Genomic DNA, 89,252 nt, shown 5'->3' with positions numbered 1-89,252 from the left:
ACCCAGAACAAACCAGATGCCCAATCCTCCAAAACAACCCAGATCACTCCAGATCGTCAGAACGCCGCCAACATATCCCTTCCAAACTCTCTTATTCTATTGTCAAAGACCTCTGGATCTACACCAATCCAGCCCAACCGGGCCAAAGACCTTAGCAAACCCAACCCCACCAGGCAAGTGCCTTTCGGCCCCGCCCCTGCGGTGAACAGCGATCTACACCCCACCCACACCACCGTCAACACCGATGAGAAGATCGTTTGGCAAAAAAATGGGATGCCGGTTGGCCCATCCGCCCGATACGGGAGAAAACCGGGAAATTTCAGACCAAAAAAATTCATGCGGCTTCGCAGGCCCGATATCGGATACCCGCCCCGCCGGCGCGATCCTTGATTCGGGGGGCAGCCCCTTTATCCTTCGGGCATGGGGCGAGTGGTCATCGGCGCCGTCGCCCAAAGGGAAACAGCACGGCATGGCTCCAGACACCCCCAAGCCTTCCCCTAACCGCCCGCACGTCCCTCAAGGCAGCCGCATCGGTCTTGTGCTGCAAGGGGGCGGTGCCCTGGGCGCCTATCAGGCGGGCGTCTATCAGGCCCTGCACGAGGCGGGGCTGGAGCCGGACTGGATTTCCGGCGTGTCCATCGGCGGCATCAACGCCGCCCTGATCGCCGGCAACCCGCCGGAACTGCGGGTGCCGCGCCTGCGTCAGTTCTGGGAGCGCGTGACGTCACGCAAGATCTGGATCGGCGACACGCCGGCCGGCGATTCGATCCGCAAGATGCACAATGCCTGGTCGTCCTTCGTCACCAGCACGTTCGGCCAACCGGGGTTCTTTCGCCCGCGCCTGGCCAATCCCTGGCTGGCGGGGCGCGATATCCATGCCGCCACCAGCTATTACGACAGCGCGCCCCTGCGCGAGACCCTGCTGTCCCTGATTGATTTCGATCGGCTCAATACGTCCGGCATCCGGCTGGCCTGCGGGGCCGTCAGCGTCGGCAGCGGTAATTTCATCTATTTCGACACGGCCAGCACGCGCCTGACCATCGACCATGTCATGGCCAGCGCCGCCCTGCCGCCGGCCCTGCCGATGGTACGGATCGGGCAGGATTATTATTGGGACGGCGGCATGGTGTCGAACACGCCGCTGCAGCACCTGCTGGACAACGCGGACCAGGACAGCATGTTGATCTTCCAGGTCGACCTGTTTTCCGCGCGGGGGCCGATCCCGCGGGACATGTTCGATGTGCAGGCCCGGACCAAGGACATCCAATATTCATCCCGCACGCGGCTGATCACCGATCATTACCGCGCCCTGCATCGGCAGAAACTGGAAATCCGTGCCCTGCTGGACCGCATCCCCGAACAGGACCTGACGCCCCGCGACCGCGCCCTGCGCCAGCAACTGTCTTCCCTGCCGGCCATTACCATCCTGCAGCTGATCTATCAGGAAGAAGCCTACGAAGGGCAGACGCGGGATTTCGAATTTTCGGCCGCATCGATGGAGGAGCACTGGGACGCCGGCGCCCGCGACACCCGCATGACCCTGTCCCATAAGGACTGGCTGCGCCCGGCGCCGGACGATGCGGGGCTGATCGTCCACGACGCACATCGCCCCGATCGGTAACCCGCTTCCCAAAGACCGGACCTGTCGCTCAGAGCGGAGCGGCCTTATGAGCCGTGAACATCGGAGCGTAGAAAATGCGCGTCGGGTCACCGCCCGCGCGCATTTTCAAACAGGCGCTCAGGTCGGGCTGGCGGCCAGCGCCTTGCTGTCGACCTTGTCACCGACAACGATGCCCAGCTTTTCGGTCAGGCCGCCTTGCAGTTCCAGCGTGGCACGGACCGCGCCATGGCTGCTGATCCGGGCCAGGCTCTGCGGCACCGCATTCTCGCTGATGGCGGATATCCGGTTGTCGGCACCGATGAACACGATATCCAGCGGCACCAGCGTGTTTTCCATCCACATGTCGCTTTGCTGCGGATAGGGCCAGACGAAGATCATGCCCCGATCGGCCGGCACCGCGGTCCGGAACATCTCGCCGACCTGCTGCTGGCGGGGCGTGAGGGCCAGTTCGACCGAGAAGACGTGCTTCGTTCCGTCATGGCCGGTGATCGTCAGGTTTTCACGCGGCAGTTCCGCCTGCGCCTGGGTCGGCGTGCCGCCCGCGTCCTGCGCCCGGGCCGCTGTCCCGCCCACCATCATCAGCCCCAGGGCGCAGGCCCCGGCGATCTTGCGCATATCCATCATGTCTTCGACTTCTCCTGTCCGCCCTTACCGCAGGAACGGGTTGCTATGACGTTCCGCCCCGATCGTCGAGGCCCCGCCATGACCGGGCAGGATCGTCACGTCGTCACCCAGCGGCAGCAGACGGGTGGTGATGGCCTCGATCAACTGGGGGCCGTTCCCATACGGAAAATCGGTGCGCCCGACCGACCCGCGAAACAGCGTGTCGCCGACGAAGGCGAAGCGCGCCTCCGGGTCGTGGAACACGACGTGGCCGGGCGTATGGCCCGGCACGTGCAGCACATGAAACGTCCGGCCCAGCAACGACAGCGTTTCGCCGTCCGTGACGTAGCGATCCACCGTCACGTTCCGCATTCCCTCCAGCCCGAAGCGCGCGGCCTGGGACGCGATATCGGACAGCAGGAACGCATCGCGCGCATCCGGCCCGACCACCGGCACCGGCGCGCCTTGCCGCCGGGACAGTTCGTCGCGCAATTCATCCGCCCCGCCGGCATGGTCAAGATGCCCATGTGTCAGCAGGATCATATCCACCGTCAGGTCGCGGACCGCCAGTTCGTGCAGCAGCCGGGGGACATCGCCACCCGGATCCACCACCACGGCATGTCCGGTCGCCGGGTCCCGCAGGATCGAACAATTCTGTCCGAAAGCGGTAACCGGAATGATGTCCAGTTCCAGCGCGGGAGAAAACGGCATCGGCCCCTCCTGAACCCGGTCGCATTCGCGAGGGGTCAGAGATTGTTTCGAGCATGACTGCCCGGCAGGTCCCCCAGACAGGGTAACCCGGACAGTCCACGCCACAGTTTCTAGGGGCAGCCCGCGCGCCCGGCAAGACCGGCGGCCGTCACCCCGGGACGGGGCGCAGCCAGCCCGTGGCGGGGATATCGAAATGCGAGGGCAGATCGTGATCGGCAACCCCGGTCAGGTCGTGCGGCTGTTCGCTGACCACGAGGGCGCGCACCGTGGCGGACAGATGGGTGCGCAGCAGATGCAGGGTCCGGGGCGGAGCGGCCAGCGCCAGGCCGTCGATCTCGCCCCGTTCCGCCGCGTCGTTCAGGTAGGTGGCCAGCGTGCGGGCAAATGCGTCCTCGCCCTCGTCACCGGCCGTCAGGCTCGTCAGCGGGTGAAATGTGCCGCCGGCATGTTTCAGCACCCGCGCCCGCGCGCCATCGGCCACCACGTACCAGGCGGAATCGAGATAAGTCATGAACCGTACCTCCTGCATCAGGGCATGCCCGATCCGGGCCGCGCCCAATTTCCAGATGGGATCGCGAAGGGGGCGGCGCAATCTGGCATGTCTATATCCCGCCTGATAGAGTGCCGTCGTCATGACGCAGCACCCCCTTCCCCGCGATCCCCTCGACCTTGCCCTGGCATGGGCCGAGGCAGGACGTCCCGCCGCCCTGGCCACCGTGGTCGCGACATGGGGCAGTTCGCCGCGGCCGCCCGGCAGCATGATGGCGATCGACGCCACCGGCCGGATCGAGGGATCGGTCAGCGGGGGCTGCGTCGAGGCATCGGTCGTCGATGCCGCCGATTCCGTCATGCGGGACGGCGCCCCCGAACTGCTGTCCTATGGCGTGACGTCGGAACAGGCCTGGGCGGTCGGCCTGGCCTGCGGCGGGGAACTGGACATCCTGGTGGAATCGGTCGGCCCGAAGGGAACGCTGGACCCCATGCTGCTGCGCCAGGCCACGGCCCTGCGATGCGAACGGCGGCCGGCCCTGCTGGCCACGCGCCTGGCGGACATGCATCATATCCTGGTGGAACGGACCGCCGGAGGAAACATGGCGGCCCATGGGGATGCCGACCTGCCGGCCCATCTGCTGCCGACGCTGGACGCGGCATTTCGCGGCGGCCGCAGCGCACGGCACGAAGCCCCGGACGGCGAGGCGTGGTTCCTGCACCTGCTGACCCCGCCACACCGGCTGCTGATCGTCGGCGCGGTCCATATCGCGCAGGTTCTGGCCCCCCTGGCGGCGGCAACGGGTTTCGCGGTGACGGTCATCGACCCGCGCACCCAACTGGCGACCCCCGAGCGTTTCCCGGGCATTCCCCTGGTGACCGACTGGCCCGACGAGGCCCTGACGGCACTGAATATCGACGATCATACCGCCATCGTCACACTGACACACGACGCGAAGCTGGACGATCCGACCCTGCGCGCGGCGCTGGACAGCGCGGCCTTCTATATCGGGGCGCTGGGCTCGCGAAAAACACAGGCCTCGCGGCTGAACCGCCTGCGCGAAGCCGGATATGACGACGCACGCGCCGCCCGCATCCACGGCCCTGTCGGCCTGGCGATCGGCGCGATCGGCGCGCCCGAGATCGCGCTGTCGATCCTGGCGGAAATCGTGGCCGTGCGGCGCGACGCCCCGCTGGCACGTCGCCCCGGCTGGGCATGACGGCGGGCACGCCCACACACGCGACGCCCCCCGTCGCCGCGCTGATCCTGGCCGCCGGACGATCGTCGCGCACCGCGCCCCGCCACAAACTGCTGGCCCCGGACGCGGCAGGCGTGCCGATGATCGTCCGCATCGTCCGCGCCGCGTGCGCCAGCACCGCCGCCCCGGTCATCGTCGTGCTGGGCCACCGCGCGCCCGAGATCCGCGCGGCGATCCTCCGCCACGCCGACCATCCCGGCCTGATCTTTACCATCGCCGAGGACCACGCGGACGGGCTGTCGGCCAGCCTGCGGGCCGGGCTGGCGGCGGCCGCGCTGCACGCGCCGTCCGGCGTGCTGGTCTGCCTGGGCGACATGCCGCTGATCGACACGATGCTGATCGACCGCCTGATCGCCCGGCATCGGCAGGATCGCGCGCCGGCGACCGTGCCGGTCCATGACGGGCGAAGCGGCCATCCCGTCCTGTGGGACCGGTCCGTGTTTCCGGCCCTGATGGCACTGGACGGCGATGTCGGCGGCCGCGCGCTGATCCGTGCGCAGGCCGGGCGGCTGGCCACGGTCCCGGCCGATGCCGCCATCCATGCCGATTTCGACACGCCGGACCGGCTGGACCGCTTTGGCACAATCGGCGCGTCCCGGAGCGACCACCCTGTTGACCCGCCCCGCCCCGGTGTCGGAGAAGGGGGCGCGCGGCCCGACCGGCCGCCCTCAGCAAGGACTGGCCCCATGAGCAAGATCATCCGCACCGAACCGAACGCGATCCTGTCGAAGGTCGTGGAGTATCACGGCTTCCTCTTTACCCAGGGCTTCGTCGCGCGCGACCTGACCGGCGACGCCACCGCCCAGACCCGCGACATCCTGGAGCAGATCGACGAGGCGCTGGAACTGCACGGCACTGACAAGACCCGCCTGCTGCAGGCCCAGATCTGGCTGAAGGACATCGCCGACCGCGACGCGCTGAACGGCGTGTGGTCGGCCTGGCTGCCGAAGGATGGAGCCCCGGCGCGCGCCTGCGTCCAGGCAGTGCTGGCCAACCCGGCGATCCTGGTCGAAATCATGATCATCTGCACGAAATAAGACACCTGCCCGGGATCCGGGGCCGGGCGACCATCTGTCGCATTTAGGTCACGGATCCCGATTCCGATTCTGTTGCGTCCAATCCTGCGCCCTTTCAGCGCCCCTTCCATGAAACCCGGTTTTTTCCTTCAAAAACCGCAATCTGCGAAAATGAAATAGGAATATATTCCTATTTATTTTTGGGAAGCGGGCCGATTTGATGAAAATGATCCGGCCTTCGCCAAGAAATGCTCCGGCGTCTTGTCAGGGTTGCAACCCCCTTGCTACCCCTGTTTTCGCAGCGACAACGCGGGTGGGGTCTTTGGGAATGCGGGCAGGCGGTTTGGGACGTTCGGTCCTTCTTTTCATGGCGGCCGCTTCCCTCGGTTTCATGCTCCCCCACACCGCCCAGGCGCGGAACGTGTCGCATCGTGCCGTCCACGGCCCCGTCGTTCACGGCCACCATATCAGCGCGCGGCGCGTCGCCCATTATCGTGATGCCGGACACGTCATCCAGTGCGTGGCTTTCGCCAAGTCGGCGTCCGACGTCATGCTGCACGGCAATGCCGTCAACTGGTGGTACAATGCTGCCGGGGTCTACGCCCGCGGGGCCGCGCCCGAGGCCGGCAGCGTCCTGAATTTCCGCGCCAACCGCCGCATGCCGCTGGGCCATGTCGCCGTCGTGACGGACATCGTCGACAGCCGCACGATCATCATCGACCAGTCCCATTGGGCGCAGCGCGGCATCAGCCGCCATGTGTCGGTCATCGACGTATCACCCAACAACGACTGGTCGGCCGTGCGCGTCGCCCTGGCCCGCCCGGGTGCCTACGGCAGCATCTATCCGACCTACGGCTTCATCTATCCGCGTCCGGATTCGACGGGCCGCATCATGGTCGCCAGCAGCGAACGGCCCGTGCCGCACACGGCCAACGCCGCACCTAGCGCCCTGAGCAGCCCGATGAACTCGACCGAAGTGGCCGAAGCGCCCGAGAGCCTGCCGGTGGTGGCCTACGGCCACGCCTTCCGCGACGACGCGCCGAACCGTTCGATCCGCTGACTGCCCGCGGACGCTTCGGCGTCCGCCCCGTTAAAGCATGGAATTGCCGCCCGTCTCGGGGCGCAGCCCCATAGGCACTAAGCTATATGGGAAAAGGAAGGTCGGGCTCTGCCCGAACCCGGCAAGGGCCGAGGCCCTTGCATCCCACTCGTTTCATAAATTACTGGGTTTCCAAAGGGCTTGGCCCTTTGGTGGGTCAAGGACAACGCCCTTGCCTTCATGCGTATGCGACGCCCACAGGCCGATCAGGCCGGCCGGCCCGCCCGGTGATAAGGGTGGCCGGTAGCGATCGCCCGGGCGCGATAAAGCTGTTCGGCCAGCAACCCCCGAACCAGCATGTGCGGCCATGTCATCGGCCCCAGCGACAAGGTGTCATCGGCACGGGTCAGAACCGGGCCGTCCAGCCCCTCGGCCCCGCCGATCAGGAAACAGAGAGGCCGCGACAGGCCCAGCCAGCGTTCGACGTGCTGGGCGAACGCCAGGCTGCCGTGGCTGCGGCCCCCTTCGTCCATCGCCACGACAAAGGCCCGGTCCGGCAGGGCCGCCAGCAGGGATTGGCCTTCACGCCGCTTGATCTCGGCCGCCGCCCCCCGCCCTTCGGGCACTTCCACCATGTCGAGGCGCGGCGTCAGCCGGTCGGCATAGCGACGGAAGAGGTCGCGCTCGACCCCATCCTTCATCCGTCCGACGGCAATCAGGCGCATGGACGCCTCGGCGCATAAGAAGACCGCGTCGGATTGCCGGCAAAAGGCGTTTGCAAGGAGTCTCTCAGACCGTGCCGTCCGGTTCGCCAACCGGCAGGACGTCGAGATCCGCGCCCCACATCCGCTCCAGCCCGTACAGGGCACGGGCCTCGGCCTTGAACAGATGCACGACGATATCGCCGGCGTCGATCAGCACCCAGTCCGAACCGTTCGCGCCTTCGATCAGCACGCGCTTCAGCCCGACCTCGCCCAGCTTGCGTTCGATATGCGTCGCCATCGCCGTGATCTGGCGGTCGGCCACGCCGGTTGCGACCACCATCCGGTCGGCGAAGGCGGCGCGGCCGGTCAGGTCCAGCACCACGATGTCCTCGCCCTTATCGTCGGCCAGGCTTTCGGTGATAATGGCCAGGTATTTGTCCAGCAGGGCGGTTTCGACGGGTTCGCGACGAACCGCCTTGCCGGGGCCTGCAACGGCCGCCTTCTTGCGCGGGGTGCCCGGCGCCTTCGCCGTGCCGGCGACGGTGCTGACCGCACCGGCGCGACTGCCGGCCGTGCCTGACGTTTTCTTGGGTGCCGTGCGACGAGTGGTCCCCGTATCGGCCGGAGGCTTCCTGGCGATGACTGTAACTCCTGCGGGAGGGTGGTGACGTGCGACCGACGCACGTAATGCCGTTGCTGATATACCGGTCTGAGGGGCCGGAAGAAAGGCCCAAGCGCAGGGCGCACGCAACGCAAGGATCGGGGCCTCGCGCCCCGGGCGGCGCCAGCGCGCCAGCGCCATTGCCGCCAGCCCATGCAGCGCCGCCGGATTGTAGGGCGGGCGCGGCAGAACCGCGAACGGCACCAGCGAGACGATCCGCCGCCAGCGCCGCCAATGCGGCAGTTGGGCCAGCCCGTCCGCCCCCATCAGCCAGACGAATTCCGCCCGGGGAAAGCGCCGGCGCAACTGCGCCAGCGTATCGACGGTATAGCGGGTGCCGATCCGCCGTTCGATGTCGGTGGCGATGATCCGCCGCCCGTCGACGCGGGCCGCAACCGCCTCCAGCCGCAGGTCGAACGGGGCCATGCCCTCTACCGGCTTCAGCGGATTGCCGGGCGACACCATCAGCCAGACCTGGTCCAGCCGCAACTGCCGCAAGGCCCGCTGCGCGAGTTGCAGGTGGCCGGCATGGACGGGGTTGAAAGAACCGCCCAACAGGCCGATCCGCACCCGCCGCCCGTCGCCCCACGCGGGAATCGACGCCATGGTCAGGGACGCTGCTGTCCTGTGCCGATGACTTCGTACCGGAAGGTGGTCAGTTGCTCCAGCCCCACCGGGCCACGAGCATGGAAACGGCCGGTGGCGATGCCGATTTCGGCGCCGAAGCCGAATTCGCCCCCATCGCAGAACTGCGTCGAGGCGTTCCACATCACCACGGCGCTGTCCGTGCCGTTCAGAAACTGTGCCGCGGCATCCGCGTCCTCGGTCACGATCGCCTCGGTATGTTCGCTGCCGTAGCGGGCGATATGCGCCAGCGCGTCCTCGACCCCGTCCACCACGGCGATCGACAGGATCGCATCCAGCCATTCGGTGGCGAAATCGGCCTCGGTCGCCGCGGGCAGGTCGGGCAGGATGGCGCGGGCGCGCCCATCGGCCCGGAAGGCGCAGCCGCGCGCGGCCAGGTCCGCCACGATGTCGGGCAGCAGGGCCGGCGCGACGGCCGCGTCGATCAGCAGCGTTTCGGTCGCGCCGCAGATGCCGGTGCGCCGCATCTTGGCGTTGACCACCAGCCCCCGGGCCATCGCCGGATCGGCGGCCGCGTGGACATAGGTGTGACACAGCCCCTCGGCATGCGCCAGCACGGGCACCCGGGCCTCGCGCTGCACCCGTTCGACCAGCGACTTGCCGCCGCGCGGAATGATCAGGTCGATCAGGCCGGACGCCGTCAGCATGTCTGCCACATGGCGGCGGTCGGTATCGGGCGCGATCTGCACCGCCGTCTCGGGCAGGCCGGCGGCGCGCAGGCCCGCCGCCATCGCCGCATGGATCGCGCGCGCGCTGTGCAGGCTTTCCGACCCGCCGCGCAGGATTACCGCATTGCCCGACTTGATGCACAGGCCGGCCGCGTCGGCGCCGACATTGGGGCGGCTTTCATAGATCATGCCGATAACGCCCACCGGCGTCGCGACGCGACGGAACAGCAAGCCGTTGGGCCGCGTCCATTCCGCCATGATCCGCCCGACCGGATCGGGCAGGCCCGCCACATCCTCCAGCCCCCGGGCCATCGCCTCGGCCCGCGCTGGGGTCAGGGTCAGCCGGTCGCGAAAGGACGCCGTGGCGGTCGAGGCGGCAAGATCGCGCGCGTTCGCCGCCAGGATGTCATCCTGCCGATCGCGCAGGGCCTGCGCCGCATGCCGCAGGGCCGCGTCGCGCATCGCCGACGAACTGCGCGCCAGGGCATGCGCGGCCTCACGGGCAGCAGCGGCCAGGCGCGGCATGGCCGGGACCCAATCGGTCCGGTCCGTGTCGTCCATAACGGGCGCGACTGTGTTCATGATCGGCTCCCTGCCCCTGTGCGGATACGCCGCCGGATTATTGTCGGTTTTGTCGAAGTCGGGAAGGACAGGATTGGGGCGCTGCCCCAAGCCCCGGCAAAGGGCGGTCGCCCTTTGCAAACCCCTGACATCAAAGTTGCCGAAAAGGGGGCTGGACCGGTGGCCTGTTGAGCGAGAGTGCCACGAAGCGGCACGCCCGGCGTGTGTTTCCGCGCGCCGGATCGCCAACAGGGCGCCTGTCCAGCCCCCTTTTCAGACGTTGAAGCGGAAGAGAAGAACGTCGCCATCCTGCACGACATAGTCGCGACCTTCGATCCGCAGCTTTCCGGCCTCCTTGGCGCCGGCCTCGCCCTGGTAGCGGACATAATCGTCATAGGCGACGGTTTCGCAGGCGATGAATCCGCGCTCGAAATCGTTATGGATCACCGCCGCCGCCTGGGGCGCACGAGTGCCGGCCGTGATGGTCCAGGCACGGGTTTCCTTCGGCCCGACGGTAAAATAGGTCCGCAGGCCCAGCAGGCGATAGCCCGCGGCGATCACACGATCCAGGCCGCTGTCGGCAAGGCCCAGCCCGTCGAGGAATTCCTTGCGGTCGTCCGGGCCCAGCTGGCTGACCTCGGCCTCGATCGCCGCCGACACGACAACGGCGATAGCGCCCTCGGCCTCGGCGCGGGCGCGCACGCGCTCGGACCATGCATTGCCGGTGGCGGCCGACGCTTCCTCGACATTGCAGACATACAGGACCGGCTTGCTGGTCATCAGCTGCAGGCGGCGCACGGCCTCCTCCTGCCCTGCCGGAATCGCCTGGCGGGCGGGCCGGCCCTCGCGCAGGACCTCGATCAGCGGCTCCATCAGCGCGACCTGGGCGGCGGCGTCGCGGTCGTTGCCCTTGGCCTTCTTCTGCAAGGCCACGATCCGCTTTTCCAGCGATTCCAGGTCGGCCAGCATCAGTTCGGTCTCAATGATCTCCGCGTCGCGGATCGGGTCGATCCCACCCTCGACATGGGTGATGTCGTCATCCTCGAAGCAACGCAGCACGTGGATGATCGCATCAACCTCGCGGATGTTCGCCAGGAACTGGTTGCCCAAGCCCTCGCCGCGCGAGGCGCCGCGCACCAGGCCCGCGATATCGACGAATTCCAGGCTGGTCGGCAGGATCTTCTGCGACTTGCCGATCGCCGCCAGCGCGTCCAGCCGCGGGTCGGGCACCGCCACCCGGCCCACGTTCGGCTCGATGGTGCAGAACGGATAGTTCGCGGCCTGGGCCGACGCGGTTTCGGTCAGGGCGTTGAACAGGGTCGACTTGCCGACATTCGGCAGGCCCACGATGCCGCAATTGAACCCCATCAGCCCTTCTCCCCGGCCAGCAAGGCCATTTTCGTCATGAACAGTTCGGGCTGCCCGTCCGCCAGGACCGGCGCCGTGTCGGACATGGCGTCGAGCATGCGCTCAAGCCAGTCCTGGTCGCTTTTCGCGAAATCGCCCAGCACATATCCCGTCACGCGGTCGCGCGCGCCAGGGTGCCCGATCCCGATGCGGACGCGCCAGTACTCCTGGCCGCCCAGCATCCGGTCCATAGAACGCAGGCCGTTGTGGCCGGCGGCGCCCCCGCCCTGCTTCACCCGCACCCGACCGGGTGCCAGATCGAGTTCGTCATGGAAGGCGGTGATCGAGGCGATGGGAATCTTGTAGAAGGCGGCAGCCTGCTGAACGCTCTCGCCCGAAAGGTTCATGTAGGTCAGGGGCTTGAGCAGCAGCACCTTGTGCCGCCCCACCCGCCCTTCGGCCACCTCGCCCCGGAAGCGCTTCCGCCATGGCGCGAAGCCATGGCGGACGGCGATCCGGTCGACGGCCATGAAACCGACATTGTGCCGGTGCCGGCTCATCCCCGGCTCAGGATTTCCGAGCCCGGTCCAGAGCAGCATGCCGTATTCCCTGTCGTATGGCCGTGTCCGCTCCTGGGATTACTTCTTCGCCGGGGCTGCCGCGGCCGCGGGGGCCTCGGGCGTTTCGTCGACGCTGGGCGCGGCGACGGTGGCGATCACGAAGTTCGGGATCTGCAGGATCGGCGTCACGTTTTCCGTGCCCTGCAGGTCGTTCCAGCGGACGTTGTCGTGAATGTCCAGCTGCGACAGATCGACCGTGAACGAGGACGGCATGCTGGCCGGATCGGCGCTGACTTCCACCGTATGGCGGACGATGTTCAGCACGCCGCCGCGCTTGATGCCGGGGGACTTGTCCTCACCCGTGAAGAGGATCTGCACTTCGACATGCATGCGCTCGCCGGCGGCAAGGCGCTGGAAATCGACATGGATCGGCTGGTCGGTGACCGGATGCAGCTGGATCTCGCGCATCAGGGCGTGGGACGACGCACCGTCGACGGTGATGTCGTACACGCGCGAACGCCAGCCGGCCTTGTGCATTTCGCGCACCACCAGACGGGGGTCGAGCGCGATCAGGGTCGGTTCCTGCTTCGCACCATAGATGACGGCCGGCACCTGGCCGTCACGCCTCGTCGCACGCGCTGCCCCCTTACCAGCCTTCGCGCGCGAAGAAGCCTCAAGTTTCGTGAATTGGGTCACTGTCTGCTCCTGAAAACCAAGCACGCGGGCCTCCAGGGGTGCCCGCGCGTGCGGGGGCCTTTAATGGAAAACCGGTTCCGACGCAAATTTTTCGGCCGCCCGGCCTGGTCCGAGGCCCTTGCCGGGTTGGGGCAGAGAGCCCGACCGATGGGAATCAGCCCAGCGGGGACAGGCCCCAGTCCGTCCGGTTGCCGTTCGCCTCCTCGGCACGCGGCGCGACCCACAGCGGCACCGCGTTGGGCAGGCGCACGTTCGGCGGCAGGCCCATGGCGGCGCGCAGGGCGCGGAACATCGCGCCATGGCAGACGATCAGCACCACGCCGTGTCCGTCCAGGGCCCGGTTGACGGCGGCGACGGCACGCGCGCGCAGTTCCGCGAACGGTTCCGCCCCCTGCGGCGTGTACTCCCCGGCGATCCAGCTGTCGTACCAATGGCCCATCGGCTGGCCTTCCTGCTCGCCGAAGCAGACCTCCTGCAGGCCGTCGTCCACGGCCACGGGCAACGGCGCCGAGCCCGGAGCGGCCATCGCCTGCGCGACGATCTGCGCGGTGCGCAGCGCCCGGACCAGCGGCGAGGACACGATACGGGCCACCGGCATGTGGTCGTCCTCGTGCCGCGACAGCAGGGCGCCCGCGGCCTCGGCCTGCGCGATGCCGCGCGCGTTCAGGGGAATGTCCGACCGGCCCTGGGATCGCCCCTCGGCATTCCAGTCCGTCTCGCCATGGCGCAGGTACCAGTACGGGCGGGCGATCAGGTCGGTCATGGGGCGGCTCCTTTTCCGGTTCGCCTGAAGGAAACTGCTTTTGAGCCGGTTTGAAAAGCCGCTCCCTCGCAGGCGCAGCCCGTCAGTCGAACAGCGAGGAGACCGAGCTTTCGTCCGACACGGCGCGCATCGCGCGCGACAGCAGGTTGGCGGTGCTGATCTGGCGGATATTGGTGGCCTTAGTCACGGCGTCGGTCGCCGCGATGCTGTCGGTCAGGGTCAGCATGCCGATCGGCGAATCCGCGATCCGCTTCACCGCGCCGCCGGTCAGCACGCCATGGGTGACGTAGGCCTCGACCGCCGTGGCCCCTTCCTTCATCAGCGCCGCCGCCGCGTTGCACAGCGACCCGCCGCTGTCGACGATATCATCGACCATGATGCAGTAGCGGCCGCGCACGTCGCCGATGACGTTCATGACCTCGGACACGCCCGCGCGCTCGCGCCGCTTGTCGATGATCGCCAGATCGACGTTCAGCCGCTGCGCCAGCTGGCGGGCGCGCACCACGCCCCCCACGTCGGGCGAGACGATCATCAGGTTCTGGTCCCCGCCGGGAATCGCCATCGGCGGCGCGTCATAGGACAGCGTGCCGTGATCGATCCGCCCCTTGATATCGCGGGTGAACAGCGGCGCGGCATAGAGGTTGTCGACCGGAATGTCGAAGAAGCCCTGGATCTGCATCGCATGCAAATCCATCGTCAGGATACGGTTCGCCCCGGCCTCGACCAGCAGGTTGGCGACCAGCTTGGCGCTGATGGGCGTGCGGGGGCCGGATTTGCGATCCTGCCGCGCATAGCCGAAATAGGGCATCACCGCCGTGATGCGCCGTGCCGAACCGCGCCGCAGCGCGTCCAGCATGATCAGCAGTTCCATCAGATTGTCGTTGGTGGGCGAGCAGGTGCTCTGGATCACGAACACGTCCTCGCCGCGGACGTTTTCGTGAATTTCGACGAAGACCTCCATATCGGCGAAACGGCGGACCGAAACATTGCAGAGCGGCATGCGCAGCTCGGACGCAACCTTCTCGGCCAGAGGCAGATTGCTGTTGCAGGCGACGATCTTCATCTGGCGACGCTCCCGGGCGGCGATCTCGTGGGATAGCGCGCGGGTTCTAGCAATCGCGCCCGCTCCTGTCATCCGTCTCGCGCAACGGTCAGGGATGCGGGCTGCATTTGGATCGGCCTAACGTGGCGGAATCGCCACAGGCGCGCCCGGCGGCAGCGGCACGTTGTCGCGCCCGGAATAGCGCGAGACCACCTGCCGCACGCCGCCCGCGGCCTCCTGCGCCGCGGCAACGGCGACGTCGCCCCAATGCCCGTCCAGCGAATGGGCGTCGATGTCATGCAGCTGCGTCGCCGCCCCGGCCTCCTTGCCCGCCGCGTCCACCACCCGCCAGACAAGCTGGAGATGCTGCTGCGGATGACCGGTCGTGCCCGGCGGGCCGTCCGTCACCGTCACCTTGCAGGACACCGAAAAATCGGCGTCGCGCGGCGTGTTCTGCACGGCGTCCTCGGCATCGCGCAGCGAGGTTGCGAAGGCCCTCGCCAGCGCCACGTCGCCGTCGCCCGGCGCGCCGGCCACCCCGGCGAAATAGATCCGCGCCGCCCGGTGCTTCAGGCTGTGCGGGTCATGAGCCATCTGGTCGGCCTGGATTCCGGTCAGCGCGCCGGCAATGCCCGGCGCGGCCTGCTGCGCCGCGCTCTTCAGCACCGCCAAATCGCCGGCCGCCCAGGCCGCGGCGGGAATGCCCACGCCCTCGTCCGTGCTGCGGACGATCCCGGCGGGGGTGATGACGCTGTAGGTCGGCACCACCTGGCCGCCCCGGGCCACGGCCCCCAGCCGCAGCCACCAGTCGCCCTTGCGCGCCGGCTGGGCCACGGCAGGGACGGACTGGTCCAACAGGGCGGCCACGATATCGCGGCTCCATTCCCCGGCGGCGGCGTCGCCCAGCAGGGCGGCCGGCGGTGCCGGAACCGCCAGGCGCGAGGGCGGCGGATTCAGGGCCAGCGACCGCCCTTCCCGCCCCGGATCGCGGAACGGATGCGGCACGTCGAGACATCCGGACAGAAGGGAAAGGCCGGCCGCGCCGATCAGGCCGGCCGCACGATGGACAGAAAGCGCGCGTTTCATGCGCCGCTTGTAGCATCGGGCCGGGCGATGACCGAAATCTGGTGCCCGATCGGGCCGCCACCCGCCAGGGTGCGCCGCCGATGGCTGAAGAACCGGTCGGAATCGGCCAGCGTATCGACGCCCAGTGCCACGGCATGGCCCACCCCGGCCCGCCGCAACCGCGCGACGCAATAGCCTGCCAGGTCGAACTGGTAATGCGCCGCCCGGCGTCCCGGCGCAAAGAAGGGCGCGGCCCCCGCGTCGGCGGCCAGCGCCTGGTCGCGCATGTCCGGCCCGACCTCGTAACTGGCCTGCCCGATGCAGGGGCCGACCACGGCGCGGATGCCGGCGGCATCGGCGCCCAGTGCCGCCATCGCCGCCACCGTGGCCTCCAGCACGCCGCCGGCCGCGCCACGCCAGCCGGCATGGGCCGCGCCCACCACCCGGCCGTCGGGCCCGGCGAACAGCACAGGCCCGCAATCCGCCGTAATGACGCCCAGCGCCACGTCCGCGCGATCGGTCACCAGCGCATCGGCCGTGGGGCCGCCCCCCGGCGTCCAGATCGCCTCCCCGGCCCTTACGACGGCGACGCCATCGCCATGGACCTGCGTCACACCTAGCAACCGGTCCGGGGCGACCCCCATCGCGGCGGCGACCCGCCGCCGGTTCTCGGCCAGCGCCCCGGCTTCGTCGCCCGAACGGGTCGAGCAGTTCAGGCTGGCGTACGGCCCCTGCGATACGCCGCCCCGGCGCGTGAAAAACCCGTGGCGCACGTCGCCCAGCAGGGCGTGGCACAGGATCGAATCGTCCGGAATCCCGTTATCGGTCATGGGATGTCTCCTGATGCGGGGCCGCCGCGAAACCCGGCGGCGGCGGCAGGCCGGGCGAGGCGGCGACCAGCGCCTTGAACAGCCGCCCCATGCGATCGGGCGCGGCCAGGCGCTGCGCCGCATCGCGAATGGCATGGGCCTCGGCCGGCGGGCGGGCACGGGCCAGCTGCTCGGCCCGGGCGAACAGGCCCAGGCCCGCCAACAGCGCGCCCTGCGTCACGCTGCCGTGGACATCGGCCCCGGCGGCGCGGGCGGCGGCGGCGAAGGAGGCGAAATCGACATGGGCGGTCAGGTCGGCCTGCCCGGGGTCGGCCAGCGGCCAGGCGGGCTCGCGGTCGCGCAGGGCCTGCAGCGTGTCGCCCCACAGCGCACCGTCGTAACCGTAATCGACGAACAGCGCGACGCCGGGCGCCCGGCGGAGGCGGGCCGCCATCGCGCGGGCCACCGCCAGGGCGTCGGCGCAGACCTCCAGCACCTCGCCCGGCGGCACGGGGCGATCGAACGGACCGCCGGCCGGCAGGTCGGACGCCGGCCGGGTCGCGAAGCCCACCCCCTGCACGAAGCGTTCGTCCCACCCCTCCACACGCCGCACGAACTGGCGGATCGGCAGGGCGTCGAGAAATTCGTTGGCCAGCAGGATCATCGGGCCGTCGGGCACATCCTCGACCCGGTCATGCCAGGCGACGGGCCGCGCGGCCCGCCCTTCCAGCGCCCCGGCCTGGACGGCGCGCAGGCGCGGCGACGTTTCCACCAGGTGGATGGCGGCGGCGGCATGACAGTCCGGCGCCACGCGGGACAGCAGGCGCAGCATGTCGGCCATCAGGGTGCCGCGCCCCGGCCCGGCCTCGACCAGCAGGAACGGGTCGGGCCGGCCCATCCCCTGCCAGGTGACGGCGACCCAGGCGCCCAGGATTTCGCCGAACATCTGCGAGATCTCGGGCGCGGTGGCGAAATCGGCGAACGGGTCGCGCCCGGCGTAATAGGCCGCGTTGGCCCGCGCCATGAAGTGGTCCAGGCGTTCGCCCCCGCCCGCCGTCACGCCGCATCGGCCCCGGCGTCGGCCGCCATCAGCACCGGGCGGGGCGGGCGCATCATCGCCTGCGCCATCAGTCCCGCGCCCGCGATCGCCATGGGAACGCACAGCACCTGCCCCATCGTGGTGCCGAAGGGCAGGAAACCGATGAAGGCATCCGGCTCGCGGAAGAATTCGCAGATGCTGCGCGCCACGGCGTAGCCGAACAGGAACAGGCCCGACAGGAAGCCCGGCCGTTCGCGGATGGCTGCCCGGCGCGACACCAGCCACATCACCGCGAACAGCACCGCGCCCTCCAGCAGCGCCTCGTACAGTTCGGAAGGGTGCCGTGGCTCGGGCCCCGCCTGGGGAAAGATCATGGCCCAGGGCAGGCTGGCCGGGGCCGGGCGCCCCCACAATTCGCCATTGATGAAATTGGCCAGACGCCCCAGCCCCAGCCCCATCGGCACCACCACGGTCACCCGGTCGGAAAAGCCGAGGAAACTGAGCCTGTTGCGCCAGCTGAACAATGCCAGGGCAATAACGACGCCCAGCGCCCCGCCGTGGAACGACATGCCGCCATGCCAGACCTGCAAGGCCGCCAGCGGGTGCGCCAGATAGACGCCCGGCTGATAGAACAGGATATAGCCCAGCCGTCCGCCCAGCACGACGCCCAGCGTCGCCCAGGTCAGGAAGTCGTCGACCTGCAGGGCCGTCGCCGCCCGGGGCGCCAGCGCCACCAGACGACGCACCAGCCGCCAGCCGATCAGCAGGGCGGCGATATACGCCATGGCGTACCAGCGGATGGCCAGCGGGCCCACATGCACCATGACCGGATCGAATTGCGGGAATATCAGCACGGGCAGCATGCGGCATCTTTCTGCTGGATCGGGTCGGGGGAAGATCGGTCGGAGGCGCCCGGCCTGTCAGAGGTACGGGTCGGCGGCGGCGAGATAATCCTGCACATAGCGGCGCACCCCGTCTTCCAGCGACGTGAACGGCCGGGTGTACCCCGCCGTGCGCAGGCGCGTCATGTCGGCGCAGGTATAGGATTGGTACTGGCCGCGCAGGGCGTCGGGCATGTCCACGAAATCCACCTGGCACGGCCGGCCGGCCGCGTTGCACACCGCGCGCGCCAGGTCCAGGTAGGTCCGCGCGACGCCGGTGCCGCAATTGAACAGGCCGCTGACCCCGGGCGTGTCCAGCAGCCACAGCATCACGTTCACCACGTCGCCGACCCAGATGAAATCCCGCGCCTGGGCCCCGTCGGCCAGCCCCGCGACGTCCGAACGGAACAGCCGCGCCGGCAGGCCCTGGCGGACCTCGTCGTACTTCACCTTCACGACCGAGATCATCTTGCCCTTGTGATACTCGTTCGGCCCGTAGACGTTGAAGAATTTCAGCCCCGCCCACTGCGGGGGCGCCACGCTGCCGCGCTCCAGGCGCGCCGCCACCTGCCGGTCGAATACATGCTTGGACCAGCCATACAGATTCAGCGGGCGCAGCGCCTCCAGCCCCGCCGGGTCGTCGGAAAACTGTTCCGGCCGGTCGGCCCCGCCGTAGGTCGCGGCGGACGAGGCGTAGATGAACCGCGCGCCGTTCCGCGCGCACCAGTCCCACAGTCGGGTCGACAGGTCGATATTGGTCCGCCAGACTAGGTCGCCGTCGCGGGCGGTCGTTTCGCTGATGGCCCCCAGGTGGAAGATGGCCGTGACATAGGGCCGGGTGGCCAGGAAATCGTCCAGCGCCTCGGGCGCCAGCAGCCGGTCGGGCGCGTGGCGGGCGACGTTGCGCCATTTGTCGCCCGTCCCAAGCCAGTCGACGACGATCGTTTCCTCGCCCCGCGCCCGAAGCGCCGCCTGCAGACATGAGCCGATGAACCCGGCCCCACCGGTGATGATGATCATGACCCCGGTTTATAGGGATGCGCCGCCCGTCCTCCAAGCCGGCACGAATGGCGGATGGCCTTGGCGACATGGAATGTCTATATCGTCGACACCATATGTATTCGGCCGGCCGCCTTCCACGCGGCCGGCCGGCAGAACCCGCCCTGGAACAGGAGGCCCTGCGATGACCGACAGGCCACGCTTTTTCGATGATCTCGCCGGTGTCGCCGGTGGCGCGTTTTCCGCCCTGGCCGGCGTGCGCGAGGAAATCGGCGCCATCGTCCGCGCCCGCGTGGACGAGGCGCTGTCGTCGCTGAACCTGGTTCGCCGCGAGGAATTCGAGGTCGTGCGCGAACTGGCCAGCCGTGCCCGCAGCGGGCAGGAAGATGCCGAGGCGCGCCTCTCCGCCCTCGAATCGCGAATCGCGGCGCTGGAGGCCGACAGCGGACGGTTCCAGCCCTACGCCCCGCCGCAGGATCCGGCGCCCTTCAACTCGTTCTGAAAACGAACGAGGCGGCCTAAAAAATCCGCGCCGGACGAGTGCCGCCCACGCGCGGCGCTTGCCAGCCTGCCCGCACCGCCCATAGGGTTGACGGGTGGCCGTGTCCCGCCCCCGGGTCGGGACAGCGACACGGCCCGGTTCGCAGACGTTCGGGGTCCGGCGCGCGACGCCGGCCTCCCTCCACGGCTTTCGGGGAGTCCCACATGCCTGCCCTTACGCTCTCCTCACCCTCCCAGGACTCCAACCCCCTCGATCTCATGGAACAGATCGTCGGCGGATATGAATGGGCGTTCGAACGCCGCAACGATTCCGAGATGGCCGCCGAGGCCCCCGGGAAATGGTGCGACTACGGCCTGTACTTCTCGTGGTCGCGCGAAGTCAGCGCGATGCATTTCACCTGCACGTTCGACCTGAAGGTTCCGCCTCAGCAACGCCGCGCTCTGTTCGAACTGGTCGCCCTGGCGAACGAACGCCTGTGGATCGGTCATTTCGGCATGGATCTGGAAAGCGGCATGCCCCTGTTCCGCCACGCGGTCCTGCTGCGCGGCGCGCCGGGGGCGTCGATGGAAAGCCTGGAAGACATGATCGACATCGCAATCACCGAATGCGAACGTTTCTATCCCGCGTTCCAGTTCGTGCTGTGGGGCGGCAAGACCCCGGCCGAGGCCCTCGAGGCCGCGATGCTCGACTGCGCCGGCGAAGCATGACGGACGGCACCGGAACCGCGCGCGATCCCATTCCGCCGCTGCTGCTGGTCGGCTGCGGACAGATGGGCGGCGCCATGCTGGCCGGCTGGCTGGCCGAAGGGCTGGCCCCTTCGGTCATTCTCGACCGGCATCGCGACACGGTTCCGGCGCCGCACCGCGTCGTGCCCCTGGCGGCCGACCTGCCGGCGGATTTCGTCCCCGCGCTGATCGTGCTGGCCACCAAGCCGCAGAAGGCCGACGCCGTCATTCCCGAGCTGGCGCGCTTCGCACGGCACGCGCCGGTCCTGTCGGTCATGGCCGGCAAGACGGTCGGCGGTCTGACCGACGCCTTCGCGGCAGCGGGGGCGCCAGGCGCGGTCGTCATCCGGGCGATGCCCAACACGCCCTCGGCCATCGGGCAGGGCATGACGGTGTGCTACGCCCCGCCGCCGGCCACCCCGGCCCAGCGCGCCCTGTGCGAACGGGTGCTGTCGGCGATCGGCGACACCGCGTGGGTCGAAGCCGAGGACCAGATGGATGCCGTGACGGCGGTGTCCGGCAGCGGCCCGGCCTATGTCTTCCTGCTGGCCGAACTGATGGAACGCGCGGGCATCGCCCAGGGCCTGCCGCCCGCGCTGGCGCGGCGGATCGCCCGGCGCACGGTGTCGGGCGCCGGCGCGCTGATGGAACAAACCGACGTGGACGCCGCCGAACTGCGCCGCCGCGTGACCAGCCCGGGCGGCACCACGCAAAAGGCCCTGTCGGTGCTGATGGAGGCGGACGCATGGCCCGCCACGCTGGACGCCGCCATCCGCGCCGCCGCCCTCCGCGCGCGCGAACTTGCGTCCTGACGCGCGCGGGCTCGCCCGCCGCGCACATTTCCAGGACGGGACGCATCTCACCCCGGCGTCGGGCGAACTTGCACCCCGCCCCGCCGTAATTTAACCGCAATACGGACCGAGCCTGCCCGGATCGGCCGGACCACAGGTATAGACCCGAAGATACGTCAGAAGACCTCATGGACAACGACCAGTTCGACGATGCCCTGCTCCGCTCCGCGATGGAACGTGCCGCGATCTACGGATGGCGGCGGCTGACCGTCGTCGACGCCGCGCGCGACGCGGGCATCCCGCTGGACGACGCGCGCCGGCGCTTCCCGCTGAAGCCCTGCATCCTGCTGAAGCTGGGGCGCCTGGCCGACGAATCCGCCCTGGTCGACGACGGCAGCACCGGCACCCCGCGCGAGAAGCTGTTCGACCTGCTGATGCGGCGGTTCGACGTGCTGCAGCAATATCGCGCCGGCGTGCGCGCGGTGCTGCGCGCCCTGCCCTTCGACCCGGCCCTGGCGCTGCTGCTGGGCGGCGCGACGCTGGAGAGCATGCGCTGGATGGCCAGCGCCGCCGGCCTGGACATCTCGGGGGTTGCGGGCGCGCTGCGGGTCAAGGGGCTGGTGGGCGTGTGGGCCTACACCCTGCGGGCCTGGGACCGCGATGACAGCGAGGATCTGTCGCGCACCATGGCCACACTGGACCAGGCACTGGACCGTGCCGCCCGCCTGGGCAATCTGCTGGAACGCCGCTCGGCCTCGCCCATCGCCGAAGGGGCAATGACGGGCGCAACCGACACCGACCCGTCCGTGGACCTGCCGCTGGACCCGTCGCCCGACCCGTTCTGACCCCCATCCGGCCAAAGGGGGCATCTGCCCCCTTTACGCCACCGGGAAGAACACATTAGAAGGGCGGGGCCGAGCGGAATCGGCATGTTGGGGCGTAGCCAAGCGGTAAGGCAGCGGATTTTGATTCCGCCATTCGGAGGTTCGATCCCTCCCGCCCCAGCCACAGCCCTGCGATGGCCCCATCCGGGCCCGGCGTTCCGATCGAAATCACGAAAACGCGCGATCAATACATGGATTGATCCTGACCGTCATCCGGTCACGCCGGCCGATATACGGGCCGGTCATAGTCAATACTGCCCCACGGCCGGCAAGCCGGCCGTGGGGGCGTCATGCGACGCGAAAAAACGGTTCAGACCGCCTTCTTCAGGTTCGGGCTGGCCTTGAAGCGCACTGTCTTGCCGGCCTTGACCTTCACCGGGTCGCCGGTACGGGGGTTGAGCGCCTTGCGCGCCTTGGTCTTCTTGACCGTGAACGTCCCGAACGACGGCAGCGTGAAGCCGCCTTCCTTCTTCAGTTCCTTGACGATGGCGGAAATCAGGTCGGATGCTGCCTGGTTGGCGGCGACGCCGGTGCAGTCGATCGAATCCTGGATTACCGCGGCGATGAAGGCCTTGCTCATTGAGACTGTCTGCTCCTTAGTCAAGTTACCACGGGACAACGTCGTGACCGGGCCTGCCGTTCACGACGTCTTGCGTCGGAGGTCGCGGCTTGTAGCGCGCACTTTCATCTTATGCCAGAAAAAATTTCGACGCATGGACAATCTTGCTGACATGGACTGCAAAAGCCGCCTCCCTTTCCGAAAGGGTCGATTCCCAGAGGCATCTGGCCAAGGTCCTTTTTGTCATAACGATCCCGGACTATTTCAGGTCGCGCGTCCGTGACCCGCATCGTCTGCCTGTTCGCGCAGTACGACCCCGCGGGGCGTCTGGCGCCGCATGTGCGCCATTACCTGACCGAACTGGCCGCCTGCGGGATGACGATCCATCTGGCGCTGTCGGGCACGGCCACGACAGATGCCGAAACCGCGCGATTCTGCGCCCGCCACGGCATCGCCGCCCATCCCCGCCCCAATGACGGTCTGGATTTCGGCGCATGGCAGGACCTGCTGGCGGCCGGATGCGCCGAGGGTGCCGACCGCATCGTGCTGGCCAACGACAGCGTGTTCGGCCCGCTGCGCCCCCTGGCGCCGATCCTGCGCGCCATGATGGACCGGCCGGCCGACGTCTGGGGGCTGGTCGAATCCCACAGCGTCGCCTGGCACCTGCAATCGTGGTTTCTGTGCTTCACCGCTCAGGCGCTGGACCATCCGGCGATCCGCCGGGTCCTGGCCCAGCCCTTTGCCCTGATGAGCAAGCCCGAAATCGTCCTGCATGGCGAGGTCGGGCTGGGGCTGGCGATCCGTAGCGTCGGCCTGCGCGCCGTCGCCGCCTGGCCGGACCGCAGGACGGGCCTGCGCCGGCTGGTGCCCACCAACCCGATGCATGCCGACTGGCTGTCGGTCGCGCGGTCGGACAAGGTGCCGTTCATCAAAGTGGAACTGCTGCGCGACAATCCCAGCGGGATTTTCTGGACCGGCCGCTGGCGCGCGCTGGTGGCACGCAACCCGCATTTCCAGGCGGAATGGATCGAGGCCTGCCTGCGCGACCAGCCCCGCCGGAGTGCGACCCGGCGCGCGGGGTGGAAGATGCGCCTGCTCTACCCCTTCCTCAGCCGCGACCGAGGCGCGGTTCTGGCCGCCCTGCTGACGGGATGCGGCGGCAGGGGGTGAAAGGCCGGGCTCCGCCCGAACCCGGCAAGGGCCTCGGCCCTTGCATCCCATTCGTTTCAGAGAGTCCGGGACTCCGGCGCGACTACGCCGCGCAGCAGGTCCAGCAGGTCCCGGGCCTGGGCGTCCCACGTCGCCAACCGGTCCTTGAACGGGTTGACGTAACCGTCGAAGCGCCCCCGATCCAGCAATGCGCTGACCGCCGTTGCAAGATCGGCGGGCGTCGCGTCGAGCCCGATCAGCGTGCCGTTCACGCCGTCGACGATATCCTCGGCCTGCCCGCCGGGGCTGGACGCCACCACCCAGACGTCGCGGGCCAGGGCTTCGCGCACCGTCAGCCCATAGCTTTCCGGCCAGCGCGAGGGAAACAGCAGCACGTCGATGGAATCGAAGAACGCATCCATCGTTTCGCCGTCGTAAGCCGCGACGATGTCCAGTTGCCCCCGCACCCGCCATTCCGCAACGTCGATCGAGCGGAGGCCCAGATTCAGCTTGTTGTCCACCAGGCGCAGTATCCAGTCCGGCCGGTCCAGCCCCTCGAACGCCGCGCGGATCAGCGGAAAGCCCTTCACCGCCTCGGTTCCGCCGACATAGCCGAAACGCGGCACCAGCTCGGCCGGGCGGCCGGGGCGGGGCCGCGCCGGCCAGCGGAAGCCATTGCGGTTCACCACGATCCGCGCCGGATCGACCCCGTTCGCGATATGCAGTGTGCGATGCGCGGCGCTGGGGCTCAGCAGCAGCGCCGCGTCCCGCAATCCCTGACCCAGCAACACTGCCCGGTCGTCCAGATAACGGGCCTGCGGGCGACAGCGCTGGCACACGCGCGGGTCGATCCGCGCCTGTCCGCAGAACCGGTCGTCGGCGCGCACCATGAACTGCCGGTCGCATAGCCACCAGGCATCATGCAGGGTCACGACATAGGGAATGCCGCGTTCGCGACAGACCCGCAGCATGCCGGCCCCCAGCCCCTGCGGCGCATGGACATGCACGACGTCGGGCCGGAAGGCGGCGATGAAATCGGCAAAGACCGGGGTTGCCGCGGGGTTGTCGAATGCTGCGATCGCGTCGCCGTCCGGTGGCATATCGATCGACAGGACGGGCACGTTCCCCTCCTGGTAGCGCAGGGCGGAATGCGGCCGGCCGGCGATCGCGGGGCGCGAGGTCAGGACCGCGACCTCCACCGCGCCGGTCGCGCGCAGGCGCCGGACCATCTCCTCCGCCACCAGGGTCGCGCCGCCGAAACTGCGCGGCGCGTAATAGACATTCACACACAGCACCCGCAGCCGCCCGTCCGTCGGCGGGATGGCGGGCGTGCCGAAAACCGGCGCGACCTGTTGCCGCGCCACCCGGTCGGGCGCGTAACGCGTCATGACGTCGGTCCGCCCGCAGGCGCCGATCCGGCGGCGCAGGCCGGCATCGTCCGCCAGGCGCCGCAGAGCGTGCGCCCAATCGTCGTCGGTGGCAGCCAGGCAGCCGTTCCGGCCGTCGATGATCGCATCGGCGAACGCGCGGCGGGGGGAACAGACCGACGGCAGGCCCAGGATCGCGGCTTCGATATATTTGATGTTGCTCTTGGCGTCGTTGAAAATGCAATCTTCCAGAGGAGCAATGGCGATATCCGCCTGGGCCAGCAGCGCCAGATAGTCCCGATAGGGGCGGCCGGGCAGGATCTCCACCCGGTCGCCGAACGCGGCCAGTTCCCCGGGTACCGCCAGGTCGCCGACGATTTGCAGCCACAGGCGCGCATCCGCCGCCATCGCGGCGACCAGCCCCGGCACGGCCACGCGAAAATCGGCGTCGTGGGTCCGTGTCCCCGACCCGTAGATGACCACCACCGGTCCGTCGCCGTCATCCCGTGCCTGCCCCGCCCCCAGCCCGGCGACAACGGCCAGGGTCTCGGCATCCAGCGCGTTTTCGATCACCGCGACATCGCGCAGGCCGGCGGCGCGCATCGCCTCGGCCAGAGCGGGAGTGGAGGCGATGCCCCGGTCGCAGGCCAGCATGCAATTTCGGAACAGCCCAACCCCCAGCAGCAACTGTGCACGTTCGGCGTCGGGCAGGGTAGCGAGGTTGCCGTTGCGCAGATACAGGTCGCGGTCGAAGATCAGGTCATCGACCTCCCACCAGCACGGCAGCGACAGGCGCCTGGCCTCGGCCAGCAGGGTTTGCACCGAATCGAAGGCCGGCACGCGATAGAAGACGACCTGCGTGCAGAATTGCAGGGCCGTCAGCACCGGGCCGGTGTCGCGCCAATCCACGACCCTGCACGCCCAACCCAGATATCGAAGCTGCTCCACCCTTTGCCAGACACGATATTTCGCGCATTGGCCCAGGCTGAGTTCCGCAATGATCAGGATCCGGGGCGCCAGCCCGTCCGCCCCGACGGCCCGCACATAGGCGTCGTGCGTAGCGGCAGGCGTCAGGCCGGCGTGCGGCGGCGTGGAACGAAGGGCATGCCGGATCCGGCGGGCCACGCGCCGGGTCGTCCGGATGGCGCCGTCCTGCCGCAGACGTACAACCGCCTGCCGCAGCGGCTGGCCCGTGGGCGTGCGTCCCAGCGCCAGCGCGCGCACGGCGCGCAGCAGACGCACCAGACGGCCCGAAAGGGACCGCTCCTGCAGCCGGATCAGATGCGCCAGCCGGTCCAGATCGTCGCGCGCGGCGACAGCCCGCATATCCTGCAACCGCGCGCTGGCCCGGTAGAGGTCCAGACGGTCGTCGGACCGCGCGTCGCCCAGCCGATCCGCCGGATGGGAGTCCACGCGCCGTGTCAGCTGAGGGTGAAGTCGCTGGCTTTCAGGTCGTTGACGCCCAGGAACGTGATCCTCGTGCTGTCGGACAGCTGGATGGTCGTATTGCCCCCCGACACGGTGGCCGCGTCCAGGACGGACTGCAGCCCGTTATTGTTCTCGTAGCCATATTGGTACAGTGCGGCGACATTGCCGGCCGACCGGCCGAAATCGGTGATGACGTTATCACCGCCGCTGCTGGGCCCCTTGGTGAAGGCGAACAGATTGTCGCCCAGCCCGCCCGTCATCGTGGCGCTGCCCATTCCGCCGACCAGCGTGTCGGCGCCGGTGCCGCCGATGAAGGTCGCCGTCCCGCTGTCGGCAAACGCATGCAGCGGACTGCCGGACAGCGACCCGTCCAGTGTCTGGTTGCCTTCATTGGCCACGAACAGCGTATTGCCCGAACCGTTCACCGACATGTCCAGGCCGCCGGCGCCGAAGATCGTGGACTGGCCGGCCGTCACGGTGGTCATGCCCGTGCCGTTCAGGAAAGTCAGGCTGCCGGTCACGCTGATGCTGTTGCCCACGCCCTGGTTGACGACCAGGTCGCCCGCGGCCGAAATCGTGTCGGACATGCCGCCGGCGATGGTGCCGGTGGTACCGGTGAAGGACACCGTGTCCCGCGTTGCGCCCGACACCGTGCTGCCGCCCCCCACGGCGATGGTGCTGCCGGCGGCGGTGTCCTTGACCCAGGCGTTGGATCCCAGCGAGACCGAGGAATTGCCGCCATAGATCGTGACCGACTGGACGCCCGCCACACCGAGGATCGTATCCTGGCCCCACGACGCCACTGCGTTCGACCCGTCGCCCAGATAAATCTGGTTGTCGCCCGCGCCGGCATTCACCGTGTCATTGCCGCCGCCCGTGTCGACGATATCGTTGCCCGACCCGGTTTCGATCGTGAAATTTCCAGCCTCGCCAACGAAGGTATTGTTCCCCGCCGTTCCCAGGAACGACCCTCCGCCGTCCCCCGCCAGGAACGTGGTCCCGCCCAGCGTTCCGGCAACGACATCGACGGGCGTGGTCACGCCGCGCGCGTTGATATCCACCGGCGTCGTCAGCACGGGCGACGAGGCGGCATCGGTCGACAGCGCGCCGGCAACGATATTCACGTACGCGCCGTCCAGCGCGTAGGCTCCGCCGACGGTGATGACGCCCACCGCGTTGTTGGCGGTGGACATATTGCCACCGCTGCGCAGGGTGGAAAACGTCTTGCCGGCAGCCGTATCCTGCAGGGTCTTGGCATAGGCCCTGGCCAACGACAGCGTGTCGCCGCCATCGACGGTCACATTCACCGTGGCGCCCGAGGCGCCCATTACGGTTACAATCGCCACCTGTCGTGCTCCCTACCCATGTTTCCCGGCCATCCCCGGACATGCGGACGGCCGGCGCACACCGCGCCAGACGCTTCCATCCCCGGAACAACATGGACAGGAAACACGGCAGATATTCCCAAAATATTAACGTCTGCCCTGAAGGGATAAAGAAATCGCCCCTCTGGCTCCGGACGACGACATTCGATGGATACCGACGAACGCCCCCCCTCGTTCCCGCCCCTGCGCGGCTACCCGATCGGGACCGACCATCTGGCGCTGCTGGGCCGCGACGGCCTCGACCCGTTCTTCTGCGCGCCGCCGGTCCTCGATTTCGACCCGGCGACCTGCGCCATCCTGCCGTTCCTGGCCTGGGTGACGACGCTGGCCCGGCCACGCCGCATCGGCGTCAGCGGGGGCGAGCCGGACCACGCCGCCATCGCCGTGCTGCTGCGCGACGTCGCGCGGCGCCAGCGGCTGACCACCAGCATCCACATCCTGCCACCGGACAGCACCCCGCCACATGACCGGTTCGATCTATTGTATCTGGATGTCCGCCTGGGCGGCGCACCGGACCGTCTGGCGCCGCTGCTGGCGGAGCGGGGGGCGATCCTGCTCCATGGAGGCGACCCGGCCTGGCCGGACGGCCCGTCCGTGTCCCTGCCGCTGGGCGACGGGCTGGTGCTGGCGACGCGGGGTCCCGGCCCCCTCGCCGCGCTGTGCGCGCTGCTGGCGGGGGACGACCCTATGGACGATCACACCCCAGCCAATATCGTGGACCGCTTCGCCGCCATCGGCGCGCACTGGGCAGCGCGGCGCCATCTGGTCGAGGCACGGGCCGATCTGGCCCGGGCCCGGCAACAGATCAGCCGCCTGCGCCTGGACGCCATGGAACTGCGGCTGGCCCTGAACCGGCAGGATGCCCCGCCGCCCGTCCCCACCGCCCCCCTACCCCCGCCACCGGCGGCCCCGCCGGGTCCGCTGCACCGGATCGCCCACGTCCTTGCCCACGTCCTCGCCCGCCGCCTGCGCGCCCCCGTGCCGGACGCCCCCCCACCCGCGCCGGGGCGGCGCTCCCTCCGTCGCGTCCTGTTCGTGTCGGGCGAACCCGCAACGCCCGGCACGCTGTACCGGGTGGCGCGCAACGCCGCCGCCTGCCGCGCCGCCGGGTTCGACGCGCGCTGCCGGGACTGCGCGGCGGTCGGGCCGGAGGACGTGCACTGGGCCGACCTGATCGTGCTGTGGCGGGTCGAATTCAGCGGCCATGTCGACACGCTGCTGGCGCTGGCGCGGGCACGCGGCACGGTGCTGGCCTTCGACGCCGACGACATCGTGTTCGAACCCTCCCTGGCCCGCGCCGACCTGATCGACGGCATCCGCACCGGCGGCGCCCCGGTGGCCCGGATCGAACGCATGTTCTCGGACATGCAGCGTACCCTGCAGGCCTGCGACTTGGGCGTGGCGCCCACCCGGGCCCTGGCCGAGCGGATGCGCCCCTTGGCGCCGCTGACATTCGTCTGGCCGAACATCTACGACGCCGAAACCCTGCGCCGGTCGCGCCAGGCCGTGCGGCGGCGCGCGGCCTGTTCGCCGGACGGGCTGGTGCGGATCGGCTACGCCACCGGGTCGCGCACGCACCAGCGCGACTTCCGCCAGGCGCTGGCGGGCCTGCTGCGCGTCATGGAACAGCGCCCCGCCGTGCGGCTGGTCCTGTTCCGCGAGGCCGGGGGCGGGCGTCCCCTGCTGCTGACCGACGAATTCCCCGAATTGCGTCCCCACGCCGCGCGGATCGAATGGCGCGACATGGTGCCGCTGGCGGCCCTGCCGGACGAAATGGCGCGCCTGGACATCTCCATCGCCCCGCTGGAGGTCGGCAACCCGTTCTGCGAAGCCAAAAGCGAACTGAAATTCTTCGAGGCCGCGCTGGCCGGCGTGTGTTCCGTCGTCTCGCCCACCGCGCCATTCCGCGACGCGGTGCGCCACGGCGTCACCGGCATGCTGGCCGACGGCGCCAGGGAATGGGCCGAAGCCCTGCTGACACTGGTGGACGACCCGGCCCTGCGCCGCCGCATGGCCCGCGATGCGTTCCACACCGTGCTGTGGGATTACGGGCCGCAGCGCCAGGCCGGCCTGCTGGCCCCGGCGATCGCGGGGCTGGCCGGCGACGCCGAAGCCGCGCGCGCGGGTGAGATCGCGCTGGCGCGCGGCGCCTGGCGCTGCCGCGGCGTGCCCGACATCCCCGACAGCGACATCCTGTTCGCCCGCGACCAGTTGCGCGACGCCGCCGTAACGGTGGTCGTCACCGCCTATAATTATGCCGAGCACGTCATCGAGGCGCTGGAGTCGGTGCGCGGCCAGACGCTCGCCTCACTCGATCTTATCGTGGTGGACGACGCCTCGTCCGACGACACGGCGGCGCTGCTGCTGCCCTGGGCCGAACGGCATGCGGCGCGGTTCAACCGGTTGCTGATCCTGCGCGCGGTCCGCAATGCCGGGCTGGGCGGCGCGCGCAACATCGGCATGGCGGCGGCGGAAACCCCCCATGTCCTGCAACTGGACGCCGACAACCGGCTGCTGCCCGAGGCATGCGCCACGCTGCTGGCGACCATCGGCGACGCCGGATACGCTTACCCCGTCATCCGCCGCTTCGGTCGCGCCCAGGGCCTGCTGGGCGACGTCCCGTTCCACCCCGGCCGCCTGGTGGGCGGCAACAATGTCGACGCCATGGCGCTGGTGGCGAAATGGGCATGGGCCGCGGCCGGCGGCTACTACGTCCGGCGCGACGCCATGGGGTGGGAGGATTACGACCTGTGGTGCACGCTGGCCGAATACGGCATCGCCGGCACCCATGTGCCCCGGATCCTGGCCGAATACCGCGTCCACGACGCCGCCATGACCGACACGCTGACGGAACAGCCAGGCCACAAGCCGGCCGTCGTCGCCCTGCTGCGCGCCCGCCACCCCTGGGTCTGCCTGACGGCGCCGGAAGTCCGGAACCGAGGCTGATTTCGGGCGTCGCCCGAACCCACCAGGGCCTGAGGCCCTGGTCCCCGATTTTCATGACCGGTTTCCCCAAGGTTGCGGCTTACCGGCATTACGGTGCCATTATCCACTGTGGCATGCTGACGACCAATGTGGATCCGTTGTCCGAAGCGCTTTCTGCAAGGCGCACGGTGAAATTGCCTTTCGGAATACGCCAGCAATCGTGCGCGGCATCGAAACGTGCGAGAATACGCGGATCAAGTGTCACGGTCGCAGTTTTGCTTTCCCCCGCAGCCAGAACGATGCGTTGCCACCCGGCCAGTCTGCGCCCCCCTCCATCGGGGAGGGTCACATAGATCTGGGGCACCGCCACGCCTTGACGTTGGCTGATATTCTTGACGGTGAAGCTGGCTGACAGGCTTTTCGAGCCGGGATGAAGCTGAAGACCGTCCAATTGGAAATTCGAGTAAGAGAGCCCAAAGCCGAACGGAAAAAGCGGCGTCTGATGCTGGCGATCGAACCAGCGATAACCGACCTCGCTTCCTTCGTCATAGAAAAGCTCCTGATCGGTATGGAACTGCACATCGAAGACGGTTCTCGCATTGACGCCCGCAATATCCGGATGGGCCAGTTGCGTTGTTGCGTATGGGAACGTCATGGGGAGATGGCCTGACGGATTTGCCAGGCCATAGAGAAGGCGGGCGATGGCCTGTCCGCCTGCAGCACCCGGATACCAGGCTTCCAGGACGCCTTCGACGTCGTTCACCCATGGCATTTCAACCGGATTACCCGTTTCCAGAACCACGATGACATGCCGGTTGGCTCTCGCCAGCGCGGCGATCAGGTCATTCTGTTTGTCCGGTAGTGCCAAATCGGAAGAGTCGATGGATTCCACCGACCATTTAGTTGCAAAAACCACGACGGCATCGGCGTGGCGCGCTGCATTGCCTGCTCGCGCGATATCTGTACCGGACTCATATGTCACGGGGCCCAACCCGAGCGCCTGCATGGCTTTGAGCGGAGGCGAGCGGAAATAGACAGGCGCTCCGGGCCACGGGAGACTGGTCTCATCTACCGGAACAGCGTTTCCGCCGATTGCCGAAACCTGTGCCGAACCGCCGCCGGAGAGAACGCCTGCATCCGCGTGACCACCAACGACCAGAACATGCATACCCCGGCGAAGCGGAAGGATGTTGTGCGCGTTCCTCAGCAGGACTGCTCCTTCTTCTTCATCCTTTTGTGCGACGGCCATGTCTGCTGCAACATCGATCGGGCCGATCATTGGAGGATGATCGGGGAGCCCGACGTCGTACACGGCATACAGGATGCGCTGGGCCATATCGGCTACGCGCTCTTGCGGAACTTGTCCCTTGTGGACGGCATCCGCCAGCGCGTTCCCGAAAAAGAGTCGCGAATCAATGGTATTTCCTGACGATTCCTGATCGAGGCCGGCAAGCGCGGCGCGCACGGTCGTGTGGTCCGCCCCCCAGTCGGACATGACAAAGCCGGGATAGTTCCAGTCCTGCTTGAGGGTTTGCGTCAGGAGATATGAATTCTCGCAGGCGTAGAGATCATTCACCCGATTGTAGGAACACATCACCGAGCCCGGATGTCCAACCTCAATGGCGATTTCGAAGCCGAGCAGGTCGCTTTCCCTCATAGCACTGGGGCTGATATTGGCGCTCATCGTCATCCGCGATGTTTCGAGGTCGTTCATCGCGAAATGTTTGAGGGTGGAAATGACATGGCGGGACTGAATGCCTGCGATCGTCGCGCCGACGATGCGGCCGGTGAGCAGGGGGTCTTCGCCTGCGTATTCAAAATTGCGGCCGTTGCGCGGGTCGCGGGTCAAATCCGCGCCTCCGGCAAGAAGGACGTTGAACCCGGTGCGCCACGCTTCCGAACCGATCATGCGCCCCCCTTCGCGCGCCATATCGGGGTCCCACGTGCTGGCGGTTGCCAGACCTGCGGGGAGCGAAACGACAACGCCATGAGCGCGCACGTGACGCGGATCTCCGACGCCTAATCCTGCATCCGAATATTCCAGATTGGGCAATCCGAGGCGCGTGGGAAATTTGAGGAAGGCGGCTGATCCGAGGGCCCCCTCAGGAATGGCAGCCGCGCCGAATCCACCGCCGTCACGGCTGTAGACAATAGCTAATTGCTCATCCAGCGACATCGACTTGACGAGTTGGCTGCTCCGTTCGGTCGGGCTTTGAGCAAATGCAGATTGCAGTGACAGGAAGGTCGTGGCGATGGCAAGAGCAAAACGAGCTTTCACTGGAAATAAATTCATCGCCTGACCTGCTTGAATCGTAATAAAAAAGTTGATCTGTTTGCATTGGGAACAAACGAGCTGTCAATTCAGACCTTCACGCCATTCGAGGCAGGAGCGAGAAGCGAAAAGAGCTGAAGCGACTGACATGAGGCGGTACCTGCCAGCAGGCATCTGACCCCAACGTCCGCTGTCGAGAATTTCGTGCCCGGAAGCGAACCGGCAGCCCACTTCAATCAGCCGTATTTGCAAACGGTATAATCGTCAACGAAACAACATTCCCTTCGCGCACAGGGGACGTCGTCCTTGACCCACCAAAGGGCATATCCCTTTGGAAACTCAGGACTTCACAAAACGAACGGGATGCAAGGGCCAAGGCCCTTGCCGGGCTCGGGCAGAGCCCTACCTTCCTTTGCCCCGCCCTGCCACGACAGTTGCATATTTTTCTTGAGGTGTGAGCGTCGAACTGCGGCTTGATGAGCGCGCCGGAAGACGGACCATGCGAGGACGTGAGCGGACAGGATCTGGCGTGGAGCGAGCTTTATGGCGAGGCGTCGGATTTCATGAATTGACCACCGCATACGGAATGTCGAATACGCTACGAGCGGCGGACGTTTCGACGTTCAGGATGCCGGTTGCGCCGAGGCATCGATGGCGACGGTCGCTTCGCTGGTCAGGACGCGGAAGACGAAGCTTTCCTGAAGATACAACTCGACCGCATCGGCCGTGTGGCTCAGATATCCGATCGAAAAATCCTGCCCGATGTCGAGGGCCAGGTCACCACCGCGCATGGAGACGACGAACGCGCCTTCGATCGCTGGCGCCCAGACGAGCTTACCGTCGATCATGCTTTCGATGTGCTTGCGTACGGGATATCCGTCATCGTCACCGCTGCTGATGGCGAGGAATGCCTGCGCGCCCAGAACGATCGAATAAGGACCGTTCACACCCGCGAGGCGCAGAGAGTTGAGCGCCTCGGCAATGACCTGAGGGTAGTCCTGGACGGACGCGGGAAGCTTCAGATGGGCGTTGGAGGTGCCTGCACGAATACCCTGGATGCCCGCAGCGGCGTAACCATCGAATATGGCGCGGTCTTCCGCGAAAGCAATTTTCTTTGCGGCGTCCTTCACCGGTTGCCAGTCCGAGTCCTGCGAGCCACGCTCCACGGCGTCAATTTCTTCACGCGACAAGGTGAATGGAACCCGCAATTCGACCAACGGCAGAATCTCGCGTTTTACGGCACGAACACCGTCGTTCGGTGCCTCGATCGCGGTGCCGCGGCCCGTCCCGACGCCGGCGAGCGACAGGCCGTGAGGTTTGGATGTATCGACAACACGCCTCCCGGCGAGGTGCCGTCGCAGGGTGCGCGACGCTTCCTCCTCGATCTGATCCCAGGCGGTGCTGGAAACGGGCGCGAGATGGCGGTGAAGATTGTTCATATCACGGTTCCTCTTTCAGTGAGCCTATGCCTAGGGACGTGTCGGACTGACGTGGCTTTGCCGGGGGCGCTCCGGGTGCCGGCGCACTGCCGGCGTCCTCGGCGGAAGATGCAAGTGGCGCGAGGTCAGGCGCACTGTCGAGGAAATCGGATGTGGGGATGAAGAACAGTGCGCCGGTGACCGCAGTGCTGACGTCCAGAATCCGGTCGTAATTGCCCGGCGGCTTTCCGACAAACATGTTCTGCAGCATCTGTTCGGTGCGGGCAGGTGAACGGGCATAGCCGATGAAATACGTCCCGAACTCCCCCTTGCCGACCTCGCCGAACGGCATGTTGTCGCGGACGATCTGGAGTTGTTCGCCGTTTTCCTCGATCGTGGTCAACACATTATGGGCATAGCTGGGCTTGGCCGCGTCGGCGAGTTCGATGTCCGACAGTTTCTTCCGGCCGATGATGTTCTCCTGCACCTCGGTCGGCGTGGCATTCCATTTTTTCAGGTCATGGAGATATTTCTGGATGATGACGTAGCTGCCTCCAGCGAAGTCGGGATCCTCATTGCCTACGATCGTTGAGTCGATCGCCGCTTGGCCGGTCGGGTTTTCGGTCCCGTCGACGAAGCCGAGCAGGTCCCGTTCGTCGAAATATTTGAAGCCGTGAACCTCATCGACGATCGTTGCCGCGCCCTCGAGCCTCGAGACGATCAAGGCCGCGAGTTCGAAGCAGAGATCCATGCGCGCGGCGCGGATGTGAAAGAGCAGATCGCCCGGAGTTGACGGCGCGAAGTGCACCCCATGAATCTCTTGAAATGGGTGAAGATCCTTCGGCCGCGGCGTGCCGAAGAGAAGATCCCACGCGACTGACCCGATTCCGGTAACGCACGTCAAGCGCCCATCGGGAATGCGGAAACCGACGCCGCGCAGCAGGGACGAGAGATCCCCGAGCAGATCGCGTACCTGAGCGCCAACCGCAGTAGAAGCCCCGTCGGTGAAGGTTGCAACCAGAAAAACCGCCGCCTGGGTCAGTTTGGTATCGACGGCTTGAGGTGTGGCCAACGGACAGATGCTCCCCCTTGTACGATTCCCGCATTCCGATAATGGATTGTGAGCATAAATCGTGGATTGACGGTGACAAGACGCTACGAGAATTAAAATAATTCAATTAAGTGAAATCTCGATTCCATTATAACTAAACTGCATAACGGCACAAATAGAAGGTCTTGGACGAAGACTGCCCGGCCTCTCTTCGGGTTTTGGCTGCTTTCCTATTTTTCCCGATAGCGGACCGGCAGCCCCATCCCAATCAGCCGTGTTTGCAAACGGCATAAACAGCATTGCCTTCACGCACAGGGGACGTCGCCCTTGACCCACCAAAGAGCATATCCCGACCTTCCTTTGCCCCGCCCTACGCCCGCGGCACGTTGCGTTCCAGTTCGGTCAGCCAGATCCGGGCGTTACCATCCGACGGCGCACGCCAGTCGCCGCGGGGCGACAGCGCGCCGCCGGCCACAACCTTCGGCCCGTTCGGCACCGCCGAGCGCTTGAACTGACTGAAGCCGAAGAAGCGCGCCAGGAACACCCCCAGCCAGTGACGGATGGTCGGCAGGTCGTAGGCCATGCGCCGGTCTGCGGGGAAGCCCGGCGGCCAGGCGCCGACGGCCGCGTCCTTCCAGGCGATTTCGGCCATGAAGGCGATGCGCGAGGGGCGGAAGCCGTAGCGCAGGACATAGAACAGCGTGAAATCCTGCAAGGCGTAGGGGCCGATCCGGGCCTCGGTGCTCTGCAACGCCTGGTCTTCGCCCGCCGGGACCAGTTCGGGCGAAATCTCGGTCGCCAGGATGGCGGTCAGGATGTCGCAGGCCGCGTCGTCCACCCGGCGCGCGGAAATGACCCAGCGGATCAGATGCTGGATCAGCGTCTTGGGCAGGCCGGCATTGACGTTGTAATGCGACATCTGGTCGCCGACGCCATAGGTGCACCAGCCCAGCGCCAGTTCCGACAGGTCGCCGGTACCGATCACGAGGCCGCCGTGCTGGTTGGCCAGCCGGAACAGGAAATCGGTCCGCAGGCCGGCCTGCACGTTCTCGAACGTCACGTCGTACTGCGCGGCGCCGCTGGCGAAGGGGTGACCCATTTCCTGCAACATCAGGCGCGCGGTGGGGCGGATATCCAGTTCCGTCGCCGATACGCCCAGCGCGCGCATCAGGGCCATGGCGTTGGACTGCGTGCCGGCGCTGGTGCCGAATCCCGGCATGGTGTAGCCCAGCACCGCGTCCCGCCCCAGGCCCAACTCGTCGGCCGCGCGGACGGCCACCAGCAGCGCCTGCGTCGAATCCAGCCCGCCGGACACGCCGATCACCATCCGGCGCGCGCCCGTTTCGGCCAGCCGCTGCTTGAGCGCCGAAACCTGGATCGTCCATGCCTCGTAGCAATCCTGTTCCAGCCGCGCGGGGTCGGCGGGCACGAAGGGAAAGCGTTCGATGCGCCGCCGCAGGCCCAGGTCGCCCGGCGGCGGCGACAGCGCGAAGCCGATCCGCCGCCAGCCCCCGTCCGGCCCTACGTCCTTCGACCGGGCGACCCGGTTGTCGGCGAAGGTACCCATCCGCGCGCGGTCCTGCCGCAGCAGGTCGAGGTCGATATCCGCCACCGCCCGGTGGGGGCCCTGGGGAAAGCGCACGGTCTCGGCCAGCAGTTCGCCGTTCTCGAAGATCGACACCTGGCCGTCCCACGCCACGTCGGTCGTCGATTCGCCCTCGCCGGCGGCGGCATAGACATAGGCGCACAGGCAGCGCGCCGATTGCGACCGGCAGAGCAGGTGCCGCGTATCGGCCTTGCCCACCGTGATATCGCTGGCGGAGAGGTTGGCGATGACCATCGCCCCCGCCAGGGTCGCATCGGTACTGGGGGGGGCGGGCACCCACAAATCCTCGCAGATCTCCACCCCGATCACCAGGCCGGGCACGTCCTCGGCCTCGAACAGCAGGTCGGTGCCGAACGGGGCGGTCTGGCCGGCGACGTGGATCATCCCGCCCCGCTGCCCGACGCCCGAGGTAAAATGACGCGCCTCGTAGAATTCGCGGTAATTGGGCAGGTAGCTCTTGGGCACCACGCCCAGCACGGTGCCGCGATGCAGCACGACGGCGCAATTGTACAGCGAATCGCCATGGCGCAGCGGCGCGCCCGCCACCACCACCGGCGTCAGATCCGCCGTGATCTCGGCCAGGCGGGCCAGTGCGCGCCCGACCTCGTCCAGCAGAACGTCCTGCTGGCGCAGGTCCTCGATGGCGTATCCGGATACACCCAGTTCGGGAAACACCGCCAGCGCCACGCCGTCGGTATGGCAGGCATGCACCATGTCCCCCATCCGCGCGACGTTGGTCTGCGGATCGGCCAGCGCCACCGGCAGGGTGCAGCCCGCGACCCGCGCGAAGCCATGACGGTAGAGGGACCGGAAATCGGACACGATACGCCACTCGCCTGTTGTTTCTGGGGACGGGACCCTTCGATGACATGACCCGCCCGGACAGCGGAAGCAACCCTGCGGGCCGCCGCGCATTGAAACTGTGATCGCCGGGCACCCCTTGTCGCGGCGGGGCGACCGCGCGCGCGGTACGCAATTCGGAAGGATTATCCCATGGACCTGTTACGCTGGACGCTGATCTTCCTCGTCCTTGCGCTGGTCGCGGCCGTATTCGGCTTCGGCGGCGTCGCCGCGGACTTTGCCTATATCGGCAAGATCCTGTTCTTCATTTTCTTGGTGCTGTTCATCGTGAGCCTGTTCTTCGGTCGCGGCCGAGGACGAACATTGTGACCGCCAGCAGCATCAACGCGTAAATCCCGCCCAGCGCGGTCATGGACAGCGGCAGCGCATCTAACAGATAGGCCGGCGCGTCGCAGGGCTTGGCCGGGCGGGCGGGCATGGCGGCCAGCCGCTCGGCGAAGGTGCCGCCATGGAAGACCGGGGCCTGGCATTCCGCCAGCGGGCTGGGCCACCAGCCCTGTTCCACCCCCACATGCACGCCCGACAGCACGCACGCCGCCAGCAGCACGGGCACGCACAGGCGCAGCGGCCACCGCCGCGCCGGCGGAAACGCCGCCGCCAGCAGGCCCAGCACCAGCAGCAGGCGGTAGGGCCAGCGCTCCCACAGGCACAGGCCGCAGGGCACCATCCCCAGCACATGTTCGGCCCATTCGGCCACGCCCAGCGCCAGTGCGCCGCCGCCGGCGAGAACCAGCCCCGGGCCGGCCCCCATTGCCGCCCGGCCGCGCATTCTGGACCTGCGACGCCTCATGCCGCGGGCGTCGGGGGGGCCCGGGGGGCCTCGTCCAGGGCCAGGAGGAAATCGCGGGCCCAGCTTCCGGCCGTGGTCCGGCGGACCTCGGCATCCAGCTTGCTCCACCGGGCCTTGCGTTCGTCCAGCCCCATCGTCAGCGCCTGGTGCAGGGCGTCCGCGATCTCGTCCGCGTCATAGGGGTTGACCAGGACGGCCTCGTCCAGTTCGGGGGCGGCGCCCGCGAAATGCGACAGGACCAGCACGCCGGGCGATTCGGCGTCCTGGGCCGCGATATATTCCTTCGCCACCAGGTTCATGCCGTCGCGCAGGGGCGTGATCAGCGCGACATCGGCCATACGGTAGAACCCCGCCAGGATATCGCGGGCGATCGGCCGGGTGATGTAGCGGATGGGCGTCCAGTCGAATTCGGCATAGGCCCCGTTGATCCGCCCCGTCAGCTCGTCAAGCTGCCGGCGCAGCACGCGATATTCCTCGACATCGCCGCGCGACACCGGGGCCACCTGCAAAAAGGTGACCTTGCCGCGATGTTCGGGATAGCGCGCGATCAGCGCCTCGTACCCCCGGAACCGTTCCGGCAGCCCCTTCGAATAATCCAGCCGGTCCACCCCCAGCACCAGGGCCGCGCCCCGCAGGCTGGCGTGCAGACGCTCGGCCTCGCCACTGTCGGCGCCGGTTTCGGCCTGGGCGCGGAATTCGTGCGGGTCGATGCCGATCGGGAAGGCCCGCGCCCGTTCCGTCAGCCCGTTCACGCGAAAGGACTGGTTCAGATTGTCCGCGTCCTCGTCGGTCTGCACGCCGATCAGGTCGTAGGCCTGCAGATCCTCCAGCAGCAGTTCCGCGCCCGGCAGCGACCGCACCAGGCTCCAGGGCGGGACGGGGATGTGCAGGAAGAAGCCGATGCGCGTCGTCACCCCCAGGTCGCGCAGCGCCTGCCCTAGCGGGAACAGGTGATAGTCATGGACCCAGATCACGTCGTCCGGCTTCAGCAGCGGCACCAGCGTGCGCGCGAACAGGGCGTTGACCTCCAGATAGGTCTGCCAGTCGCGGCGGGAATAGTTCATCAGCCCCACGCGGTAGTGGAACAGCGGCCAGAGAATGCCGTTGGAAAAATTCTGGTAGAATCCCTCGTGCTGGCTCTCGGTCAGGTCGATGGTGGCGTAGGTCACGCCCTCGACGGTATCGATGCTGGGTTCCGGGTCGCCGTCGCCCTCGGCCTGATTGCCGGACCAGCCGAACCACATCGACGACCCGCCCCGCACGGCGTCCCGCAGCCCAACGGCCAGGCCACCGGCCGGTTGCGTGCGCTCGCGCGGCGAGGGCACGCGGTTGGATACGATGATCAGACGCCCCATACGTCGTCTCCTCCTGCCGCGAGGGTTGCCAGCCAGGCCCGGAAGGCGGCCGGGTCGGGAAAATCCATCGGAATGCGGAAACCGGCACCCCCCAGCGCCACGGCGGCGCGGATCCCGTCCTCGTCCGTGATGTCGTCGCCGACGAAGATGGGGTGCCGCCCGGCGAAGGGCGGCGACTGCATCAGGGCCGCCACCGCATGGCCCTTGTCCACGCCCTCGGGGCGGATTTCCCACGCCATCTTCGCCGCCTGGATGTGAAAGACGCCCCCGCTGGCCTCGACCCAGCCCTGCGCCGCGTCCAGCAGCGCGTCTGCGGCCTCGGGCGCCGCGCGGTAATGCAGCACGAAGCCCGCCACCTTGCGTTCGATCCGCACGCCAGGATAGCCGGCCGCCAGGGTCTCGGCCCGATGCAGCCATTCAGGGGGGACCGCGGGCAGGTCGGCGCGCACGACCGGCCCGTCCGGCCGGTGTCGCACGGCAATCCCGTGCTCGCCCGCCACGGCGAAGGGCACGTCGCCCAGGAAATGGTCGATCTGGTCGACCCCCCGGCCCGAGATCACGGCCAGCGCGTCGCCGCACTTGGTGCGCAGCCGCCGCAGGACGTCCAGCAGGCCGGCCGTCACCACCACCGATTCCGGGGTGGGCGCGATATCCACCAGCGTCCCGTCGAAATCCAGCAGCAGCGCCGCTTCGCCGGGCGGCGGCATGAACCGGCCGGCCGGACCGGCATATTCTGTCGGGGTCGTGGCCATTCTCACCTCCTTGAAGTCGATCGGCGCAGGCTGCCCGCGCCGCGCGCGGGCTCGCCCCTTAAGGGGGCAAAAGCGACTGGGGCTGTCCCGGTTGCGCCTGATCCGGACGGGAATATCCGGGCGGCACCGGCGGAGAGGCCGCCGTGGGCGCCTGTCCGGCCGGCGGAAGAGGCTCCGGCAACAGCGACAGCGGCGCCGACCCACCCCCGTCCGTCATGGTCGGCACGGGCGGCGGCAAGGGAACATGCTGGCCCGCAACGCTCCCGGATGCAACCGGCGACGTCAACGGCATGGGCGACGAGGCGGGCGCCTGCGACGAAGGGGCCCGCGCTTGCTGTGCTGGCGGCATGGGCGCAGAGGGTACCGGCGGGGGCGATACCGGCGTCCCGGGCGCGGAGCCCGTGGCCGGCCCCACCGATGCGGTCCCCGGGGGCGTTGCCCCGGGTGCCGGGGTGCCGCCCGGCACTCCCCCGTCGGGCGGCGCGCCGGATTCAGCCTCGGGCGCGGTCAGCGGCGGCGGCACCGGGGCGACCATGTCGCCCGCACAGCCCAGCATCCGCACGTCATACAGCGGGTTTTCAAACACGCCCACGAACGGTTCGCCCGACAGCATCCAGCCGTCGAATCCGGCCCCGCCCAGATGGGTGTCACGCACCGACAGCCATCCGGCCGCATCCGGGACCAGGCCGGCCGGCCGGTCACGGCAGGCGCCGACATGGATCGACAGCGCCTTGAACGTCGCGTCCTGCCCGACCGGAACCGTCAGGATCTGGACGCGGGAGTCCAGCCGGTCCAGCACGCGCAGCGTCGCGACCGATCGTCCCTGCCAGGTGTCGGCGGGATAGACCGGCGGCGGCGTCACGATCTCGGCGGCCCGGGCCGGGGACAGCGGAAGGGCGGCGACGGACAGAAGAGCGGGCAGGGTCAGGGCCGCGTGCCGCATCGCGCGGCGCGTCACGATTTCGGGCTTCGCAATGCGGCCGCGACCTCCATGATGACGCGCTTCATTTCCGCCTCGTCGACGCCGATCAGCACCGCGTCCTCGAACGTGTCGCGCATGACGTCGCACAATTCGGCGTAATTCTCGGTCAGGACCCGGATCTTGTCCTGGCAGGAGACCGGGCTGCCGTCCGCCTGCCGCCAGATTGCGGGCGCGGCCGGAAGGGAGTCGCTCATGGCTGGCCGCCCGTGGGTGCGGCCGGCGGCTGGCCCTGCTGACCCTGGCCCTGGTTGGCGCGCTGCTGGTTCGCCCGGGTCATCGAATCGGTGACCGAGAAGATGAAGCGGCTGAGCAATTGCTCCAGGCTGATCGACCCCTGGGTTTCGGTGATCGTCGCCCCTGGATGCAGCATCGCATCGTTCCCGCCCGGCGACAGGGCGATATATTTGCCGCCCAACAGGCTGTCGCTGGTGATGATTGCGGCACTGTCGGTCGGCAGACGGATATCCGGCCGTACGGTGAAGGTCACGTTGGCCTTGAAGCTGGCGGGATCGACCTGTTCGTCCACCACCTGCCCGACCGTGACGCCCGCCAGACGCACGTCCGAACCCACCGACAACCCGTCGACATGCGCGAAGGAGGCGGCCAGCCGGTACCCGCTTTCGTGGCGGTGGCCCTTGTCGATCACGGCATAGGTCAGCAATCCGCCCAGCACCGCCAGAACCGCGCACCCCGCGGCGAGTTCGGCCGGGTTCCGGCCCCTTCTGACTGGAACCGCAGTTACCATGATGTATCGCTTCCCTTGTGACGGCTGGCTAACCCTAACAGGTTACGCCCACCGTTTCACCCTTCGGGAAACCAGGCGTCGTAATCGCTGGTCGAGGGCGCGCGCCGGCCGCCCCGATAATCGCTGCCGGGGGGGCGATAGGCCTCGGCCGTGCCGGTCCGATTCGGCTGGTACGGCGTCTGCCACGGCTGGCGGGCGCTTTCGGGCAGCGGGGCGGCATCGACGTGATGCAGCCAGCCCCACCATTCGGGCGGCACCGCCGATGCGTCCTCGCCCTTGTGGTAGATCACCCAGCGTTCGTGCCGGGTCAGACCGCCGCCGGTACGGTTGGCGGTCCGCGATTCATAATAGCAACGACCGTCGGCATCCTTGCCGACCAGACGGCCCTTGAATTTGGTGTAGATCCGGGTGCCGAGATTTGCCATGGCCCGAGACTAGCCCCGTTCTCCGCCGCCGGTCCATCCCGCGCGGACGGGCCGCCACCTCACATATCCGGGATCGGGCCGCCCCTTCTCCCGCCTATGTCCCGATGGGCCACTTATCCCCCATATCCACAATATACAGTGGTCTGTATACACGCGGACCTACCATATCCGGCTTTCGCGCCGCGACGAAGCGCGCCTAGACTGGCAGCCATGACAGCCCGAAGCCATTGGAACGGCATACGCATGCGTACCACGCAGGCCGCCGCGGATCCGGACGACGCCACGCGCGCCGTCACCCTGCCCGTCGATTGGGACGACGAGGCCGCGGCCGCCCTGGCGCGCATGACGCCGGGCCACGGCGCGGTGCGCCTGGCGACCGAGGCCGCGCGCTGGGTCGACGATCTGGCGGCCGGCCCCCATGCGGCGCAGGCGCGGTCGCTGTCGTGCCTGCTGATGCTGCGCCAGGCCGCGCCGGGCGAGTCGCTGTGGAGCGGCCAGTATGACCGCCGTCCGGGCTTCATCGTGAACCTGGCCGGCTTCGTGCAGCCGGGGGCGGGCTTCGTCGCCGATGATTTCGTGGCCGCCCTGCGGCTTGTGTGCATGATGCTGCGCGACGCGGCCGACCGGAAGGCCGCGTGGCGCAACGGCGAACTGCCCTTCCCCGAGCCCGCCCCCCGCAAGGGACGCAAGGTCCGGCCGATCGAGGACGACGCCCCGCTGCTGCGGCAGGTGACAGTGTCGGGCGACCTGCTGCTGACCAATCTGGACGCCTGCCTGGCGGCGATGGGGCTGGATTACGACAGCGACACCGGCAGGGACGCCGCGTGCGACCTGGCGTCGCTGGCGACGCTGGTGGCGCATGCCGGCGGCGGGCCGGACGCGCTGCTGCTGCCGCCCGCGCGCAGCGTCGTGCCCGGCCTGGCCGAGACCGCCCGCGCCGTCTGGCGCGAGGCGGCAGTGGAAACCGACGCGCCGCTGCCGCGAATCGAAACCGGATTTTCCACCCCCGGCCCCATCGACGCGCTGCTGGGGGTCGAGGCCTGCGGCCTGGCCCCCATCTTCTCGCCCCTGCGGCCCGACGGGCGGCTGGCCGCCAGCACCCTGGCCCGTCTGGCGCATCGGGGCCTGTCGCCCGAGGCCGCCTTCGCCGCCGCCCTGGCGGGCGAGACCGTGCTGTCGCTGCCGGATGCGCGGGCGCATCAGGCCATGCACCGGGCGCTGGCCGGCTTCGTCGACCGGATGCCCGCCCGCCCCGACCCGGCGGGCGTGCCGCTGCGCTCGCGCCTGGCGTGGGAACGCGGGGTGCGGCGGCAACTGCCGGCCCGCCATGGCGGCTTCACCCAGAAGGCCAGCGTCGGCGGCCACCGGCTGTTCCTGCGCACCGGCGAATACGAGGACGGGACGCTGGGCGAGGTCGCGCTGACCCCGGCGCGCGAAAGCCCGATGACCCGCGGCCTGATGGACATGCTGGGCCAGGCCGTCAGCATCGGCCTGCAGTACGGCGCGCCGCTCGAAGCCTATGTCGACGCCTTCGCCTATACCCGTTTCGGCCCCGCCGGCACGGTGGAGGGCGATCCGGTGGCCGCCTATGCCACATCCCTGCTGGACTATGCGTTCCGGGCGTTGTCCGATGCGTATCTGGGCCGCAGGCTGCCGGACGCGCCGCACCAGGATGACATGGAAGACGCCCCGTCCCCCATGTTGCCGCTCGATTTCCCCGACGGTTCCGCCGGGGCACCACCACGACGGGCGGGCCGGCTGCGGCTGGTCGGCTGATACCGCCCCATTGACACAGGAGTACCTCGGATGACCGACAGCACCCCCGAAGCCCGCCTGGCCCAGCACGGCATCATCCTGCCGACCCCGGCGGTGCCCGTCGCCAATTACGTCGCCACCGTCCTGACCGGGTCCACGCTGGTCGTCTCGGGCCAGTTGCCGCTGGTCGACGGCAAGCTGTTCGCCAGCGGCAAGCTGGGCGAGGACGTCGCCGTCGAAATCGGCGTCGAGGCCGCGCGCTACTGCATGATCAACGTCATCGCCCAGGTGCGCGCCGCGATCGGCGACCTGTCACGGGTGAAGCGCGTGGTGCGGCTGGGCGGGTTCATTTCCTGCGTGCCTGCCTTCACCCAGCATGCGGCGGTCATGAACGGCGCGTCGGACCTCGCGGTCATGGTGTTCGGCGACGCCGGGCGGCATGCGCGCTCGACCGTCGGCGTTCCGTCGCTGCCGCTGGACGCGGCGGTCGAGGTCGAAGGCCTGTTCGAGATCGGCTGACCCGGGGGCGCCGCGCATGTACGCCCATTCCCTCTGGCATGGGGCCGCCCGCGCCCCCATGTCCGGATCATGAGCGCCCTGACACTGAGCCTGCATCGCGCCATCGCCGAGATCCCGGCGGCGGCGTGGGACGCCTGCGCGGGAACGGACAATCCGTTCGTCGGGCACGCCTTCCTGTCGGCGCTGGAAGACAGCGGCTCGGCGGGGCCGCGCACCGGCTGGCTGCCGCAGCACGCCACCATCCGCGATGGCGAAGGGCGCATCGTCGCGGTGGCGCCCACCTATGCCAAGGCGCATTCCTACGGCGAATATGTCTTCGACCACAGTTGGGCGCGCGCGCTGGAACAGGCCGGCGGCGAGTACTATCCGAAATTGCAGGTCGCGGTGCCGTTTTCCCCGGTGCCGGGGCCGCGCCTGCTGCTCCACCCCGACGCCGAAGACCCAGCCGCCCTGCGCAGCACGCTGATCGGCGCGCTGCGCCAGGCCTGCGGCGAACTGGGTCTGTCGTCGGTCCACGCCACCTTCTGCATCGAGGAAGAATATGAGGCGTTCGGCGCGGCGGGATGGCAGCAGCGCCTGGGCGTGCAGTTCCATTGGGACAATCGCGGCTACGCCGGCTTCGACGATTTCCTGGGCGCCCTGTCGTCACGCAAGCGCAAGATCATCAAGCGCGAACGCCGGGACGCCAACCAGTGCGGCCTGACCTTCCGCACCCTGCGCGGCGCCGAAATCACGCCCGATCTGTGGGGCCATTTCTACCGGTTCTATACCTCGACCGTGGACCGCAAATGGGGCAGTGCCTATCTGACGCCCGATTTCTTCCCGCTGCTGTCCGACCGGCTGGGCGACCGGGTGGTGCTGATGCTGGCCGAACAGGACGGCGCGCCGGTGGCGGGCGCCCTGAACCTGATGGGCGCCGACACGCTGTACGGCCGCAACTGGGGCTGCGACGGCGAATGGCCGTTCCTGCATTTCGAGCTGTGCTATTACCGCGCCATCGATTTCGCCATCGCCCACGGGCTGAAGCGGGTCGAGGCCGGAGCGCAGGGCCACCACAAGATCCAGCGCGGCTATCGCCCCTGCCCCACCTATTCGGCCCACTGGATCCAGCATCCCGGCCTGCGCCGCGCGGTCGCCGATTTCGTGGCCGAGGAACGTACTCACATGCTGTCGGAAATCGCCGAGCTGGACGCGCAATCGCCCTATCGCGAGGACGACGCGGTGTGAGAAGGCAAGGGCGTTGCCCTTGACCCACCAAAGGGCTTAGCCCTTTGGAAACCCCAGACTTTTAAAACGAATGGGATGCAAGGGCCGAGGCCCTTGCCGGGTTCGGGCAGAGCCCGACCTTCCCTTCGGGTCAGGCCTGCGCCGCGATGGCCTTGCGCAGGTTGGTGTCCAGCGCCGCCAGGAAGTCCTGCGTCGTCAGCCATTTGGCATCCGGACCGATCAGCGCCGCAAGGTCCTTGGTCATCTGGCCGGATTCGACCGTCTGGATACACACTTTTTCCAGCGTCTCGGCAAAATGCGTGACATCGGGCGTGTTGTCGAAGCGGCCGCGATAGGCCAGTCCGCGCGTCCAGGCGAAGATCGAGGCGATCGGGTTGGTGCTGGTCGCCCGGCCCTTCTGATGTTCGCGATAATGGCGGGTCACCGTGCCGTGGGCGGCCTCGGATTCCACCACGTCGCCCGTCGGGTTCAGCAGCACCGACGTCATCAGGCCCAGGCTGCCGAAGCCCTGCGCCACGATGTCGCTTTCGACGTCGCCGTCATAGTTCTTGCACGCCCAGACGTAGCCGCCGCTCCATTTCAGGGCCGAGGCCACCATGTCGTCGATCAGGCGATGTTCGTAGGTCAGGCCCAGCCGGTCGAAATCGGCCTTGAACTCGGCCTCGTAGACCTCCTGGAACACGTCCTTGAACATGCCGTCATAGGCCTTGAGGATGGTGTTCTTGGTCGACAGATAGACCGGCAGCTTGCGGTCGCGCCCATAGGTCAGCGACGCGCGGGCGAAGCCTTCGATCGACGCGCGGGTGTTGTGCATGCCCAGCGCCACGCCCGGGCCCTTGAAATCGTGCACTTCCAGTTCCAGGGGCGCGCTGCCATCCGCCGGCGTGTACAGCAGGGACACCTTGCCGGGGCCGGGGATCTTGGTTTCCGCCGCGCGGTAGATGTCGCCATAGGCATGGCGGCCGATCACGATCGGCTGCGTCCAGTGCGGGACCAGGCGCGGCACGTTGGCGCACACGATGGGTTCGCGGAAGATGGTGCCGTCCAGGATGTTGCGGATGGTGCCGTTGGGCGAGCGCCACATCTTCTTCAGGCCGAATTCCGCCACCCGGGCTTCGTCGGGCGTGATGGTCGCGCATTTGACGCCCACCCGGTAGGTCTTGATGGCCTCGGCGGCCTCGACCGTCACGCGGTCGTCGGTCGCATCGCGGTGTTCGATCCCGAGGTCGTAATATTTCAGGTCGATGTCCAGGTACGGAAGGATCAGCTTCTCCTTGATGAAGCTCCAGATGATCCGGGTCATCTCGTCGCCGTCGAGTTCGACCACCGGCTCCTTGACTTTGATTTTCGCCATTGTCCAATTCCACCTGTTTGTTCTTGCCGGCACGATGAATGCCGGACGTTTGTTGGCCCCACCTGGTCGCAGCGTTCCGGGGCAAGCCACCCAACGTGATTAGCCGCGCCAAACGGCGCTGCCTAGCGGCCTCGCGCCCCCGTTATGACATTTTACTTGCGAATGATTATCATTCACGTAAACTCGCGCCATGGTCCTTCCGATGGAGTCCCGGATGCAGCGTCATCTTTCGACCGGTCCCGCCCTGATCGCCGCCCTGCTGGCCCTTCACCGCCATCCTCCAACCCCCGTTCCGCCCCCTGCCGCCGACAAAGCCGGGCCTGAGGGGAACAGCGTGCGCGCCGCCATGGCGTTCCCCCTGCTGCCGTTTCCGAAACGCGGCGCGCGCCGCGTCGATCACGATCCCGTCAGGGCCGCCCTGCGCACGCACGGCGCCCGGTCGTCCTGATCCATATCATGGCGCGGCAGGCGGCATGCATGGTGCCGCTTTCCCATCGGTCCCCTGGAGATCCCACGATGCATGCGATGAGACTGAGCGCCCCGCACACGCCGCTGGAATGGGTGGAACTGCCCGATCGCGTTCCCGGCCCCGGCGAGATCCGGGTCCGGGTCGGTGCCTGTGGGGTCTGCCGCACCGACCTGCATGTCGTCGACGGCGACCTGCCGTTTCCCGGCCATCCGGTCATTCCGGGGCACGAGATCGTGGGCCGCATCGACATGCTGGGCCAGGGGGTGGAAGGGCTGGCGCTGGGCCAGCGGGTCGGCGTGCCGTGGCTGGGCCATACCTGCGGGGTCTGCCGCTATTGCCACGCGGGGCATGAGAATCTGTGCGACCATCCGCTGTTCACCGGCTACACCCGCGACGGCGGCTATGCCACCGCCGCCATCGCCGATGCGCGCTATGCATTCCCCCTGGGCGACGAGGGCGACGACGTGTCCCTGGCCCCCCTGCTGTGCGCGGGGCTGATCGGCTGGCGGTCGCTGGTGATGGCGGGGGACGACGCGCGGTCGGTCGGCCTGTACGGGTTCGGGGCCGCGGCGCACATCATCGCCCAGGTCGCGATCCGGCAGGGGCGGTCGGTCTACGGCTTCACCCGGCCGGGCGACGGCACGACGCAGGATTTCGCGCGGTCGCTGGGGGCGGTCTGGGCCGGCGGGTCGGACGAGCCCCCGCCCCAGCCCCTGGACGCCGCCATCATCTTCGCCCCCGTCGGCGCGCTGGTCCCCGCCGCGCTGCGGGCAGTGCGCAAGGGCGGCCGCGTGGTCTGCGCCGGCATCCACATGAGCGACATCCCCTCGTTCCCCTACGATCTGTTGTGGGAGGAACGGCAACTGGTGTCGGTCGCCAACCTGACGCGCCAGGACGGGATCGATTTCCTGTCTCTGGCGCCGAAGGCGGGCATCCGCACGCAGACCACGCGCTATGCCCTGCGCGACGCCAACCAGGCGCTGGCCGACCTGCGCGCCGGCCGGTTCGAGGGGGCGGCCGTGCTGGTTCCCTAAAACCGCTCATCGTCCATGCGGTCCGCTTTATTGCTGGCCTTTTTGGCTGCGTTTCTATAAGGAGCGCCCTCCCCCGCGTTGCGCGGATGCCATGCCCCGCGGGCCGCTGTCCCGCGCGCCCTGCCGGATGACCTGATCTATGCCGTTTCCCGAGACCCACCCCGCCCTTCGGCGCGCCCTCGACGCGCGCGGATACGACGAGCCCACACCCGTCCAGAAAGCCGTCCTGGACGTCGCGGCCGACGGGCGGGACCTGCTGGTATCGGCCCAGACCGGATCGGGCAAGACGGTGGCCTTCGGGCTGGCGCTGGCCGACACGCTGCTGGGCGGGGCCGAACGGATGGGCCCGGCCGGGGCGCCGCTGGCGGTGATCATCGCCCCCACCCGCGAACTGGCGATGCAGGTCCAGCGGGAGCTGACATGGCTGTACGCCCCCGCCGGCGCACGCATCGTGTCATGCATCGGCGGCATGGATGCCCGGCGCGAAGCCCGGGCCCTGCAGCTGGGGGCGCACATCGTCGTCGGGACGCCCGGCCGGCTGTGCGACCACCAGTCGCGCGGGCGCCTGGTAATGTCCGACCTGCGCGCCGTCGTGCTGGACGAGGCCGACGAGATGCTGGACCTGGGCTTCCGCGAGGAGCTGGAACAACTGCTGGACGCGATGCCCGACACACGGCGCACACTGCTGTTCTCGGCCACCATCGCCAAGGAAATCGCGACCCTGGCCCGCCGCTACCAGCGTGACGCGCTGCGCATCGACACCGTGACGGGCGCGCGCCAGCATGCCGACATCACCTATCGCGCCATGGTGACCGACCCGCGCGAGATCGTGCCCGCCGTCGTCAACGTGCTGCGCTATTCCGACAGCCCCACCGCCATGGTGTTCTGCGCCACGCGCGAACTGGTGCGCCACATGCAGGGCGCGCTGCTGGAACGCGGCTTTTCCTCGGTCGCCCTGTCGGGCGAACTGGGACAGAACGAACGCACCCGCGCCATCGACAGCCTGCGTACCGGGCAGGCGCGCGTCTGCGTCGCCACCGACGTGGCGGCCCGCGGCATCGACATCCCGGCCCTGAGCCTGGTGATCCACGCCAGCCTGCCCACCGACAGCGCCACCCTGCTGCATCGTTCGGGCCGGACGGGCCGCGCCGGGCGCAAGGGCGTGTGCGCCCTGATCGTGCCGGCGTCGATGCGCCGCCGGGCCGAACGGCTGCTGACGATGGCCAAGGTGTCGGCCGAATGGACCGGCGTGCCTACCGCCGAAGCCATCCGCGCCCAGGACGCCGAACGCCTGCTGACCGACCCCGCCCTGACCGAGGGCGCCGCCCCCGGTGACGAGGAGATGGTCGCCCGCCTGGCCGAAGGCCGCAGCGCCGAGCAGCTGGCCGCCGCCCTGCTGCAGATGTACCGCGCCCGCCTGCCGGACCCGGAAGACGTCCGCCCGGTCCGCGTCGAGGCCCCGCGCGCACCGCGTGCCGAGGGTGATTATGCCGCCCGCCGCGAACGCCCCGCGCGCGAGGACCACACGCCGCGCGGCGGCCTCGGCTCCTGGTTCTCGCTGAGCGTCGGACGCCAGGACAAGGCCGATCCGAAGTGGCTGGTGCCGCTGATCTGCCGCCTGGGCGGCGTGCGCAAGACCGATATCGGCGCCATCCGCATCGCCGACGACCACACGCTGTTCGAAATTTCGGAAGGCATGGCCGAGCGGTTTAACGCCTGTGTCGCCGCGACCGATGCGGACGAGGTACAGGTCAGCCCGGCGCAGGCCCCCGCCGGCGGCGGCGAGCGCACCGGCGAACGCGGGCGCGGTGGCTTCCGCGACCGCAAGCCCGGTGCCGGCAAGGGCGGTTATGCAGCGGGGCCGCGCACCGGCCGGCCGCCGGCCCGCAGCACGCCGTCGTCCCGCAAGCGCGCGCCCTCGCGCGCGTCCTGACCCCTCCCGGCCGAGGCAGGTCGGCTTTGCCCGAACCCGGCAAGGGCCTTGGCCCTTGCATTCCCTTCGTTTCATAAAATCTTGGGTTTCCAAAGGGCTAGGCCCTTTGGTGGGTCAAGGGCGACGCCCTTGCCTTCGCATCAACCGGCGATGCCCCCCATGAGGCGGATGGGTCTCAGAGGCCGCCGGTCAGCATGCTGGCGGCGTTGGCGCGGCTAGTCTGGCCCAGCGCGTTCAGCTGGCTGCGCCCGGCGGTACCGGCGTCGCGCAGGCGGTTCAGCTGCTGGCCCGGCAGGGCCCGGGCGCCATCGACCGCGTCACGGCCGTTCTGGACCTGCTGCTGCACGCCCTGAACCCGCTGCTGCGCGCTCTGGGTCGCCCCGTCGCGGTACGCCTGTGCCCGGTTGTTCAGGCAGTTCTCGCGCTGGGACAGGCGGCCGGCGACGTCCCAGCTGGGCGTCGCGCTGTTCCGGGCGCAGGCCGGATCGGCCGACGCGGCGTGCGCGCCGGTGGCCGCGAAGGGCGCGCCGGCGACAAGGCCGGCCAGGGTCAGGGCAAGAAAAGAGGTCCGGGACATCATCGAATAAGGCTTCCGTTCAGTGTCGATACCGGACCGGACCATGCCGCCGTGGCGACAATAGGTCCACGGTATGGCAGAATCGGGCCAGCCGCATGGGTCGGCAAAACCAAGTGCGTTTAAAACGCGGTTTGCCAAGCGAGAGTGCCGCGAAGCGGCACGCCCGGCGTGTGTCCCCGAGCATCGGAGCGGAGCGGCCTTGATGGCCGTGAGCACCGAAGCACAGGAAACGCGCGTCGGATCGCCGGCAAAATGCGTTTCAAACGCACTCAGGCGGTGAGGCCGCCGTCGACGGTCAGCGCCGTTCCGGTGATGAATCCGGCCTTCTCGCTGGCCAGGTACGACACGAAATCCGCGATGTCGCCGGTCGTCCCATACTGCGGCAGGGCCATGAAGCCGCGGATCAGCTCCGCGCCCGCGCTGTCCGCCGGGTTCAGTTCGGTGTCGATGGGGCCGGGATGGACCACGTTCACGGTGATCCCACGGGGGCCGAGGTCACGGGCCAGCCCCCGGGCGAACCCGGCCAGCGCGGCCTTGGTGGCGGCATAGAGCGAGATGTTGGCAAAGGGCACCCGCTCGGCGAAGGCCGAACCGATGAAGATCATCCGGCCGCCGGCGCCCATATGGCGCGCGGCCTCGATCGCTTCCACCATCACGCCGCGCACGTTCAGATCCAGCGTGCGGGATACCTGCTCCACCGTCATCGCCTCGACGCCCGCATAGGGATAGGTGCCGGCATTGCACACCAGCACGTCGACCCGACCGAATTCCGCCACGGCCCGTGCGACCAGGGCGCAATTGTCCTCGACCCGCCCGCTGTCGGCCTGGACCGCGATCCCCCGCCGGCCCAAGGCCGCGATCTCGGCGACGACCTTCTCCGCCGCATCGGCATTGCGGGCGTAGCTGATGACGACATCGAACCCGTCCGCTGCCAGTTTGACGGCGATTCCCGCCCCGATGCCCCGGCTGCCCCCGGTTACGATGGCCACGCGCTGCGTCATGCTGTCCTCTCTCTCTCGGATTGCGGACGACGCCGGTAGCGCCGTTCCGGTTCCAGGATTGATACTACTTACAAAAAGAAGATAGTAAAATCAGTCCACTATGTTTTTACCCTCGTTAAAAATTTCATATATCCAGATTATGCATATATTAAACCTGCCCAACGGTAGAACAGAAGGACGATGAACGGCATGGGATTGATCGCGGATGCAGGTCTGTTCGTTCTGGTGCCATGGCTGGCGTGGCGTCTGCTTGGACGGGTCATCCCGATCGCGGTTCTGCCCATCATCGTCGGCATCCTTCTGGCCCTCACGCAATGGCCGGTCGCCCGGCTGGGCATTCCCTCGGCCTCGGGCAATGCGATCGGCTGGGTCGCGGTCCTGATCCTGGCCTTCACCGCCGGGCTGGAAATGTGGCAGCATCCCGGCGAGGACCCCAATGAGGTCCCCGTCCTTCCTCCCACATCGCTGCCGCGCCTGCTGGGCAGCGCGCTGGTGGCGCTGGCCATCCCGTTCACGCTGGGCACCCTTCTGGTGCATACCGTGCTGATGCCGCTTCCGGAATGGCGGGCGCCCGACGGCCACGACTGGATCGGGGCCATGGCGGTGGGGCTGTGCATCGCGGTCAGCGCCCTGCCGGTGCTGATCGGCATCGTGCGCGAACTGGCCCCCGCCGACCGGCCCATCGGACAACTGGCGCTGCGGCTGGCGGTGGTGGACGACCTGGCGCTGTGGACGGGGCTTGCGACATTGCAGTTCGCCGCCGACGGCACCGCCGCCCTGCATGGCTGGCAGCGCGGGCAATTCCTGGCCGTCCTGCTGCTGGGGGGCATGGTGGCGATCAGCGGCTGGGCGACGCGGCGGGTGCGGCATCCACCGCTGTGGCTGATCTGGATGGTTCTGCCGGCCTGGCTGGCGGCGGGGTCGTGGGCCAGCATGCAACTGGGCCTGCATGAACTGATCGGCGCCTATGTCGCAGGCGCGCTGATGCCGCCGCGCTGGGTGCGCCGCCTGCCGGTGGAGCAGGTGGGCACCTTCTCGCTGATCTGGCTGGCGCCGCTGTTCTTCGGCCATAGCGGCATGCACATCAACGGCCATGCCCTGACCTTCCCGTCGGTCCTGGCGTCGCTGTTGCTGGTGGTGGTGTCGATCGCGACCAAGCTGGCGGCTGTGGTGCTGTATCCGCCCGCGCCCGCGCTGTCGGGGCGGCAGAAGCTGGCGGTGGGCACGCTGCTGCAATGCAAGGGGCTGATGGAAATCGTCGCGGCGACCATCCTGCACCAGCGGGGCATGATCTCGGACTTCGCCTATGCGTCGCTGATGCTGTTGGCGGTGATCTCCACCCTGCTGACCGGGCCGATGTTCCGCCTGTTCGAGGGCAAGGCGGCCCCGCGCGCGGGGTGACACCGCCCGCCCGGGCGGTCATGATGCCCCGGCCGGGCACGCCGTCCGGATCGTCCCCAGGATTCAGGAGGCCGCCATGCCCGCCCGTTCGCCCACCCCCTGGCCCGCCGCTGGCCGATGAGCCTGGAGTCGGTCCGCAACTTCCTGGGCACGCACGCGCCCGACCTCGCGATCGTCGAACTGCCGGTGTCCACCGCCACGGTGGCCGAAGCCGCCGCCGCCCACGGCACCGCGCCCGATCAGATCGCCAAGACCATTTCCCTGCGCCTGGGCGAACAGGTGGTGCTGGTCGTCGCGGCGGGCACCGCGCGGCTGGACAATCGCAAGAGCAAGGCGGTGTTCGGGCAGAAGCCCCGCATGCTGGACCGCGCGGATGTCGAGGCCTTGACCGGCCACCCGGTCGGCGGGGTCTGCCCGTTCGGGTTGAAGCAGGCCCTGCCGGTCTATTGCGACATATCGCTGCGCGCCTTCGACGAGGTGATCCCCGCCGCCGGCGCCATCAACAGCGCGGTCCGCCTGTCGCCCGATCGCCTGGCTACCCTGACCGGCGCCGAATGGGTGGATGTGTGCCAGACGCCCGACGGGCAGGGCGCGGGCTGAGCCCTATCGGACGACCAGCGTGGGTGGCGGGATCACCACCGGCTGGGGCGTGGCCAGCGGAACCACGATGGGCGGGGCCGGCGGCGTCCGCCGCGCGGTTTTCACTACGGCCACGGGAATGGCCGTGAAGCCCGACGCATGATGCACGGGGGCGCGTCGCGTCAGCCCCCAGAACAGGGCGACGTACAAAACGGCGAGACCGGCAAGAACGCCGATCTTCAGCGACCGTGGCTTCGGCAGTTCGGGCATGCCCGACCGCGCGTGGGGACGAAACTGCATGCCGACCGTTCTAGACCAGATCGGTTTCATGTCGAAGAGCCGATTCGTCCATCGTCCGCGTCCGCCCGCGGGACACCCGAGAGGAAACGAAAACGCCATGCTCCATTCGCCTGCCCGTCGCCTGCCCGCCGCCCTGCCGGCCCTGCTGTTGCTTCTGGAGACGGCCCTGCCGGCGGCAACCCGCGCCGCAGCGCCGCAGACGGCGGACCTGCTGCTGTCCGCGCCCTATCGGCAGGCCTACGCCGCCATGGTGCGGTATCCGGACTGGATCCGGCGCGGACATGCCACCTCGACGCCCAGCACGCAGGTGACGATGGACGGGAAGACCTACACGATCGGCCATCTGTGCAAACCGCATGATTGCGCCAACAACCAGCTGGACATCGTCTTTGCGCCCGGCGGCGCATCGGCATGGGGCCTGCTGCACACCCGCGCGGACGAACAGCAGCCGTTCCTGCAAAGCTGGCTGGGCGCGCCCGATGCGAAGATCCAGGCCCTGCTGAACCGGGCCTACGCGGCAAACAACCCCGACAGCCCCTGATACCGGTCGCGGCGGCCGGCGGCATCCGTCAAAAAATGTAACGTCCGCCCTGCGGTGTCCGCCCCGGCACCAGGCGCCCTTTCCCGGCTGGCCGGTTCCTGCCATAGTCCGGCCGATCCCGCGGCGTCGCCTCCATCGGCCCGACGCCTCCCCGGGGATGGTCCGGGATCGTCGTCGATCCGCCCGCCCGGCCCCCGGGGCGTTCGCGCCAGTGGAATAGCCAGAGTGACGATTACACATCCCGCCCGTCTCGCCGCCCTGCTTCTGTCATGCTGCCTCTTCCCTGTGGGGGCGATGGCGCAGGACGACGGCGGCGGGGGCGGCGGAGAAGGCGGCGACGGCCAGGGTGGCAGCCGTACCGCCAGCATCCAGTTGCAGAAGGACCTTGCGGTCCTGCAGGGCAATCCCGATGCCGCCAGCCAGGACTGCCTCGATGCGCTGAAGGAACTGCACAAGACGCAGGACATGGTCGCTGCCGAGGAAGCCCGCACCAAGGACCAGGACCTGGAGGTGGCGCGGGACGTGCTGGAAACGGATTTCGAAACCGCCGCCCAGGTCTGCACCCCCGATGCCGCGTCCCTGTGCGACAAGAGCGGCGCATCGCCCACCCCCGCCATGGCCAAGGCCTGCGCCGCCCTGCAAACGGCATCCCATGACCCCCGGGGCGATGACGAGGACGACGAAACAGGCGGTGCGGGCAGTGGCGGCCATCATCGCCCTCATCATGGCGGCCCGGACGACGGATCCTGACGAAAAAGCCCCTGTGAACGGGCTCTGCGTCAGGCCAGCCCGCGCAGGCGGTCCAGCCCGTCGCGGCTGGCCAGAATCGCGGCCTTCTCGCCACGGGTCAGCGACCGGAGCGCGGCCTCGCGCGCCGTGCCTTCCTCCAGCTTCACCAGTCCGACCAGCAGGTCCGGGTTGATCGGGTCGCCGCGCCGGCGCGGCGGCGGCAGCATGGCGCGATGCGCCGCCATCAGCACCGGGTCGGCCAGCAGCAGATGCGCCCCGTCACCCGCGGGTGGCGCCGGCGGCAGGGCGGCCACGGCCGCCGCCGCACGGCGTAGGATGTCGGGGGGCGCGGTTTCCTCGGGGATCAGCAGCAGGCCGGCGCGGCGGAAGGCCTGGCCCACCGCGCGGCTGCCGGTCAGGGCCGCCAGGGGAATGGCGAATGCCAGCCCCAGCAGCACGGGCGTCATCCACAGGAACAGCGGGATCGAGACGGTCCACGCGCAGCCGCCCAGCACCAGGCCGAACAGCGTATAGCGCCAGTAGGACTGCACGATGTTGCCGAACGGCACCCCGCCATCGTCGCGCCGCTGCGCGTTCCAGCCGGAATCCTGGCCCATCAGGATCGACAGCACGCCCGAGGTCTGGATCAGCATTGCCACCGGGGCGATCAGCCCGCCGATCAGCGTTTCCACCACGATCGATGCCGCCGCCCGCCCGGCGCCGCCGCACCCCTGGCGCGACACGCGGTCGAACAGCAGGGCGACATACGCCATCAGCTTGGGCGCCAGCAGAATCGCCATCGTGCCGATGAACACGTATTTCGCCTGTTCGGGATCGACGTGCGGCCAATGGGGATACAGCGATTTGGTATCGCCGAAATATTCCGGCTTCTCGAACCGCGATTGCAGCGAGATCAGGATGCCGGCCAGCAGGAACACCAGCCACATCGGCGAGGTGACGTACGACCCGATCCCCATCAGCATGTGCATGCGGCTGACCCAGTGCAGGCCGCGCGTCGACACCACCTTGGCGTGCTGCAGATTGCCTTGGCACCAGCGCCGGTCGCGGATCGCGATATCGGTCAGCGACGGCGGGCTTTCCTCGTACGATCCGGCAAGGCCCGGCACCATGTGGATCGCCCAGCCGCCGCGCCGCATCAGGGCGGCCTCGACGAAATCGTGGCTGAGGATGTGGCCGCCGAACGGCTTGCGGCCCGGCAGATGCGGCAGGCCCGCCTGCTCGGCGAAGGCGCGGGTGCGGATGATGGCGTTATGGCCCCAGTAATTGCCTTCCGCCCCGTGCCACCAGGCGATGCCGTGCGCGATCAACGGGCCATAGACGCGGCCGGCGAACTGCTGCATCCGCGCGAACAGGGTGGTGCCGTTGACGATTTCCGGCAGGGTCTGGATCAGCGCCACGCCGGGATGGCGTTCCATGGCGGCGGCGATGCGAACCACGGCCTCGCCCGCCATCAGGCTGTCGGCATCCAGCGTGACCATCTGCGGATAGGCGCCGCCGAAGCGCCGCACCCATTCGGCGATGTTGCCGGCCTTGCGTTCGGTATTGACGGGGCGGCGACGGTAGAAGATCCGGTCGTGCCCGCCCGTCGCCTCGCGCAGCGCCAGGAACGCGGCCTCTTCCTCGACCCAGATATCCGGATTGGTGGTGTCGGACAGGATGAAGAAATCGAACGCTTCCAGCCGACCGGTCGCCGCCAGACTGTCATACATCGCCCGCAGCCCGGCCATCACGCGGCCGGGGCTTTCGTTATAGGTCGGCATCAGCAGCGCGGTACGGGTGGACAGCGGGGGCAGCGGCCCGTCGCGCGACACCCCCAGCCCCATTCCCCCCTGCCGCAGCAGCGAGACGAACCCGCCCACCGCCGAGGTGAAGGCCAGCGCGATCCACTGGAACAGCAGCACGAACAGCACCAGCAGGACCACGCCCAGAATCGACACGCCCATCGAATTGAGCACGCGGTTCATTTCATACGCGCCGTAGCCGGTCAGCAGGCACGCCGAACCGATGACCGCCAGCCGCCGCAGCGCGATCATCGACGGTTCGGTCACCGGAACGCGGCCGCGGCCGTGCGTGTCGGGCGGGGCGGACAGGGACTGGACCGCCATGCCCATGGGCGATTCGTCGGGCAGGGCGCGGAAGACGCCCGGTCCGGATGCGCGCGTGGCGGGTTCTAGGGCGTCCATCGGTAGGTCCATTGTTCGGAAACCGGTCCGGTGTCATTGGCCAGAACGCAGGTCAGTTCCGCGATCTTGGCGTCGCCGGGGGCGAATTCGAACGTCGTGCGCCAGCCATGGATGTTGGGGTTGGGTTCGACCACGACGTTGCGGATCGTTCCCGCCGAACTGCTGGGCACCAGATGGAATTTGGCGTCGGCGGGCAGATTGTCGAACGGCGCGCCGGTGAAATCGATGTCGAAGAACCGCGCGGCGGGGTCGTCGGTCACCGCACCCACGCGGGTGGCCGCGACACGCGCCAGCTTGGTGGGCCAGGGCGTGTCCCATCCCCAGTACATGCGATAGGTGAAGGCATATTCGTGCCCGGCCGCCAGCCCGCCCTTGGGGCGCCAGAACGACACGATATTGTCGTTGACCTCGTTCGGCGTGGGAATTTCCACCAGATCGACCGAGCCGGCGCCCCAGTCGCCGACCGGTTCGATCCACAGCGACGGCCGCTTTTCATAGTTCAGGGCCAGGTCCTGGAAATCGGCGAAGGCGCGCTTGCGCTGCATCAGGCCAAATCCACGCACCGAAATGTCGGCAAAGGCCGAGAATTGCAGATCCTGCGGGTTGCGCAGCGGCCGCCACAACTGCTGGTCGCTGCCGGTCCAGATCGACAGGGCCTCGCTGTCATGGGCGGCCGGGCGCCAGTCGTCGACGTGGTTGCGGTCGTTGGCATCGAAATAGAACATGCCGGTCAGCGGCGCGATGCCGGGCTCGGCGATCGCGGTGCGCGGATACAGGTAGGACTGCACGTCGAATGTGGTCATGTCCCCCGGACGGATGGTGAAGCGGAAGGCGCCGGCCACCGACGGGCTGTCCAGCAGCGCGTGCAGCACCACGGAATCGACGCCCGGCTGCGGCTTTTCCAGCCAGTAGGCGCGGAACAGCGCGAATTCCTCGCCCTTCGGGTTGCCGGTGCCGTCGGCGAAACCACGCGCCGACAGGCCGTAATTCTGGCCCTTGGCCACCGCCCGGAAATAGGACGCCCCGAGAAAGACGCAGCATTCCTCCATCACGCCGGGGGTGTTGATGGCGTAGCGCAGGCGCAGCCCGGCAAAGCCCACATCGTCCGTCACCCGCAGTTTGGGGTCGCCGTAGGTGAACAGATCGGGGTTGTACGGCACCGCCGCCGACTTGCCGTCGGTCACCTCGTAGATTTCGATGCGCGGGCGATAGAGAAAGCCGCGCGGAAAGAATTCGACATCGAATTCCAGGTTCTGCCCATGCCACAGCGCCTGTTCCGGCCGGTAGGCGATCGCGCGGTACTGGTCGAAATTCAGATTGTCGATCGCCGCCGGCAGGGTCTGGTCGGGCGCGCGATACGGGTGCTGGGACAGGCGTTCGGCGATCTGCCGCACCGTGCTGTCATCGAACGCGCCCACCGCCGAGGGTGCGACCGGCGCATCCGCCGCCCGGGCCGACCTCGCCCGCGCGACACCGCCGAGCAGTGAAAACAGAGATACACCCGCACCGGCTTTCACGAGATCGCGTCTGAACATCCTTGCTCCCCGGTCGCCGCGTCATCCGGCCCGTCCTGTCGTTTCATGGTCTTGTCATGACAATAGGCCCATCCCAGGAGACGGACAATCGCACCACGCTGACGGCGTCCTATGGCCTTTTTACGGCAGCGAGCGCCGCCAGGGCCCCCAGGGCGGAGGACGCGCCCTCGGCCGAGCGGCGCTCGATCTCGCGGTACAGATGCAGGACCTCGGCCCCAGCCTCGGACAGGACGGCACCGCCGCCGCCGCCCGGCCGCGCCGCCACCAGCGGGCTGGCGAAGGCGCCGTTCAGAGCCTCGACCAGCAGCCACGCCCGCCGGTAGGACATGCCCATCGCCCGGGCGGCGGCCGAGATCGACCCGGTTTCCCCGATCGCCTCCAGCAGCCGGATCTTGCCGTGGCCCAGCAGCGGCTGGTCGTTCGCGTCGATCCGCACGGTCAGGCGCAGGTCCGCCATCATCTCCCCCCCGATCTGTGTGCCTCTGCCCTCGCGGCGCCGAGAATGCTATGCTCGACGGCCTAACCGCCTGTCGAGAGCGTTTTTTCCTTCATGCCCCCTGCCCCACCCCGGCCGGCCGCCGCCCGCTGGCGCGCCATGGCCCCGCGTGACCTGCCCGCCATCATGCAGATCGCCGCGCAGGTGCATCCCGCCTACCCCGAGGGCGAAGCGGTCTTCACCGAGCGCCTGGCGCTGTGTCCGCCGGGTTGCCTGGTGCTGGACGGCGGGGACAAGCTGCACGGCTATGTCCTGAGCCACCCGTGGCGCAGCGCGGCCCCCCCGGCGCTGGACGCAGCGCTGGGGGCGCTGCCCCTCCGCCCCGATTGCTGGTACCTGCACGATATCGCGCTGCTGCCCGGGGCACGGGGACGCGGGGCTGCAGGAGCCGCGCTGGCCCTGATCGCCGGACTTGCCGCCCGGTCAGGGCTGGACCGCGTGGCGCTGGTGGCCACCGGATCCGCCGCCCCATACTGGGTCCGGGCGGGCTTTATGGTTCTGGACGAACCCGCGGCGGCGGAAATCTTGGCCACCTACGACCCGGACGCGCGACTGATGACGCGCCCGGTCTGACAGCAGGCCAGGGCCTCGGGCCCTGGCGGGACCGGGCAGGCCCGACCCGTCCTTCCCCGACCGATCACTTCGGCAAAGCGGCGCGTACCCCTTTGTCACGGATGGCACGACGGGCGGTGACGATGGCGTTGGTCAGTTCGGGCGTCTGGACGTCGCGCCAGCCGTCGAAGGCCGGCAGCGCCAGCGCCGCCGCCAGGTCGTCGTCGCGCACCAGCGCAATATGCGCCGCATTCAGCGTCGGCTCGAACGGGGTGTAGCTGTCGCCGGCCTCGTCCACGCCGCGCAGCATTTCCAGATAGGCGGCGATGCCGAAGGCGATCCGCGACAGGTCGCCGTCCGCCGCCAAGGCCCGGCGCACCGTTTCGGTCCAGTAGACCTGCACCTTGGACGACCCGTCGCCGCCGATCCGCAGCAGCTGGTCCGCCATCGCCGGGTTCGAGAAGCGGCTGAGCACGCTGCGCCGGTACGCCTCGGGGTCCAGCCCGGCGGGCGCTGTCAGGCGCGGGATCACGTCCTGTTCCAGATAGGCGTTGACGAACCGCGCCAGGTCGGGATCGGTCAGCGTGTCGTGGACAAGGCGGTAGCCCAGCAGGATGCCCGAGAAGGCCAGCATGATGTGCGAGGCATTGAGCATCCGCACCTTCACCTGTTCGTAGCCGGTCACGTCGTCGACGAACTCCACGCCGACCTGCTCCAGCGCCGGGCGGCCGGCGCAGAATTTATCCTCCAGCACCCACTGGGTGAAATCCTCGGCCACCAGGGGCAGGGCGTCGTCCAGCCCGCTGGCGGCGTTCAGCCCTGCTGCGATCGTCTGGTCCACCGTGGGCGTGATGCGGTCGACCATGCCGTTGGGGAAGGTGACGTTTTCCGCCATCCACGCCGCAAGCGCGGGGTCGCGGGCCTGAGCGTAGCCCAGGAAGGCGGTCCGGGCGACATCGCCGTTATGGCGCAGATTGTCGCACGACACGATGGTGAACGGCCCCGCCCCCGCCGCCCGGCGACGGGCCAGGGCCTCGACCACGAAGCCGAAGATGGTGGTGGGCAGGCCATCGCCGTCCAGGTCGGCGCGCACGGCCGGCGTATCCAGGCGGAATGTCCCGTTGGTTTCGTCGATATTGTACCCGCCTTCGGTAATCGTCATGGTGACGATCCGCGTCGCAGGGTCCGACAGCCGGTCCAGCACGGCGGCCGGGTCGGCCGGCGCCAGCAGATAGTCGCGCAGCGCCCCGATCACCCGCACCGTACGGCTGCCGTCCGGCGCGGCCTCGGTCAGGGAATAGAGGCAGTCCTGCGCGCGGAAACTGTCGGCCTTGGCCGCGGAACGCGCGCCGTCGGTCAGGCCGACCCCCACGATGCCCCACCCCTGCTGGCCCGGCAGGGCCAGACAGCGATCGACATAGAACGCCTCATGCGCGCGAAAGAAATTACCGACGCCGAAATGCACGATTCCGGTCCCGATCGCGGACGGGTCATAGCCCGGTGCGGAAACGCCGGCAGGCAGATTATCCAGAATTGTCCGGTTCATCATGTCGCCTCATTCTCCTTCTGGGTGCTGTTCTCATACCGGGGGGACGCGCGTCGTTTCCCCGGGCTGTCGGGACGGCCGAGGCCGCCCCGCCGTACCGCGCGATCAGGCGCGCGGGTGGCTGCCCGCCGCCCGGCCGGCGTGGCCGGCGGAAGGGGCGGGCAATGCGGACGACGCCGGCGATGCGGCCGGCGGCAGAAGCGGGATAGGCTCGCCGGCTTCGGACACGGCGCCGTCGGACCACACAGCCCGTACCGCGCGCGCCATGTCGGCATGCAGCACCCCCAGCGTGAACTGCATGACCGGGCTCCAGTCCGGGCCGGGTTCGTGCAGGACGACCAGGATCGCCTCGGCCCCGTCGATGGTCGGGGGCCTCCTGCGCCGGCGGGTCCGGGCTTCGCGCTCGCATCGGCGGGCCAGTTGAGCCAGAACGCGGCCAAGCGCGTGCCGTTCCGCGTCCAGCGCGGCGCCGGTGGCCAATGTCTCGCCCTCGCTGGCCGCGCGGGCGGCGAACACCGCATTGCCCCGCAACCGGCGCAGCAGCCCGGGCAACTGGTCCAGCAACGGGTCGTGACGGCGATGCAGAACGTCCAGCCGCTCGACCTGCGCCTCGGCCACCGCGGAATAGATGTCCTGTATATGGGTGCGGCAAGCCTCGTCCGCCGCCTCGATCGCATCGTGGTCCAGTTGCCCGCGCAGGGCACGGTCCAGCAGGTCGGCGATGTCGCCCACCAGGCGGGCGGCGGTGCGCAGGACGTCACGCCGGGCCTCGTCGTGCAGCACGAAGAACGAGACCGTCAGCGACGTCAGCACGCCGATCATGATCGAGGCGATGCGGTCCAGCGGCCGCAGGAACGGGTCGCCCCCCTGTGCCGGAAACAGCAGCACGATCATCAGTGTGATGGCCGCGAAGCGCATGTTGGGCCGCGCGGCCGCCAGCAGCGCCAGCGGGGTCAGCAGCATCCAGAACACCAGCCAGGTAGGCAACGGCGTCGTCAGCAGCAGGATGATGGCCGATACCCCGGCCCCGGCCCCGATCAGGGTGCCGACGATCTGGTCCCGCCCGGTGGTCAGGGTCTGGGTGATCCGGCTCTGGGTCACGATGACCGAGGTAATCAGCGACCAGACCGGTTCATGCAGATGCACGGCCCTGGCCAGCACGCCGGACAGCAGCACCGACACCAGCAGGCGCACGGCCTGCCGGATGTCCGGCCCGCGCGGCAGCATCGCGCGCAGGGCCGCCATCCACCGGCCGGCATGCAGCGACACGGGCGCCATCATCGCGTTATTTTCCGCTGTCCCCGCCCAGCGGGAACGGCACCCACCGCAGGCCGTCGGCATTCTGCACCAGGAACAGCACCGACCGGCGATGCTGCGCCCGCGCCGCATCGACCAGACGGCGCACGTCGGCCGGGGATGCGACCTCGGACTGCTGGACCTCGGTGATCACGTCGCCGGCGCGCAGGCCCCGGTCGGCGGCCGGGCCGTCATCGGCCGTCGCGGTGACGACCACGCCCTTCTGCCCTTCTGCCAAATTGTATTTCTGGCGGGCGACGTCATCGATCGCCCCCACGGTGAAGCCCAGCCCCTTGAGCGCCATGCTGCCCTGCGCCTTGGCCTCGGGCTTGGGCGCCGGCGGCTCGGGCGTGTCCTCGGGCAGGGCGCCGACCGTCACGGGCACCGTCAGGATCTGGCCATGCCGCCAGATACCCAGCTTCACCACCTGCCCGGCCGGCACGTCCGCCATCAGGCGCGGCAGGGCGCGGCCGTCGATATCCTTGCCGCCCAGGGTCTGGATCACGTCGCCGGTCTGCAGCTTCGCGCTCGCGGCCGGCCCCTTGGGCTCCACGCCCGCGATCAGAGCGCCATGCGCGGCCTTCAGGCCCAGCCCGTCCGCGATTTCCTGCGTCACGTCCTGGATCCGCACGCCGATCCAGCCGCGCGACACCTTTCCGGTGCGGCGCAACTGGTCGATGATACCCCGCGCCTCGGCCGAGGGAATGGAGAAGCCGATGCCGATCGACCCGCCGGACGGCGAGAAGATGGCGGTGTTGATGCCGATCACCTGGCCCTGCATGTCGAACAGCGGGCCGCCGGAATTGCCCTTGTTGATCGGCGCGTCGGTCTGGATGAAATCATCGTACGGTCCCTGCTCGATATTGCGGCCGCGCGAGGACACGATGCCCGCCGTCACCGTGCCGGACAGGCCGAACGGATTGCCGATCGCCAGCACCCAGTCGCCCACCCGCGCATGGTCGCTGTCGCCGAACGTCACCGCCGGCAGGGGGTGCGGGCTGTCGACCTTCAGCACCGCCAAGTCGGTGCGGTCGTCATGGCCCAGCAGCCGCGCCTTGAGCACCGTGTTGTCCTGCAACGTCACCGTGATCTGGTCGGCATGGCGGATGACATGGTTGTTGGTGACGATGATGCCCGACGGATCGACGATGAAGCCCGACCCCAGCGCCTGCATCTTGCGCGGGGCGGCGTCGGGGCCGTTCTGGCGGTTCATGAAGTCGTGAAAGAATTTCTCGAACGGCGAACCCTGCGGGAAATTCGGGATCTGCGGCGCGTCCTCGCCGCCGTCGTCGTCACCGCCATCGGCATCGCCGACCTTCACCGTCTCGGTGGTCGAGACGTTGACCACCGCCGGCAGCAGCCGCGCCGCCAGGTCGGCGAAGCTGTCGGGCGCGCCGCGCCCCGGCGCGGGCAGGCGGGCCGGGGCGGACGCCCCAGGCGCGGGCGCTACGGGCGCGGGTACAACGGCGTGCGGCACCATCGCCGGTTCCGCCCGGACGGCGCCCCCCGCGGCCAGGGACAGGACCGACGCCAGCCCGGCGACGGCGAACGGACGGAAAAAAACCGGAACGGACAGGGGCATCGGGCAGGCAGCTTCCTGAAACGGAGAACGTCGCGAGGCCGACATCCTAGACCATCCCCCGCGACCGCCCAATCCCGTTTTGCCCGCTTTGTCGCCCGGGTCAGGTGCGGACGAACGCGCCGGCCGGCGCCCCGGTCAGTTCCACCAGCCACGCCGCGACCGCCTGGCCCAGCAGGCGATATCCCATGTCGCCCATATGCAGCCCGTCGGGCGACAGGTCCTCACGCGACAGGCCCAGTTCGGCGCACCAGGATTTCATCCGAGCATAGCGGGCGAAAACCGGAATGCCCAGCTCGCCGCCAATCCGGTGCACCTCGTCGACGAAGGGCGGAAAGGCCGCGCATTCCTCCAGCATCCGGCAATATTGCGGATCGATCAGCGCCAGGTCGGCGCCCGCGGCGCGCGTCGCCAGCAGATCCTGGCGCGTCAGCGCCCCGTAAGTCGCCACCGGCACGCCCTGCCAGGGGTCGTTGCTGCCGGTCTGCCACAGCACCAGATCGGCCCCGTCGGCCAGCACCTCGGGCAGGCGGTCATGCATCTCCCGCGCCCCGTTGCCGCCGATTCCGCGGTTGATCACCGTCAGGCCGCCGGTAACGAAAGGCGCCAGGCCGCGTTCGAACTGGGGGCCGAACCCGTGTTCGGGGCTGCTGGCGCCGATCCCCTCGATGGTGGACGACCCGAACAGGGTGACCCGCACGGGTTGTCCGCGTCGCAGCCGCTCGGTCAGGCGGGGCAGGATGGGGGAGGCAAGGCTGTCGGTCGTCAATGCATGTTCTCCAAGACGGCGCGCGCCGCCGGCGTGGACAGGGCCGGGCCGCTGCGGTCGGCGGCCGCCTGCTTCGCCCGGGCCGCAGCCTCTTTCTGCCGTACCCGGCGGCGGTCGAGAACCGTCGCCAGTCCCCACAGGATCGCGAAACCGATCACATTTACCGCGATCTGCAATCCCCACCCGTCGCCGAACGTGGTGAAGACCAGCCGCGCATAGAGGTCGATAACCGTCCCGACCGAAAAGACCTCCAGCGAATGGCGGCCGAACAGCGCCATCACCTGGCCCAGCCGGCCCTCCGCCCCCCGCCGGGCCACGACCGACGATTGCACCAGGTAGAAGATCGACATCACGTCCAGCAGCCGCAGTGGCGCCAGCACGCTCTTGTCCGGGGCGGCGACGGCGAAGGGCCGCAGGTCGGGCAGGCCCCACAACGACCAGGGAAACGCCTCCAGCGCCGAAACCGCCAGATAGGCGCAGCACAGCACGCGCAGCCAGTGCACGCGCGGCAGGCTGCCGCCGTGGCGGCCGGCCAGCACGGCGGCGCAGGCCCCCAGCGTGAACAGGAACTGCCAGGCCAGCGGGTCGAAATACCATCCATCCGGGTCCAGCCAGTTCGGGAAATTGATCGTCGGATCGACGTTGATCAGCACCCACAGCCCGCCGCTGAGCATCAGCGTCAGCACCAGCCCCCGCCGGATCAGCAGGTAGATCAGCGGGAAGGCCAGCAGCAGGACGATATAGAGCGGCAGAATATTGAGGTTGCTGGGCAGGGCGTCGAGGAACATGACCCGCCAGAACGAATTCAGCCCATGCGCCAGCTCGGGTTCCAGAAAATCGACCGGAACCGGCCAGAAATGCCGCCACCGGCGGATGGTCGCCGTCGTGACCACCACCATGACGGCCTGGAACACGTACAGACGGGCGCAGCGGCGCAGTACCCGGTCGACGCCCGCGCGCAGCCCCACCCGGTCGAAATTCCGCCCATAGGCCAGCCACGACGCATAGCCCGCCAGCAGCACGAAAATTTCGGCCGCATCGGCGAAGCCGACATTGCGCAGCGTAAAGCGATTCAGGACGTTCTGTGGAATATGGTCCACGAACATCATCAGCAGGGCCACGCCGCGCAGCGCGTCGACGCGGTGGTCGCGCGTTCCCCCGCCGGGCCTGGCGCGCGCTGCCACCGGATCCCCAGGCGAACGGGACGCGGATGACGTCATCTAAACCGGTTCCTTCCAGGGGGACACCGTATCCCCGGCTTGTGACACACATGGGCCAGAACATCGGGCGACTCCAGCCCCGTTGCGATTCCTTACATTGCGCGGCCGCCGCCACTATGCCGGAGCCGCCGATTTGCAGCGCGGATTTTTTAGCCTATCTCCCTCTCGGACAGCCCCCTTTGCAGATCAGCAACGGCCGCCCCCACACCGGAATGGCCCACAGGAAGGACACCCACCATGGCTGAACCCGCCCGCGCCGCGATCGAGCACGCCCTGCGGCAGGTCCGCGACCCGGCGACGGGCGCCGGCCTGCTGGACGCCGCGACCCTGGATGGCGCGACGCTGCGCGACGGCACGCTGCATGTCGCGCTGGCGATCGACCGCGCGGACGCCGCCCGGATCCAGCCCCTGCTGCCCGAGGCCGAGCGCGCCCTGCACGCCTTGCCCGGCATCGACGCCGCCACGATCATCCTGACGGCGCATCGCCCCGCCGCCCCGCCCGCGCCGGCGGCCGGCCACCGGCCGCTGAACCTGGGCGGCCCGGCCGCGCGGGCGCCCGGCGCACCGCTGCTGCCGGGCGTGGGGGTGGTCATCGCCGTGGCGTCGGGCAAGGGCGGGGTCGGCAAATCGACCACCGCCGTCAATCTGGCGGTGGGACTGGGCATGGAGGGATTGCGTGTCGGCCTGCTGGACGCCGACATCCACGGCCCCTCGCTGCCACGGATGATGGGGATCGACCACCCGCCGGAGGTCCATGACGGACGCATGACGCCGCTGGACGCCTGGGGCATCCGCGCCATGTCCATCGGTCTGCTGGTGGACGAGAAGCAGGCCATGATCTGGCGCGGCCCCATGGTGATGGGCGCGCTGGGCCAGCTGCTGGGCGATGTCGACTGGGGCACGCTGGACGTGCTGGTGGTGGACATGCCGCCCGGCACCGGCGACGCGCAGCTGACGCTGGCACAGAAAGTGTCGCTGGCCGGGGCGATTGTCGTGTCCACGCCGCAGGACATCGCCCTGCTGGACGCGCGGCGCGGCGTGACGATGTTCGAGAAGATGAACGTCCCCGTCCTGGGGATCGTCGAGAACATGTCCTATTTCTGCTGCCCGAACTGCGGCCACCGGACCGAACTGTTCGGCCATGGCGGCGCCCGGGCCGAAGCCGGCAAGCTGGGCGTGCCCTTTCTGGGCGAGATCCCGCTGCTGGCCGACATCCGCGCCAGCGCCGACAGCGGCGCCCCTATCGTCATCAGCGCCCCCGACAGCCCCGGCGGCCAGGCCTACCGCGCCCTGGCCCACACCCTCGCCGCCACCGTGCGTCGCCTGACGAAATAAGGATTCCGAAGCAGGCCGGACACGGCCTCCTAGAAATCGGGCGTGGTGGGGGCCAGCTTCCCCCCCACGCGCAGCGGCGCCATCCGGCGGGCCAGCCCGGTCGCGTCGTCGGTTTCCACCATCATGCCGGCCAGGCTGGCCTCGCCCTCGGCCGGCTGAAGGCGCTCGCCGGGCATGCGGCGCAGGAACCGCGCGATCGCGGCGTCCTTGGCCATGCCGATCACGCTGTCATAATCGCCGCACATCCCCGCGTCGGTCTGGAACGCGGTGCCACCCGACAGGATCCGGTGATCGGCGGTAGGGGTATGGGTATGGGTGCCGATGACCAGCGACACCCGCCCGTCCAGCACGTGGCCCATCGCCCATTTCTCGCTCGACGCCTCGGCGTGGATGTCGACCACCGCGGCCTGCACCGTCACCCCCAGCCGATGGCGCGACAGGATGTCGGTCGCCGCGCGGAATGGATCGTCCAGCGCGTCCATGAACTGGCGGCCCATGACATTGACGACCAGCGCGCGCCGCCCGTCCACCAGCGTGACCACCACGCTGCCCTGGCCCGGCGTGCCGGGGGGGTAGTTGGCCGGCCGGATGATCCGGGGTTCCTGGTCGATATAGCCGATCAGGTCCTTGCGATCCCAGCTGTGGTTGCCCAGGGTGATGACGTCGGCCCCGGCCTCCATCAGGTCGCGGGCGATGGAAGGTGACAGGCCGAAGCCATGGCTGGCATTCTCGCCGTTCACCACCACCAGGTCGAGGCGCAGCGTGCGGCGCAGATCGGGCAGATGCGCGATGACGGCGTCGCGCCCCGTGCGCCCCACGATGTCGCCCAGAAACAGAATCCGCAAACCCCGGCCTTTCCTTGTCCTTATGCCCGCGCAGGCATCAGGCGCCGCAGCGGATCGTTTCCCGCTCGGTCACCACGACCGGCAGCGGGATGTCATGGCGCCCCGTCGGCACCTCGGGCACTTCCTGCGCCGCCAGCCCGTACCCCATCGCCGGCACCGGCGACAGGTCGGCCAGCGTGCGGTCGTAATACCCGCCCCCGTATCCCAGCCGGAACCCCCGCCTGTCAAAGGCCAGCAGGGGCACGAACACGAAATCGGGCCGGGCGGCCGGCCCGTCGGGGTGGGCGGTGCGGAACCGGCCCGGCACCATCCGGGCGCCGGGATGCCACAGGCGGAAGCGCAGGGGCTGCCCGCGCGGCGGCGTTTCGGGCAGCAGGACCTGATAACCATGATCATGCAGGCGCGCGCACAGCGCCCGCAGGTCGATTTCGCCGGGAAGCGGCCAGACGGCGGCCACCGCCGCCCCCGCCGGCACGGCGTCGCGGACGCAGCCCAGCATCCGCCGGGACAGCGTCTCGTGCGCATGCGCCGCCCCCGCCGGATGGGCGCGACCGGCCATCAGGCGCCGGCGCAATTCGGCCTTGGCCGCCGCCAGGACAGGGGGATCGCATTCGGGGGAAGAAACGTGCGGAGCCACCATGACCGTTGGTCTTTCAGCCCTCCCGGACCTGCAAGTGCAGGTGGGCGCCAGGTAACATGACCAGGATCACGTCAGAGCCAGCTCCCTAAGGAAGTGCTTATCGGCCCAGGGGTTGAGTTGCCTGACAAGTCCGGCAGCCCCGCCCCTGTAATCTAGTCACGTTCCAGCGCCGCCGCAATGCTTTCGGCACGTTCGACCAGAAGGGCCAGCTGTTCGCGGCGGCGGTCGTTCTCGACCCGGGCCTGACGGGCCTCCGTCAGTTGCCGCGAGGTGTCCTCGGGCATCTTCTCGGCCGACAGGTCATGGATCTCGTCCGCCATCAGCAGGGCCGCCAGAGCCAGGATGCGGGACTCGCCGCTCTGCCCGCCGATGGCGCGGATGCGCTCGATCCGGCGTTCGACCTCCTGCGCCATGGCCTGCAGATGGCGTTCCTGCCCGTCCTTGCAGCCGACGACGTAGGAATAGCCGTTGATGCGAACCGTCACCTGCGCCATGCGTCACCGATCCTCGTCATGCGGGGGCCCGTCCTGCTGCAGAACATCGTCGCCGATCACGTCGCGGATACGGGCGATCAGGATGTCGATGTTGGCCGCCAGGGCATGCAGATCAACCGCCTGCGTGTCGGCCGCCGGCGCGGCCACAGGGTCGGGCCGCCCGCGATCGAGCGCGAAGGCAATGCGGTTCAGCGCCTGTTCCAGCCGATCGGCGGGCTCGACGGCCCCGACGCCCAGACCGGTCGCCCCCTCAGAATGCGCCACGTACGTGCTTCCCGCCCATCATGATCCTCTTGAAGAAATCGCGCGCGCGCGGTTCAACGTCAAGCGATGATCCACGCGATATCCTCGCCGCGCGCCGTGACCGTGGGTTCCGCGCTTCAGCTCCGCGCCGTGCTGGACGCGCTGGGTGGGGAAAATACGGGACAGTGGGTGCTGCTGTCGCCACCCGACGCCGGCTGCACCATGGGGCCGGCGTGGTGGCGGGCGCTGATCGCGGACACCGGTGCAAACCTGGAGGCGGGCCTGCCCGCGTTCCTCGACTGCGGGCCGGCGGCGGGCCGCGCGGCCGAGGCCCTGCGCCTTGGGCTGCGCCATATCGTCATCTCCCCCGCCTGCCCCCAATTGGCGACGGTGCGCCTTCTGGCGGACTCACTGGGCGCCACATGCCTGGTCGGCCGGCCGGACAGCGTGCACCTCGACTCCCTCCCGTCGCCCGAGCGGCTGCGGGCCGTACTGAGCGGCGCCGCCCCACCCGATGATGCTTCGGCGAATGCACCTGTCACATTGCCGCGTCCCGCCGTATGATCGGCGCACGATGACCGACTGCCAGCTCTACCTCGTCACCCCGCCCGCGTTCGATCCGGCCGCGCTTGCGCCCGAACTGGCCCGCGCCCTGGACGCGGGGCCTGTCGCCGCCGTGCAGCTTCGGCTGAAGGACGCGTCCGACGACGCGATTCTGCGCGCCATCGACATCCTGCGCCCGGTGGCGCAGGAGCGCGACATCGCCTTCATTCTGAACGACCGCCCCGACCTGGCCCGCCGTGGCGGATGCGACGGCGCGCATGTCGGCATGGACGACATGGGGGCCGCCCAGGCCCGCGCCCTGCTGGGCGACGACCTGCAACTGGGGGTGTCGTGCTACGACAGCCGCGACATGGCGATGCGCGCGGGCGAGGCCGGGGCGGATTACGTGGCCTTCGGGGCATTCTTCCCGTCGTCCTCGAAGGACACCGACGTGCGGGCCGACATCGACCTGCTGGCCTGGTGGACGACGATGATGGAACTGCCGGTGGTGGCGATCGGCGGCATCACCGCCGACAATTGCGCCCCGCTGGTCCGGGCGGGCGCGGATTTCCTGGCAGTGATCAGCGCCGTCTGGTCGCATCCCGACGGTCCGGCGGCCGGCGTGCGCGCCATGAACGCCGCCATCGCGGCCGCCTGATCGGAGAAGGCAAGGACGTTGCCCTTGCCCCACCAAAGGGCGAAGCCCTTTGGAAACCCAGAACTTTATGACGGTGACGCGGGCGGCGCGAGGACCGATTGCGTCAGGTACAGCACGCCGTTGGATTGCGGCACGCCCATCACCCACAATCGGTTGACCTGTCCGGCGCCGTTCCCCAGCAGCAACTCCCCGGTCGCGGCCTCGGCCCAGACCAGCAGAAGTGCACCATCGACCGTCCGCAGGCCCACCCGGTGGCCCGGCGCCGCCGCGATCATCGCGCGCAGCACCGGCTCGGGGTAGGTGCCGCGCACCAGGGTATAGCCCAGGGTCCGGCGCAGGGTGGCCAGCGGCAGGGCCGGCATGCCGCCCGACCGGCCCGGCACCAGATCTTCCATCGGGTCGTTGGGCACGGCGAACACCGTGAACGGCCCCGCCTGCCGCAGCAGCGGCAGCAGGCCCGCGCGGTCGAGCCCCCGCACGTAATCCGCCAGTTCCACGCTGCCGCGCAAGTTCTCGTCCAGCGGGCGGTCGCGATAGACCGGGGTATCCGGCGCGCCATAGGCCACGATACTGTCGGGGCGCCCCTCGGCCTGCGCCGGAGCATAGGTCCGCTCGACGGAAACGGTCGGAATATTCACCGCCTCGGTACTGCCGCGAACCAGCAAGGGGTCCTGAACCCGATCCGGGCCGCCGCAGCCCCCCATACCCATCAGCGAGCCCGCGAGGATCAGGCCGAAAATCCGGCCCCTTCCCCGCGCCATGTCATCCCAACCCATTCGTCCGGCGCCGCAGCCGCCCATGCCCGTCTTCCTTCGTGGCGGGCGGCCGTCGTCGCCGGTGCCCGTGTGTCAGCAGCCGTCGCCGCGCATCGTCCAGCCCGACACCTTGCCGGCGATGACCTCGAACGTCGTCTGGCAGCTGCTGATGTAATAGCTGGGCGGGAATCCGCCGCCCCAGCCGCCACCCCAGCCGGGACCACCCCAGCCGCCGCCCCAACCGGGACCACCCCAGCCGCCGCCACCCCAACCCCAACCCCAGCCCATGCTGCCGGGCGAGTAGCTGGTCTGGCTGTCGATATAGGCGAGGAAGACATGGCCCTGCGCCTCGTAAGCGCGGGTCGGCACGCCGAACGTGCGGATCACATCCACCTCGTCACGTCCGACCATCGAATTGAGCAGTTGCCTCTGCTGAGGCGACGGAACCTCGCACGCCGTCAGGGCGAGCAAGGCGGCCAATGGCAAGATTGACGCGTATTTCATGACTGCGATACCGACATAGGAGAAAGAAATTGAAAACCAGTTAATCTGAACATACTCCGCCTTGAATAAGCCCAAGCGGGAACGTTACAAAAAATTCACCCCATCCATAAGACGTCGCCTATCCGTAACGTACTTGCGGCCAGCATGACCAGACGGTCGAAGCCCAGCGCGATGCCCGCGCAGGCCGGCAGGTCGTCCAGAGCCCCCAGCAGCGCCTCGTCCATCGGCCATGTCCTGTCGGGGTCGGCGCCATACAGCTCCGCGCGCCGGGCGCGGTCGGCCTCGAACCGCCGCCGCTGCTCCATCGGATCGGTCAGCTCCTCGAACGCGTTCGCCAGCTCCATGCCCCCGGCATAGAGTTCGAACCGCAGGGCGACGCGCGGATCGGACGGGTCGCGCCGTGCCAGGGCCGCCTGGCTGGCCGGCCAGTGGGTCAGGAAAGTCGGCCGGTCGCGGGCGATCGCGGGTTCCACGCGTTCCATCAGCAGGCGGAAGAACAAATCTTCCCAGCTCTCGTCCTCGCGCAGCGCGCATCCGGCGGCCTGGGCCAGGGCGGCGGCGTCACCCTCGGTCGGCAGCAGGTCGAGGCCGGCATGGCGGGCGAACGCCTCGGCCATCGTCAGGCGCGCGAACGGTTCGTCGATCCGGATGTCCTGCCCCGCGCGGCGCAGGGCCGGCGGCAGCACGGCCCGCAGCAGCGCCTCGGTCTCGTCCATCAGGGCGGCCAGGTCGGCGCCGGGACGGTACCATTCCAGCATGGTGAATTCCGGGGCATGCAGATTGCTGCCCTCGGCATTGCGCCAGACGCGGGCCAGTTGGAACACCGGCAGGCCGGTCGCCGCGACGATGCGCTTCATCGCGAATTCGGGACTGGTCTGCAGGAACAGGGGCTGGCGCGTCCCGTCGGGATGCTCGCGCTCGGTCCGGAAGACCTGCAGATGCACCTCCTCGCCCGGTGTCGGCACGGCGCAGGGGGTTTCGACCTCCAGATAGCCGCGCGCGTCGAAGAACGCCCGCACCCCCCGCGCCACCAGCGCCCGCCGCCGCAGCAGCGCCAGACGTTCGGCGATCCGGTCGGGATCGCGGGGGCGGCTGGGCCGGCCAGGGTTGTTCCTGTCGGTCATGCGCGACTCCTGTTGCAGGACGAAAACCGGCAGAGTAGAGCCAGCCGATGACACGATCGGTCAACCTTCCCGACATCATTTCCGGCCCGGCGCGGCGGACGCTGCGCCGCGTCCCCGACCTGCTCGACGCCGGGCTGGTTCCGCCCGGGGCCGTCCCGGTGCTGGAGGACGTGGCCCGGCGCTACGCCACGGCGATCCCGCCGGCCTTTCACGATCTGATCCAGGCCCCCGACGACCCGATCGGCCGGCAGGTCATACCCGACGCGGCGGAACTGCTGACCGCACCGCACGAACGCGCCGACCCGATCGGCGACGACGCGCTGTCGCCCGTGCCCGGTATCGTGCATCGCTATGCCGACCGCGCGCTGCTCAAGCCCCTGCTGATCTGCCCTCTGTACTGCCGGTTCTGCTTCCGGCGCGAACATGTCGGCCCCGATGGCGGGGTGCTGGACGACGACGCCCTGGCCCGCGCATTGGACTGGCTGCGCACCCACCCGGCGATCCGCGAGGTGATCCTGACGGGCGGCGACCCGCTGATGCTGTCGCCGCGCCGGCTGGGCGGGATCGTGCGGGCGCTGGGCGACATCCCCCACGTCACCACCATCCGCGTGCACAGCCGCGTACCCGTCGCCGACCCCGACCGGATCACCGACGAACTGGCCGATGCGCTGGAAACCGACCGGGCGATGTGGCTGGTGGTCCACGCCAACCACGCGCGCGAATTCACGCCCCCGGCCCGCGCCGCCCTGCGCCGCATCCAGGCCCGGGCCATTCCGGTGCTGGGCCAGTCCGTCCTGCTGCGGGGCGTCAACGACAGCACCGAGGCGCTGGAAGGCCTGTTCCGCGCCATGGTCGAGGCCCGGGTCAAGCCGTATTACCTGCATCAGCTGGACCCTGCGCCCGGCACCGCACATTTCCATGTCCCGATCGCCGAGGGCCGGCGCCTGCTGGCGGGCCTGCGCGGCCGCGTCACCGGGCTGGCATGGCCCACCTACACGCTGGATATCCCCGGCGGCCACGGCAAGGTGCCGCTTGGCCCGGACTATCTGGAGCCCGACGCCGACGGCCTGGCCGTCCGCGATCCGGCGGGCGGTCTGCACAAACTCGACGCTGAATCCGCCCCCAACCTTGCCCTCGGCGCGCGAGAGGGCTAGAAGCCCGCCTTTCATCCCACACGTCAGACAGGGCCCCCCATGAAACAGCAGGCGAACCTGATCCGTGCCGGACAGGTCATCGAGCACGACGGCCGTCGCTGGACAGTCCTGAAGCAGCAGATCATCACCCCGGGCAAAGGCGGCGCCTTCATCCAGGTGGAGATGCGCGACCTGAAGACCGGCAACAAGACGAACGAGCGGTGGCGCACCGCCGACACCGTCGAGCGCCTGCTGACCGAGGAGCGGGAATATACCTATTCCTACATGGACGGCGACAACATCGTCCTGATGGATCCCGAAACGTTCGAGCAGACGCTGCTGCCGCTGGGACTGCTGGGCGACCAGGCCCCGTTCCTGCAGGACAACATGACGCTGGTCATCAACCTGGTCGAAGGCGACCCGGTCGGCGTGCAGCTGCCCGCCCAGGTCACGCTGGAAGTGGTCGAGGCCGATCCGGTGGTGAAGGGCCAGACGGCCAGCTCGTCCTACAAGCCGGCCAAGCTGTCCAACGGCGTGAAGACCATGGTGCCGCCGTTCATCGAGGCCGGCGAGCGCATCGTCGTCCGCACCGAGGATTCCACCTACGTGGAACGCGCAAAGGGCTGAGGCGGCTGGCGGGCAGGTGACGGGATCGTTCCAACCGCCTGCCTGATGCTTTAGACCTCATGATGCGGCGCGGCGGATCCCCCGTCCGCGCCGCCGCCTTCTTCGCCACCCGCCCCCTTCATCATCCGACGAACCAGACAGGACCGACCGACGTGGCCATGCGACTCTCTCCCCACATGACGGTGATGCAGAACGCGGCCCACAAGGCCGCGCGTCGCCTGCTGCGCGATTTCAGCGAGGTCGAGCAGCTTCAGGTCAGCATCAAGGGGCCGGGCGATTTCGTGTCCCAGGCGGATTTGCGCGCCGAGGCGACGATCCGCGAGGAACTGGTCCGTGCCCGCCCGGGTTATGCCTTCCTGATGGAGGAAAGCGGCGAGTCGGGCGGCGACAACTGGACCTGGCGCTGGATCGTCGACCCGCTGGACGGCACCACCAACTTCCTGCACGGCATCCCGCACTGGGCGATTTCCATCGGCCTGCAGCGCCGCCTGCCCGACGGCAGCATCGAGATGGTGGCCGGCGTGGTCTACAACCCCGCCGCCAACGAGATGTTCTGGGCCGAAAAGGGCGTGGGCGCGTTCCTGAACGAACGCCGCATCCGCGTGTCCGCCCGCCGCGACATGCTGGAGGCCCTGTTCGCCACCGGCATTCCGTTCGCCAAGGTCCCGGCGCAGCGCCGCCTGCCCTTCGCCCGGAGCCTGGGGGCGCTGATGCCGCAGGTCGCGGGCATTCGCCGCTTCGGCGCGGCGGCGCTGGACCTGGCCTGGGTGGCCGCCGGACGCTACGAAGGCTTCTGGGAACTGGGCCTGCGGCCCTGGGACTGCGCGGCGGGCCTGCTGCTGGTGCGCGAGGCCGGCGGCTATGCCACCGATCCCGACGGCGCGGAACTCGACGATCTGGGCGACGTGGTCAATGTCGTGGCCGGCAACAGCCATCTGCACGCCCCGCTGCGCGAACTGGTGGCCGAAAGCCTGACCACGCGCTGAGAACGGTGGTCGGAACCGGTTTCTGTCGCTGCGGATCGGTATCGGGCAGATATTTTAAGGGATTCCCCACACGTTCAGGTCTTCGACCCGGACGCGATCTGCTCTAGGCTGCGCCGGTCATGTCCGATCCCCTTCCTTCCGCTTATCCCCGCATCTCGCGTATCGTCCCGGCCTGCCTGCTTGGCATTGCGCTGACGGGGACGCTGGCCGGACACCCGGCCCGCGCACAGGTCGTCACCAACGACAGCGCCCTGTCCGGCCTGGGGCCGGCCCCGGCCGCCCATCCGGCGACGGTGCATCCGGCGACCAGCCCCAGATCGCACCAGCCGCACGGCATGCGCGCGCCGCAGGCCCATACCGCTGCGCCGGCCCCTGCCCCATCCAGCGCCACGCCGGCCCCGGCCGCGCATCCGCCGCCGCCCACCATCCCGGCCGCCCCGCCTCCGTCGCCCATCATCCGGCCGCCCGAGGTGAGCGTCCCCCTGCATCCGTCGCCGCCGCCGCCCGAAACGCCGGTCGTCCCCACCGCGCATGGCACGGTGCAGGACCTGCCGGGCGGCACGCGCCTGACCTTCGCCCCCGGCAGCGCCGACATGAACGCGGCAATGAGCGACCGGGTGAAAACCTTCGCGGCCGCCCTGCTGGCCGCGCCCGAGGCGCGGGGGCAGATCGACGCCTATGCCTCGGGCACCCCGGACGATTCCTCGACGCCGCGCCGGGTCTCGCTGTCGCGCGGGCTGGCGATCCGCTCGATCCTGATCCATGCGGGCGTCGCCTCGACGCGCATCTACGTCCGCGCCATCGGCCTGTCCGGGTCCCCGCCGAACGAAACGCCTCCGGATCATGTTGACGTGACCCTCTCGAATGTGATCGCCTCTGCCCCTTCCGCCCCTACGGAGCCCCGGCCCAAACCGTGACCCACCCCACGACCTATATCCTGCGCATCGTCCTGTTCATGGCCGCCGTGCTGCTGGTGGCCGCCACGCTGTGGCGGACGCTGTATTCCGCCTTCTTCAACAACCCGGTCCTCGACGGGCTGATCCTTGGCATCCTGGCGTTCGGGATCGCATGGAACGTCCGGATGGTCCTGCGCCTGATCCCCGAGGTCCGGTGGGTCGAGACGCTGCGCCAGCCCCGGGCCGGGCTGGCCCAGCCCACCCCGCCGAAGCTGCTGGCGCCGATGGCCTCGATGCTGGCCACGCGCAACCGCACCGACCGCCTGGTCCTGTCCACCCCGGCGATGCAGTCCATGCTGGACAGCCTGTCGTCGCGCCTGGACGAAGGGCGCGAACTGTCGCGCTACATGACCGGGCTGCTGATCTTCCTGGGCCTGCTGGGCACATTCTACGGCCTGCTGCTGACCGTGGGGTCGATCGCCGACGTGATCGGCGGCCTGTCCGTCGGCTCGGCCGACCTCAACGTCATGTTCGACCAGCTCAAGACCGGTCTGGCGCAGCCGCTGCATGGCATGGGCACCGCCTTCTCGGGCTCGATGTTCGGCCTGGCCGGGGCGCTGGTGCTGGGCTTCCTGGACCTGACGGCCGGCCAGGCGCAGAACCGCTTCTTCAACGAGCTTGAGGAATGGCTGGCCGGGCTGACGCGCATCTCGCCCGGCCTGGCCAGCGCCGACGGCGCCGAGGCCGGCGTGCCGGCCTACGTGCAGGCGCTGCTGGAACAGACCGCCGAGAACCTGGAGAAGCTGCAGAACCTGATCGCCCGGGGCGAGGACGGCCGCATCCAGCAGCAGGCCCTGCTGGGCAGCCTGAACGAGCGGATCGGCACGATGACCGACACCATGCGCGCCAGCCATGCCCTGATGCAGCGCATGGCCGACGACTCCGCCCAGGGCCATCTGCGCGGCATCGAGATGCTGCTGACCCGCATGCTGTCGGACATGGAACAGGGCCGCAACCAGATCTCGACCGACATCCGCAACGACCTGCGGCTGCTGGCGCGGACCGTCGCCGCAACCGCGCCCGCCGGCGCGCGCGCCACGCCCTGAGGGGCCACCCCCGCCGCCGCAGGCGCGCGGGGGCTTCCGACGACTGTTTTGACGATCATCCTTGTCCGATGAGGTGCCCCCGGCCCCATCGGATGACGATTTAACGGACGGGACCGACACCCATGGCACGCCGCCGCCGCCAGACCCATGCCGGGCTCGACGCCTGGCCGGGATATGTGGACGCCCTGTCCACCCTGCTGATGGTCATCATCTTCGTGCTGCTGGTTTTCGTGCTGGGGCAGGCCTTCCTGTCCGTGGCCCTGAACAAGCGGCAACGCGCGATGGAACAGCTGGCCCAGCAGGTCGCCCAGCTGAACACCATGCTGTCGCTGGAACGCGGCCACGCCCATGCGCTGGAACTCTCGGTCGCCTCGCTGCGCGCCGCGCACGAGAAGGACGAGGCGATGGAGACGTCGCTGACCGCCCAGGTGGCGCAGAGTTCGTCGGAACGCGACAACCAGGCCAGGCTGGCCCAGGCCAGCCAGCAGCAGGTCGCGGACCTGGGATCGCAGCTGGAGCAGATCCGCCAGCAGCTGTCGTCCGCGATGGCGGCGCTGGAGATCTCGCAGACCGAAATCCAGGACCGGCAGCGCAAGATCGACGATCTGGGCCTGAAGCTGAACGTGGCGCTGGCCGACAAGGTCGAGCAGCTTCAACGCTATCGTTCGGAATTCTTCGGCCGCCTGCGCGACATCCTGAAGAATCAGGAAGGCGTGCAGGTCGTCGGCGACCGCTTCGTGTTCCAAAGCGAGGTCCTGTTCCCGCCCGGCGGCGCCGAGCTGTCGCCCAAGGGCGTGGCCGAAATCCGCACCCTGGCCCGCACCTTCCATCAGGTCTCGGCACAGATCCCCGCATCGATTCCCTGGATCATGCGCGTGGACGGCCATGCCGACCGCCAGCCGATCCACAGCGCCTTCGCCAGCAACTGGGAACTGTCATCCGCTCGCGCCATCACCGTGGTCAAGCTGCTGATCGCCGAAGGCATCAGCCCGCACCATCTGGCCGCCACCGGCTTCGCCGATTTCCAGCCGCTGGATGCCGGCAACAGCCAGACCGCCTTCGCCCGCAACCGCCGGATCGAATTCCGCCTGACCGACCGGTAGCCACGCCTCAGGGCATTGCCCTTTGGAAACCCAGTCGTTTCACCCTTGATCGGGGTCCAGGGCCTCAGGCCCTGGTGGGTTCGGGCAAAGCCCGACCTGCCTCCGGGATTTTAAGTGGGTTGGCCGAAGGCTTTCAGCCTCAGCCGTTCGCCCTGCCGCTGCCCGTCGGCGGCCATCGGGTCCAGCGTCAGGAGCTGCTGCCAGGCCTGGTAGGCGGCTTTCCAGTCGCCACGCTGCTCCTCGACATTCGACAGGATCTGCCATGCCACCGCATCGGTGCCGTCGTGGTGCAGCGCCACGCCCAGATCGGCCACCGCGCCGTCCAGATCCCGCGCCGCAAGCCGTGCCTGTGCCCGGTCCCGCCACAGGATCCCGACCTCGGGTTGCAGCACCAGCGCGTCATCCAGATCCGCCACCGCATCCAGGGGCTTGCGGTCGGCCAGATCGGCCTGCGCCCGACGCAGCAGCAGTCGCGTCGTAGGCGACAGGGGGTGCTGGCGCAATTGCTCGATCCGCGCCTCCAGATCGGCAGCGGCGGCGCGCGAGGACGCATGCGCCAGCTGGGCGGTCAGCGTCGCGATATCGGGTGCCGCCGTGGGGGCCGATTGGGCCGGGGTGGAGAGCCGGGGCGGCGGGACAGCCGGAGCCGGCGCACTCAAGGCAGGGCCGCAGACGCCCAGCGACAGGGCCGTTGCCAGGGCCCGCAAACACGAAAACCCGCACTTCCATCCGGGAATCCGGACGGGAATGCGGGCACGTGCGTCATACATGGAAGACCGTACGGCCAAGGCCGTCCGGACGATCAGCCCTGGCGGGCCTTCATCCGGGGGTTCTTCTTGTTGATGACATAGACCTTGCCGTGACGACGGACCACACGGCAGTCCTTGTCACGAACCTTGGCCGACTTCAGGCTGTTTCTGATCTTCATGATCCGACCCTCATCTGGCGGCAGGACACCGCAAAGACGGGCCGAATACCGGCCCCACGGGGCAGAGTCAACCGCACACGGCGCGAAACCAGCGGTTTTCCGGGGGTAAAGGCCCGGTTTTTCAGTCCGCTGGGGGTGCCGTGATGGCAGGCGGGCGGATATGCGGGGCCAGCAGCCGGAAATCGGCGGCCCGGGGCGCGTGCGGACGCCAGGCCAGGCCGATCGTACGCCAGGCCCGGCAGCCCGTCACCGGCCGGACCACCAGCGGCAGGTCGCGCAGAATTCCCGATTCGACCGCCAGACGCGGCAGCAGCGCCAGCCCCAGCCCCTCGGCCACCATGTCCACCAGGGTATAGAGCGAGGTCACAACGAACTCCTCTTCGCCATCGGGGGTGCTCCAGCCGCGTTCCTGCCGGCACAGCGCCAGCGTCTGGTCGCGCAGGCAATGCCCGTCTTCCAGCAGGATCATGCGCTCGGTGCCGATCTGCTCGACCGGGACGGCGTTCAGCGCCGCCAGCGGGTGGCGGGCCGGCAGGACCAGCATGAACTCATCCCGCCACAATGGCAGCGTTTCGGTCCCCTCGCAGGGGCAGGGCATGGCCAGCAGCACTAGGTCCAGCCGCCCCAGCACCAGCTTGTCCATCACGTTGCCGGTCAGATCCTCGTTCACCGACAGCCGGATCTGGGGAAATTGACGACGCAGGCGCGCCACCAGGCCGGGGATCACGAACGGGCCGATGGTGGGAATGACGCCGATGCGCAACAGTCCCGTCATGGGCGCGCGCGATGCATCGGCGACGTCCTGCACCGCCTGCAGCGACTCCAGCGCGTGGCGGGACCTTGCCGCGACTTCGTCCCCGATCGGGGTGAAGACCACGCGCTTGCCGACCTTGCGGTCCAGCACCTGGATATCCAGCTGTCGTTCCAGCGCCAGGATCCCGGCCGAAAGCGTCGATTGCGTCACCGCGCAGGCCTGCGCGGCCCGACCGAAATGGCGCAGGTCGGCCAAGGCGATCAGATAGCGGAGTTGCTGCGCGGATGGCAGGGGTGTCATCGATTCATTCGATCATTCGGATATAAATTATTCATTGGCATGATATCGGCTTCAGCGCCATAGAATATGCGCCGAGGCCGGAACGCACCCGCGGCGCCGCGCCATGGACAACATATGCAAGGGAGCAAGCCGATGCTGACAGTCGGTGACACATTTCCGAGTTTCGACCTGACCTCCGTCCCCGGCGGCCCCGAGGGGCTGAAGGGCGATTTCGTCCAGATCTCGGACAAGACCGACGCGGGCAAGTGGAAGCTCGTGTTTTTCTGGCCGAAGGATTTCACCTTCGTCTGCCCGACCGAGATCGTGGCGTTCGGCAAGCTGGCCGGCGAATTCAAGGATCGTGACACCGTCGTCTACGGCGTGTCCATCGACAGCGAATTCGTGCACCTGAACTGGCGCCTGCACCACGAGGACCTGAAGGGCCTGCAGATCCCGATGCTGGCCGACATCAAGCGCGAGCTGTCCGAGGCCTGCGGCGTGCTGTCGCCGTCGGCGGGCGTGGCCTACCGCGCGACCTTCCTGGTCGACCCCGAGGGCATCATCCGCCATGTCAGCGTCAACGACCTGTCGGTCGGCCGCAATCCGCAGGAAATCCTGCGCATCCTCGACGCGCTGCAGAGCGACGAGCTGTGCCCCTGCAACTGGAAGCAGGGCGAAGCCTTCCTGAAGCCCTGATCGGGCGGGTCCGGCCCCGCCGGACCCATCGTTACCGCCGGTCGATCGCCTCCGGGCCGCTGGCCGGCGGCCCCATTCCACAGCAGGTACAGCCATCATGTCGATCGAATCGCTCAAGGAGCGCCTTCCGGACTATGCGAAGGACCTGAGGCTCAATCTGAGCTCCCTTGCGAACGATATCACCCTGTCGCCGCAGCAGCTGGCCGGGACGTTCGTCGCCACGGCCATCGCATCGCGCAATGCCGACGTGACCCGCGCCATCGTGGCCGAATACGAATCCGTGCTGTCGCCCGAGGCATTGGCCGCCGCCAAGTCCGCCGCCGCGATCATGGGAATGAACAACATCTATTACCGGTTCGTGCACATGGTCGGCGGCGACTACGCCCAGATGCCCGCCCGGCTGCGCATGAGCGTCATCGGCCGCCCCGGGGTGGAGAAGCTGGATTTCGAGCTGTGGTCTCTGGCGGTGTCTGCCGTCAACGGCTGCGGCATGTGCGTCGAAAGCCACGAGAAAGTGGTGCGCGAGGGCGGCCTGTCGACCGAGCAGGTCCAGACCGCGGTCCGAATCGCAGCCACGGTTCACGCGGTCGCCGCGACGTTGGAGGGCGCGCTCGCCCTGGGCGATTCCCCGGCGAACTGATCGTCGGCGCCGGGGTGCGGCGGGCGCTCCGGCGTTCACATCGCGGCTTTCGATCGGGCAATGCGATTTTTTCGTGCGAATGCGGTTGCCAGACCCGCCGACCTTTGTTAATTCGCCCTCCACGAACGGACGGGAGGTCTTCCTCCCCAAGCCGAAGCGGGTGTAGCTCAGTTGGTTAGAGCGCCGGCCTGTCACGCCGGAGGTCGCGGGTTCGAGCCCCGTCACTCGCGCCATCCCTTTCCCCTCCCCCACACATCCCGATTCGCTGCCCGGTCCCGCCGGACGCATCGGAGCAGAGGAAACGCGCGTCGGATCGCCGCCAGCGCGCATTTTCAAACAGGCTCTCAGGTTCCTGCTTTTTCCAGGCCCAGATAGGCCGGCAGCACCGCGTCAGGTGGTCCGTCCATGCGGATATGGCCCTGGTCCATCCACAGCACGCGCGTGCACCATGTCGCCAGGATCTCGGGCTGGTGGGTCGAGATCACCAGGATCTCGGCCCCCGACACCAGCCCTTCCAGCCGCGCCTTGGCCCGGCCCATGAAGGCGGCGTCGCCGGCCATGAACCATTCATCCATCAGCAGGATCTGCGGCCGGGTAGCCGTCGCCAGGCCGAACGCCAGCCGGACCTGCATGCCCGAACTGTAGGTGCGGATCGGCAGGTCCAGGAACGCCCCCAGTTCGGCAAATTCCTGGACGTCGCGTTCCACCTGCGCCAGGGCGTTGGCCGCCATGCCGGTGAACAGGCAGCGCAGGCGGATATTCTCCCGCCCCGTCAGGTCGCCGATCATGCCCAGGTTCGTGTCCAGCAACGCCCCGACCCGCCCCCGGACGGTCACCCGGCCCTCCACCGGTTCGTAGATGCCGGCCAGCGCGCGCAGCAGCGTGGTTTTGCCCGCGCCGTTCCGGCCGATCAGCCCCAGCCGCTCGCCCGGACGCAGCGAGAAGGACAGGCCGTTGAGCGCGCGCACGACCACGCGGTCGCGCGCGTCATGTTCCAGCCGGCCCGAGATCGCGCGGCCCAGCCGCTTCTTCAGGCTGCGGGCATTGCCGTGATAGAGGGGAAAGGCGATGCGCAGGTCACGTACGTCGATTCCAGCCATCGTCTCAGACCCAGTATGCCAGCCGCGACCGCAGGCGCGAGAACAGAAGAAGCGTGACGACCCACAGCACCACGCTGTAGCCCCCCGCCGCGATCCAGATGGACAGGCGCGGCACCTCGCCCATCAGCGGCCCGCGCAGGATCTCGAACAGCGGGTAGAACGGGTTGAGCAGCATATATTGCCGCCCGGCGAAGATCAGGCCGGGCTCCCACATGATCGGCGTGACGAAGAAGGCGATCTGCAGCAGGCTGCCGATAATGGGAGGGATATCGCGAAACCGCGTGCCCAGCACGCCCAGCGCCAGGGACAGCGCCAGGCTGTCGATCGCCCACAGCGCCAGAACCGGTATTTCCGCCAGCAGATGCGCGGGCATCAGGCGAAAGACCGCGAAGACGACGATAATGACCGCCAGATTGTGCGCCAGCACCAGGGCATTGCGCACCACCGAACGAATGGCGTGCACCGTGAAGGGAATGCGCGCCGCCTGGATCAGGCCGGCGGCGCGGGTAAAGACCTGGCACCCGTCGCCGGCGATGCCGCTGACATACCCCCACAGGACCAGCGAGATCGACAGGAACGGCAGGTAATGATGCAGCTCCATGTGGAACAGGGCGCCGTAGACCGAGCCGATGGCCGCGACCATGACCGCGGTGGACACCGTCAGCCACAGCGGCCCCAGGATCGACCCGCGATAGCGCAGCTTGATGTCCAGCCAGCCCAGCGTGCAGCCCAGCCGCCACATGCGGCATCCGTCGGCGATATCCGCCAGCGCGCGCCACAGATGGCGCAGCCCGGTTTCGGGCGTCAGGTCCAGCGCCGGTTCAGCCGCCATGGTCCCGTCGATGTCCGCCATGATCGCTCCTTCACGCGCCGCCGGCATCCCGCGGCGCTCGGCGGCGGCAAACCAGCCTCTTAGGCAAGGCGTCCGAATGGCGCAAGGCGGCCCCCCCCCGGCGCGGCCCCCTTCCCCCGGCGCGCCGTCTGGCCGAACATGCATCCCCCGCCGTCACGGAGCGTCCGATGCCTGATCTTTTCACCCCCTTCACCCTGAAGGGCCGTACCCTGCGCAACCGCATCGCAGTATCGCCGATGTGCCAGTATGTCGCCACCGACGGCGTTCCGGGCGACTGGCACGCCGTGCATTACGCGGGCCTGGCGCGCGGCGGCGCGGGTCTGGTGACGATCGAGGCCACTGCCGTCTCGCCCGAGGGGCGGATCACCCCGGGCTGCGCCGGCCTGTGGAACGACGCGCAGGCCGACGCCTTCGCCGCCATCGCCCGGTCGATCGAGGACGCGGGGGCGGTGCCGGGCATCCAGATCGGCCATGCCGGGCGCAAGGCCAGCGCCAACCGCCCATGGGAAGGGGACGACCATATCGCCCCGGACGACCCGCGCGGATGGCCGACGATCGCCCCCTCGGCCGTCGCCTTCGGCGCGAACCTGCCGAAGATTCCGCACGCCATGACCCAGGACGACATCCTGCGGGTCCGCGCGGATTTCGTGGCCGCCGCCCGCCGCGCCCGCGACGCCGGGTTCGGCTGGCTGATGCTGCATTTCGCCCACGGCTACCTGGCGCAGAATTTCCTGTCGCCCCATTCCAACCATCGTGACGATGCCTATGGCGGCAGCTTCGACAACCGCGCCCGCTTCCTGCTGGAAACGCTGGCGGCGGTGCGCGACGTCTGGCCCGAGGACCGGCCGCTGAGCGCGCGGCTGGGCGTCATCGAATATGACGGGCGGGACGACGAGACCCTGGACGAGGCCATCGAACTGGTGCGCCGCTTCCGCGCGGCCGGGCTGGATTTCATCGATGTCAGCGTCGGGTTTTCGACGCCCGACGCGCATATTCCATGGGGGCCGGCCTTCCTGGCCCCCGTCGCGCGCCGCGTCCGCGCCGAAGGCGGCCTGCCGGCCAGCACCAGCTGGTATATCGACCGTCCCGACCAGGCCGACGCGCTGATCCGCGACGGGGCGCTGGACATGGCGACGCTGGGCCGGCCGCTGCTGGAAAACCCGCACTGGCCCTATGCGGCGGCCCGTGCGCTGGAACGGGCGGACGCGGCCTGGACCCTGCCGGCGCCCTACGCGCACTGGCTGGCGCGCTATCGCCCCGCCTGAAGGCGGGACGCTGCCCTATGCCGGTCCGTCATAGGTCAGGCGATAGATCGCCCCGGCCTCGTCATCGCTGATCAGGACGCTTCCGTCGGCCAGGGGCTGCACGTCCGCCGGGCGTCCCCACGGGGTTTCGTTGTCCTGGAAGCCGTCGACCAGCGGCGTATAGGACGCCACCGCCCCGTCCGGGCCGAACCGCACGGCCATGACCCGGTAGCCCGACAGGCGGCTGCGGTTCCACGACCCATGCTCGGCGATGATCAGCCCGCCCTTGTAGGACGACGGGAACATGTCGCCCTCATAGAACCGCAGGCCCAGGGCCGCGACATGCGCCCCCAGCTTCAGCACCGGCGGCGTGAAGTCCGAACAGGGATGGCCGCGCCCGAACACCGGGTCGGACACATCCCCCTGATGGCAATAGGGATAGCCGAACGATTGCCCCACCTGGTCCAGCCGGTTCAACTCGTCGCCGGGCACGTCGTCGCCCAGCAGGTCGCGGCCGTTATCGGTGAACCACAGCGTCCCGGTGCCGGGCTGCCACGTGAACCCCACCGTGTTGCGGATGCCGAAGGCCACGTCCTGCCGCTCGCTGCCGTCCGGATTCATCCGCAACAGGCGGCCGAACTGATGCCCGACATCGCAGATATTGCACGGCGCGCCGATCGGCACATACAGCTTGCCGTCGGGGCCGAAGGCGATGAATTTCCAGCCATGGTCCCCCACCCGCCAGGGCAGGTCGGCGACCACGGTCTGCGGGGCCGGCGGATTGTCCAGCCGGTCCTCGATCCCGCGCAGGATCACGATGCTGCGCACGTCGGAGACATACAGATCGCCATCGCGGAACGCGACGCCCACCGGCATCATCAGCCCCCGCGCCATGACGCGCACCCTGTCTGCCCGGCCGTCGCCGTCGCTGTCCGTCAGGGCATAGACCACGCCGGCCGTCATCGACCCCACGAAGATGGTGCCCCGGGCGCCGACCGCCATTTCCCGTGCCGAGGGCACCTGGTCGGTATAGACCGCGATATGAAATCCCGACGGCAGGCGCAGCCGGTCGATCGGCGGCGCGGCCCGCGCGGTGCCGGCGCCCGTCAGCAGTGCAAGCAAAGATCCCGCGCGCACCAGGGCCCTGAATGACAGCATCCGTGACGTCCTCCCGCATTTATTCCGTGGACTGGCTGTTCATGGCCATCACCCGCGCCAGGGCCTCGGCCCCTGCCGAGACGTCGGCCCAGGTGGTGTCGAAATCCTTGACGTGCCCGAAATAGGGATCGGCGACCCCCTGCCCCTGACGGCCGGGAACGTAATCCAGCAACAGCGACAGGCGCGCCGTCGCGTCGGGCGGGCGGCGGGTCCGCAGATGCGCCAGGTTGGTGTGGTCCAGCGCCACGATATGGCTGAAGGTCCGGAAATCCTCGGCCGTCACCATGCGGGCACGGTATCCGGTGATATCGATTCCATGCCGCCGGGCGACCTCCTGCGCCCTGCGGTCGGGTGGCTCGCCGGCATGCCAATCGCCGGTTCCCGCCGATTCGACGACGACGTCCAGGCCGTAGCGGGCGGCGGCGGCGCGGAAGGCCGCCTCGGCCAGGGGCGAACGACAGATATTGCCCATGCAGACGAACAGGATGGCGGGACGGCCGGACATGACGATATTCCTCCCTCCGGAACGACGCGGTACGGCAGTGATGATGGCGGGAGACGGGCAGGTCTGTCGACCCCGTCGCAAATTCACAAGAACATGCCGCCCGCCGATTTGCCGTGTGGTGCCCGGCGGACAGGATCGTTACGATCCTGTCCGATTTTCGATCGCTGCCTTGCGTGTCCTCGACGAACGCCGCCGGCAGCATCCTCGTTGCATGGAGACGACGCCGACGATGCCGGACCAGATGAGCCAGAGCGGGCTGCACGCCTTTTTTCGATCGACGCTTGCCGAGCGCGATCCCGATGTGGCGGCGATGATCGGGGGCGAGCTTGAGCGCCAG

91 protein-coding genes, 2 tRNA genes, 1 other RNA gene and 2 pseudogenes are annotated in these 89,252 nt (G+C 68.7%); 38 read left to right on the top strand and 58 right to left on the bottom strand.

Translation table 11 applies throughout. From position 1 onward, the window contains the following. Both HLH34_RS19220 and HLH34_RS15820 read left to right on the top strand, forming a co-directional pair. The coding region (locus HLH34_RS19220; protein ID WP_220792208.1) for a hypothetical protein at positions 1-390 on the top strand (390 nt) is incomplete at its 5' end. Positions 391-469: 79 nt separating this feature from the next. After that, positions 470-1,621, top strand: coding sequence for a patatin-like phospholipase family protein (locus HLH34_RS15820; protein ID WP_183120523.1), 1,152 nt, complete (start codon positions 470-472; stop codon positions 1,619-1,621). Positions 1,622-1,738: 117 nt separating this feature from the next. On the opposite strand, the gene HLH34_RS15815 is transcribed toward HLH34_RS15820, so the two are convergent. The 3 genes from HLH34_RS15815 to HLH34_RS15805 all read right to left on the bottom strand — a co-directional run bounded on the left by HLH34_RS15815 (position 1,739) and on the right by HLH34_RS15805 (position 3,446). Continuing rightward, complete coding sequence (locus HLH34_RS15815) at positions 1,739-2,200, bottom strand: DUF192 domain-containing protein (protein WP_240162188.1); 462 nt, start codon at positions 2,198-2,200, stop codon at positions 1,739-1,741. A gap of 69 nt (positions 2,201-2,269) precedes the next feature. Next, positions 2,270-2,935, bottom strand: coding sequence for an MBL fold metallo-hydrolase (locus tag HLH34_RS15810; protein WP_275690717.1), 666 nt, complete (start codon positions 2,933-2,935; stop codon positions 2,270-2,272). A gap of 148 nt (positions 2,936-3,083) precedes the next feature. Next, positions 3,084-3,446: a host attachment protein gene (locus tag HLH34_RS15805; protein WP_183120535.1), complete on the bottom strand. Its 363-nt coding sequence runs from the start codon at positions 3,444-3,446 to the stop codon at positions 3,084-3,086. Between the two features lie 121 nt (positions 3,447-3,567). On the opposite strand from HLH34_RS15805, the gene HLH34_RS15800 reads away from it, so the two are divergent. The 4 genes and pseudogenes from HLH34_RS15800 to HLH34_RS15785 all read left to right on the top strand — a co-directional run bounded on the left by HLH34_RS15800 (position 3,568) and on the right by HLH34_RS15785 (position 6,759). Further along, the gene (locus HLH34_RS15800; RefSeq protein ID WP_183120521.1) at positions 3,568-4,644 is read left to right on the top strand and encodes an XdhC family protein; all 1,077 of its coding nucleotides are present in this window, start codon (positions 3,568-3,570) and stop codon (positions 4,642-4,644) included. Continuing rightward, positions 4,641-5,171: pseudogene (locus tag HLH34_RS15795) on the top strand (nucleotidyltransferase family protein); the annotation flags it as partial. The gene HLH34_RS15800 and the pseudogene HLH34_RS15795, both read left to right, overlap by 4 nt. Positions 5,172-5,369: 198 nt before the next feature. After that, positions 5,370-5,720, top strand: a complete 351-nt coding sequence (locus HLH34_RS15790) for a RidA family protein (protein ID WP_183120534.1) — start codon at positions 5,370-5,372, stop codon at positions 5,718-5,720. A 307-nt stretch (positions 5,721-6,027) separates the two neighbouring features. Beyond that, the gene (locus HLH34_RS15785; RefSeq protein WP_183120520.1) at positions 6,028-6,759 is read left to right on the top strand and encodes a CHAP domain-containing protein; all 732 of its coding nucleotides are present in this window, start codon (positions 6,028-6,030) and stop codon (positions 6,757-6,759) included. Positions 6,760-7,004: 245 nt separating this feature from the next. Here the strand turns inward: HLH34_RS15785 and HLH34_RS15780 are convergent, their stop codons facing one another. The 14 genes and pseudogenes from HLH34_RS15780 to rfaD form a co-directional block, all read right to left on the bottom strand. Further along, positions 7,005-7,463, bottom strand: a complete 459-nt coding sequence (locus HLH34_RS15780) for a 23S rRNA (pseudouridine(1915)-N(3))-methyltransferase RlmH (RefSeq protein ID WP_183120519.1) — start codon at positions 7,461-7,463, stop codon at positions 7,005-7,007. Positions 7,464-7,527: 64 nt separating this feature from the next. Further along, positions 7,528-8,082 carry a ribosome silencing factor gene (gene rsfS, locus HLH34_RS15775; protein ID WP_373318587.1) on the bottom strand — a complete coding sequence of 185 codons (555 nt, stop codon included), beginning with the start codon at positions 8,080-8,082 and terminating at the stop codon, positions 7,528-7,530. A gap of 30 nt (positions 8,083-8,112) precedes the next feature. Further along, positions 8,113-8,709: pseudogene (locus HLH34_RS15770) on the bottom strand (nicotinate-nucleotide adenylyltransferase); the annotation flags it as partial. Between the two features lie 2 nt (positions 8,710-8,711). Beyond that, positions 8,712-9,977, bottom strand: a complete 1,266-nt coding sequence (locus HLH34_RS15765) for a glutamate-5-semialdehyde dehydrogenase (RefSeq protein WP_183120532.1) — start codon at positions 9,975-9,977, stop codon at positions 8,712-8,714. Positions 9,978-10,250: 273 nt separating this feature from the next. Beyond that, positions 10,251-11,345, bottom strand: coding sequence for a redox-regulated ATPase YchF (gene ychF / locus HLH34_RS15760; RefSeq protein WP_183120518.1), 1,095 nt, complete (start codon positions 11,343-11,345; stop codon positions 10,251-10,253). After that, positions 11,345-11,923 carry an aminoacyl-tRNA hydrolase gene (pth, locus tag HLH34_RS15755; protein ID WP_183120517.1) on the bottom strand — a complete coding sequence of 193 codons (579 nt, stop codon included), beginning with the start codon at positions 11,921-11,923 and terminating at the stop codon, positions 11,345-11,347. The genes ychF and pth overlap by 1 nt, the downstream gene beginning before the upstream one ends. A gap of 39 nt (positions 11,924-11,962) precedes the next feature. After that, positions 11,963-12,580, bottom strand: a complete 618-nt coding sequence (locus HLH34_RS15750; protein ID WP_183120516.1) for a 50S ribosomal protein L25/general stress protein Ctc — start codon at positions 12,578-12,580, stop codon at positions 11,963-11,965. 154 nt (positions 12,581-12,734) lie between these two features. Next, positions 12,735-13,343, bottom strand: coding sequence for a histidine phosphatase family protein (locus tag HLH34_RS15745; RefSeq protein WP_183120515.1), 609 nt, complete (start codon positions 13,341-13,343; stop codon positions 12,735-12,737). Between the two features lie 82 nt (positions 13,344-13,425). Next, positions 13,426-14,406: a ribose-phosphate pyrophosphokinase gene (locus HLH34_RS15740; RefSeq protein ID WP_183120514.1), complete on the bottom strand. Its 981-nt coding sequence runs from the start codon at positions 14,404-14,406 to the stop codon at positions 13,426-13,428. A 117-nt stretch (positions 14,407-14,523) separates the two neighbouring features. After that, positions 14,524-15,471, bottom strand: coding sequence for a hypothetical protein (locus HLH34_RS15735; protein ID WP_183120513.1), 948 nt, complete (start codon positions 15,469-15,471; stop codon positions 14,524-14,526). Continuing rightward, complete coding sequence (gene pgeF / locus HLH34_RS15730; protein ID WP_183120512.1) at positions 15,468-16,280, bottom strand: peptidoglycan editing factor PgeF; 813 nt, start codon at positions 16,278-16,280, stop codon at positions 15,468-15,470. Before pgeF ends, HLH34_RS15735 begins: the two co-directional genes overlap by 4 nt. Continuing rightward, positions 16,270-17,283, bottom strand: coding sequence for a class I SAM-dependent methyltransferase (locus HLH34_RS15725; RefSeq protein ID WP_183120531.1), 1,014 nt, complete (start codon positions 17,281-17,283; stop codon positions 16,270-16,272). Before HLH34_RS15725 ends, pgeF begins: the two co-directional genes overlap by 11 nt. A gap of 32 nt (positions 17,284-17,315) precedes the next feature. Continuing rightward, positions 17,316-18,161, bottom strand: coding sequence for a prolipoprotein diacylglyceryl transferase (gene lgt, locus HLH34_RS15720; RefSeq protein WP_183120511.1), 846 nt, complete (start codon positions 18,159-18,161; stop codon positions 17,316-17,318). 57 nt (positions 18,162-18,218) lie between these two features. Continuing rightward, positions 18,219-19,199 (bottom strand): ADP-glyceromanno-heptose 6-epimerase, encoded by a 981-nt coding sequence (gene rfaD / locus HLH34_RS15715; RefSeq protein ID WP_183120510.1) that lies wholly within the window; start codon positions 19,197-19,199, stop codon positions 18,219-18,221. A gap of 163 nt (positions 19,200-19,362) precedes the next feature. Here rfaD and HLH34_RS15710 point away from each other — a divergent pair, with 163 nt between their 5' ends. The 5 genes from HLH34_RS15710 (at position 19,363) to HLH34_RS15690 (ending at position 22,204) form a co-directional block, all read left to right on the top strand. Continuing rightward, on the top strand, positions 19,363-19,680 hold the full coding sequence (locus HLH34_RS15710; protein WP_183120509.1) for an accessory factor UbiK family protein: 318 nt from the start codon (positions 19,363-19,365) through the stop codon (positions 19,678-19,680). Positions 19,681-19,883: 203 nt separating this feature from the next. Further along, on the top strand, positions 19,884-20,387 hold the full coding sequence (locus tag HLH34_RS15705; protein ID WP_012553583.1) for a type III secretion system chaperone family protein: 504 nt from the start codon (positions 19,884-19,886) through the stop codon (positions 20,385-20,387). Next, positions 20,384-21,217, top strand: coding sequence for a pyrroline-5-carboxylate reductase (gene proC, locus HLH34_RS15700; protein WP_183120508.1), 834 nt, complete (start codon positions 20,384-20,386; stop codon positions 21,215-21,217). Before HLH34_RS15705 ends, proC begins: the two co-directional genes overlap by 4 nt. A 167-nt stretch (positions 21,218-21,384) precedes the next feature. Beyond that, positions 21,385-22,041, top strand: a complete 657-nt coding sequence (locus tag HLH34_RS15695; protein ID WP_183120507.1) for a TetR family transcriptional regulator — start codon at positions 21,385-21,387, stop codon at positions 22,039-22,041. An 88-nt stretch (positions 22,042-22,129) separates the two neighbouring features. After that, a tRNA-Gln gene (locus tag HLH34_RS15690) sits at positions 22,130-22,204 on the top strand. Between the two features lie 186 nt (positions 22,205-22,390). Here the strand turns inward: HLH34_RS15690 and HLH34_RS15685 are convergent. Beyond that, the gene (locus HLH34_RS15685; RefSeq protein WP_182944817.1) at positions 22,391-22,660 is read right to left on the bottom strand and encodes an HU family DNA-binding protein; all 270 of its coding nucleotides are present in this window, start codon (positions 22,658-22,660) and stop codon (positions 22,391-22,393) included. A 258-nt stretch (positions 22,661-22,918) separates the two neighbouring features. Between HLH34_RS15685 and HLH34_RS15680 the strand changes: the two genes are divergently transcribed. Then, positions 22,919-23,809: a rhamnan synthesis F family protein gene (locus HLH34_RS15680; protein WP_183120506.1), complete on the top strand. Its 891-nt coding sequence runs from the start codon at positions 22,919-22,921 to the stop codon at positions 23,807-23,809. A gap of 56 nt (positions 23,810-23,865) precedes the next feature. On the opposite strand, the gene HLH34_RS15675 is transcribed toward HLH34_RS15680, so the two are convergent. Together HLH34_RS15675 and HLH34_RS15670 are read right to left on the bottom strand one after the other, a co-directional pair. Continuing rightward, on the bottom strand, positions 23,866-26,481 hold the full coding sequence (locus tag HLH34_RS15675) for a glycosyltransferase (protein WP_183120530.1): 2,616 nt from the start codon (positions 26,479-26,481) through the stop codon (positions 23,866-23,868). A 95-nt stretch (positions 26,482-26,576) separates the two neighbouring features. Continuing rightward, positions 26,577-27,929, bottom strand: a complete 1,353-nt coding sequence (locus HLH34_RS15670) for a beta strand repeat-containing protein (protein WP_183120505.1) — start codon at positions 27,927-27,929, stop codon at positions 26,577-26,579. Between the two features lie 186 nt (positions 27,930-28,115). Here HLH34_RS15670 and HLH34_RS15665 point away from each other — a divergent pair, with 186 nt between their 5' ends. Continuing rightward, positions 28,116-30,914: a glycosyltransferase gene (locus tag HLH34_RS15665; RefSeq protein ID WP_183120504.1), complete on the top strand. Its 2,799-nt coding sequence runs from the start codon at positions 28,116-28,118 to the stop codon at positions 30,912-30,914. Between the two features lie 88 nt (positions 30,915-31,002). Here the strand turns inward: HLH34_RS15665 and HLH34_RS15660 are convergent, their stop codons facing one another. The 4 genes from HLH34_RS15660 to HLH34_RS15645 all read right to left on the bottom strand — a co-directional run bounded on the left by HLH34_RS15660 (position 31,003) and on the right by HLH34_RS15645 (position 38,062). Further along, on the bottom strand, positions 31,003-33,171 hold the full coding sequence (locus tag HLH34_RS15660; protein WP_264784160.1) for a beta-glucosidase family protein: 2,169 nt from the start codon (positions 33,169-33,171) through the stop codon (positions 31,003-31,005). Between the two features lie 617 nt (positions 33,172-33,788). Continuing rightward, positions 33,789-34,604, bottom strand: a complete 816-nt coding sequence (locus HLH34_RS15655; RefSeq protein WP_183120502.1) for a family 1 encapsulin nanocompartment shell protein — start codon at positions 34,602-34,604, stop codon at positions 33,789-33,791. A gap of 1 nt (position 34,605) precedes the next feature. Further along, entirely contained in the window at positions 34,606-35,655 is a 1,050-nt protein-coding gene (locus tag HLH34_RS15650; RefSeq protein ID WP_183120501.1) for a Dyp-type peroxidase, read from the bottom strand. 349 nt (positions 35,656-36,004) lie between these two features. Then, positions 36,005-38,062, bottom strand: coding sequence for an NAD(+) synthase (locus tag HLH34_RS15645; RefSeq protein ID WP_264784162.1), 2,058 nt, complete (start codon positions 38,060-38,062; stop codon positions 36,005-36,007). A 171-nt stretch (positions 38,063-38,233) separates the two neighbouring features. Here HLH34_RS15645 and HLH34_RS15640 point away from each other — a divergent pair, with 171 nt between their 5' ends. Then, positions 38,234-38,410, top strand: coding sequence for a DUF1328 domain-containing protein (locus HLH34_RS15640; RefSeq protein WP_183120499.1), 177 nt, complete (start codon positions 38,234-38,236; stop codon positions 38,408-38,410). Here HLH34_RS15640 and HLH34_RS15635 read toward each other — a convergent pair. The 7 genes from HLH34_RS15635 to HLH34_RS15605 are packed head-to-tail and all read right to left on the bottom strand — an operon-like array spanning position 38,364 to position 43,150. Beyond that, entirely contained in the window at positions 38,364-38,891 is a 528-nt protein-coding gene (locus tag HLH34_RS15635) for a disulfide bond formation protein B (protein ID WP_240162011.1), read from the bottom strand. The genes HLH34_RS15640 and HLH34_RS15635 overlap by 47 nt on opposite strands. Then, on the bottom strand, positions 38,888-40,246 hold the full coding sequence (locus HLH34_RS15630; protein ID WP_183120498.1) for an alpha,alpha-trehalose-phosphate synthase (UDP-forming): 1,359 nt from the start codon (positions 40,244-40,246) through the stop codon (positions 38,888-38,890). Before HLH34_RS15630 ends, HLH34_RS15635 begins: the two co-directional genes overlap by 4 nt. Next, complete coding sequence (gene otsB / locus HLH34_RS15625) at positions 40,234-40,998, bottom strand: trehalose-phosphatase (protein WP_183120497.1); 765 nt, start codon at positions 40,996-40,998, stop codon at positions 40,234-40,236. Before otsB ends, HLH34_RS15630 begins: the two co-directional genes overlap by 13 nt. Positions 40,999-41,056: 58 nt before the next feature. Next, positions 41,057-41,956, bottom strand: coding sequence for a DUF2155 domain-containing protein (locus HLH34_RS15620; RefSeq protein WP_264784163.1), 900 nt, complete (start codon positions 41,954-41,956; stop codon positions 41,057-41,059). Then, entirely contained in the window at positions 41,953-42,174 is a 222-nt protein-coding gene (locus HLH34_RS15615) for a hypothetical protein (protein ID WP_183120496.1), read from the bottom strand. The genes HLH34_RS15620 and HLH34_RS15615 overlap by 4 nt, the downstream gene beginning before the upstream one ends. Continuing rightward, complete coding sequence (gene mlaD, locus HLH34_RS15610) at positions 42,171-42,725, bottom strand: outer membrane lipid asymmetry maintenance protein MlaD (RefSeq protein WP_183120495.1); 555 nt, start codon at positions 42,723-42,725, stop codon at positions 42,171-42,173. The genes HLH34_RS15615 and mlaD overlap by 4 nt, the downstream gene beginning before the upstream one ends. 56 nt (positions 42,726-42,781) lie before the next feature. Continuing rightward, positions 42,782-43,150, bottom strand: a complete 369-nt coding sequence (locus tag HLH34_RS15605; protein WP_182943584.1) for an NADH-ubiquinone oxidoreductase subunit NDUFA12 family protein — start codon at positions 43,148-43,150, stop codon at positions 42,782-42,784. 210 nt (positions 43,151-43,360) lie between these two features. Here HLH34_RS15605 and HLH34_RS15600 point away from each other — a divergent pair, with 210 nt between their 5' ends. From HLH34_RS15600 to HLH34_RS15590, 3 genes are all read left to right on the top strand, one after another. Continuing rightward, entirely contained in the window at positions 43,361-44,926 is a 1,566-nt protein-coding gene (locus HLH34_RS15600) for a TSCPD domain-containing protein (protein ID WP_183120494.1), read from the top strand. 30 nt (positions 44,927-44,956) lie between these two features. After that, positions 44,957-45,424 carry a RidA family protein gene (locus HLH34_RS15595; RefSeq protein ID WP_183120493.1) on the top strand — a complete coding sequence of 156 codons (468 nt, stop codon included), beginning with the start codon at positions 44,957-44,959 and terminating at the stop codon, positions 45,422-45,424. A gap of 69 nt (positions 45,425-45,493) precedes the next feature. Next, complete coding sequence (locus tag HLH34_RS15590; RefSeq protein WP_183120492.1) at positions 45,494-46,651, top strand: GNAT family N-acetyltransferase; 1,158 nt, start codon at positions 45,494-45,496, stop codon at positions 46,649-46,651. Between the two features lie 130 nt (positions 46,652-46,781). On the opposite strand, the gene HLH34_RS15585 is transcribed toward HLH34_RS15590, so the two are convergent. Continuing rightward, positions 46,782-48,005 carry an NADP-dependent isocitrate dehydrogenase gene (locus tag HLH34_RS15585; RefSeq protein ID WP_183120491.1) on the bottom strand — a complete coding sequence of 408 codons (1,224 nt, stop codon included), beginning with the start codon at positions 48,003-48,005 and terminating at the stop codon, positions 46,782-46,784. A 214-nt stretch (positions 48,006-48,219) separates the two neighbouring features. Here HLH34_RS15585 and HLH34_RS15580 point away from each other — a divergent pair, with 214 nt between their 5' ends. From HLH34_RS15580 to HLH34_RS15570, 3 genes are all read left to right on the top strand, one after another. Further along, on the top strand, positions 48,220-48,453 hold the full coding sequence (locus tag HLH34_RS15580; RefSeq protein WP_183120490.1) for a hypothetical protein: 234 nt from the start codon (positions 48,220-48,222) through the stop codon (positions 48,451-48,453). 68 nt (positions 48,454-48,521) lie between these two features. After that, positions 48,522-49,508: a zinc-dependent alcohol dehydrogenase family protein gene (locus HLH34_RS15575; protein ID WP_183120489.1), complete on the top strand. Its 987-nt coding sequence runs from the start codon at positions 48,522-48,524 to the stop codon at positions 49,506-49,508. Positions 49,509-49,647: 139 nt separating this feature from the next. Next, positions 49,648-51,441: a DEAD/DEAH box helicase gene (locus HLH34_RS15570; protein WP_183120488.1), complete on the top strand. Its 1,794-nt coding sequence runs from the start codon at positions 49,648-49,650 to the stop codon at positions 51,439-51,441. A gap of 175 nt (positions 51,442-51,616) precedes the next feature. On the opposite strand, the gene HLH34_RS15565 is transcribed toward HLH34_RS15570, so the two are convergent. Next, positions 51,617-52,021, bottom strand: coding sequence for a hypothetical protein (locus HLH34_RS15565; protein ID WP_183120487.1), 405 nt, complete (start codon positions 52,019-52,021; stop codon positions 51,617-51,619). Positions 52,022-52,287: 266 nt separating this feature from the next. Further along, a complete protein-coding gene (locus HLH34_RS15560; protein WP_183120486.1) occupies positions 52,288-53,019 on the bottom strand; it encodes an SDR family NAD(P)-dependent oxidoreductase in 732 nt (243 codons plus the stop codon). A 189-nt stretch (positions 53,020-53,208) separates the two neighbouring features. Here HLH34_RS15560 and HLH34_RS15555 point away from each other — a divergent pair, with 189 nt between their 5' ends. Together HLH34_RS15555 and HLH34_RS15550 are read left to right on the top strand one after the other, a co-directional pair. Then, positions 53,209-54,420, top strand: coding sequence for a cation:proton antiporter (locus HLH34_RS15555; RefSeq protein WP_373318557.1), 1,212 nt, complete (start codon positions 53,209-53,211; stop codon positions 54,418-54,420). 117 nt (positions 54,421-54,537) lie between these two features. Then, a complete protein-coding gene (locus tag HLH34_RS15550) occupies positions 54,538-55,020 on the top strand; it encodes a YbaK/EbsC family protein (protein ID WP_183120484.1) in 483 nt (160 codons plus the stop codon). Between the two features lie 3 nt (positions 55,021-55,023). On the opposite strand, the gene HLH34_RS15545 is transcribed toward HLH34_RS15550, so the two are convergent. After that, positions 55,024-55,299: a hypothetical protein gene (locus tag HLH34_RS15545; RefSeq protein WP_240162010.1), complete on the bottom strand. Its 276-nt coding sequence runs from the start codon at positions 55,297-55,299 to the stop codon at positions 55,024-55,026. A gap of 97 nt (positions 55,300-55,396) precedes the next feature. On the opposite strand from HLH34_RS15545, the gene HLH34_RS15540 reads away from it, so the two are divergent. Together HLH34_RS15540 and HLH34_RS15535 are read left to right on the top strand one after the other, a co-directional pair. Next, positions 55,397-55,840: an Ivy family c-type lysozyme inhibitor gene (locus HLH34_RS15540; protein ID WP_183120483.1), complete on the top strand. Its 444-nt coding sequence runs from the start codon at positions 55,397-55,399 to the stop codon at positions 55,838-55,840. A gap of 225 nt (positions 55,841-56,065) precedes the next feature. Next, complete coding sequence (locus HLH34_RS15535; protein ID WP_183120482.1) at positions 56,066-56,590, top strand: hypothetical protein; 525 nt, start codon at positions 56,066-56,068, stop codon at positions 56,588-56,590. Positions 56,591-56,619: 29 nt separating this feature from the next. Here the strand turns inward: HLH34_RS15535 and mdoH are convergent, their stop codons facing one another. From mdoH to HLH34_RS15520, 3 genes are all read right to left on the bottom strand, one after another. Continuing rightward, positions 56,620-58,773: a glucans biosynthesis glucosyltransferase MdoH gene (gene mdoH / locus HLH34_RS15530; protein ID WP_183120481.1), complete on the bottom strand. Its 2,154-nt coding sequence runs from the start codon at positions 58,771-58,773 to the stop codon at positions 56,620-56,622. Then, on the bottom strand, positions 58,761-60,308 hold the full coding sequence (locus tag HLH34_RS15525) for a glucan biosynthesis protein (RefSeq protein ID WP_183120480.1): 1,548 nt from the start codon (positions 60,306-60,308) through the stop codon (positions 58,761-58,763). The genes mdoH and HLH34_RS15525 overlap by 13 nt, the downstream gene beginning before the upstream one ends. Before the next feature lie 109 nt (positions 60,309-60,417). Next, a complete protein-coding gene (locus HLH34_RS15520) occupies positions 60,418-60,768 on the bottom strand; it encodes a winged helix-turn-helix domain-containing protein (protein ID WP_373318597.1) in 351 nt (116 codons plus the stop codon). A 90-nt stretch (positions 60,769-60,858) separates the two neighbouring features. Between HLH34_RS15520 and HLH34_RS15515 the strand changes: the two genes are divergently transcribed. Further along, on the top strand, positions 60,859-61,377 hold the full coding sequence (locus HLH34_RS15515; RefSeq protein ID WP_183120479.1) for a GNAT family N-acetyltransferase: 519 nt from the start codon (positions 60,859-60,861) through the stop codon (positions 61,375-61,377). 64 nt (positions 61,378-61,441) lie between these two features. On the opposite strand, the gene HLH34_RS15510 is transcribed toward HLH34_RS15515, so the two are convergent. The 5 genes from HLH34_RS15510 to HLH34_RS15490 all read right to left on the bottom strand — a co-directional run bounded on the left by HLH34_RS15510 (position 61,442) and on the right by HLH34_RS15490 (position 67,766). Further along, positions 61,442-62,905 carry a mannitol dehydrogenase family protein gene (locus HLH34_RS15510; protein ID WP_183120478.1) on the bottom strand — a complete coding sequence of 488 codons (1,464 nt, stop codon included), beginning with the start codon at positions 62,903-62,905 and terminating at the stop codon, positions 61,442-61,444. A gap of 102 nt (positions 62,906-63,007) precedes the next feature. Further along, positions 63,008-64,183 carry an FUSC family protein gene (locus HLH34_RS15505; protein ID WP_183120477.1) on the bottom strand — a complete coding sequence of 392 codons (1,176 nt, stop codon included), beginning with the start codon at positions 64,181-64,183 and terminating at the stop codon, positions 63,008-63,010. A gap of 4 nt (positions 64,184-64,187) precedes the next feature. Further along, positions 64,188-65,780, bottom strand: coding sequence for a DegQ family serine endoprotease (locus HLH34_RS15500; protein WP_244959998.1), 1,593 nt, complete (start codon positions 65,778-65,780; stop codon positions 64,188-64,190). 100 nt (positions 65,781-65,880) lie between these two features. Continuing rightward, on the bottom strand, positions 65,881-66,546 hold the full coding sequence (locus HLH34_RS15495) for an SGNH/GDSL hydrolase family protein (RefSeq protein ID WP_183120476.1): 666 nt from the start codon (positions 66,544-66,546) through the stop codon (positions 65,881-65,883). Further along, positions 66,543-67,766 (bottom strand): OpgC family protein, encoded by a 1,224-nt coding sequence (locus HLH34_RS15490; protein WP_183120475.1) that lies wholly within the window; start codon positions 67,764-67,766, stop codon positions 66,543-66,545. Before HLH34_RS15490 ends, HLH34_RS15495 begins: the two co-directional genes overlap by 4 nt. 237 nt (positions 67,767-68,003) lie before the next feature. On the opposite strand from HLH34_RS15490, the gene HLH34_RS15485 reads away from it, so the two are divergent. Continuing rightward, a complete protein-coding gene (locus HLH34_RS15485; protein ID WP_183120474.1) occupies positions 68,004-69,101 on the top strand; it encodes an Mrp/NBP35 family ATP-binding protein in 1,098 nt (365 codons plus the stop codon). Positions 69,102-69,130: 29 nt separating this feature from the next. Here HLH34_RS15485 and HLH34_RS15480 read toward each other — a convergent pair whose 3' ends face one another. From HLH34_RS15480 to HLH34_RS15460, 5 genes are all read right to left on the bottom strand, one after another. Continuing rightward, complete coding sequence (locus HLH34_RS15480) at positions 69,131-69,946, bottom strand: TIGR00282 family metallophosphoesterase (RefSeq protein ID WP_183120473.1); 816 nt, start codon at positions 69,944-69,946, stop codon at positions 69,131-69,133. A 37-nt stretch (positions 69,947-69,983) separates the two neighbouring features. After that, on the bottom strand, positions 69,984-70,586 hold the full coding sequence (locus tag HLH34_RS15475; protein ID WP_183120472.1) for a 5-formyltetrahydrofolate cyclo-ligase: 603 nt from the start codon (positions 70,584-70,586) through the stop codon (positions 69,984-69,986). Next, a non-coding RNA gene (gene ssrS / locus HLH34_RS15470) (6S RNA) lies at positions 70,573-70,729 on the bottom strand. Before ssrS ends, HLH34_RS15475 begins: the two co-directional genes overlap by 14 nt. Positions 70,730-70,738: 9 nt before the next feature. Continuing rightward, positions 70,739-71,080 carry a cell division protein ZapA gene (locus HLH34_RS15465; RefSeq protein WP_183120471.1) on the bottom strand — a complete coding sequence of 114 codons (342 nt, stop codon included), beginning with the start codon at positions 71,078-71,080 and terminating at the stop codon, positions 70,739-70,741. A 3-nt stretch (positions 71,081-71,083) separates the two neighbouring features. Continuing rightward, on the bottom strand, positions 71,084-71,344 hold the full coding sequence (locus HLH34_RS15460; RefSeq protein WP_183120470.1) for a hypothetical protein: 261 nt from the start codon (positions 71,342-71,344) through the stop codon (positions 71,084-71,086). A gap of 66 nt (positions 71,345-71,410) precedes the next feature. Between HLH34_RS15460 and HLH34_RS15455 the strand changes: the two genes are divergently transcribed. Both HLH34_RS15455 and thiE read left to right on the top strand, forming a co-directional pair. Then, positions 71,411-71,887 (top strand): hypothetical protein, encoded by a 477-nt coding sequence (locus tag HLH34_RS15455; RefSeq protein WP_183120469.1) that lies wholly within the window; start codon positions 71,411-71,413, stop codon positions 71,885-71,887. Positions 71,888-71,897: 10 nt separating this feature from the next. Then, on the top strand, positions 71,898-72,524 hold the full coding sequence (thiE, locus tag HLH34_RS15450; protein ID WP_183120468.1) for a thiamine phosphate synthase: 627 nt from the start codon (positions 71,898-71,900) through the stop codon (positions 72,522-72,524). A 65-nt stretch (positions 72,525-72,589) separates the two neighbouring features. On the opposite strand, the gene HLH34_RS15445 is transcribed toward thiE, so the two are convergent. The 3 genes from HLH34_RS15445 to epmA all read right to left on the bottom strand — a co-directional run bounded on the left by HLH34_RS15445 (position 72,590) and on the right by epmA (position 74,907). After that, complete coding sequence (locus HLH34_RS15445; RefSeq protein WP_204738290.1) at positions 72,590-73,324, bottom strand: fasciclin domain-containing protein; 735 nt, start codon at positions 73,322-73,324, stop codon at positions 72,590-72,592. A 48-nt stretch (positions 73,325-73,372) separates the two neighbouring features. After that, positions 73,373-73,783, bottom strand: coding sequence for a hypothetical protein (locus tag HLH34_RS15440; RefSeq protein WP_183120466.1), 411 nt, complete (start codon positions 73,781-73,783; stop codon positions 73,373-73,375). Between the two features lie 95 nt (positions 73,784-73,878). Beyond that, the gene (gene epmA / locus HLH34_RS15435) at positions 73,879-74,907 is read right to left on the bottom strand and encodes an EF-P lysine aminoacylase EpmA (RefSeq protein WP_183120465.1); all 1,029 of its coding nucleotides are present in this window, start codon (positions 74,905-74,907) and stop codon (positions 73,879-73,881) included. A 47-nt stretch (positions 74,908-74,954) separates the two neighbouring features. Between epmA and HLH34_RS15430 the strand changes: the two genes are divergently transcribed. The 6 genes from HLH34_RS15430 (at position 74,955) to HLH34_RS15405 (ending at position 80,758) form a co-directional block, all read left to right on the top strand. After that, positions 74,955-76,061, top strand: coding sequence for a lysine-2,3-aminomutase-like protein (locus tag HLH34_RS15430; RefSeq protein WP_183120464.1), 1,107 nt, complete (start codon positions 74,955-74,957; stop codon positions 76,059-76,061). 39 nt (positions 76,062-76,100) lie between these two features. After that, positions 76,101-76,667: an elongation factor P gene (gene efp, locus HLH34_RS15425; protein WP_183120463.1), complete on the top strand. Its 567-nt coding sequence runs from the start codon at positions 76,101-76,103 to the stop codon at positions 76,665-76,667. Positions 76,668-76,825: 158 nt separating this feature from the next. Then, positions 76,826-77,653, top strand: coding sequence for an inositol monophosphatase family protein (locus HLH34_RS15420; protein ID WP_183120462.1), 828 nt, complete (start codon positions 76,826-76,828; stop codon positions 77,651-77,653). Positions 77,654-77,772: 119 nt separating this feature from the next. Then, positions 77,773-78,570, top strand: coding sequence for an OmpA family protein (locus HLH34_RS15415; protein WP_183120461.1), 798 nt, complete (start codon positions 77,773-77,775; stop codon positions 78,568-78,570). Further along, positions 78,567-79,655: a flagellar motor protein MotA gene (locus HLH34_RS15410; protein WP_183120460.1), complete on the top strand. Its 1,089-nt coding sequence runs from the start codon at positions 78,567-78,569 to the stop codon at positions 79,653-79,655. The genes HLH34_RS15415 and HLH34_RS15410 overlap by 4 nt, the downstream gene beginning before the upstream one ends. A 122-nt stretch (positions 79,656-79,777) precedes the next feature. Continuing rightward, positions 79,778-80,758, top strand: a complete 981-nt coding sequence (locus HLH34_RS15405) for a peptidoglycan -binding protein (protein WP_183120459.1) — start codon at positions 79,778-79,780, stop codon at positions 80,756-80,758. A gap of 110 nt (positions 80,759-80,868) precedes the next feature. Here HLH34_RS15405 and HLH34_RS15400 read toward each other — a convergent pair whose 3' ends face one another. The 3 genes from HLH34_RS15400 to HLH34_RS15390 form a co-directional block, all read right to left on the bottom strand. Next, positions 80,869-81,465: a tetratricopeptide repeat protein gene (locus HLH34_RS15400; protein ID WP_183120458.1), complete on the bottom strand. Its 597-nt coding sequence runs from the start codon at positions 81,463-81,465 to the stop codon at positions 80,869-80,871. A 95-nt stretch (positions 81,466-81,560) separates the two neighbouring features. Next, positions 81,561-81,686 carry a type B 50S ribosomal protein L36 gene (gene ykgO, locus HLH34_RS15395; protein ID WP_012223099.1) on the bottom strand — a complete coding sequence of 42 codons (126 nt, stop codon included), beginning with the start codon at positions 81,684-81,686 and terminating at the stop codon, positions 81,561-81,563. Positions 81,687-81,807: 121 nt separating this feature from the next. Continuing rightward, complete coding sequence (locus HLH34_RS15390; RefSeq protein ID WP_183120457.1) at positions 81,808-82,740, bottom strand: hydrogen peroxide-inducible genes activator; 933 nt, start codon at positions 82,738-82,740, stop codon at positions 81,808-81,810. A 132-nt stretch (positions 82,741-82,872) separates the two neighbouring features. On the opposite strand from HLH34_RS15390, the gene HLH34_RS15385 reads away from it, so the two are divergent. From HLH34_RS15385 to HLH34_RS15375, 3 genes are all read left to right on the top strand, one after another. Next, positions 82,873-83,415, top strand: coding sequence for a peroxiredoxin (locus HLH34_RS15385; protein WP_183120456.1), 543 nt, complete (start codon positions 82,873-82,875; stop codon positions 83,413-83,415). Between the two features lie 97 nt (positions 83,416-83,512). Then, positions 83,513-84,055 carry a carboxymuconolactone decarboxylase family protein gene (locus HLH34_RS15380; RefSeq protein WP_183120455.1) on the top strand — a complete coding sequence of 181 codons (543 nt, stop codon included), beginning with the start codon at positions 83,513-83,515 and terminating at the stop codon, positions 84,053-84,055. Between the two features lie 156 nt (positions 84,056-84,211). Beyond that, positions 84,212-84,288: transfer RNA gene (locus tag HLH34_RS15375), tRNA-Asp, on the top strand. Between the two features lie 111 nt (positions 84,289-84,399). On the opposite strand, the gene HLH34_RS15370 is transcribed toward HLH34_RS15375, so the two are convergent. Together HLH34_RS15370 and HLH34_RS15365 are read right to left on the bottom strand one after the other, a co-directional pair. After that, the gene (locus tag HLH34_RS15370) at positions 84,400-85,155 is read right to left on the bottom strand and encodes an ABC transporter ATP-binding protein (protein ID WP_183120454.1); all 756 of its coding nucleotides are present in this window, start codon (positions 85,153-85,155) and stop codon (positions 84,400-84,402) included. Between the two features lie 4 nt (positions 85,156-85,159). Beyond that, positions 85,160-86,008, bottom strand: coding sequence for an ABC transporter permease (locus HLH34_RS15365; protein ID WP_240162008.1), 849 nt, complete (start codon positions 86,006-86,008; stop codon positions 85,160-85,162). Positions 86,009-86,175: 167 nt separating this feature from the next. Here HLH34_RS15365 and HLH34_RS15360 point away from each other — a divergent pair, with 167 nt between their 5' ends. Then, the gene (locus tag HLH34_RS15360) at positions 86,176-87,273 is read left to right on the top strand and encodes an NADH:flavin oxidoreductase/NADH oxidase (RefSeq protein WP_183120453.1); all 1,098 of its coding nucleotides are present in this window, start codon (positions 86,176-86,178) and stop codon (positions 87,271-87,273) included. Positions 87,274-87,288: 15 nt separating this feature from the next. Here the strand turns inward: HLH34_RS15360 and HLH34_RS15355 are convergent, their stop codons facing one another. Together HLH34_RS15355 and HLH34_RS15350 are read right to left on the bottom strand one after the other, a co-directional pair. Further along, complete coding sequence (locus HLH34_RS15355) at positions 87,289-88,410, bottom strand: PQQ-dependent sugar dehydrogenase (RefSeq protein ID WP_183120452.1); 1,122 nt, start codon at positions 88,408-88,410, stop codon at positions 87,289-87,291. A 19-nt stretch (positions 88,411-88,429) separates the two neighbouring features. Then, positions 88,430-88,915, bottom strand: a complete 486-nt coding sequence (locus HLH34_RS15350; protein ID WP_183120451.1) for a low molecular weight protein-tyrosine-phosphatase — start codon at positions 88,913-88,915, stop codon at positions 88,430-88,432. Positions 88,916-89,252 lie beyond the last annotated feature (337 nt).

The sequence above is a fragment of the Gluconacetobacter azotocaptans genome, assembly GCF_014174355.1.
Lineage (GTDB): Bacteria > Pseudomonadota > Alphaproteobacteria > Acetobacterales > Acetobacteraceae > Gluconacetobacter > Gluconacetobacter azotocaptans.
Note: the sequence above shows the minus strand (reverse complement) of the source record. Positions and strands in the feature narration are given on the sequence as shown.

What these genes read in the sequence shown, in the direction of transcription:
- HLH34_RS15390 (WP_183120457.1), bottom strand. Translation starts at nt 82,740, where the DNA reads ATGACACCCCTGCCATCCGCGCAGCAACTCCGCTATCTGATCGCCTTG.
- HLH34_RS15695 (WP_183120507.1), top strand. Translation starts at nt 21,385, where the DNA reads ATGGACAACGACCAGTTCGACGATGCCCTGCTCCGCTCCGCGATGGAA.
- HLH34_RS15540 (WP_183120483.1), top strand. Translation starts at nt 55,397, where the DNA reads ATGCTCCATTCGCCTGCCCGTCGCCTGCCCGCCGCCCTGCCGGCCCTG.
- HLH34_RS15475 (WP_183120472.1), bottom strand. Translation starts at nt 70,586, where the DNA reads ATGGTGGCTCCGCACGTTTCTTCCCCCGAATGCGATCCCCCTGTCCTG.
- HLH34_RS15465 (WP_183120471.1), bottom strand. Translation starts at nt 71,080, where the DNA reads ATGGCGCAGGTGACGGTTCGCATCAACGGCTATTCCTACGTCGTCGGC.
- ykgO (WP_012223099.1), bottom strand. Translation starts at nt 81,686, where the DNA reads ATGAAGATCAGAAACAGCCTGAAGTCGGCCAAGGTTCGTGACAAGGAC.
- HLH34_RS15745 (WP_183120515.1), bottom strand. Translation starts at nt 13,343, where the DNA reads ATGACCGACCTGATCGCCCGCCCGTACTGGTACCTGCGCCATGGCGAG.
- mdoH (WP_183120481.1), bottom strand. Translation starts at nt 58,773, where the DNA reads ATGGACGCCCTAGAACCCGCCACGCGCGCATCCGGACCGGGCGTCTTC.
- HLH34_RS15555 (WP_373318557.1), top strand. Translation starts at nt 53,209, where the DNA reads ATGGGATTGATCGCGGATGCAGGTCTGTTCGTTCTGGTGCCATGGCTG.
- HLH34_RS15665 (WP_183120504.1), top strand. Translation starts at nt 28,116, where the DNA reads ATGGATACCGACGAACGCCCCCCCTCGTTCCCGCCCCTGCGCGGCTAC.
- otsB (WP_183120497.1), bottom strand. Translation starts at nt 40,998, where the DNA reads ATGGCCACGACCCCGACAGAATATGCCGGTCCGGCCGGCCGGTTCATG.
- HLH34_RS15675 (WP_183120530.1), bottom strand. Translation starts at nt 26,481, where the DNA reads ATGCGGGCTGTCGCCGCGCGCGACGATCTGGACCGGCTGGCGCATCTG.
- thiE (WP_183120468.1), top strand. Translation starts at nt 71,898, where the DNA reads ATGACCGACTGCCAGCTCTACCTCGTCACCCCGCCCGCGTTCGATCCG.
- HLH34_RS15605 (WP_182943584.1), bottom strand. Translation starts at nt 43,150, where the DNA reads ATGGCAAATCTCGGCACCCGGATCTACACCAAATTCAAGGGCCGTCTG.
- HLH34_RS15590 (WP_183120492.1), top strand. Translation starts at nt 45,494, where the DNA reads ATGAGCGCCCTGACACTGAGCCTGCATCGCGCCATCGCCGAGATCCCG.
- HLH34_RS15655 (WP_183120502.1), bottom strand. Translation starts at nt 34,604, where the DNA reads ATGAACAATCTTCACCGCCATCTCGCGCCCGTTTCCAGCACCGCCTGG.
- HLH34_RS15505 (WP_183120477.1), bottom strand. Translation starts at nt 64,183, where the DNA reads ATGATGGCGCCCGTGTCGCTGCATGCCGGCCGGTGGATGGCGGCCCTG.
- HLH34_RS15790 (WP_183120534.1), top strand. Translation starts at nt 5,370, where the DNA reads ATGAGCAAGATCATCCGCACCGAACCGAACGCGATCCTGTCGAAGGTC.
- HLH34_RS15640 (WP_183120499.1), top strand. Translation starts at nt 38,234, where the DNA reads ATGGACCTGTTACGCTGGACGCTGATCTTCCTCGTCCTTGCGCTGGTC.
- HLH34_RS15710 (WP_183120509.1), top strand. Translation starts at nt 19,363, where the DNA reads ATGACCGACAGGCCACGCTTTTTCGATGATCTCGCCGGTGTCGCCGGT.
- HLH34_RS15485 (WP_183120474.1), top strand. Translation starts at nt 68,004, where the DNA reads ATGGCTGAACCCGCCCGCGCCGCGATCGAGCACGCCCTGCGGCAGGTC.
- HLH34_RS15765 (WP_183120532.1), bottom strand. Translation starts at nt 9,977, where the DNA reads ATGGACGACACGGACCGGACCGATTGGGTCCCGGCCATGCCGCGCCTG.
- HLH34_RS15595 (WP_183120493.1), top strand. Translation starts at nt 44,957, where the DNA reads ATGACCGACAGCACCCCCGAAGCCCGCCTGGCCCAGCACGGCATCATC.
- HLH34_RS15565 (WP_183120487.1), bottom strand. Translation starts at nt 52,021, where the DNA reads ATGATGTCCCGGACCTCTTTTCTTGCCCTGACCCTGGCCGGCCTTGTC.
- HLH34_RS15735 (WP_183120513.1), bottom strand. Translation starts at nt 15,471, where the DNA reads ATGAAACGCGCGCTTTCTGTCCATCGTGCGGCCGGCCTGATCGGCGCG.
- HLH34_RS15570 (WP_183120488.1), top strand. Translation starts at nt 49,648, where the DNA reads ATGCCGTTTCCCGAGACCCACCCCGCCCTTCGGCGCGCCCTCGACGCG.
- HLH34_RS15580 (WP_183120490.1), top strand. Translation starts at nt 48,220, where the DNA reads ATGCAGCGTCATCTTTCGACCGGTCCCGCCCTGATCGCCGCCCTGCTG.
- HLH34_RS15550 (WP_183120484.1), top strand. Translation starts at nt 54,538, where the DNA reads ATGAGCCTGGAGTCGGTCCGCAACTTCCTGGGCACGCACGCGCCCGAC.
- HLH34_RS15705 (WP_012553583.1), top strand. Translation starts at nt 19,884, where the DNA reads ATGCCTGCCCTTACGCTCTCCTCACCCTCCCAGGACTCCAACCCCCTC.
- HLH34_RS15815 (WP_240162188.1), bottom strand. Translation starts at nt 2,200, where the DNA reads ATGATGGTGGGCGGGACAGCGGCCCGGGCGCAGGACGCGGGCGGCACG.
- HLH34_RS15445 (WP_204738290.1), bottom strand. Translation starts at nt 73,324, where the DNA reads ATGGGCGGCTGCGGCGCCGGACGAATGGGTTGGGATGACATGGCGCGG.
- HLH34_RS15575 (WP_183120489.1), top strand. Translation starts at nt 48,522, where the DNA reads ATGCATGCGATGAGACTGAGCGCCCCGCACACGCCGCTGGAATGGGTG.
- HLH34_RS15500 (WP_244959998.1), bottom strand. Translation starts at nt 65,780, where the DNA reads ATGCCCCTGTCCGTTCCGGTTTTTTTCCGTCCGTTCGCCGTCGCCGGG.
- pgeF (WP_183120512.1), bottom strand. Translation starts at nt 16,280, where the DNA reads ATGACCGATAACGGGATTCCGGACGATTCGATCCTGTGCCACGCCCTG.
- ychF (WP_183120518.1), bottom strand. Translation starts at nt 11,345, where the DNA reads ATGGGGTTCAATTGCGGCATCGTGGGCCTGCCGAATGTCGGCAAGTCG.
- HLH34_RS15510 (WP_183120478.1), bottom strand. Translation starts at nt 62,905, where the DNA reads ATGATGAACCGGACAATTCTGGATAATCTGCCTGCCGGCGTTTCCGCA.
- HLH34_RS15805 (WP_183120535.1), bottom strand. Translation starts at nt 3,446, where the DNA reads ATGACTTATCTCGATTCCGCCTGGTACGTGGTGGCCGATGGCGCGCGG.
- epmA (WP_183120465.1), bottom strand. Translation starts at nt 74,907, where the DNA reads ATGACCGACAGGAACAACCCTGGCCGGCCCAGCCGCCCCCGCGATCCC.
- HLH34_RS15380 (WP_183120455.1), top strand. Translation starts at nt 83,513, where the DNA reads ATGTCGATCGAATCGCTCAAGGAGCGCCTTCCGGACTATGCGAAGGAC.
- HLH34_RS15515 (WP_183120479.1), top strand. Translation starts at nt 60,859, where the DNA reads ATGCCCCCTGCCCCACCCCGGCCGGCCGCCGCCCGCTGGCGCGCCATG.
- HLH34_RS15415 (WP_183120461.1), top strand. Translation starts at nt 77,773, where the DNA reads ATGTCCGATCCCCTTCCTTCCGCTTATCCCCGCATCTCGCGTATCGTC.
- HLH34_RS15820 (WP_183120523.1), top strand. Translation starts at nt 470, where the DNA reads ATGGCTCCAGACACCCCCAAGCCTTCCCCTAACCGCCCGCACGTCCCT.
- HLH34_RS15370 (WP_183120454.1), bottom strand. Translation starts at nt 85,155, where the DNA reads ATGGCTGGAATCGACGTACGTGACCTGCGCATCGCCTTTCCCCTCTAT.
- HLH34_RS15455 (WP_183120469.1), top strand. Translation starts at nt 71,411, where the DNA reads ATGATCCACGCGATATCCTCGCCGCGCGCCGTGACCGTGGGTTCCGCG.
- HLH34_RS15355 (WP_183120452.1), bottom strand. Translation starts at nt 88,410, where the DNA reads ATGCTGTCATTCAGGGCCCTGGTGCGCGCGGGATCTTTGCTTGCACTG.
- HLH34_RS15810 (WP_275690717.1), bottom strand. Translation starts at nt 2,935, where the DNA reads ATGCCGTTTTCTCCCGCGCTGGAACTGGACATCATTCCGGTTACCGCT.
- HLH34_RS15725 (WP_183120531.1), bottom strand. Translation starts at nt 17,283, where the DNA reads ATGGCGCGGGCCAACGCGGCCTATTACGCCGGGCGCGACCCGTTCGCC.
- HLH34_RS15525 (WP_183120480.1), bottom strand. Translation starts at nt 60,308, where the DNA reads ATGTTCAGACGCGATCTCGTGAAAGCCGGTGCGGGTGTATCTCTGTTT.
- HLH34_RS15360 (WP_183120453.1), top strand. Translation starts at nt 86,176, where the DNA reads ATGCCTGATCTTTTCACCCCCTTCACCCTGAAGGGCCGTACCCTGCGC.
- HLH34_RS15685 (WP_182944817.1), bottom strand. Translation starts at nt 22,660, where the DNA reads ATGAGCAAGGCCTTCATCGCCGCGGTAATCCAGGATTCGATCGACTGC.
- HLH34_RS15615 (WP_183120496.1), bottom strand. Translation starts at nt 42,174, where the DNA reads ATGAGCGACTCCCTTCCGGCCGCGCCCGCAATCTGGCGGCAGGCGGAC.
- HLH34_RS15785 (WP_183120520.1), top strand. Translation starts at nt 6,028, where the DNA reads ATGCGGGCAGGCGGTTTGGGACGTTCGGTCCTTCTTTTCATGGCGGCC.
- HLH34_RS15520 (WP_373318597.1), bottom strand. Translation starts at nt 60,768, where the DNA reads ATGATGGCGGACCTGCGCCTGACCGTGCGGATCGACGCGAACGACCAG.
- HLH34_RS15490 (WP_183120475.1), bottom strand. Translation starts at nt 67,766, where the DNA reads ATGACGTCATCCGCGTCCCGTTCGCCTGGGGATCCGGTGGCAGCGCGC.
- HLH34_RS15385 (WP_183120456.1), top strand. Translation starts at nt 82,873, where the DNA reads ATGCTGACAGTCGGTGACACATTTCCGAGTTTCGACCTGACCTCCGTC.
- HLH34_RS15365 (WP_240162008.1), bottom strand. Translation starts at nt 86,008, where the DNA reads ATGGCGGACATCGACGGGACCATGGCGGCTGAACCGGCGCTGGACCTG.
- HLH34_RS15560 (WP_183120486.1), bottom strand. Translation starts at nt 53,019, where the DNA reads ATGACGCAGCGCGTGGCCATCGTAACCGGGGGCAGCCGGGGCATCGGG.
- HLH34_RS15780 (WP_183120519.1), bottom strand. Translation starts at nt 7,463, where the DNA reads ATGCGCCTGATTGCCGTCGGACGGATGAAGGATGGGGTCGAGCGCGAC.
- mlaD (WP_183120495.1), bottom strand. Translation starts at nt 42,725, where the DNA reads ATGGTAACTGCGGTTCCAGTCAGAAGGGGCCGGAACCCGGCCGAACTC.
- HLH34_RS15630 (WP_183120498.1), bottom strand. Translation starts at nt 40,246, where the DNA reads ATGGGGCGTCTGATCATCGTATCCAACCGCGTGCCCTCGCCGCGCGAG.
- HLH34_RS15440 (WP_183120466.1), bottom strand. Translation starts at nt 73,783, where the DNA reads ATGAAATACGCGTCAATCTTGCCATTGGCCGCCTTGCTCGCCCTGACG.
- HLH34_RS15545 (WP_240162010.1), bottom strand. Translation starts at nt 55,299, where the DNA reads ATGCAGTTTCGTCCCCACGCGCGGTCGGGCATGCCCGAACTGCCGAAG.
- HLH34_RS15740 (WP_183120514.1), bottom strand. Translation starts at nt 14,406, where the DNA reads ATGAAGATCGTCGCCTGCAACAGCAATCTGCCTCTGGCCGAGAAGGTT.
- HLH34_RS15800 (WP_183120521.1), top strand. Translation starts at nt 3,568, where the DNA reads ATGACGCAGCACCCCCTTCCCCGCGATCCCCTCGACCTTGCCCTGGCA.
- HLH34_RS15405 (WP_183120459.1), top strand. Translation starts at nt 79,778, where the DNA reads ATGGCACGCCGCCGCCGCCAGACCCATGCCGGGCTCGACGCCTGGCCG.
- HLH34_RS15420 (WP_183120462.1), top strand. Translation starts at nt 76,826, where the DNA reads ATGCGACTCTCTCCCCACATGACGGTGATGCAGAACGCGGCCCACAAG.
- pth (WP_183120517.1), bottom strand. Translation starts at nt 11,923, where the DNA reads ATGCTGCTCTGGACCGGGCTCGGAAATCCTGAGCCGGGGATGAGCCGG.
- proC (WP_183120508.1), top strand. Translation starts at nt 20,384, where the DNA reads ATGACGGACGGCACCGGAACCGCGCGCGATCCCATTCCGCCGCTGCTG.
- efp (WP_183120463.1), top strand. Translation starts at nt 76,101, where the DNA reads ATGAAACAGCAGGCGAACCTGATCCGTGCCGGACAGGTCATCGAGCAC.
- HLH34_RS15600 (WP_183120494.1), top strand. Translation starts at nt 43,361, where the DNA reads ATGACAGCCCGAAGCCATTGGAACGGCATACGCATGCGTACCACGCAG.
- lgt (WP_183120511.1), bottom strand. Translation starts at nt 18,161, where the DNA reads ATGCTGCCCGTGCTGATATTCCCGCAATTCGATCCGGTCATGGTGCAT.
- HLH34_RS15585 (WP_183120491.1), bottom strand. Translation starts at nt 48,005, where the DNA reads ATGGCGAAAATCAAAGTCAAGGAGCCGGTGGTCGAACTCGACGGCGAC.
- HLH34_RS15430 (WP_183120464.1), top strand. Translation starts at nt 74,955, where the DNA reads ATGACACGATCGGTCAACCTTCCCGACATCATTTCCGGCCCGGCGCGG.
- HLH34_RS15635 (WP_240162011.1), bottom strand. Translation starts at nt 38,891, where the DNA reads ATGAGGCGTCGCAGGTCCAGAATGCGCGGCCGGGCGGCAATGGGGGCC.
- rfaD (WP_183120510.1), bottom strand. Translation starts at nt 19,199, where the DNA reads ATGATCATCATCACCGGTGGGGCCGGGTTCATCGGCTCATGTCTGCAG.
- HLH34_RS15350 (WP_183120451.1), bottom strand. Translation starts at nt 88,915, where the DNA reads ATGTCCGGCCGTCCCGCCATCCTGTTCGTCTGCATGGGCAATATCTGT.